Origin of the sequence: Winslowiella arboricola (assembly GCF_025527015.1) — a bacterium.
Taxonomy (GTDB): domain Bacteria; phylum Pseudomonadota; class Gammaproteobacteria; order Enterobacterales; family Enterobacteriaceae; genus Erwinia; species Erwinia arboricola.
This window is the reverse complement of sequence record NZ_JAODIM010000043.1, coordinates 978,807-1,094,149: the sequence shown is the minus strand read 5'-3', so window position 1 is coordinate 1,094,149 and position 115,343 is coordinate 978,807. Positions and strand designations below refer to the sequence as shown.

Here is a 115,343-nt window from a genome sequence, read left to right as displayed (position 1 = left end):
AGCAGGACGTAAACCGCTGCCGGTTTCAATCACCCGCGCTTCGGCGAATGCGGGATCGATGGCATAAGCCGCACTAAGCAGTTCCATCATGGCGCGAGCGCTGACCGGACTGCTGTCATCGCTCTCCACCATGGTTGCACCCAGCATAAATCGCCCTTCAGCGCGCGGAACCAGATAACAGGGGAAGCGCGGGTGCAGCAGCCTGATGGGGCGCGATAACTGAATATCGTTGCTGTGTAAAATCAGCATCTCACCACGCACGGCGCGCAGTTCCGGCAGCGCCCCGGCAGCCTGCATACCGCGGCAGTCAATCACTCTGCCGGAAGGTTTGCCGCTGTGGAAACTGACGCCCGCCTGCAACAGCTTTTGTCGCAGTTGTTGCAGGGCATGGCGTGGATCGAGGTGGGCTTCGCCAGCAAACCAGAGTCCACGGGCAAAGCGTCCGGCCAGACGCGGTTCAATATCACCGGGCGTCACCCACTGGTGAGTGCGGGTCATGCTGGCGAAGCGGGTAAGCTCCATGCTGTCGCGCGGCGGCGCCACCACCAGTGTCCCTTGCCGCCCGACACCGCTGACGCGCGCCTGCCACCAGTCCGCAGATTGCTGGCCCTGATTCACCACCTCTTCTGGCGCGCTTTCGCCTTCGCAATATGGTGCCAGCATGCCACCCGCCCAGTGTGATGCCGGGCAATATTGGTCAGATGTGATGACTTCGAGTGATTCCCCGCGTTCAGCTAACAGCGTCGCGACACAGAGTCCGCTGACACCGCTACCTATTACTGACCAGTGGCTCATGGCCGGGCCTTAGCTGGAAGACGCAGTGGGTGGAGTAGATCATGCATATCGGCCTCGCAAACAAAATTTGCGACCCGTGATAGTGTGAGGGAGAAAATCGGTGGCGTAACGCCTGCGCGATAAGAAACGCTGGCAAGGGATGGCAAACGCTCCGTCTTCCTACGCCAGTATCAACTGGGTCAGGTTCGAAGGGTCGCTACACCGCGATAAATCGCTATTAGCCTCTCAGTCTCTCTGGCGAGACTCCCCTGACAGTGGTCAGTTTTAGGGTATTTGACGCCTTATCGTCAAGCTCTTGCGACATTTTATTGTGCAGACTTCCGCTTACTTCACAGTGACGCCGGGCAGGGGGCTAACGCCTGGCACATATCATCGGCACGGGCGGAAACACTGATTTTTTGTCGGGGAGCCGTTTTCGGCTCCCGTAAAATCAGGGGGAACACAAGGATAACATCGACTTTTAGTGGCAAATCGCAGGAATTCGTCCGCCAGCGAATTTATTTAATGCTAAAGCTGTAGCTGCCTTTGGTTTTATGCCCGTCGGTGGAGAGCACATGCCAGTTTACTTTGTACGCTCCTGACGGCAGCTGATCGTTAAGCGGAATATGCAACAGCGTGCCGTCACTGCTGTCGACAGCGGCTTTACCACTGGCAACCGCTTTGCCACTGGCGTTAAGCACTTTTACGCCGCTAAAAGCCGGTTCGATACCTTCGGTAAATTTCAGCGTTAATTCTGCTGGCGATGCGCTAAGTTGCGCCTTGTCGGCAGGCGTGGCGGTGGTCAGATGCGCATGCGCCAGCACTGCTGGGGATATCAGCATGGCGCTCACCATTGACGTGGCAGCGATAAGTTGTTTGATTCGATTTAACATGGTGGTTTTTCCTTGTTTATAATAACGAACGTTTCGCGATGGTTTATTTCGCGTACGGTTAATCCTGTGCAGGGCACATATTTAAAAACGCTATTTCTTATGCCCGAAAATTAAACCGGGAAATAAGATTATTTAAACGAAGGGGAAAAGGCAGGCGGGGCGCGCGGTTGCGCAATGCCGGGAAACAATGTGACCGGATAAAAGCTTATTTTATGCCAGGGCGATGAAGGGGAAACCAGCAATATCAGCCAGATCAGGGCAACAAATACCCACAGCAATAGAGGGAAATGAACCAGTAACTGACAGTAGCCACAGGCAAAATAATCGATCAGGCCACTATCGCTGCTGACAATCGGAGCAGGTTCAGCGGCACTGCTGTGATGTGCGGACAGCGGTGCGGTCTGCATCGGGGTATGATTCGTCAACATATTATCCATTGCCATCCCGCCGGTTGCCATTTCAGGCATATGCCGATATTCCAGAGCCTTAGAAATCTCCGGGGCGATAAACAGCATCAGAATTGTCAGAATCGCAATCAGTGCTGGTATCCGACGTTGCGACAGACGAAACAGGGTGACCAAGTTCGGTAGTCCAGGATAACAATAAACAGATGGCAGCCAGTCTAACGGCTTTTAATAGTGATGTTAAAAGCTTATTTATATTTGTGGGCGCTTTTTCACGTTATTTAGCACATTAAGGCGCAATAAATAACGCGTCATCATGATATTCCACGGCTTATTAACATTACATTTACATAAATCATCGAAGCATAAAATACAGGGGAATAACCGCTTATTCCCCTGTCATTAAGATTTTCGGTAAGAAATTAATTAGCCAGCTGCGTAGTGTAATTGGTTGCAACCCAGCGGTAGCCACTGGCGTCTTTTTTCACCTGTCCCAGCCCGGGGAACGCAATATGAGCCGCCGCCACCCGGTAACCTTGTTGTGCCGCCTGCGCCAGCACCTTTTCGCGGGTCTGCACGGCCTGATTCTGATTTACATCAAAATGGATCGCCACATGGGGATCGGGCAACTGTACCGCTTTCGCATGAATGATATCGCCCCACAGCACCAGCACCTGGCCTTCACTCTCTACCCGATACATCACGCTGCCTGGCGTATGACCAGCCGCCGGAATGGCCTGGATGCCGTCCAGCACGGTGGCGGGCGCGTTAAAGGTGGTCAGGCGTCCGGCATTGATTACCGGCCTCAGGGTCTGTTCCGACTCGGCGAAAGTATGGGCCTGGCTGGCCTCAACTTTGCTGATATTGGCCTGGTTTAACCAGAAGTCCCGATCCTTTTGATCCACATACACCTGTGCATTCGGAAATGCCGGTTTTCCACCGCGTGAAACGCCACCGGAGTGGTCGGCATGGATATGCGTCAGCAGCACGGCATTAATGCTTTCCGCCGGGTAGCCCGCGGCCGCCAGGTTCTCAAGCAAATGGCCGCCGTTATGACCAAACAGATCGCCCGCGCCGGCATCGACCAGAATACGCTGCTTTCCGTTATCAATCACAAAGGCATTGATTGAGGTTTCCGCCTGCGGCGTCATCGCATCGTCGGCCATACGCTGGCGTAGTTTTTCTGCGGAAATATGCGTCAGCAGTTTATCCAGCGGCACGGTCACCGTGCCGTCGGAGACGGCGGTGATGCGCAGTTTACCCAGCATCATGCGGTAATATCCGGGGGCCTGTTGATCAAGCGGCGTCTGCGCCTCAGCGGCCATTGCCGCACTGGACAATGTCAGCGTGGCGACTAAAGCCATCAGTAATTTCATCATATCCTCATTAAAGGTTGTTATCGCAGGTAAGTCGCCAGTATCCTGCTGTTATTATCATCATTCAAATTGATTAAAATAATGAACAGCATCAGAGAAAATGATTTTATTCGTGTTGATCTTAATCTGCTGACGGTGCTGCTGGTGCTGCACCGCGAAGGCAGCGTATCGCGGGCAGCAGAAAAACTGCACCTTGGACAGCCTGCGGTCAGCGGCGCGCTGGCACGTTTGCGGCAAATGTTTAATGACCCGCTGTTTGTGCGTACCGCCAGAGGGATGTTGCCAACGCCGCGCGCGGAAGCGCTGATCGCCTCGCTGTCGCCGATGATGGAGCAGATGCAACAGGTGCTTTTCCAGGCACCATCATTTTCTCCGGCGCAGGATCGCCACTTATTTCGTCTGGGTATGAGTGACTGGGTGGAGAACTGGCTGATGCCCGATTTGCTGGCGCGCGTTGCCAGTATCGCGCCGGGAGTAAATCTGCAGATTAACGCCACCGATCCTTTTCAGGATAGCGAACGGGTGCAGGCGGATGATGTCGATGTGGCGATTTCAGTGGGAGAGAGCAGTGCTGCCGGACTGATCAGAGAAAGTGTCAGGCAGATGCGTTTTTGCACGCTCTGGCATCCCGGCCAGTTAGCGCTCAGCACGCCGATAAGTATTGATCAATTTGTTGCCCATGATCATCTGCTGGTTTCCTACCGCGGTGCCAGCCAGAGTATGCTGGATGCGCAGCTGGCAGTGCAGGGGCGCGAACGCCGGGTTCGCTATGTCACCCCTCACTTCTCTTCGTTGCCATTAATGTTGATGCAGATGCCCGCGCTGGCAACGGTGCCGCAAGGTGTGGCGGATGGCTGGATTAGCCATTACGGCCTGAGCAGCAGTGAGGTGCCGGTCACGCTTCCCGCTTTTAACCTTTCGCTGCTATGGCATAAGCGCCGTGATAACGATCCGGCGCTGCAATGGCTGCTGGCGCAGTTGCGTGTGGTGATGGGGGGATAAAATCGGCAATTCATTATTACCGATAGCACCCTCTCACTGTTTACGAAGTAAAGCTTTGCGCTGCGAGAAGTGTCGTTTTACTTCACTTTTTGCGAGTTTCGGACGCTGATCGTCGAGTGCTTCCTGCACTTTAGCGCGAAAGGTGAAATCAGACGCTTCATCGTTGTCTTACTGCCTGGCCAGATTACGTAATGCGTCACCGTAAAGACGAAAATGGAACATCCCGTCAAGGATCTCACCTCCCAGTGAGGTATAGAACTGCTTTGAACCCTGATTGTTTTTCTCTGACATCCAGTCGAGCGTCAGGCAGTCGCGTTCTGTCGCCATATTGGCGATAAACTGCATCAGTTTGCGCCCGGCGCCTTTTCCGCGGTGGGTTTCAGCAATAAACAGCTCTTTAATAAACATTTGCCCCGAGTATCTCGGCGAGGGATAGAGAATGCTTACACAGGCAAAGCCAATCACCGCCGGGCCGTGCTCTGCGCGGATAACGGTAACGGCAGATTCAGCCGCGAAAACCCGTGAAGAGAGATATGCCGCCATCTTCTCTCTGGTGATAATTCCGTTGCCGTAGTAATGCTCTTCCATGGCGGTGAAAATTCCGACCATTTTTTCCCAGTCATCTTTTTCGCAAAGGGTAACAGATACATTCATGCCAGTCATACTCCCTGTTTTATCAGGCTGAATCACGTTCAACCATCGTAAAGCCGATATCAATAATGGGTTCTGCTATCGTCAGACCGGCAATGCTGTCCGCCAGTAGTGTTGCCGCCCTGTGCCCGATTGCGGCACGATCAATATGCACAGTGGTGATGGCCGGTTGATTCCACGCGGCAAATGCCAGATCGCCGAAACCGCTGACCGCCAGTTGTTGCGGAACGCTAAGCTGACGCGCCTGAGCTTCCATAATCGCCCCCTGTGCGAGGGTGTCGGAACTACAGACAATCACATCGCAGCTGGTTCCGCTATCGAGTAGTGCTGCCAGCGCCTCACGGCCCAGCTGCAGCGAGGCGGGCAGGGGCACGCTGCTCTCCGCGCTGATGGTAATTCCGTGCTGATGAAATGACGCAATCACCCCTTGTTTGCGCTGCCGGCCACGGCGATCGTCGGTCCAGATCAGCGCCGGGCGGGAGTAGCCTTTTTGCGCCAGAAAGTGACCGAGACAGTTACCGGCCTTCTCATGAGAAAAACCTACCAGCATATCAAGCGGCGTCGGGGTCATATCCCAGATCTCCACCACCGGAACCGCCGCCTGCATAATCACGCGCTTCAGCGTTTGCGTATGGTGAATTCCGGTTAACACGATGCCATCCGGGCGGCGCGAAAGGATAGTCGCGACAGTATCGGCTTCGGCGGTTTCGCTGTAACCGGTGACACACAGCAGCAGGGTATAACCGCGCTGCGCTAATGCGTCATTCAGTGCCTGGATGGTATCGACAAACATCGGGTTATTAATTTGCGGCACCACCAGCGCAATCAGCCGGCTTCTGCTGCTGGCCAGCCCGCCCGCCAGCGCATTGGGGATATAACCAGTGGCGGTCACCGCCGCCATGACTTTGGCGACCGTGGCGGGACGAACCAGCTGTGGCGTATTAAGCGCCCGACTAACGGTCATCGAAGAGAGGCCCGCAGTACGTGCAACGTCATCGAGAGTTGGCGCGCGAGCGCTGATTTGACGCGGATGTTTACCCGTTTTCATACCGTTGATTTAGAGTTCATTTAGGGCGGATGGCTAATGTTATCGCAAACATTATGGGCAAAGGTCTGAACAAGCCGAAACTGTGATTGCTTACCGCTTTATGCCTTTTTAATCGCTTTAAATGTGATCAGTGATGCATTTTTCAGCGACGACATTAGTCGCAGTAATGGCATTGACGCAATAATGTTAGCGCAAACATTAATCATAAGGGAACCGCAATGCTTAGCGCTAACTCAGATGCCGTAACTTATGCCAAAACCACCGGCGCCCGTACCGCTGCTGATAGTGGCGATCGTATCGCGTGGGTGCAGGTGTCACTGGCTTTTCTGCCGCTGGCGCAGCCGGTCAGCGATGCCAAAGTGCTGACCGGGCGTCAGAAGCCGTTAACCGAAGTCGCCATTATCTTTGCTGAAATTCGTACCCGCGATGGTTTTGAAGGCGTGGGATTCAGCTACTCAAAACGCGCTGGCGGGCAGGGCATTTATGCCCATGCGCGTGAGCTGGCGGATAATCTGCTGGGCGAGGATCCCAATGATATTGATAAAATTTACACTAAGCTGCTGTGGGCTGGTGCGTCGGTAGGGCGTAGCGGCATGGCGGTACAGGCAATTTCGCCTTTTGATATTGCGCTGTGGGATATGAAAGCGCGCCGCGCTGGCCTGCCGCTGGCCAAACTGTTTGGCGCTCACCGCGACTCGGTGCAGTGCTACAACACCTCCGGCGGTTTTCTGCATACGCCGCTGGATCAGGTGCTGAAAAATGTGGTGATTTCGCGCGAAAGTGGTATCGGCGGCATTAAACTTAAAGTCGGTCAGCCGAATACCGCAGAAGATCTGCGTCGGCTGACGGCAGTGCGCCAGGCGCTGGGTGATGATTTCCCGCTGATGGTCGATGCCAATCAGCAGTGGGATCGTGAAACCGCCATTCGTATGGGACGCAAAATGGAGCAGTTCAATCTGGTGTGGATTGAAGAGCCGCTGGATGCGTATGACGTCGAAGGCCATGCCGCCCTGACGGCGGCATTAGATACCCCGATCGCCACCGGAGAGATGCTGACCAGCTTCCGCGAACATGAACAGTTGATCCTCGGCAACGCCAGTGACTTTGTGCAGCCCGATGCGCCACGCGTCGGCGGCATTACGCCGTTCCTGAAAATTATGGATCTGGCGGCGCGCCACGGCCGTAAGCTGGCGCCGCACTTTGCCATGGAAGTGCATATCCATCTCGCCGCCGCCTATCCAATTGAACCCTGGCTGGAGCATTTCGAATGGCTGAACCCGCTGTTTAACGAGCAACTGGAACTTCGCGATGGCCGCATGTGGATTTCAGACCGCCATGGTCTCGGTTTTACCCTCAGTGAGCAGGCGCGCAAATGGACCACGCTGACCACTGAAGTGGGTCAACGTCCTTAAGCCAGACCGCCATTGGCGCGGATCACCTGTCCATTAATCCAGCCGCTTTGCTGGCTGGCGAGAAAGGCGACTACTGCAGCGATATCGTCAGGCTCACCGAGACGTTGCAGTGGCGCCATATTGGCCATGGTCTGGATCTGCTCTTCGCTTTTGCCGTTCAGAAACAGGTCGGTGGCGACCGGGCCAGGAGCCACTGCATTAACGGTGATCTCGCGGCCACGCAGCTCTTTGGCGAACACATGGGTAAAGGCTTCCACGGCGGCTTTGGTGCCGTTATAGATGGCATAACCCGGCATATTCAACGCCAGCGCGGTGCTGGACAGATTAATAATGCGGCCGCCTGCGCTCAGGCGCTTACCGGCTTCGCGCAGAGTATTAAAGGTTCCCTGCACGTTAATCGCAAAGGTCCGGGTAAAGAGTTCATCGGAGTGCTCAACCAGCGGCAGCGTCTTCATGATCCCGGCGTTGTTGACCAGCACATCAATCCGTCCAAATGCCTGCTGCGCCGTGTCAAACAGCGCGCTGACCTGTTCGGCCTGCGCGATATCGCCCTTGACCGCCAGCGCATCAACGCCGATGTTTTTCAGCTGTTCCACTACCGCTTCGGCCTCAGCCGCACTGCTGGCATAGTTGACCACCACATTGAAACCGTCGCTCGCCAGACGGCGGGCGATTTCTGCGCCAATACCACGTGATGCACCAGTTACGATAGCCACCCGGTTATTTGCTGTTGTCATGATATTTGCCTCTCAGATTTTCAGTTGGTGTAGAAACAGCATGATTGATATTGTGGGAAAGATAATCAGTGCCTGTTGCGTAACTTTGTTCCATTTATGATAACAATCAGCGCGGTATCAATTTCTCCGGCAGTTATTTAACGCCACAGCGCTGTTTTCAGCCGCTCAGTTAGCCACAGGCTTATCCCCGCAAAAGAGTGCGGGAAAAAGGTTTGAAACTGCTAAAACTGCATGATAGGATTCGCGCCATTGTTAAAGGCACACTGCATCTGTGGTGTTGCATAACAGTAAACGGACAGCGATTTGCAAGACCGGCTAGTAAAGCATGGCGACAATCGTAAGACCCGTTAAAAGAATAAATCAAAGCAATATGTAGTAATGTCGTAACCGCCGCAAGGCGGTTTTTTTACGTCTGAATTCCACCACCACCTGCATTTTCACCCGCATCAGACGCAGAGCTGATGCTGTTATCTATTTGGAAGGGATATGTCTTTAATTTCGCGTCATTCAACAAAACAGCAGCGTCGGGTCGAGCTGGCGTTAGCCGTGGGGGGATTTGGTCTCGGCACCGGTGAGTTTGCCAGTATGGGCGTACTGCCCGATGTGGCGCATACCCTGTCGATCACCATTCCGGTCGCTGGCTATACCATCAGTAGTTATGCCTTAGGCGTGGTCGTCGGCGCGCCGGTAATTGCGGTGCTGTCAGCCAGTCTGAAGCGTAAAATATTACTGTTACTGCTGATGGCGCTGTTTACCGCTGGCAGTCTGGCCAGTGCATTGAGTCAGGGATTCAGTTCACTGATGGTGGCGCGCTTTATTAGCGGCCTGCCGCATGGCGCCTTCTTTGGCGTTGCGTCGGTGGTGGCTGCTTCGATGGCGGGTGTCGGCCAGCGCGCCAAAGCGGTAGGGCGGGTCATGATGGGGCTGACCATTTCGACGCTACTTGGCTCGCCGCTGGCAACCTGGCTGGGCCAGCTGGCGGGCTGGCGCAGCACTTATCTGCTGATTGGCCTCTGTGGACTGGTGACCATCGTGTTGCTGCTGCTGTGGATGCCGGGACAGAAACAGGCGCAGGTGTCGAATCCGCTGGCGGAACTGGGCGCGCTGAAAAAGAAACAGGTATGGCTGGCGCTGGGGATTGCGGCCGTCGGCACCGGTGGGCTGTTCTCGGTGCTTAGTTATATCGCGCCAACCATGACGCAGCTGACCGGTATTCCGCAGGCGGGCGTGCCTTTTGTGATGGGGGTGTTTGGCGTTGGCATGATCCTCGGCAATATCGTTGGTTCACGGATGACCGATAAATCGGTGATGAATACCATCGCCTGGTCACTGGGATGGGTGATGGTGATGCAGCTGGCCTTCTTCTTTTTCGCCGATATTGCATGGATCGCTGTGCCGCTGGTACTGGCGATTGGCGGCAGTTTTGCACTGGTGCCGGCATTGCAAACCCGACTGATGGATGTCGCGGATGATGCCCAGACGCTGGCGGCTTCGCTGAATCACTCGGCGCTGAATCTGGCGAATGCGCTGGGCGCATGGCTGGGTGGGATGAGTGTGGCGCTGGGTTTCGGCTGGTCTTCTACCGGGATGGTTGGTTTTATTCTGGCGGTGGCCGGTTTTGGCCTGTTCTTCTGGTCAAAATCGCTGGACAGCGCGCGCAACGATGTCCCGCTGGCGGATCGCTAAGCCAAAAAATGCTGGCGCCGGGCGCCAGCATTTGCGGTTATAAATTACTTAATGGTTTTGCTAAATGCATCAACACCAATCAGGGCGCTGGCAACCTGTTCCGCACTCAGTGAGGCATTAAGGTTCTTCAGCGTATCGCCATCACTGTTCGCCAGTGCGCCGATTTTGACCAGATTTTCCCATGGTTCTTTATCGAGATGGATTTCTGCCAGCGTCGTCGGCATGCCGATGCTGCGGTAGAAGCGGATATACTGCTCGATTTCCTCATCCGGACGCTGCTCCAGCACCATTTGCGTCAGGGTGCCGTAGGTTACTTTCTCACCGTGGGTCAGATGATGGATATCGCCACTGATGGCGGTAAAACCGTTATGAATCGCATGCGCGCCCGCCAGACCCCCATTCTCAAAGCCGAGACCCGATAACAGGGTATTGGCTTCCACCACCGCTTCCACTGCCGGAGTAACGCGTTTTTGCTGCACCGCCTGATAGGCACTAAAGCCCCAGGTCAGCAGCGTCTCCTCACAGGCGCGGGCAATCGCCATCCCGGCGATGGTCGGTGTGCCGCTCACCATCGATAAACTGTGGGTGCGTAATACCGCCTGCGCTTCAACATAAGTCGCGAGGCCGTCAGCAATACCGGAAGCAAACAGACGCGCCGGCGCCTGCGCGCACACCCAGGTGTCAACCAGCACTAAATCAGGGTTTTTATCGTAGAAGCGATAGCTTTCAAATACGCCTTCATCGGTATAGATCACCGACAGCGCACTACATGGGGCATCGGTTGAGGCCGTGGTTGGCACGATAATCACCGGGACTTTTAGCTCATCAGCCACCGCTTTTACCGTATCCAGCGTTTTACCGCCACCGAGTCCGACCACCATATCGGCGCCCTGGCTGCGTGCCGCTTCGGTCAGGCGCACAATTTCATTGCGTGACGCCTCGCCATTAAACGCCTGGTAGTGATATTCCACCGCGGCGTCTTTCAGTGAGCGGATGGCCGTCTCGCCGACGATTTTCCAGACGATATCATCGGCGATCAGAAACGCCTGTTTGCCGCTACTTTGAATATATTTACCCAGTTCACTGAGAACGCCAGCACCCTGAACATATTTTCCCGGTGACGAAAAAATGAATCTGCTCATAAGCTTAGTCCTTATTTGTTGGATGGATTTGATAAACATATTAATTAGTTGTTAGCTAATTATTTACATCAAATCCTTAAGGGCTAAAAGGACGCATCATGCGGTTAATCCCTCCAATGCTTTTTTTGTGATCTGCATCACTTTTTGACCGAAGTGGCGTGTAATTGCGCGATTTTTTATGATTTGAAAACAACAGGATATGTTAATGCTTTGTTATGAGTGGTGGTCGGGCCAGTCGTGCGGGGCATTAACACGCCATCACTTTTTATCGTGATGACGTGTATAAGGTCAGGCGGGTCTTACGGCGCCAGCGACCAGCCGGCCCCGATGGAAGGTAGCTTTTACCGGCGACACACGCGCCACCGCTTCCGCCGAGCAGCTGGCTTCAACCAGTATCATCTCTGCCGGGTCATTTACCTTTGGCCACTGACGCTGGCCCTGATTATCCAGCGGCAGAATATCGCCGGTGGCAATCGCCAGCGAGCGGGTCAGGCCAAATTCGTCGGAATTGCCATACAGCTGGGCATACAGCGAGGCTTTATCCAGCATGCTGCCGCTGCCAAACGGCGACCAGTGATCGATAACATTGTCGGTGCCGGTCACCACCCGCACGCCCTGCGCGCCAAGCTGTGGCAGCGGCATGGTCAGTTTTCCCAGCGGCACCGTGGAGGCCACCGTAAACTGCTGTTCAGCCAGACCGGCAATCACCCTGTCCAGTTCATTGCCGCTTAAGGTCGCCAGCGCAAACCCGTGGCTGAGGGTGACGTTGCCTTTTAGCGCCGGGTTCTCTTTCACTGTCTGGATCATATAGTTAATCGCCGCCACCCCGGCGGGCGTGGTTTCATGCAGATGAATATCGACACCTTTCTTGCTGTCGAGCGCGATGCGGAACATGGCATCAAGGGACTTTTCCATTGCACCATCGACATTGGTCGGATCCAGCCCACCGACATACTGCACGCCCATCTGCATCGCTTCGCGCATCAGGCCATCCACTTGCGAGTGCAATAAACCGTGCTGCGGAAAGGCGACAATTTCACAGCTGAAATCCTGCTGATGCTTTTCCAGCGCCAGTTGCAAATGTTCAAGGCTTTTCAGACCGCTGACCGGATCGATATTGCAGTGGCTGCGTGCCACCGTGGTGCCCCGGGAGTGTAACAGGCCGATAATCGCTTCAGCGCGTGCGACTGACGTGGGCAGCAGTTGCGGGATCAGCTGCTGTTCGCGCGCAATCATATCCATAATGGTTTTGCCTTTACGCGGGCGCGGCGCCTGCCACGGACCGCCATAAAAGGTCTTATCAAGGTGAATATGCATATCGCGCGTGGCGGGCAACAGCAGCAACCCCTCTGCGTCAAAGGCTGGCAGGGCAGAGTGGCTGGCGGTGGACGCCGGTTGCAGCGCGACGATATTGCCGTGGTTGATTTCGAGGTGATACAGCCCGGTACGGGTAGCGATAATCGTGTCACCTTCGCGTTCGAAACCCTCCTCCAGACGCACATTTATTAACCGGTAATGGCTGGCGTTAAATGATTTCACCGCGCTGTCATCACACTTACCTGTAACCGGTGTCGTGGTGGCTGCGGCGGCGATGCCGCTGGCCAGCATGGCGCCGCCAGCGGTAACCCGCGCGCTTTGAGTAAGAAAGTTGCGGCGACTCTGTTGTTGGGGATTTTGCACATCGATTTCCTTTAAGCTGACCAACGGAAAGAAGGTTTCACCATAAAAGAAGTGACAAAGAATGGCTGTGATATTTGCCACTGGTTAGCAGTGGCAAACACACTACTCACTAAGCTGGCAGAATTGCCGCAGTTTTTCCGCCAGCGCCAGCTGCGCCGGCGAGGCGTTATCGCGATAAAACAGTGCCAGCTCAAAATTATCAACCGGCGGCAGGCCGTGCTCCACGCCCAGTAGCCGGTGTTGCGGCAGGCGGCAACTGGCGGGCAGCAGCGTAACGCCTAATCCGGCGGCACTGGCCGCGACCAGCGCCGCGAGGCTGGCGCTGCTGTAACTGATGCGCCAGCGGCGGTCAATCGCATCCAGTGCCTGACATAACTTATCGCGATATAAGCCATTAAGCGGAAACAGCACCAGCGGCACCGGGTTCTGTTCAAAGGTCGGCCACGCAGCGCTGTCCAGCCACAGCAGTGGCTCGCTGCGCGCGGCCTTGGGTTTATCGCCCCGGGCTTGTTTAATCAGAATAATATCCAGCTCTTCGCGCTGCCAGGCGTGGCGCAGTTCATTGCTCAGGCCGCTGGAGACATCCAGTCGCAGATGTGGATGGCTGCGGCTGAATTCTGCCAGCAGCGCGGTGGTGGGAGCGGCAAAATCCTCCGGCATTCCCAGCCTGACGACGCCGTCGCGCCAGATATCGGTTAACGCATCATGGGCTTCGCCATTCAGCGCAATAATGCGCCTGGCATAGCCCAGCAGTTTTTCACCTTCTTCGGTCAGCTGTACCTGATGGGAGGATCGTTCCAGTAGCGCTTTGCCCAGCATCTCCTCCAGACGGCGTACCTGCTGGCTGACCGTCGACTGCGAAAGAAACACCCGATCGGCGGCGCGGGTAAAACTGCCGCTTTCGCAGACGGCGACAAAACTCAGTAACTGCTGCGGACTGAACATCGGATAGCGATTCATTTTTTCACTGCTGAAGGTCGGGATATTCAATTATGCAATAGTAGCCATCGCCGCCTCGCTGGCAAGCAGTTATCGTAAGGTAATGAATTGTCAGGCGGCTTGAGCACTGCGGGCGAGCAGGGTCTAATGACGGTTTTGCCACACAGGTAACAAATGATGTCGCGTCGCGCATTGCTGTTAATTAATCGAAATGCCCGCAACGGTGCAGACTCCGCCGCGCTGGCGATTGATGCCTTACGCCGCCATGATTTTGCGATTATCGAACCTGAGGCGGGTTTATCGCTGAATGATGCGGTGTATGCCTGCGCTGAACGGGTGGATATGGTAATAGTCGGCGGTGGCGATGGCTCACTGAATACGGTGGCCGGGGCGCTGATCGCCACCGGTTTGCCGTTGGGGATTTTGCCGCTGGGAACCGCCAACGATCTGGCGCGCACCCTGAATATCCCAAAAGATCTGACGCGGGCGGTGGCGGTGATTGCCGCCGGTGATCGGCGTCCCGTCGATGTTGGTATGGTTAATGAACGGCCGTTCTTTAACGTCGCCAGTATCGGGTTTTCCGCTGCGCTGGCGAAAAGTCTGACCGCTGAATCAAAGAAACGCTGGGGCGTGCTGGGCTACGCTTTTGCCGCCAGTAAGCTGTTCCGGCAAAGCCGCCCGTTTAGCGTGCAGATTGAGCATGACGGTGTCTGTGAAACGGTGAAAACCATCCAGATTTCGGTTGGCAATGGCCGCTATTACGGCGGCGGTATGACGGTGGAGCAGAGTGCGGCGCCGGATGATGGTCAGCTGGATGTTTACAGTCTTGAACTCGATCACTGGTGGGAGATGCTGGCGCTGGCGCCTTATCTGCGGCGCGGCACCCATGGTAAATGGCGTAAAGTACGGGCGTTTCCCGCCACCGCCTTAACCATCACCACCCGTCGCCCGCACGATATTAATGCTGACGGCGAGATTGTCGGCAAAACCCCGGCGCACTTCTCGGTTCGTCAGCATGCGGTACAGGTCTTTGCCCCGTTAATCCGCCAGCGTTAATAACCTCTGCCAGCAGGTGTTTTGCAGTGGCGTTGATAATGCGCGGGGGTTAACTGATAAGCGCGTTTAAACCAGCGTCCGAGGTGGCTTTGATCGGCAAAGCCGAGTCGCGCCGCCACCTCGATCGGTGCAATACCGCTGGCAAGCAGGCGACGCGCCTGGGTCAGGCGCAGCTGAATCAGCCAGGCGTGCGGCGGCAGGCCATATCTGGCCTGAAATTCGCGCGACAAACGAAAACGATCGACGCCTAATGCGGCGGCCATATCGCTCAGACCAATATTTTCCGTATAGCAACTGTGCAGATAGTCCCGCGCCTGTTGCGCCAGCAGAGTGTCGGCAGGGGAAGCGCTGCGGGCTTTTTGCCAGTGATGATGACGGGTCAGCGCGGCAAACAGATCCTGTAACGCCGCTTCTTTGACCATTTTCGGCTCATTATCCTGCAATGTCTGATAAGCATCAAAGGTGGCGTGCGCCAGCCGCGTATCCTGCGTCAGCGTGGCGGCAAAATTCAGTTCGAAATGCTGTGGCAGATGGCTATACAGGTCGCCCAGCTGTTGCTGCATCAGCGCCGGATCGATATACAGCATGCGATAGGTAAAGCCGCTGTCATCAACAGCATCGCCATCATGCAGCTCGCCCGGTTCCAGCAAAATCACATTGCCGGGGCGGCTCTGATGTTTCTTGCGCCGCGAGTGAAACTGCTGTACGCCCTGTTCGGTCACCCCCACCAGATAGCTGTCATGCCAGTGGGGATCGTAGGCGTGACCGGTAAAGTGGGCGCGAATCGCTTCAATCTGCGTGTCACTGTCACGGGAGATTTCCACCCAGCTTTGCGCCGCTTGTTTCATCTGTTACTGCTCTCCCGGTTAAACGATGCTTCAGGGTATAGCGGCTATACTGTGCCAGGCAAGCAGAGAAATATGCAACGTTTTGCACAAAAATAGTGGGGATATGCTCTTCCCAGTGGCTTTTACCGTTGCGTATAATCAGCACCACTAATTAGTTAGAACTCTAATCATCAGGCCTCACTATTTTGGATTCCCTGCATCGCAACTTCTCCCGTCTGCTTCATCTTACTGCCCATCAGTGGCGGCTGGCGATCGACCGGCGTTTAAAAGATAACGGTCTCGGCATGAGCAGCTGGCTGGCGGTGGCGACGATTGCCAGTGAAGCAGAACCGATGACGCAGAAGGCGCTGGCGCAGGTGCTGGGTCTCGAAGATGCCAGCGTGGTGCCGTTAATTAATCGGCTGGTCAGACAACAGCTGGTAGAGCGCATCCAGCCTGCGGAAGATCGGCGTAAGCGTCTGCTGCTGGTCACCGAACAGGGCAGGGAGCTGTTTCGTAAAGTTAAAATAGAGGCCGATGCCCTGCGTAGTGAGCTGCTGGCGGATATCGACCCGCAGGAGCTGGTGATCACCGAAAGAGTGTTGCAGCAGTTATTAACCGCGACCGGAGCAAACTGAAGTGGCGAAGAACAGTCCTTACGTGGTGCGTGAATGGCAACCGCATGAAAAACCGATGCTGCCAGGCTCACCGTCAACGCCGCTCCATCCCGGCCATAAGCGCATCGCTTTTGGTCTGATTGGCCTGCTGATTTCGATTACCGGCGCGCTGAGTAATGCGCTGGTCACCGCCAACCTGACCAATCTGCAGGGCACCTTTGGTGCTTACTCCAATGAGATTGCCTGGTTGCCGGCGGTATATGTGATGGGCAATATCTCCATTAACTTGCTGCTGGTGAAGTTTCGTCAGCAGTTTGGCCTGCGTATCTTTACCGAGGCCTTTCTGGTGCTGTATGTGCTGGTGGCGTTTTTCCATCTGTTTGCCAACGATCTCAGTTCGGCGATTATCGTGCGCGCCGCTCACGGCATGGTGGGGGCGGCGCTCAGTTCACTGGGGATCTACTATCAAATCCAGGCGTGGCCGGCGAAGCACCGGCTGAAAGCGCTGACCATCGGCATCTGCGCCTCACAGCTGGCGATCCCGCTGGCGCGCCTGTTCTCGACGGAACTGCTGCAACTGGATGAGTGGCGCGGACTCTATCTGTTTGAACTGGGTCTGGCGCTGATTGCACTGGGCTGCGTATTTCTGCTGAAGCTGCCGCCCGGCGACCGGGTTAAAGCGTTTGAAAAAACCGACTTTCTGACTTTTCTGCTGCTGGCGCCCGGTATGGCGCTGATATGCGGCGTGCTGTCGCTGGGCCGTCTCGAATGGTGGTTTGAAACGCCGTGGCTGGGGATCAGCCTGGCGCTGGCGCTGGTGCTGATTGTGGCTGCGGTGCTGACGGAGCATAACCGCACCAATCCGCTAATCAATACCCGCTGGCTGGGCAGCGGCAAGATTGTGCGTCTCGGCATTGTAATGATTATGATGCGCATCGTGCTGGCGGAGCAGAATACCGGCGCTATCGGTTTTCTGCAGCAAATTGGTTTGCAGAACGACCAGATGCGCGGGCTGGCGCTGGCGATTATCGCCGGAGTGATTGTCGGCATTGTGGTCAGTGCGCTGACGATTAAGCCGACGCATCTGAGCTGGCCGATTGTCACCTCGCTGCTGATTATGATGGTCGCGTCGTTGATGGATGCACAATCCAATCCGCTGACGCGCCCGGATAATATGTATCTCAGCCAGTTTCTGCTCGGCTTTAGCAGCGCCTTTTTCCTCGCGCCAGCAATGTTGCTGGGGATTGGCAGCGTGGTCACGCAGCCGAAAAACCTGGTGAGCTTTGTGGTGCTGTTTGGTATGAGCCAGAACCTTGGCGGTTTGATTGGCTCGGCGATCCTTGGCACGTTCCAGACCTGGCGCGAAAAATATCACTCCAGCCTGCTGGGCGATCAGTTGTCGCTGCTGAATCCCAATGTTACCGAACGCCTTAGTCAGTACAGCGCGCTGTATAACAGCTTGCTCGGTGATGGCGTCCTGCGCAACGCCGAGGGCGTGGTGCAGTTGCAGACCGTCGCCACCCTGCAGGCCAATGTACTGGCGTACAACGATACCTATTTACTGACTGCCGCGATGGCGCTCTGCACCCTGATGTGGGTGCTGTGGCGCTTAACCCGTCTGCGTTATCTCGACTGGCGCCAGGCGCAGCGTGACGCGCAGGCTGCACAACTTACCCCCGCCACAACTGTATCAGGCACGGAGAAATAATGAGTCAACAGGAACAAGCGCAAGCCTCTGAACGCGAGAGAAATAATAAGCTGCGCATTTTGTCGATTGCTGTGGGTAGCGGTATCGCTATCGTCGGCGTACTGGTGATTTTATACGCCTGGCAGCTATGGCCGTTTACCAGCAGCGCGCAAAGCACCGAAAATGCCTATGTGCGCGGGCAGATCACCTTTATCAGCCCGCAGGTCAGCGGCTATATCACCGCAGTGGAAGTCCTCGACTTTCAGCCGGTGCATAAAGGCGATCTGCTGATGACCATTGATGACCGCATCTATCAGCAACGCGTGCATCAGGCACAGGCGCAGCTGGAGATGAAAAAGGCCACGCTGGCGAATAATCTGCAACAGCGGCGTAGCGCCGAGGCGGTGATTGCGCGCAACCAGGCAGCGCTGACCAATGCCAAAGCGCAGGCGGTGAAAAGCGGCCTTGATCTGAAGCGGGTGGAGAATCTGGTGGCGGACGGTTCGCTGTCGGTGCGTGAACGCGATGCTTCACGCGCCAGCCATAGCCAGACCGATGCCGATGTCCAGCAGGCGAAAGCTACCCTTGATGTGTCGCGTCAGGATCTGCAGACGGTGATTGTCAATCGCGCCTCGCTGGAAGCTGACGTCGCCAGTGCGCAGGCGGCGCTGGAACTGGCGCAGATCGATCTGGATAACACGCGGATTACTGCGCCGCGCGACGGCCAGCTGGGACAGATTTCGGTGCGGCAGGGCGCGTATGTCACTGCCGGTACGCGTCTTACCTCGCTGGTGCCAGAGCAGATGTGGGTGATTGCCAATATGAAAGAGACGCAGATGGCGCGCGTCAGGCCGGGTCTGCCGGTGAGCTTTAGCGTCGATGCGCTGGATGGCGAGCGCTTTAGCGGTGAAGTGGAGTATATCTCTCCGGCGGCTGGCTCCGAGTTCAGCGCTATTGCCGCCGATAATGCCACCGGTAACTTTGTTAAAATCGCCCAGCGCATTCCGGTGCGGATTAAAATCACCAGTGAAAACCTGGCGCATCTGCGGCCGGGGATGTCAGTGGAACTGACGATTGATACCGCTGCAGCCGACAAGGAGAAGCCGTAATGCGCTGGCAACCGAAGGGGCTGGCGTTACTGATCCCGTTAATGCTGGCGGCCTGTTCGACTGAAGTGAGCAAAGCGCCGGCTTCACTGTTAATTCCGCCACAGTGGCGCAATCAGGTGGGGCCTGCTTCGGCGCTGGAAGCGCACTGGTGGCGCGCCTTTGGCGATCCGCAGATGAACAGCCTGGTGGAGCAGGCGCTGCGCAATAACCCGGATATTCTGACCGCGCGTTCCCGTGTCGTTCAGTATCGGGCGCAGCTGCGCGCCACGCAGGGCGACAACTTCCCGACGCTGGATGCCGGGGTTAACGCCAGCCGTGCGCGCACCATCTCGGCGGCCACCGGTCAGCCGATCCAGAGCACCACCTTCCAGGGCGTGTTGCAGTCCAGCTATGAGGTCGATATCTGGGGCGCGCGCAGCAGCAGCATCGGTGCGGCGAACTACTCGCTGGCGGCCCAGCAGGCAGCGGCCTCCGCGGCGGAACTGACGGTAGCCAGCTCGGTCGCTTCCGGTTATCTGACGCTCTGCGCGCTGGATGAGCAGCTGCGCGTGACCGAATCAACGCTGGCCACGCGTGAAAACTCGCTGAATCTGGCACAGCGCCAGTATGAGAGCGGTTATACCTCGCGGCTGGAGTGGGTGCAGGCGGCGTCGGAATATCAGACAGCAAAAGCGCAGATCCCGCAGTTACAGCATCAGATCAGCGAACAGGAGAATGCGCTCAGTATTCTGGTGGGGATGAATCCGCGAGAGATTGCGCGGGCGTCGGACTTTAACCAGATTAAACCGCAGCCTTTGCCAGCGGTAATGCCGTCGCAACTGTTACAGCGACGACCGGATATTGTGCAGGCGCAGCGCCAGCTGCTGGCCGCCGATAAGACGCTGCAATCGTCGCAGGCTAAGCTACTACCATCACTGAATCTGACCGCCTCCGGCACGCTGCAAAGCTCGGTGCTGCATCAGCTGGTGGATAACCCGTTCCGCTTATGGAGCGTCGGCGGCAGTGTGCTGGCACCGCTGCTGAACCGCGAAGCGCTGACGGCGCAGGTGGATGTGTCGATGGCCGAGCGCAATCAGGCGCTGTACAACTACGAAAAGGTGGTGCGCAGCGCATTCAGTGAAGTGAACAATGATGTCGATGCCATCCAGCGCAGCCAGCAGCAGCTGGCGGAACTGGAGAAGCAGCAGGAGATCGTCAGCGAAGCGCTGCGCATCGCGCGTAATCGTTATCAGAATGGCTATGCTTCCTACCTTGATGAACTGGACGCACAGCGCACGCTGTTCAGTACCCAGCTAAGTGTGGTGCAGCTGAAAAACAGCCTGTTACTGGCGCAGATTGATCTCTATCGCGCGCTGGGTGGTGGCTGGAATCAGCAGTAAATAATCAACAACCTTCGGTCTTATGCAGGGGCGGCGTTCTCGCCGCCCGTGTCGATGGTTTGCAATGTGCCCGCCATTTTAACGGGAGCCGAAAACGGCTCCCCTACAGTATTTCAGATATTCTGGCGTAGGGGCGGCGTTCTCGCCGCCCCTGCCGATGGCTTGCAATGTGCCCGCCATTTGAACGGGAGCCGAAAACGGCTCCCCTGCAGTGTTTCAGATATTCTGGCGTAGGGGCGGCGTTCTCGCCGCCCCTGCCGATGGTTTGCAATGTGCCCGCCATTTTAACGGGAGCCGAAAACGGCTCCCCTACAGTGTTTCAGATATTCTGGCGTAGGGGCGGCGTTCTCGCCGCCCGTGCCGATGGTTTGCAATGTGCCCGCCATTTGAACGGGAGCCAAAAACGGCTCCCCCTTCAACAGAGGTTCCTTTATCGTTAACCCACCTGCATCACACTTCTCACTTCTTCTGTTGTTCAAAATGTGATCGCTGCTGATAAAAACGCCAGCATAACTTGTATGGTAGTAACCCGATAGCTAGTTTTTTCCTGTACCCATAAAAACGTCGCCATTGAGCGGCGCAACAACGAGGTTGCCATGATTAATCGTGCGCAGGAAAAGCCCATCGGGCTGAAAAATATGTTGGCGTATGGCGGCGGGGACGTATTCGGTGGCGGCAGTTTTGCCGTTCTCGGTCTCTGGTTAATGTTCTTCTATACCACTTACGGCGGATTGAGTCCTGCCGAAGCCGGGGCAGTTATTGCCATTGCCCGTCTGCTGGATGCGTTTTTCGATCCACTAATGGGCTACGTTACCGATAATTTCTACCGTACCCGGCTCGGTCAGCGTTTTGGCCGTCGCGGCTTCTTCTTTCTGCTCGGCGCGCCGCTGGTGTTTGTCAGCTATGTGGTGATGTGGATCAGCGATATGGGCTTCGGCTACTACCTTGCCACCTATATTCTGTTTTATGCCGCCTATACGCTGGTGATCGTCCCCTACGAAACGCTGGCGGCGGAGATGACTCATGATTTCCGCGTGCGTTCGAGACTGACCGGCGTGCGAATGTTCTTCTCAATGGGCGCCGGGATCCTGGCCGCCTGGCTGCCGGGGGCGATTATCGCGCTGCTGGGCGAGGACTCTTCGGCCTCCTTCCTGTATATGGGCATTATCTTTGCCACGCTGTTCGCCATTGTGATTATCTGCCTCTATCTCTGGACCTGGGAACGCCCAATCGTACTGGAGCACAAGCCGCAGCCGGTGGCGTTTAAACGTGATATGACGGCGCTGTTCCGCTCACTGCTGTCGACTTTTAAAGTGCGCACCTTCCGTCAGCATGTGGGTATGTATCTCGGCGCCTATGTGGCGCTCGATGTGCTGGGCGCGGTGCTGGCGTATTACATTATTTTCGTGCTGGGCCACAGCACGGTCGATGCCGCCAATGGCATGACCTTTATGTCGGTAGTGCAGTTCTGCTGTATCGCTGCCTGGATCCCGCTCTGTATCCGCATTGGCAATGGTGCGGCCTACAAACTGGCGCAGTTCTTTATGCTGGCGAGCGTGGCGCTGTTTATCAGTATCTATGCCTTTGAACTGCCTTCCGCGCTGTGGCTGGTGTGGCTGGCGGCACTGATTATGGGGATGGGGCGCTCCGGCACACAGTATGTCTGCTGGAATATCTACAGCTTTATTCCTGACGTCGATGAAATGCTGACCGGCGAGCGGCGCGAAGGGATCTTTGCCGGCGTGATGACCTTTGTGCGCAAAGCGGTGCAGGCGGTGGCGCTATTTATCGTCGGTATGGTGTTGCAGGCTTCGGGCTTTGCCGGTAAAGGGGCGGCGGTACAGCCTCCTGAAGCGGTACATGGCATCGCACTGGTGTTTGCTGTCGGCGCGGTGGTGTTCCTCAGCATCGGCGTGTTCAGCTCACTGAAATTCAGCCTTAATCGCCATAATCATGCGCTGTTAATTGATGAGATCCAGCGCCGCAAACAGGGCGGTAGTGCGGCGGCCGTCACGCCGGAAGCGCAGGCGGTGGCAGAGAAACTGACCGGCTGGCCTTATCAGCAGCTGTGGGGAAATAACGACATTATGCGCACCATCGACCCGATGCGACGCACACCAGACATTCAACGGGAGATCAACCATGACGCGAATAGCCTTTGAGCAGATGAAGTCCACCATTGAGCAAGCCTTGCTCAAGGCCGGAATGACGGCAGAGCAGGCGGCAATCTGCGCGCAGGTGCATACCGAATCCAGCTGCGACGGTATTTACTCACACGGGCTGAACCGCGTGGCGCGTTTTGTCGATTATCTGCAGAGAGGCTGGGTTAACGCCGGTGCCCGCGCGCAGCAGGTGAAAGCGCTGACGGTAATGGAGATCTGGGACGGTCAGCAAGGCCCCGGCATTATCAACGGACTGCTGGCGGTGGATCGCGCGATGGCACTGGCGAAACAGCACGGTATCGGTCTGGTGGCGATGCGCAACAGCAGCCACTGGATGCGTGGCGGAACCTACGGCTGGCGCGCTGCGCAGCAGGGTATGGCGGCAATCTGCTGGACCAATACTGAAGCCTGTATGCCCGCGTGGGGCGGTAAAGATGCGCGTATCGGCAACAACCCGTTTGTGATGGCGGTACCGGGTAAACCGGGGCCGATGGTGCTGGATATGGCGATGTCACAATACTCGTACGGCAAGCTGGAGGTGACACGGCTGAAAGGCGAGCAGCTGCCGTATGCCGGTGGTTTTGATCAGCAGGGTAACCTGACCTGCGATCCGGGGCCGATTGAAGCGTCGAAACGTATTTTACCCACCGGTTACTGGAAAGGGTCTGGCTTTGCCATTCTGCTTGATGCGATGGCTGCGCTGTTGTCCGCCGGTAACGCCACGCCGCAGATCGATAAAGTAGGCCGCGGCAGCTGTACCGGCGCCAGCCAGATCTTTATGGTGTTCGATCCTGAGCAGCTGGGCGGCGGTGATTTTACCGAACGAATGACGCAGAGCATTGGCGATTACGTTAACAGTTCTGAAGCCGCAGAAGGCGTGTCGGCGGTGACCTGGCCGGGTCAGCGTCAGCGCAGCACGCGGGAAGAGAATCTGCGCCTCGGTATTCCGGTCGATGATAACGTCTGGCAGCAGGTACAACAACTGGCGGAAAATCCGTCAGTTAGCCATAATTAATTATTCCTGTTGGCGGTTGGTTTAACTATCATCGCCAACAGCACTCAGCACAGGCTTCACATTTCTTTACATTTGATGCTATTATCCCCGCGCTTTATTGACCATAAATGTTGAATAATTCTCAGGGATATTATGAATAAGCATCATTTTTTTGCTATCGTCGTGGCGATGGTAATTTTGACAGGCTGTGCCAGTCGTACTGAACCCGTTCACAATGTAGAGCACACAATCTCAACCAATGCTTATTATAGCCCTGAGCAAGTGCAGGCCGCGATTGTGCAGGCAGGATTAGGCCGTAAATGGGCGATGTTTCCGGACCGACCAGGCGTGATTAATGGCCGTCTGACATTGCGCGACCATTCCGCAGATATTCGTATTGATTATACCGCAACCAGTTACAGCATTAATTATGTCTCCAGTCAGAACCTGAAGGCTGGCGGGGGACAGATTCACCGCAATTATAATCACTGGATTAATAACCTTGATCGGGATATCCAGCTCCGCCTCTCCGCGAAGACGCTAAATTAACACGATGGTCAGGTTTACTGGCTTAAACCTGACCATCATCCGTTAATAAGTTATTTCCGTTAAAGATTTTCGTAATACAGTCGACAACCGCTAATAACCCTGCGCATTTGCTGCGGCGATGGCGTGTGGGAATTATCGCAAATGCGGTTAAATCTTATCGCATTCAGGTGGGCGCGGCGTCATGCTGGGTCATGCGGCAATAAGTAATGTCTGAAGAAGAACCAGGTTATGAATCTGCTTTACAATCTAATCGACTGGCAGGCCAGCGCGCCCGGTTTATCGACGCCTGCTGACTGGCACAACTGGGCGCAGCGCGAGGCGGCGATCAATGCTGACCAGCCGCTGGCTAAATGCAGCCAGCTGCCGATGATGACCGCGCGTCGTCTGAGCAGCGGCAGCCGCGCGGCGGTCGATTGTGGTCTGGCGCTGCTGCGTCGTCAGCAGATTGATGCGATTGTGTTTACCAGTCGTCACGGCGAGCTGGAGCGTAATCTGCGGATCCTAAACGCGCTTGCCGCTGAACAGAGTCTGTCACCGACCGATTTCGCCATGTCGGTGCATAATTCGGCGGTCGGCAGCCTGACCATTGCTGCCAGCGCGCCAATTGTTTCGACCTCGCTGGCCGCAGGGGTGGATACCTTTCAACAGGGGCTGGTCGAAGTGACGGCACTGCACGCCGCCGGTTATCAGCAGGTGCTGCTGGTCGATTTTGATGGCCCGGTGCCGGAACGTTATCATCGCTGGCTGAGCGGTGAAACGCTGCATATTCCTTATGCGGTGGCGCTGGTGCTGGGCAGAGGTGAACAGTTACGCTGCACGTCACAACCGGCGGCAGTCGCGACGGCAAGCCGCTGGCCGCAAAGTCTGCAATTTCTGCATGGCTGGCAGGCGCAGCAGCGCCGCTTTATGATTGGTGGTGGGCGCATTAACTGGCAGTGGGAGCACAATGATGTCTGACTCGCTGCTGCGCATGCCGCACACTTCGCGTTTTAACTATGTCTGGCGTCTGCTGATGACCGCCTGCAGCTTTACGCTGTTTAGCGTCGGTGGTCTGCTGCTGTCGCTGATCTGGTTTAATCTGCTGCTGCTGGTGCAACGTGACGGCGATCGCCGCCGCCGGCTGGCGCGCAAAAGTATCTCTTTCAGCTTCCGCTGCTTCCTGCGGTTTTGCCGCACCATGGGCGTCTACGACTACCATATTGACGGGGCGGAGATATTGCGGGCCGATCGCGGCTGCCTGGTGGTCGCCAACCACCCTTCATTAATCGATTATGTGCTGATTGCTTCGGTGATGCCGGAGGTTAACTGCCTGGTAAAAGCAGAGTTACAGCACAATATCTTTTTCCGTGGCGTAATCCGCGCGGCTGATTATCTGATTAACAGCCAGGCCGATACCCTGTTGCCGGAGAGCCGTCGCTGCTTACAGCGCGGTGATGCGCTGCTGATTTTCCCGGAAGGGACGCGCACGCGCTACGGCGAACCCTTACAACTGCAACGCGGCGCGGCCAATATTGCGGTGCGTTGCGGCTGTGACCTGCGGATTGTGCATATTACCTGCACGCAACGCATGCTGGATAAGCAGAGCCGCTGGTATCAGATTCCGGCGGTAAAACCGGTCTTTACGGTGAGCGTAAAAACACGTATCGACAGTCAACAATTTATGGCGCAGGACGAGGACGCGCAGCCGCTGGCGGCACGTCGTTTAACACGTCATTTGCAGCAAGCTTTAACACCAGAACAGTCTTAGTGACGTGGAAAGAACGTATGAAACAACTCATCCTCGAAATTAAACAGATGATCATTGATACGCTGAATCTTGAAGATATCAGCAGCGATGACATTGAAAGCGATGCCCCGTTATTTGGTGACGGACTGGGCCTCGATTCTATTGATGCACTCGAATTAGGCCTGGCGGTGAAAAATCGTTACGGTGTGGTGCTTTCCGCCGAAAGTGAAGCGATGCGTCAGCATTTCTACTCTGTTGCCTCGCTGGCGGCTTTTATTGCTGCCCAGCGCACTGCGCAGAGCGCCTGATAATCTACCCGACGAGTGTGATTTATGAATAAGCAAGAAATCTATCAGGAAGTGAGCGGACTGCTGGTCTCTCTGTTTGAAGTGGAAGCTGATGATATTCAGCCTGAGTCGCGCCTGTATGAAGACCTGGAGCTCGACAGCATTGATGCGGTCGATATGGTGGTCCATCTGCAAAAGCGTATTGGCCGCAAAATTAAGCCGGAAACCTTTAAGACGGTGCGTACCGTGCAGGATGTGGTTGATGCTGTTGACCAGCTGATCCGCGAAGGTTAAGCACCCGCGCCCGCCGTGATGCGTATTCTGTTGTGGCTGATTACCCTGGCCTGGCCGTTTCTGGTCTGGCTGGCGATCACCCATCCCCAGCTGCACTGGCTGATACCGCTGCTGGCGCTGCTGTTCCTGCTGCGTTTGCCGGGATTGCGCCGCAGCGGCGGGGCGTTTGCCCGCGCCGGTCAGCTGCTGGCGCTGGCAGGGGTTGCCCTGTGCCTTGCCAGTTATCTGCTGCGCAGCCATCAGCTGTTGCTGTGGTATCCGGTGGCGGTCAGCGTGGTGATGCTGCTGCTGTTTGGCGGCTCGCTGTGCAGTGCGATGCCGATGGTTGAACGGCTGGCGCGCATTCGTGAGCCACAGCTGCCGCCGCCCGCCATTCGCTGGACGCGCCGGGTGACGCAAATCTGGTGTCTGTTTTTTATCTTTAACGGTAGCGTAGCCACCGCCACCTGTCTGGCGGGTAACCTGCACTGGTGGACACTGTGGAATGGCATTATCAGCTATCTGCTGATGGGATTATTAATGGCGGGCGAGTGGTTGCTGCGTCAACGGATAAGAAGGCAAGCCTGAGTATGCAACGCGCTTTAGCCATCGGTGACTGGCTCAGCCCGTCACGCGCGGATTATATCGTCTCCTGCTGCGGCGGCCAGCCGATGTCGCTGTCGATGCTGCGCCAGCAGGTGCAGGCGCTGTGCAGTGCATTGCGTGGACGCCAGGAGCAGCGCTGGGCGCTCTGTTTTGAAGACAGCTATCTGTTCACCGCCGGGCTGCTGGCGGCGCTGCATGCCGGTAAAACGGTGATTATTCCCGGTCACTGCCGCCCGTCGCTGCTGCAGGAGCAGTCGGAGAGTTTTGATGGCGTGCTGACCGATGTCGATCTCGCCGTGACCTGTGCGCAATTACGTGTTGACGCGCCACAGCAGGGCGACTGGCCGCCGCTGCCCGCCATCGCTGCCGACGCTGAAGTGGTGCTGTTTACCTCCGGCTCCACCGGCAAGCCGCGGCAGGTACATAAACCGCTGGCCTGTCTCGATCGCGAAGCGCAGTGGCTGGAGGCGCTGTGGGGAGAACGATTACAGGGCTGCTGGCTGCTGTCGTCGGTCACTCATCAGCATATGTACGGTCTGGCATTCCGCATTATCCTGCCGATGGCCCTTGGCCTGCCGTTTGCCAGCAACCAGGTGCTGTACAGCGAACAGCTGACGGCGCAGCCCGCCGATCGCCACTATGCGTTTATCAGCAGTCCGGCATTTTTACGCCGCCTCGATTTTTCCCTGACGCCGCCCGCCTGCAAACTGATTGTTTCCGCGGGTGGGGCGCTGCCTGCGGCAGCTGCCGACGGTGCAGGCATCTGGTTTGCGCAGGCGATTGATGAGATCTATGGCAGCACCGAAACCGGCGTACTGGCCTGGCGCTCGCGACGTGAAGAGGCGCCGCAGTGGCATCCGTTTAACGGTGTCCGTTTTAGCCTTGATGCGCAGCAGCGCTGGCATGCGTATTCGGCGCTGATCCCGCAGCGCGACGGGCTGATGCTTGATGATAAGCTATCATTCGATGCTGACGGCAACTTTCAGCTGTGCGGCCGTCATGATCGGGTGGTGAAAATTGAAGATAAGCGCATCTCGCTCAGTGATATTGAGCGCCGCCTGCTGGCCATCCCGGAGATCACCGATGCGGTGGCGTTGCAGGTCGCGCGTCACGGTCGTACGGCGATCGGGGTGGTACTGGTGCTGGCCGACGAGCCGGATGCCGCGCAGCTGACGCAGTTAAAACGTCAGTGGAAACAGGAATTACAGCGCTGGCTGGAACCGGTGGCGATGCCGCGTTTCTGGCGGGTGGTCAGGGTGATTCCGCATAACAGCCAGAGCAAACGTGCCTGGCCACAAATACAGGAGCTGTTTTATGTTGCCGGTTGAACTGTCATGTCGTCAACAACAGGCACAGGCCGAATTATTGCTGCGGGTGGATGCCGATCTGTTCTGGTTTCGCGGCCATTTCCCGCAGCAGCCGTTGCTGCCGGGCGTCGCGCAACTCGACTGGGTGATGCACTACGGTACGCAGCTGCTGGCCGCGGGCAAACAGTTTTCGTCGATTGAGAACATCAAGTTTCAGCAGCCGGTGCTGCCCGACAGCACACTGAAACTGGCGCTGACGTGGAATGCGCTGAAGAATCAGCTCAGTTTCCGCTATCTGCTACAGCAGGGGGAGTGCGAATCGGTGGCCAGCAGCGGGAAAATTAACCTGTGTTAAGCAACGATATTAAGCCCTGCGTGGTGATCCCCTGTTATAACCATGGCGCCACCATGGCGGCGGTGCTGGCACGGTTAGCGCCCTTTGCTTTACCGGTGTTTATCGTCGATGACGGCAGTGACGCAGTGACACAAAATCAGCTTAAAAGGCTGATTTGTGACGGTGTCACGCTGTTGCGGCTGGATCATAACCGCGGCAAAGGTGCGGCGGTATTCCACGGTTTACAGGCTGCGGCTGAGCAGGGTTACAGCCATGCCTTGCAGCTGGATGCCGATGGCCAGCACCAGATTGAAGATGCGCCGCAGATGCTGGCGGAAGCGCGGAACTATCCTGATGCTCTGATCTCCGGCCAGCCGGTATATGACGAATCCGTGCCCAAAGCGCGTCTGTATGGCCGCTACGTCACCCATTTCTGGGTATGGATTGAGACCCTGTCACTGTCGCTGAAAGACAGTATGTGTGGCTTCCGCGTCTATCCGCTCACGCCGACGCTGGCGCTGATGCGTCAGCGCGCTATCGGGCAGCGGATGGATTTTGATACTGAGATTATGGTGCGACTGTACTGGGCGGGCACTCCGAGCCGTTTTTTGCTGACGCGCGTCACCTATCCGCAGGATGGTATCTCGCACTTTGATGCGCTGCATGACAATTTACGTATCTCGTGGATGCATACCCGGCTGTTTTTCGGCATGTTGCCGCGCATTCCGTCGCTGCTGCGACGTAAGCGCCAGACGGCGCACTGGGCGGGTGTCAGCGAACGCAAAGGGCTGACGGGCATGCGCTTTATGCTGACGGTCTATCGCCTGTGTGGCCGCGGCCTGTTTACCGTGCTGCTGTGGCCGGTGGTTGCCATCTACTGGCTGAGCGGAGGCGTGCAGCGTCAGGCTTCGCAGCAGTGGATCAGCCGCATCAGGCAGTATGGTCGTCAGCAGCAGGTGCCGTTGCCGCGACCGCTTAACAGCTATCACCATTTTTTGCGCTTCGGCGAAGCGATGCTGGATAAAATCGCCAGCTGGCGCGGCGATCTGCGCTGGGGCAAAGAGATTGATTTCGCCCCGGGGGCTGAGGCGGCGATTAACGCCGCTCAGCCCGGCGGGCGGCTGATTCTGGCTTCACATCTCGGCGATATCGAAGCCTGTCGCGCCCTGGCGCAGCAGGTTAGCGGTCTGGTGATTAATGCGCTGGTGTTTACCGATAATGCACAACGATTTCGTCAGCTTACCGAAGAGCTGGCGCCGCAGGCGGGCGTCAATCTGATCCCGGTCAGCGATATCGGCCCGGAAACCGCCATGATGCTGCAGGATAAACTGCAAGCCGGTGAGTGGGTGGCGATTGTCGGCGATCGCACCGCGGTTAACCGCCAGCGCGGCGGCGTGCGGCGGGTGATCTGGAGCGATTTTCTCGGCCGTCCGGCGCCATTTCCGCAGGGGCCGTTTGTGCTGGCTGCCGCTTTGCGCTGCCCGGTATTACTGATGTTTGCTCTTAAACAGCAGGGAAAACTGCGCATTTACTGTGAACCTTTTGCCGATCCGCTGCTGTTACCGCGCGCCGCGCGCCAGCAGGCATTGCAGCAGACCGTCGACCGCTATGCTGAACGGCTGGCGCATCATGCGCTGATTTCGCCGCTCGACTGGTTTAATTTTTTCGATTTCTGGACGCTGCCCGCAGCAGAGCCGGAAAACAAGGAGTAAGCGTGAATAACGATCGACGATTTTCTATCGAGACTGAACTGACGGTGCCGTTCCATGATGTCGATGCGATGGGCGTGGTATGGCACGGCAACTATTTCCGCTATTTCGAAGTGGCGCGTGAAGCGCTGCTGGCACAGTTTAACTACGGATATCGCGAGATGAAGGCGTCCGGCTATGTCTGGCCGGTGGTGGATACCCATGTGAAATATCGCGGCACGCTGACATTTGAACAACGTATCCGCGTGCGCGCCACGATTGAAGAGTACGAAAATCGCCTGCGCATCGCCTACCAGATTTTTGATATCGCCAGCGGCAAACGTACCACCAGTGGTTACACCATTCAGGTGGCGGTAGGGATTGAGTCGCAGGAGATGAGCTTTGTTTCGCCTGCGGTACTGTTTGAACGTCTGGGAGTGACGCTATGAAATCTCTGTTAGTGGTCGCGCTGGCGCTGTTCAGCCTGAACGCGCAGGCGGTGACGCTGGAAGAGCTGCAACAGCGCTTTGCCAGCCAGCCGGTGGTGCGCGCCGATTTCACCCAGCAGCGGGCGATTAAAGGCATGGCGCAGCCGCTGAAATCGAGCGGCGAGCTGTTAATTGCCCAACAGCAGGGGCTGTGGTGGCACCAGGCGAAGCCGTTTCCGCTGACGCTGGTGCTGGATGACAAACGCATGGTGCAGGTGATGAATAATCAGCCGCCGCAAATTGTCACCGCTGACAGTAATCCGCAGATGTTCCAGTTTAACCATCTGCTGCGCGCGCTGTTCCAGGCGGACCGCGCGGTGCTGGAGCAGAATTTTGCCATCGATTTCCGCGACCTCGGCAGCGACAGCTGGCGTCTGGTGCTGACGCCAAAAACCAGTCCGCTGGATAAGCTGTTTAACACCATTACCCTGCAGGGTAAGACGTATCTTGATGTGATTGAGTTAAATGACAAACAGGGCGATGCCACCCATATCAGCCTGAGTAACCAGCGACTGGAGCCGCGGACCTTAAGTGATGATGAGAAACAGCGCTTTGTTTTCTAAGCGTCTGCGCATTGCCGCCGCGGGCTGGCTGGCGGTCTGCCTGCTGTTGCTGCTGACGCTGGCGCTGCTGTTGCCGCGCGCTACGGTCAACAGTAGCGTGTTAGCGCTGTTGCCGAAGCAGGCGATGGGGGCGATTCCTGACGATTTGCAGCAGGGCTTTATGCAGCGGCTCGATCGGCAGATGGTATGGCTAATCAGCCCCGGTCAGCAGGCGGATCCGGCGCTGGCTGCCCGTTTCCTGCGCCAGCTGCAGGCGCTGCCGGAACTGAAAAATGTTAAAGGGCCGGTGGATGCCGCTCAGCAGCAGCAGTGGGGCCAGTTTGCCTGGCAGCAGCGTAATGGTCTGGTCGATCCCGCTACCCGCGCGCGACTGGCTAATGGTGGCGACGCGCAGGCTGACTGGATTCTGGCCCAGCTTTACTCCGCGTTTGCCGGTGTCAGTGGTCAGGAGTTGAGTCATGATCCGCTGATGCTGGTTCGCGGTTCGCAGCTGGCGATGCAGCAGAGCGCCAGCCAGCTGGCGCTGCGTGATGGCTGGCTGACCGCCCGCGATAAACAGGGGCGGCAGTGGTATTTTATCCACGGCGAACTGGCCAGTAATTCGTTTGATATGCAGCAGAGCCACCAGGTGGTGCTGCGCTTACAGCAGCTGGAACAGCAGATTAAACAGCACGATCCGCAGGCGCAAATACTGACGCGCGGCACGGTGCTGTACAGCGACTTTGCCAGCCAGCAGGCGCGGCACGATGTCTCAACGCTTGGCGTGGCCACCATTATCGGCGTGCTGCTGCTGGTGTTCTCGGTGTTTCGCTCACCGCGCCCGTTGCTGTTATGCGCGCTGTCGGTGTCGATTGGCGCGCTGGCTGGCACCACCCTGACGCTGCTCTGTTTCGGTGAACTGCATCTGATGACGCTGGTGATGAGTATCAGCATTGTCGGCATTTCCGCTGACTATACGCTCTACTACCTTACCGAGCGGATGGTGCATGGTTCCGAAGCCACCGCCCGGCAGAGTCTGCAAAAAGTGATGCCGGCGTTGCTGCTGGCGCTGGCGACCGCCGCAGTGGCGTATCTGATTATGCTGCTGGCGCCGTTTCCGGGCCTGCGTCAGCTGGCGGTATTTGCCGCCAGTGGCCTGACCGCCTCCTGTCTGACGGTGATCTGCTGGTATCCGTGGCTGGTTAAAGGATTGCCGGTGCGTCCGGTGCCCGCGATGTTTTTACTGGCGCGCTGGCTGGCGGCGTGGCGTCGGCAGCGCTGGCTGAAAGTGGGATTACCGCTGCTGGTGGCGCTGATTTCGGTCTGCGGCCTGGCGCTGCTAAAGGTGGATGACGATATTTCGCAATTGCAGGCACTGCCGCCGCAACTGTTGCAGCAGGATGCCCGGCTCACCGCGCTGACCGGGCAGGGCGCGGATCAGACCTGGTTTATCGTCTGGGGCGACAGCGCCGAGCAGACGCTGCAACGACTGGAAGCGCTGACGCCGCAGTTACAACATGCACAGCAGCAAAAGTGGCTGGATAGCTGGCGTCAGCTGCCGCTTGCGTCGCAGGCGCAACAACAACGCGATCTCACGCTATTGCAGAGTGCGGCGCCCACCATAACTGAGAAGCTTAAACAGGCGGGTATCGAGCTGGCCGCGCCGGACTTACGTGCGATGCCGGTGACACCAGAACGCTGGCAAGACAGCCCAATCAGTGAAGGCTGGCGGCTGTTATGGCTCAGCCTGCCGAATGGTCGCAGTGGGGCGCTGGTGCCGGTCAGCGGTGTGCATAACAGCGCAGCACTGACGCAGCTGGCGCAGGCGCAGCCCGGTGTGGCGTGGATTGATCGCAAGAACACTTTCGATACGCTGTTCAGCTTCTATCGCGTAATGCTTGGCTGGCTGTTGCTGGCGGCAGTGGTGGTGATCGCCATCAGCTATATGCTGCGTCTCGGCGTAAAACGTGGCCTGGTCAGCGTCCTGCCATCGGTGCTGTCGCTGGGGGGCGGACTGGCGGCGCTGGCGTTTAGCGGTCACTCGCTCAATCTGTTTTCGCTGCTGGCGCTGATTCTGGTGCTGGGGATTGGGATTAATTACACCCTGTTCTTCAGTAATCCGCGTGGCACGCCGATAACCTCGTTACTGGCGGTGTCGCTGGCGATGGCCACCACGCTGCTGACCTTAGGCATGCTGGTGTTCAGCACCACCCAGGCGATCAGCAGTTTTGGCATTGTGTTATGCAGCGGTATTTTCACCGCCTTTTTGCTGGCACCGCTGGCGTTACCGCAACCGAAAAGGAACAGACGATGAAATCATGGTGGATGGCAGCGCTGATGGCGTTGCTGCTGAGCGGTTGCGCCAGTCATACGGATCCGACGCGGCCTGAGGCGTGGCTGAAGCCGGGGGTAATAGTGACGTTGCCGCCGCCGGGCATTACGCCAGCGTTTAATCAGCAGCAGCTGTTAACCGGCAGCTTTAAGGGCAAACAGCAGTCGCTGCTGGTGATGCTGAGCGCCGATCAACAGCAGCTGACGCTGGCCGGACTGTCGTCGCTGGGCATTCGGCTGTTCCGCGTCAGCTATGACAGCAGCGGTATTCATAGCGAGCAGTCGATTGCCCTGCCGGAAATGCCGCCAGCCAGCCAGGTGCTGGCCGATATTATGCTCAGTCACTGGCCGCTTGCCGTCTGGCAGAAGCAACTGCCCGCGGGCTGGACGTTGCAGGATCACGGCGATGCGCGCCAGCTGCGTGATAATCATGGCCAGCTGATTACCGAAATCCGTTATCTGCAACGCGGCACGCAACGTCAGCCGGTCAGCGTGCAGCAGTTTGCGTTTGGTTATCAGATTCTTATTCAACAACTGGATGCCTTATGATCTATATCTCAGCGGTGGGGATGCTTAATGCTCTCGGTAACTCGCCTGACGAGATTAGCGCTAACCTGGTGAGCGGTAAGGCGCCGGGCATGCGCCCATCTGACAGCTGGCTGCCGGGCGGACGCCGCTGCTGGATTGGTCATGTGGATGGCGAACTGCCGCCGGTACCCTCGTCACTGGCGCAGCATAACAGCCGTAACAACCGCCTGCTGCTGGCCGCGCTGGCGCAGATCCGGCCTGAGGTAGACGCCGCGATTGCGCGCTTTGGCGCCGATCGCGTGGCGGTGATCCTCGGCACCAGTACCGCAGGCGTCGATGAAGCCGACCGTTTTGTCAGCGGTGAGCAGCCGGATTACCACTATGCGCAGCAGGAGCTGGGCGAACCGTCGCGCTTTCTGGCGGCTTATCTCGAACTGTACGGCCCGGCTTATACGCTGTCGACCGCCTGTTCATCCAGCGCGCGCGCGCTGATTAGCGGTCAGCGTCTGATTGACGCTGGTGTGGTGGATGTGGCAATTGTCGGCGGCGCGGATACGCTGAGCCGTATGCCGGTTAGCGGTTTCGATAGCCTTGAATCACTCTCCGGGGAGCGCTGCGCGCCGTTTAGCGCGCAACGCGATGGTATTTCGATTGGTGAAGGGGCGGCACTGATGCTGCTGACGCGCGAAGCGCAACCGGTAGCGCTGCTCGGTGTCGGCGAGTCGTCGGATGCCTGGCATATGTCAGCGCCGCATCCGCAAGGGGAAGGGGCGTTACGCGCCATCACCATGGCGCTTAACAGTGCCGGGCTCCAGCCGCAGGATATTGGCTATATCAATCTGCATGGCACCGCCACGCGACTTAACGATCAGATTGAAGCGGCGGTGACCCATCAGCTGTTTGGCAATCGGGTGCCCTGCAGTTCAACCAAACATCTGACCGGACATACTCTTGGCGCTGCCGGTATCTGTGAGGCCGCTATCAGCTGGCTGCTGTTAACGCGCCGTTTGCCACTGCCCGCGCAGGATTTCACCCACTGCGACCAGGACAGCACTCTGCCGGACTGCGGACTGCTGACGCGCCCCGGCCAGCTGGCAAAACCGCGCATCCTGTCTAATTCTTTTGCTTTTGGCGGCAATAACGCCTGCCTGATTTTAGGAGTGCCACATGGCTGAGTCACTTAGCGCTGAGCACTATTTACCCCACGCCACCCCGATGGTATTGCTGGAACGCGTGATGCAGGTTGATGATGAAAGCGCCCACTGTCAGGTGCGGGTTGCCGCCGACAGTGTGCTGGCGCCGTTTCTTACTGCCGGTGGCGCACTGCCTGCATGGTTTGGCGTGGAGATTATCGCCCAGACGATTGGCGTCTGGTCGGGCTGGCATGCGCGTCAGCGTAATGACTGCAAGCCGCGTCCCGGCATGCTGCTGGGTGGTCGCGGCTATCGCTGCACAGCGCCACAATTTCCGGCGGGAGCGCAGCTCGATGTACGCGTAACCCTGCTGATGCATGACGACAAAATTGCCAGCTTCGACGGTGAAATCGCCATTAACGGCGAGCTTTACGCCAGCGGCAGGCTGAATACTTATCAGCCGGATGAAGAGGAATTTAATAAAATGATGCAACAGGACAGCAACTGATGACGCGTTCAGTATTAGTCACCGGCGCCAGTAAAGGCATCGGGCGTGCGATTGCCCGGCAACTGGCCCGCGACGGTTTTGCGATTATCGCGCATTACCACAGTGACCGCGCCGGCGCGGAACAGACTGTCGCGGAGATTATGCAGGCGGGCGGCAGCGCACGCGTGCTGGGATTCGATATCGCCGATCGCGAGCAGTGTCGCGCGCAGCTGGAGCAGGATATTGCGCAGCATGGCGCCTATTACGGCGTGGTCAGCAATGCCGGTATCACCCGCGACGGTGCTTTCCCGGCGCTGAGCGAAGATGACTGGGACAGCGTGATCCATACCAATCTCGACAGTTTTTATAATGTGATTCATCCCTGCGTGATGCCGATGATTGGCCTGCGTCAGGGCGGACGGATTATTACCCTCTCGTCGGTGTCCGGCATCATGGGCAATCGTGGTCAGGTTAACTACAGCGCAGCGAAAGCCGGGATTATCGGCGCCAGCAAAGCGCTGGCTATCGAGCTGGCGAAACGCAAAATCACCGTTAACTGCATCGCACCTGGCCTGATCGATACCGGCATGATTCAGATGGAGCCGACGGCGATTAACGAAGCGCTGAAAATGATCCCGATGAAACGTATGGGAGCCGCCGCAGAGGTGGCCGGACTGGCCAGCTATCTGATGTCGGATATCGCCGGTTATGTTACGCGGCAGGTGATTTCAGTTAACGGAGGCATGTTGTGATGCGTCGGGTAGTGGTAACCGGAATGGGTGGCGTCACCGCCTTTGGTGAGAGCTGGGAAAGCGTTTCAGCTGGCTTGCGCGCCGGTCAGAATGCGGTGCGCAAGATGCCGGAATGGCAGGTCTATGACGGTCTGCATACGCTGCTGGGCGCGCCGGTCGATGACTTTAGCGTGCCTGAGCACTATACGCGTAAACGTATTCGTTCGATGGGGCGGGTTTCGCTGATGGCGACGCGTGCCACCGAACTGGCGCTGGAGCAGGCGGGACTGATTGGCGAAGCGGTGCTGACCAACGGTGAAACCGGCATTGCCTATGGTTCTTCTACCGGCAGTACCGGGCCGGTCAGTGAATTCGCCACCATGCTGACCGAGAAGCATACCAGCAATATTACCGGCACCACCTATGTCCAGATGATGCCGCATACCACCGCGGTCAACGCCGGGCTGTTTTTTGGTCTGCGTGGCCGGGTGATCCCGACCTCCAGCGCCTGCACCTCCGGCAGTCAGGCAATTGGCTATGCCTGGGAAGCGATTCGCCACGGCTATCAGACGGTAATGGTGGCCGGTGGCGCGGAAGAGCTGTGTCCGTCGGAAGCCGCGGTATTTGATACTCTGTTTGCCACCAGTCAGCGCAATGACGCGCCGAAAACCACGCCGTCACCTTTTGATCGTCAGCGCGATGGGCTGGTAATTGGTGAAGGGGCGGGCAGCTTAGTGCTGGAAGATCTGGAGCATGCGCAGGCGCGCGGCGCGACTATCTATGCCGAGATCGTCGGATTCCATACCAACTGCGATGCGGCGCATATTACGCAGCCACAGCGTGAAACCATGCAAATCTGTATTGAAGGGGCGCTTCGCAGCGCCGGGCTCAGCCCGCAGGATATCGGTTATCTCAGTGCGCACGGCACCGCCACCGATCGCGGTGATGTCGCCGAAAGCCTGGCGACAGCTGCCATCTTTGGCCGCAATACGCCAATTTCGTCGCTGAAGAGTTATTTTGGTCATACGCTTGGCGCCTGCGGTGCGCTGGAAGCCTGGATGAGTATTGAGATGATGCGCGAAGGCTGGTTTGCGCCGACGCTGAATCTGACTCAGCCCGCCGAAGATTGCGGCGATCTGGACTATATTATCGGCGAAGCGCGGCAGATCGAGACAGACTATATCCAGTCCAATAACTTCGCTTTTGGCGGCATTAATACCTCACTGATTTTCCGCCGCTGGCGTTAAGCAGCGAAAACACCCGGGCGGCGAGAACGCCGCCCCTGGGGTATCAGCATTGGTTTCCGCTGCCCGTTACGGCATAATGCGCCATTCAAATCAAAATAATAATCATTTCTATTCCATGACTATTGCTGAAAATATGGCGGGCCGACGCCAGTTTCTTAAGTGGATGGCGCTCTCTCCGCTGATTTTTTCTTCCGTTACCCGGGCTAACGATCTCGATCTGTCGCGCATTATTGTCCTTGAATGGCGACCGGTGGAACTGCTGATGGCGCTGGGCGTCACGCCGCTGGCGATTGCCGATATTCCCAATTATAAGCGCTGGCTGGTAGAGCCTGCGCTGCCGGATACGGTGCTGGATGTCGGCTTACGTACCGAACCCAATCTCGAAATGATACTGCGGCTGAAACCGTCGCTGATCCTGCGTTCCAATGGCTATGGTCCCACTGCCGATGCGCTGGCACCCATCGCGCCGCTGTGGGGCGGCGATTTTACCGATGGCAAAACGCGTGCGCTCGAACTGATGCGCCGCGATATCACGCGCCTTGGCGTTCGGCTTAATCGTCAGCAGCAGGCCGCCGAACATCTGCAGCTGATTGATGATCGCTTCAGTCACTACCGGCAAACGCTGGCGGCCTTTGCCGATCAACCACTGTTAATCTTCTCGTTCCTCGACAGTCGCCGGGTGATAGTTTTCGGTCATAACAGTCTGTTTGCCGATGCGTTGTCACAGCTCGGGCTGCAAAATGGCTGGCATGGCGCCAGCAGCTTCTGGGGCAGCACCATTGTCGGCATTGAAACCCTGGCGCAGGTAAAAAACGTGCGCGCAATTGGCCTGACTCATGGTGAAGACGATCCGCTACGGCAGATTGCGCAATCGCCCCTGTGGCGCAGTATTCCGTTTGTACGTCAACAGAAGTTACATCTTATCCAGGCCGTGTGGTTCTACGGCGCCAGCTTCTCGGTATTGCGTTTCTGTCAATTGCTTGAGCAGACGCTGCTGGAGAAAGCATGAAAATCCTGATTCTGCCATTGCTGTTACTGCTGGCGCTGCTGCTGACCGTCACTAATTTCCAGCAGCAACTGGCGCTGCCGCTGTGGCGCGGCGCACTCTTCACCCCGGATGAACACGATATTAATCAGATGCTGTTTCATTACAGCATGCTGCCGCGCACCGTGCTGTCGCTGCTGGTGGGCGCCGGGCTGGGCGTGGTCGGGGTGCTGTTTCAGCAGATCCTGCGTAATCCGCTGGCTGAACCCTCAACGCTTGGCGTGTCCGCCGGTGCGCAGCTGGGTCTGACGCTGGCGACGTTGTATGCCGCCAGCTGGGGCGAAACCGGCCAGCAGCTTTCTGCACTGGCAGGGGCGATTGTTGTCGGCGTGCTGGTGCTGTTAGTGGCCAGCGGCAAACGACTGTCGCCGGTGACGCTGATCCTCGCCGGTCTGATGGTCGGATTGTATTGCGGTGCAATCAAAAACTTACTGGCGCTGTTTAATCACGAACGGCTGACCAGCCTGTTTATCTGGAGCAGCGGCATGCTGAACCAGAATGACTGGAGCAGCGTCAGCTTCCTCTGGCCGCGTATGTTGCTGGGGCTGCTGGTGGTACTGGTGATGGTCCGGCCGCTGAATCTGCTTGGTCTTGACGACGGGGTGGTGCGCAATCTTGGCATGCGACTGGCGCTGGTGCGGTTTACCGGCCTGATGGTGGCAGTGGCGCTCAGTGCGGTGCTGGTCAGTGTGGCCGGAGTGATCGGCTTTATCGGCCTGTTTGCGCCGTTAATGGCCAAACTGTTTGGTGTCCGCCGACTGGGCCCACGGCTGGCGTTATCGGCATTTATTGGCGCGCTATTGCTGTTGCTGAGCGATCAGGCGGTGATACTGCTGGCGCGCGTCTGGCTGGAAATCCCCACCGGCGCGGCTACGGCGATGGCGGGTGCGCCGCTGATGTTATGGCTGCTGACGCGTCTGCGTCATCAGCAGATCAGCGGTAACGAGCGCGGCCATCAGCAGCGGACAGAAAGGGCGCTGACGCCACAGATGGTCGGCGCGATTGTGCTGCTGCTGGTGCTGATGGTGATACTGGCGCTGTTTAGCGGTGATGGCCTGAGCAGTTGGGTAGACAGCCCGGCCGTGTGGCAATTCCGCTGGCCACGCGTGCTGGCTGCGCTGGCCGCTGGCGCGATGCTGGCGGCGGCAGGCACCCTGATTCAGCGGATGACCGGCAATGCGATGGCCAGCCCGGAAGTGCTGGGCGTCAGTGCTGGCGCTGCCTGCGCCATGGTGCTGCTGATGTTTATTGTGCCGGGCGATAACGTCGCCTGGCAGTTTCCCGCCGGTTGCCTCGGCGCGGCGCTGACCATGCTGGTGATTATGCTGCTGGCGCAGCGCGGTGGTCTGTCGCCGACGCGGATGCTGCTGACCGGCGTGGTGCTGAGTACGGTATATGGCACTTTCCTGACGCTGTTTCTGGTCAGTGGCGATCCGCGTATCAGTTCGGTACTCAGCTGGCTGGCCGGTTCTACCTACCGGGTGACCGCCAGCCAGGCGCTCTGGACCGCCGCGCTGGCGCTGATGTTATTGCTGCTGACGCCATTGATGGCGCGCTGGCTGACCATTTTGCCGCTCGGCAGTTTTACCGCCCAGGGCCTCGGTATGCCGCTAAAGCGTTCACGAATGCTGATCCTGCTGCTGGCGTCAGCGATGATTGCGGCGGCGACATTGTGCGTCGGTCCGCTCAGTTTCGTCGGCCTGATGGCGCCGCATCTGGCGCGGATGGCCGGTTTCCGCCGCGCACTGCCACAACTGCTGGTGGCGATCCTCGCCGGGGCCGGATTAATGCTGCTGGCGGATGCGCTGGGCAGGATGATTATCTTCCCGTATCAGATCCCCGCCGGGCTGCTGGCAACATTTTTGGGTGCGCCATGGTTTATCTGGTTATTGCGTCGGGCTTAAGAAACAGTTGCACAGGATATGCGCTAACAGAAGGGAAATTCGAACATGATCGTAATGCCTCAGTCATACAGCCCTGGTGCTTTAAAACGTCGATTCAGGATCATCGAGGAATTGATGATCCGCGATAAAGCTTTTTTCATCATTTATGACGAAAAGGCTCCGCTTGCGGCAATCATCAAAGCTGAGCTGTCTGATGTTAACGGAGAAGCTCGTCACGAAGTTGTTGCACGTCTTGATCTGGTTCGTCGTGATCAGTGCGATGAAGTGTACAGTGTACGTGATTTTTGGCAGAACACCGATGCGCTTCAGGTTGAAGGTGTCGTCGTCGTCACGGCAGAGCGGGATGAAGGACTAGCGACAAAATTGTATGAGAGTCTGGTGCTGAAAGAAGGCATCACCCTGATATCAGTCGGTACGGTGTGATTCTGGTGGCAGAAGATGCCAGCAAGCACGCGCAAGTCGCTGCATAGTAAAAGGCTGCTGCATTGCGGCCTTTTTAACCGCTACTCCTCCGCTTCTGCCAGCCTGTAGATCGTCATTTCTAAAAGGCAAGTTGTTGCCTCTCGCTCTTCTTCCCCATCTGTCATGCCGCCTGAAAGCGCGCGCATTTCTGCTGTGAATGTAAAGGTGAAAATTATAGCGTCACATTCAGTAATTTTTTCTTGCAATTGTGAGGGCGCTAAGGATAATCGCAAATCTCAATAATAATGATTCTCACTACTACTTTTTCTCCAGGAATACACAGATGCATAGCACACTGTCTGCCACCAGAGGTTTTAAGCCGACATTACTGGCGGTTTTAATCGGCTCCGTGACTTTCCCGACACTGGCTGCGACCAGCACTGACACCGATAACAGCAAAAAAAATGAATCGACCATGACGGTGGTTGCCGCGCCGGAAGATAACTTTAAAGCCGGTGGCGATGAGCTGGTGCCAGCTTATCTTGATGGTCAGGTGATAAATGGTGGCCGTATGGGTATGCTTGGCCAGCAAAATGCGATGGATGTGCCGTTTAATGTGATTGGTTTTAGCTCGAAGCTGATTGAAGACCAGCAGGCGAAAACCATTGCGGATGTGGTGCGTAACGACGCCGCAGTGCAGAACGTGCAGGGCTATGGCAACTACGGCGAAAGCTACCGCATTCGTGGTTTCCAGCTGGATGGCGATGATATGACCCTTGGCGGTCTGGCAGGGATTATGCCACGCCAGGTGATCTCCACCGCGATGGTGGATCGCGTAGAAGTGTTTAAAGGCGCCAATGCGCTGATGAACGGTGCGGCGACCAGCGCGGTTGGCGGCATGATTAATCTGGAGCCAAAACATGCGGGTGATCTTCCACTTGCGCGTGTTGGTATTGATTACACCTCTTCTTCACAGATCGGCACCTCCGTGGACGCTGGCCGTCGCTTTGGTGATGACGATCAGTTTGGCGTGCGCGTTAACCTGTTGCAGCGCGAAGGCGAGACGGCGGTAGATGACGAAAAACGTCGTACTACGGTCGCTTCCATTGGACTGGATTACCGCCAGGATAATCTGCGTACTTCACTGGATATGGGCTATCAGAAACAGACTTTCCATGGTGGTCGTATTGGCGTTAAGGTCAGCGATGCCGATTTTATCCCGAATGCACCTTCAGCCACCCACAATACCAGTCAGAAATGGGTATACAGCGATCTGGAAAGCCAGTTCGCCATGTTGCGTGGCGAATATGATGTTGCCCAGGACTGGACTTTGTATGGCGGCGTGGGTTTACAGCACTCACATGAAAGCGGCGCCTATGGCTCACCTTCGGTCACCAGTACTGATGGTTCAGCAACCATGAGCCGCATGGATGTGACCAATATTAAAGACTCTTACAGCGGCATGTTCGGTCTGCGCGGCGCGTTCGATACCGCCTTTGTCAGCCATAAAGTGAATGTCGGCTACTCGGCAACCACTTCGCGCTCGAAAGCCGCCTATGATATGGCATTGACCGGCGTGCCGACCAATATCTATGACACCCCGGATATCACTTCGCCAACCCTGAACTTCGCGGGCGGTGATATGGATGAGCCGGGTGTACGCGGACGTACCCGTACTCAGGGCATTTTGCTGACTGATACCCTTGGCGTGCTGGATGACAAAGTTGAACTGACGCTGGGCACGCGTTATCAGAAAGTGGTGACGCGTGAGTACGACTACAATACTGGCGCAGAAGTCAGTGATTCGAGTTTCGAAGACAGTCGCTGGACGCCAGCAGTTGGCCTGATGGTGAAACCCTGGGAGCATATCTCGCTTTATGCTAACCATATTGAATCATTACAGCCGGGATCCTCTGCGCCAGTTGGCACGGCGAACTACGGTGAAAGCACCGGTGTGCTGCATTCGAAACAGAATGAAGTTGGCGTAAAAGTTGATTATCAACGCGTCGGTGGTTCACTGGCGCTGTTTGAAATTAAACAGCCTTCAGCGGTAACTAACGCCAGCAATATCTATGCGCTGGATGGTGAGCAACGCAACCGTGGTATCGAGCTGAATCTGTTTGGCGAGCCGGTACTGGGCCTGCGCCTGAACGGCAGCGCCACCTGGATTGACGCTCAGCTGACGAAGACAGCCAATGGCGCTAATGATGGCAACACGGCGGTGGGCGTACCAAGTTACAATATGGTGCTCGGCGCAGAATATGATATTCAGCCGGTTGACGGTCTGACCGCTACCGCACTGGTTAATCATAACGGTGCGCAATATGCTAATGCCGCTAACACGAAAAAGCTGGATGGCTATACTACGCTGGATCTGGGTGTGCGTTATACCACTAAGGTACAGGACAACGATATGGTGTGGCGTGTTGGCGTGGATAACGTCACCAATAAGTCTTACTGGTCGAATGTTGATTCCAGTGGCACCTATATCTACCAGGGCGCGCCACGTACGCTGAAAGTGTCGATGTCTTACGACTTCTAAGCCTTATCTCAGGCAGCAAAGCAACAGCGGACGGGTGGCTAACCCTCCGCTGTTTTTTTATCGCTGTCGGTGCTGCAATACCGCGTGCAGCAGTTCCGGCGCCAGCGAGCGTGAAAACAGCCAGCCCTGAAAGCGGTGGCAACCCATCGCCGACAGCGTGCTGAACTGCTGTGAATTCTCCACCCCTTCCGCGACGATATTAATATTTAATGCCTGGCACATCGCCACGATGCCGCGAATGGTCAGCATAAAATCACTGTTCTGCGCCATCTGCAGCACAAACGAGCGATCAATTTTCACCTCAGTGATGGCCAGCTGGCGCAGACCGGTCAGCGACGCCATGCCGGTGCCAAAATTATCCACGGCAATATTGATATTCATCTCGCGCAGCGCACTGAGCTTACGCTGGGTATCCGGCATATTTTCGGTAAGTGCGTTTTCAGAAAGTTCAAAGCTCAGCTGACGGGCATCAATGCCGCTTTGCAGCACGATGCGTTCAACGGTTTTCAGAAAGTCCGCGCGCTTCAGCTGGCGAGGACTGATATTTACCGCAACGCCCAGCTTATCGAGTTGCGGTTGATTCTGCCAGTTACGCAGCTGCGCACAGGCCTGTTCCAGCACCCATTCGCTGATATTCAGGATCAGCCCGGAATTTTCGGCGATCGGAATAAATGTCGAGGGCGAGATAATCCTGCCGTCCGGCGTCTGCCAGCGCAATAACGCTTCCAGGCTGGTGGCCTCGCCGCCACGTGAATATTGCGGCTGGTACTCCAGGTAGAATTCACCATTATCCAGCGCACGGCGTAATCCGGTTTCGATGGCATCGCGCTGACTCTGCTCTTCATGCAGCTGCGGTGACCAGAACATCCATTTGCGCTGGTTTTTCTTGGAGAAATACTGCGCCAAATCCGCTTTATGCAGCAGCTCGGCCACCGAACTGCGATCCTGATTAAACAGGTAGATACCCATGCTGGTGGTGACATTGACCACCGTATTATCCAGCGCCATATCCCGGCTGATATTTTCCAGCAGACGGCCCACCAGAATGGTCATCCGCGCTTTCGCTTCCTTGTGATTGCTGCCGAGATTGCCGATCAGCAGGGCAAACTCATCACCACCCAGACGGGCAAGCGCATCGTCGCCGCGCACGGTATGGCGCAGACGCTGCGCCACCTCTTTTAGCAGGGTATCGCCGGCGCCGTGGCCAAGGGTATCGTTCACCTCTTTAAAACGATTAAGATCGAGATAGAGCAGGGCGAGATATTCGCCGCTGTTGAGGCTTTTCTGGCGCGCCTGTTCCAGCTTGTCGTAAAAACGTGGCCGGTTATCCAGTTGGGTCAGCGGATCGTGCCAGGCGAGATTATGCATCTCCTGCTCACGCTGCTTCTTCTCGGTGATCTCTTTGACCTTACCCAGCATCTCAACCGGCTTACCGTCGTCGCTATGGCGTACCACTTTGCCGTGATTCTGCACCCACAACGTCTTCTGCTGAGCATTAAGCAGACGATATTCACAGTTAAACATCGGCGTTTCGCCGCGCAGGTGTTGCTGCAGCGTTTCAGAATAGCGTTCGAAATCATCGGGATGAATCAGGCAGAAGATATCACGCTCATGATGTTGCAGTTCGCCATCCTGTAAGCCAAAGATGCGACTGAAAAAATGGTTATGTGATACTGCGCCGTCACTAATGTTCCACAGCCAGAAGCCTTCCTCGGTAATCTCCAGCGTCTGCTCCAGACGGCGGCGCAAATGAAACTCTTCCCGCTGGGCGATCAGTTCGGCACTGATATCGGTGCCAATAAACAGATGGTGAGGCGGTTTGCCGGGACCATCGCTGATCACGCAGTGGGCGCGAATAAAGCGCGGCCGGTTTTCATCATTGATATCCAGCACTTTCTGGTCGCCGGTTAGCGCGGCTTCCAGTTGTCCGTTGCGGATCAGACGATGAAACAGGATTTCGCCATGGCGATTGGCAAAAGAGAGATGATGATTACCGTCAACAAGAAAAATAGCATTAGTGCTGTGTTCAATAATCTGTTCGAAAATAAGCAAGCTATCTTCAGGTATACGGTATCGATGCATGTTAAACCATGGTTACCGGCGGGAGCGAAGGAAGAAAAAGTGAGTGTTTTTTTCGCGCTATTATCAGCACTTTTTCAGATTTAGTCTATGCGTGCTGCAGATAACAGCATGAGCTGGCCCACAAATAGTTAAACGCACTATTTTGTGCCTGCTAATCCTGCGTTTATCACATCATTTCAGGAAAAATATCACCCTGACGCATCAATCTGCTGCGTAGCGTGATAGTTAAGCGCACTTGATAGTCCCTTTTTCAGTCAATACATTTCCGGAACGTATCAATAATCCAGCAAAATCAATTTGCAGGTTATTTTATGGTGGCGATATGGTAAAGTAGCCCGCGAAAGTCAGGCGATAATTTGCCGCAAATTGTGGCCTGAAGTGATAAAAATATTAATGTTTCTTACTTTCAACCGCGCAAAAAAGACGCGGTTTACTGTTCGTTTGTTCGCATCAGAGATCTACCCGACTTAAGTTTATGGCAGCTGAAGTCGCTTGTTAAATTATGCGCTTGTTACTTGCTACGAAAAAATGAAAAATATCACACCACCTGAGCCAGAAAAAGAGCCGCGGATACCGCTTGATGATGCGCAGTTTGCTATCGTGGTACTTGCAGTGACCTCTTTTACACTTATAATCTTCGTCCTGATGATCACGCTGTGGATGACATAATCCTGTCAGCAACGTGATTACAGTCATGAAAGGAGATCAGAATAATGGAAAACAGAGATGACAAGCTAATTGCCCTGATTGGTTTACTCTCTGCCTGCCTGATTAGCGTGATCTTCCTGTTCGCCATGACCTGGCTTTCCGACGTTCGCCGTCCACCTGAACAGCCTGTCGATACCCAGTCTTGCTATGCAAAGCAGAGTCAGACGGTGCGGCCCTGAGTATTGCCGGACCTTTTAATTTGCTGACTGCGCAGCTCCAGCGCCAGTGGCTCATAAACGGTGCGATTGCCGTTCGGGTCCGGTAAACCCAGTAGTGCCCCGGGTGAACGACGATCGTCAGCCCATGCCGGATACTCCACCACCGGATAGATCGATACACCTTCCAGCCCGACGCCATTATCCAGCGCAATATTAACCTGCTCCATCACTGTACGCAGCCAGCCAGTCCGCGCATCACCCTCAGCGCCGGTTTCCGCCAGTAGCAGAGGGCGCTGATAGCGTTGCCATACTTCGGCCAGCAGCTGATGCAGCGGACGATAAGCCGTATGTTCCGGCGGCAGCCGATCGCCATTAATAAACCACTGGTTATCGGGATAGTAATTAACGCCGATAATATCCAGATAACGCATATTACCGCCCAGTTCCGGGTGCAGACGGCCACTAAGCATATCCCAGGCTTCAAATTGCGCCAGATGCTGGTATTCAGCTTCCTGTCGGGTTGCTGCGGAATTATCGGCGGCGGCAACATGCACCAGCGGATCGGTCAGCACAAAGCGCGCCTGCGGTAACACCTCGCGAATCGCATCCATCGCCGCAATGCTGGCGCGCACCAGCTGCTGTTTGAGTTGTTTGCCGCGTCCGCTGGCATTGGGATTAAGCCAGGCGACATCAGCGCCAGCCCATGACCAGAACGAAATCTGATTTACCGGGGTAAAAAATGGCCTGCTGAAACCCTCATCGCGCATCACCTCCGCCATTGCGCGGGCAAAGCGGGCAAAGCTGTCGATAAATGCGGGCTGCCAGATATCGATATGCGCGGGGTAGCCAAAATGCGCCAGCTCCCAGATCATTTCAATATTATGCTGTTCGGCGGCATGCAGCATCGGGGTAAAGGTTGACCAGTCGTAGATGCCCGGCTGCTGTTCAATCAGATACCAGCGTGCGCCGTCGCGGGCGGTCAGCAAATGGTGATCGGCCAGCGCCGCATAGTCTTTATCCAGCAGCATATCGTGACCGCTGTTGCTGACCAGATCGACCCGCTTGCCTTCACTGCGGCAGGCGGTGGAGCAGGCGAAGCTGCCCTGGAAAAAACTGCGGAATAGTTGTGGATCATGGCGCTGTGGTGGCGAACTTTGTGGTGGCAAGGACATAGGACGCTCCTCCGGTAGCGGGTTGCTTCGCTAAGTCTAGACTAAATGTAGCGGCGAACGTTTTTTGCCTGTGACTCATCAAGTCGCCATAAGGAACCAGCATGAAGCATCGTATCCGGGTGATACATGGTGATATTACGCGTCTGCAGGTCGGGGCGATTGTTAACGCTGCCAACAATTCATTGTTGGGCGGTGGCGGAGTGGATGGCGCCATTCATCGCGCCGCAGGACCTGAATTGCTGGCCGCCTGCCGCGAGATAGTCGCGCGCCACGGCGAGTGCCAGACCGGACAGGCGGTAATCACCTCAGCGGGAAAATGGTCGGCGCAGGCGGTGATCCACACTGTCGGACCGGTATGGCAGGGCGGCGGGCAGGGAGAAGCGGCGTTACTCGCCAGTGCCTGGCGCCATAGCCTGCTGTTAGCGGAAGAGCATCTTATCAGCACTATCGCTTTCCCCTCGATTAGCACCGGTGTCTATGGCTATCCTAAAGCGCAGGCGGCTGAAACGACGTTCGCCACGGTGAGTGAATTTCTTAGCCTGCATGACCAGCCGCACCAGGTCTATTTTGTTTGCTTTGATGAGCAAACTTTTACGTTGTATCAGAAATTGCTGGCGCAATGGCAGCAATAAGAGTCGTATTGCCAGCTGCGCACCACACCGCTGGCGCTGATCGCAAGATGCGGGCGTCCGTTGATATTATTCAGCGCCATACTGGCACCCTTATCCACGCGGGTGGTTTTCAGCACTTCGCCGCTGAGGGCGGTCAGATAACTGAAGTCCGGTTTAACTCTGCTGTAACGCAAACAGGCGGGGATCAATGCTCTGCGTGAGAAAATCATGCGTGTTAAATGGCATATGTATTCTTGTTTATGGGTCTGCTTCCCCCGGCATGGTTGCTGGTAAGCGTTAATTCCGTACTTAAGCTGTCCGTCGTATTAATAAATAGATTGTTACCTGAATAACCAAGGCTGCGGGAAAAATATTTCTGATGTTCTAGAATTTTAATCTCACGGTTTTATCTGAACTACGCTGGTCATCAGCAACACCCTGAATTCTGCGGGTTTGATATTGATACTGACTAAAAACGACCCCTGCGCCAGAATAGCCGGTGACCGTTACTTGCGAAAAACCTCTGCGTTTGAGTGCCCTGCTTAATGAAAGCGCAAATGGTGCAGTTTCTGTGGTTAACAGACCAAACAGACTACGCCACCCTACAGTTCTCTCTTTAAAAACACTGCTTGTTCTGAGCAATTCTTCCTCTGTAAAGGATACCGGGGCAGTAGCGTTAGCACTGTAACAGGCGGTAACGCGTATATCTTTAAAATTTGCTGGGAGATGACCGGCGGTTAACTGCATGGCAAGAGACTCCGATGTGATAAGACCCTGTGTCAGGTTTTCATCAGCACCAAGCAAATCATAGCCACTCAATCCATGTCCCAGAATATAGAGCTTGTCCTTTTCTGATGAAAGGTTTCTTAATGCTTTTCCTTCATTGTTGTTTATAACTTTCATTTTGTTCAGGACGTTTCGTTGATTAGATAATGTGGCAATTTTTTGCATGCTTTCGTTATACATTTTAGGGGTGATAAATTCTATTAATCGTTCTTGTGTAAACAGACCGCCCTGCCTTAATCGTGACTCAATATTTTGGATGGGTTCCCGTAATCCCCTGATGCGTTCATTTATACTTAATGTTTCGAGGACGATGTTTTTTTCAAATTCCAGCAATGCATTCGTATCAGCAACAATAACTGGATATAATGATTTCCCTTTATTATAGCGGGTGATATTTTTTCCTAATGCTTGTATCACCATATCGGATGATCTAAGTGGGCTATAAATATAGCCTTGTTTTTCAGACTGATGTGTTATCGCAACAGGAATCAATCCCCCGTTGTCAAAGAACGTCACAGGGTTATTCCTGCCCATGCAAAACAGATTAAGTTCGTCAGTTGTTGAAGGATCTGCACTTAACCACCGCCCAACCCATGGCTGATAATAGCGATAACCATAGTAATACAGCCCGCTGGCATCCCGTTCCTTACCCGAGTAACGGATGATTTTATACTCCGCTTCCACCTTACTGCGTGCGCTCCAGACCGCGGTGCCGCCATACGGATAGTACTCCTCCTGACTGATAATCTGTCCGTCGCCATCCAGCTCCAGTTCACTGCTGCCGAGCAGATTATCGTAGCTGTAGCGCAACTGATTGTCGCTGATGCCGGTCGGCAGCCCGCTTTCCCAGTTCAGCACCCGCACCTGAGCCCGGCCGGCTTCACCGATGTTAATCACCTGCAGACTCTCTTTTAGCGTATCGCCGTTTTTCAGGGTGCGCAGCTCCAGCCCCGGCAGACAGACCACCCGTCGGGTGTTGCTGCTGTTGCCGGTCAGCCGGGTGGTGGTTTTGATTATCCGCTGGCTGCCGCCATCGTAACGATACACTTCACTGTCGGACGGCTGACCGTCACGGGTCACCGGCGTCACTTTGCGCAGTTCATCGCGCGGCGTCCAGTTCAGGTTCTGGCCCGGCTGCAGCTGCTTCTGCTGCCCGCCTGCGCTGAACAGCGCATCCACCTTCTCCGCGTCTTCGGTCAGGCTGCTCAGTACCGCGCGGTTGCTGCGGCTGGCGACGGTGATGTCAGTGGTGTAGCCGTTGCCGGTGGCCGGAACATGGTGGCGTATCTGCGTCAGATTGCCGCCGCGGTCATAGGTATAGCCGCGGGTGTAAGCGACATAAGCGTTATCATTCACCGGTAAGGGAACCTTCGCTGCTGGCAGGGTGGTGGACTGCTGGCCGCGGTCGGCCATCTCCCTTCCGCTGGCGGATACCAGCTGATAGAGCGTGTCATAACGGTAAGTATTTTCGGGCACCACTTTCTGGTTGCGCCAGAAGCGGCTGGCTTCCGCCGCATTGGTCACCTGTAATACATTGCCCACCGGGTCGTAGATGTAGTGCAAATCCTGCAATACCTTCGCCCCGGCGCGATGCCCGGCGGGCCGTTCAGTTTTGATGGCGGTCAGCCACTGGTTCTGCGGATCGTAGCTCCAGGTTGTTACCACGCCGTTGCCGTGCTCTTCACGCAGCTTCTGTCCGGCGGCGGAGCGGGTCAGGGACTTCACGATAATCTGCTCACTGCCGCCTTTCAGCTTCAGCCAGCTGCCGGTCAGCTGACCGGCTATATCATATGCCAGCCGCTGGATATTGCCCCGTGCATCGGTGCTGGTCAGTGGTGCGCCGGTGGCGTCAGCGCTGTTCCGGCTGGTATAGGATTCCGCCGCCAGCAGATCTTTCCACGCGCTTTCATCTGCGCCCTGCCAGTCGGCTTCTTTGTTATCCGGCAGCAGCTGGCGGGTGACTGACAGCGGCGTGCCGCTCAGGGCGATGCTGGTGACCTGTTCAAGACCGGCGGTGTCGTAATGGTGCGCGCACTCACCGGCCAGGTTGTATTTTTTCTCTTCGTCCGTTTTGCCTGCCCAGACAAAGCGCTCGGCAATCTGCGCACTGCCACTGGCAGGTTGTTCGGTGATACTCAGCAGACGGCCGGGCAGGGTATTGCCTTCGTACTGCCAGCTGCGCACCACACCGCTGGCGCTGATCGCAAGATGGGGGCGTCCATTGATATCATTCAGCGCCATACTGGCACCCGCATCCACGCTGGTGGTTTTCAGCACTTCGCCGCTGAGGGCGGTCAGATAACTGAAGTTCGGTTTAACGCTGCTGTTGCTCTGCTGTAACGCAAACAGGCGGGGATCAATGCTCTGCGTGAGAAAACCATGCGCATTAAACTGATGGCGGGCGATGCGGATATCCGTCTCGCCGGGTTTATCCGGATGGCGCTGATATGCAATTTCGCGCACGGTCAGTCCACGGTTATCCAGCACGGCAACCGCGGGCGTATCGCGGTAAAGGCTGTAATCCGGGCTGCTCATTCCGACGTCTCCTGTTCGATTTCCGCTGCGGTGTCGTTTTCATCCTCGTTGACCACACACCAGGGTGTATACAGCCGCCGCCGCAACCAGCCTTTTGCCGTTTTTACGTCGGTTTCGCGTCCAGTCGCATCGTAATAATGGGTGTCGGCGTACAGATCCCGGCGCGCGCTGTCGTCGCGCAGATATTTCCAGCCATCAAGGAAAAATGGCTGATACTGACGCACTCGCTGGCCTTTATTGTCATATTCTGTGCGTCCGCTGATCGACCAGCGATGGGGAGTATTCACTACCAGCGGCAGGCCTTCACTGTCTGTGCTGAGCGAGTTATCGTCATTTTGTTGCCATGCCGCGCCGTTTTCCTGACGGGTGGAAACCTGTAATACGCGGCCAAAACCGTCGTTAAATATCACCTGCTGGCGGATTTGCTGCGCCGGATCGCTGTCATAGCGGTCAGTGGTCAGGATCACCACATGTGGCGGCATTTTAGCCCCGGCCTGGCGCGTGGTTGACCACCAGCTGTCAGCGATATAAGCAACGCATTGCGCTACCGCCAGCGGGCCTTTTTTACCCAGTTCAAAGGCATCGCTGGCGCTGACCGGGATCGTCACGCTGGCGCTGCTGTAACCGCTCTGCTGGCCGTTCTCGGTGCCGCTAAAACGCATCGTTGTCACCCGTCCCAGTGCATCAAAGGTCACCGAATACTGATTATCATTGGCGTCCGTGATCCGGCAGGGTTGCAGAAAGTACCAGTTGTACTCGGCGGAGACCGTGAGTCCGCTGGCGTCGGTAAGCTGCTTAATCGCGCAATCAAAAGCGGTGCGGGTGACGGTGATCTTGCCGGTCAGCAGGGTTTCCTGATACGACACGGGAAGCCAGAAATGATCCTGCGCGGCATAGTTGAGATAACCCTGGCGGGCTACCCAGAGTTTCTTATTCTTCTCGCTGTCGCGCGGGAATAAATAGTCAGCCTGTTGCCAGCCCGCCTGCGTCAAATTGTTTTCCGTCACCTTACCTGCCAGCTCGCTGACCATCTCACTATCCAGTCCGGCGGTTTCCATAAAGGCAACGCGCGGCGGGAAGCCGGGCGCGCGGGGAGAGGGCTGGGACAACGCATTGAAATACCAGATCTGTTGCTGGCCCGTCAGCACCGAGGGCAGTTGCGGCGCCACCAGGCTGTCGTTCTTCAGCAGTAGCTCGAGGGTGAGACCGCCAGCGGGAACCGCGCTGGCAGGATGGAGATAAACATCACCGCGGCTGCGGTCGGCCAGCCCAAGCCACCAGATGCCATTGGTCAGATTGCTAAGGTGATATTGACTGCTCTGTAGCAGCTGTAGCCGTAACCACTGCTGCTGTTCATCGAAACTGTCGGCAAACAGCGATGCCGGTAAATTCTCCGGCCAGGGATTGGTCGCCGGACGCGCCCTGCGTGGGTAGTGGATAGTCAGCTGGCGCAGCGGCTGGCCATACTCATCGCAGGTTAAGCCCAGCTGCTCACTGCACTGCGGATCGCTGTCGATACGCTCATACAGATAAGTGCGGCTCACAACAACCGCAGGCCACACCACCGGATATTTGCCTTTGCTTTGCACCAGCCGCACTTGCGGACGATTCTCCGTAACGCTATATGGCACAGTGGCCTGGTGGCTGCCATCGCGGCCATAGAGTTCACTGCGCAGCAGCAGCCCTCGTAGTCCGCGCTGGAGCCAGAATGCGTTGTGTTCATCGGCCTCGATCGTCTGTTCGCTATCGCCGCTACCCTCGGTAAAACGCGGGGTGAAACTGCTGAACGCCGCCTTATCGCCTTGCCAGTACTCGCTTGCCAGCTGTTTATCCAGCGCAGGCAAACCGGTGGCGTACCAGTTGCGCTGTACCGCAGGCATACTGATCTCTTTTGCTGAGCCTTCGGCGGCAATGGTGTCGGAATCACTCACTTCTACCCAGCCAAAACCACGCAGTTCGCGCTCCTGACGATCCCAGGCGCCATGGCGGTAGCGAATGCTGCTTACCAGCAGGTTGCCGGTGATTTCATCCTGCATCTCCACTCGTTGCAGACAATGCACGGCAAACGGCAGGTAACAGGGGGGAATCGGGGCGCCGGTCGCTACCGCCGCCGCTTTTTCATCAAGCCAGAACTGTGCGGAGCTGCGGTAAAAGAAACGATGGCGCGCGCCCATATTGTTTGTCATGCCAATCAACAGCCCGGATTTGGCCGTCGACAGGTTGCATAGCCAGTGACGCGGAGTGGGGTGGGGAATAGTCAGCAGCAGACTGGCGACGCCCAGCCCCTGAATATCCGCCAGATACAGATAACAGGTACGGTCATAGCGTACGCCTGCTGGCAGACGGACCGCGAAAGGAGGGGCAAAACGGTTACCGCACTGGTTACGCCAGATCTGTAGCTGGTCGCTACGGGCATAAATCAGATCGGTAGTGCCGCTGCCATCTATATCCGCGAGGTAAAGCTGGTCAGGGTTAAAATCACTGACGCTAAAGCCGGGCATCTCAATGGCGTGGCCAAAGCGGCCATGGCCGAGATTGGGCCAGTACTGTACTCCCGTCGCCCGGATTTCCACCAGCTGCTGCTGCCCGCTGCCCGCCATATCACTAAAGGCAACCAGCACCCGGGCATCCGCGCCGGGAACCGGCAGCATAATATCCGCAGACTGAACCACGGTTTTGCCGCCCGCCCAGCCGTCGCCCTGAGCAGCATACAGCCGCACGCTGCGCGGTCCGATTAACAGCAGGTCGCTCAGACCGGCGCCGAGGATATCCGCCAGTTGCGCGCGGGGATGGTGATATTCCGTCGGCAGTGCCGATAAGGGAGTAAAGTGCAGCCAGCCATCTTCAGGCGTGCGCTCATAGCGACCGGCAATACCAGGGGCGGTAATGACCCATTCCAGATAACCGTCGCCATTCAGGTCAGCCAGCGTACCGCGCGCGCGCGCCGCGGGGATAACGGGCAGCGGTGTGGCGTCTCCCCAGCTGACGGCATCAGGATCATTGCCCGCGCGCCGCTCGGGGGCGCGATACCACCAGCCGCCGTTGTCCTGATAGAGAATACCCGCCATCCCTTCACCATTCAGATCCACCAGCTGCCAGGGTTGCAACGGACTCAGCCCGCCCGGCGTCAGCGTTTGCCAGCGCGGATTGGTCGGATTCTCAAACGACTGCCAGAAACATTCATGAGGTGGCAGCACGCGCAGGGTGCGCGTGCCCTGTTCATAGGCCATCAGCTGTAGCCAGCTGATGGTGGTTAACGAGGCATTTTCGTTATGATCGAACAACAGGCGCGAAACCAGTTCCAGCGGCTCCCCTTCATTTCTGGAACCTTTAAGCGTGTTGATGCGATGAAACAGCAACACCTGACGCGCCAGGCGGCGTGTGCGCAGGTCAAAACCGTACTGATAACGGGAAAAGAGATCTTTGCGCAACGCCCAGTCGCCATAGGTCGGCCGTTGCCAGGAGGGCGGGCTTTCTTTACTGGTGACGCGCACGCCATAGTCAATTTTCACCACAAATATCCAGTCATACTCGCGTAAAGGTTCAGTCAGTGCGGGTAAGCTGCGTGCGGCTTTTTTATTACCATAGTAAGCGGCAACCAGATAACGCTGCGCGCCATCATAAGCTCTGCTGTCAGTGTCGGTCTCTGCGACGCTCCCGGCATCAGGGTGAGCCTTAAGTTCGGCAGCGTCACAGTTTTTATTGTCTTCACCGCGATACTGATAATAAATTTGCTCACCGCCGGGTGAGACAGAGGACTCCAGCAACCAGACGGCAGTATGTGCATGGTTCTGTGGATCCCAGATACGTGCCTGGGGGTTTCGTCCCAGCAAGTGCACCTGGCCATCCGGGCGGTACAGCACCCAGAAGTCAACTCCTGTGCCGCCGTCTGGCGTCCAGTATTCCAGACGGCTGAAATCGCTTTCACTCCGCGCGCGAAAGCTGCGCACGATAAATTTCCCCAGCGTTTCTGAGCCTTCCAGTAAGCTACTGGCAGAGCGTTTTTCTTCACCGCTGCTGGTCTGTACCGCAACCAGCACCTCGCCATCCGGCCCGATAAACTCATCGCTCAGATCATACAGCGGGACGCCCTTGTCACTCCGCCGCCGCACTGACGGCAAATCCAGATCCCAGCCCATCCCAAAAGGGCCATTGCCGCGCTGGCTATGGTAGTTAAGCACCAGCGTCGGGGCGTAACCGCGCCCGCCACTGACGGGAAATTGAATGCTCAGGCTGGCGCCGCCATCAGGGGCGGCTACTGGAGTATCACTTTTTAATCCGGTAATCGCGCCGCCGCCGGAGGGCAGTGATGGGGGGTTGAGGCGCAACGGTTCGGTGGTTTGCATTATCACCTCCCATCTGGCTCCGCCGGGAGCCAGATGCAGAAAAACGCGTTTAGCTGACGATGGTGTAGCGAATATGCAGAATGATGTCGCTCAGACTCAGTAACAGATCTTTCTGCTTGCTGCTGGCGTCAGGGAAGCTGAGGGTAAAGGTTCCGGTGTCATTTACCGGGATCCCTTCAAACGGCAGCCAGCGGCTGTCGTTAAAGCTGAGCAGAAACTGACCACTGTCATCCAGGCCCTGTGAGACCGCCAGCGCATTACAGCCACGCGGCAGCAAACTGGCGCGACCACCGCTGTAGCTCAGCACGGCGCGAATATCCTGGTAAGGCCCCACCAGCGCGGGCAGGGTGACGCCGATCTGTTTGATTCGCCGGGTTTTACCCACCAGCGCGTCCGGATAATCGTTCTGGATCTGTAAATCAGCCAGTTTCAGTGCGAGCTGCAACTGTTTATCTTTGGTCAGCGCCGGATTGCCGCTGGTGTCTTCTTTATCTGCCGCGATCAGCGCTTTGATTTTGTCCGCCAGTTTGTCATCAAGCGCAGTCAGACAGGCAGTACGCACCACCTCTTTTTCCCGCTCCTCTCTCTGCAGATAGCTCTGTTCCATTTGCAGCAGATTAAGCATCAGCGTTTCGCCCGCCAGCAGCCCCGCCCAGGCGCCATGCCATGCGCCGGGTTTGATATAGCTGGCTTCGGCATCACCGACGTTTAACGACCACTTATAACTCTCCTGCGCCATCAGGCAGCAGGATACGGACAAGTCATAATACTGGTAGTAAATCGCCGCCAGCTTGCCGCGCAGCCAGTTATACAACGCCCGGTTGCTGAATTTATTCTGCAGAAACTGCAGCTGGGCCTGGGTCTGCGCCTGCTGGGTTTCCAGCCAGGTTTTCTGCAACAGCGCCGCTTCGCGTCGCACCACCAGCGTTTCCAGTTGCGCATCAATCTGCTTCACTTCCGCTTCGGCATTGTTGCGCTGGATCTCCCATTCTTCGCGGCGGCGGCGATAGATCTCAGACTGGCTGACTTTCTCGGCGCTGATGCGTTTCACCGTGGCGGTAATTTCCAGCCCGATGCCGACACCGCGCGGAATAGCGCCCCAGCTGGCGCCGCCGTTCGCCAGACCGAAAATATTGGGCAGCGCATCGGCGATGGCGGCGGCGGTATAGGTGGTGCTGGAACCCATCGAGAACCAGGATGAATCGGCGTACAGATCCATTACCTCTTTCTCCATGCGGTTAACGTTCTCTTCATACAAGGTGGCGTAACTCTCAAAGCGTGACTGCGCACCCGCACGGCTCTGTTGCAGCATCTGGCGCTCTGCGGCGATTTCGTCAATCACCGCATCCTGCATGGCGATATTCTGTCTGGCCAGTTCGCTGCCCTGATTTTGCAACAGCTCGGCCAGCGCCTCCGCATCCTGGCGTTCGATAATCGACAGCAGCGCGCCGCCGAACTGGCTAAGCTGGTTGACCAGCATTCTGGCGCGTTCGAGGATGACGGGGAAACGATAAACCGGCATTTGCGCTGGTGGCAGCGCCGCGCCACCCTGGGCGGCAGTGACCGCCGCACTGAGCAGCGCAGCGGGCTCCGCCGCCGCGGCATAATGAGATAACGAGAGCGGCTGACCATCAATGGAGAGGTGGTGACGCAGATTAAACAGGCGCTGGTCCAGTGTGCGCCAGTAATCCTGCAGTTTCTCATTGAGCTGCGGTAAAAACAGTGTGCTAAGACTACTGGTGGAAGCTGAGGACGCAGGCAATGTCTCCTGGCGTACTGTCAGCATCGCCTGTATGGCAAGGGTTTGCAGGGTCTGCGCCGCTGCGGCTTGCAGGGTCGGATTTGACCAGCGGATACTCTCTGTCAGGAAGGGCTCGTCGCCCAGAATAGCCAGCGCCTGCAGATACCACATTTTTGCTTCTTGCAGCGTGTCTGGCTCCAGCTGGCGATACGCTGTGTCGCCGCGGGCAATCAGCAGATCCAGCGTGCGCATAAAGGTGGCGACTTTGTAGTGCATAGGATCCGCCTGCGCAACTGCATCCGGGTCGATCACGTCCAGTGGGTCGGTATTCCAGGTGGTATCTTCTTCCAGCGGGCGTACATTCCACTGATAAGCGGCAGGTTCACCATTCACCAGGTAACCTTCAGGACTCCAGATAAATTTTATCCAGCGCGTCGCTTCGTCGTAACGTTGCTCCTGCAACAGGCGCTGAAACACCATCATCGGCGCGTAATAAAACATTTCCCAGAAATAGAGCGCATTGGCGCCGCTAAAATCCATCGGTTCGCTATCCATCGTCTCAAACAGCCGGGTGGTCAGCCCTCGGGTTCGGCCAGCATTACCGGCGTCGGCGACAAACTTAGCGGCATTAGCATCGTATTTAAACTGCTGCATGGTCGTATAACTGCTGGTGAGGTTGGCATCTGAATAGATTACGCCGAGATAAATAATATCCTTCTCATCACCGGTTTTCGCGGTGTTATACGGCAGGAACAAGGTCAGGCTGTTGGTACGGTCGGCAGACAACTTGCCTGCAGCGCAAAGATGTAAAGACCGCCCGGAGCCGATGTTATCTGCGCCGCCGACGTAGTAAAGCTGATAGCTGCCATTGCCGTGCAGCGAACTGCTGTAACGGCCAAAATCAACCTGGACATAACTTCCTGGCCCCAGTTGCGGCTCGGCTAAGTACTGGGTCTCCATGGAGAGCACTGCATTCAGCCCGCGATTGGCTCTCGCCACCAGCTGCCGGGCAAACAGGGTATTTATCCGCGTGCGCCAGGGGCCATTTTGCAGATACTGTTCACCTCTCTCCCCCTTAATAATCAGGAAAGGGGGGAGGTCTAATTGCTGACTAATCGTCAGTGAACCCGTTTGCATCGCAATGACTACATTATGGTACTCGCTCATTTCAATGGTGAGCCTGAAACTGACCTCGGCTTTGCCATCCACAAACCCCGAGAGGGGAATGTCCAGTTTCAGCCCCCGGAAGGGATAAATGGTGCCGGAAAATTGCTGTGCTGGCAGTGCCTGTCCTTTATCCTCAATATCTTGTTTTGCATCAAAGTCTTTTCTTGTATTGCCTGCCGTTGCCCTGATTTTAATTTCAGACGCTGCAAAGCCGGTTTTGAGTTTCCAGCCGCCGTATGCCACGGTGGCAGACTTATTATTGTCATTAAGAAATATATTCGCATTCATCAGGGCATCACCATCAGGATATTTATCCTGATTCAGCGCGACGTAAAGTGCAGTGCTGCTTGAGGTGAAAGTATTAGCCGGGGTTAATGCTGGCCATTTTACTTCCAGACCTGATGCGGAGGCCTCGCGATACACCAGGGTCCTGCCGCTGCTCATGCTGTTCTGTTTCAGGTGGTACACGGGATAAATGCGTCGGCCGGAACTGTTGCCACTATCCAGCGCAAAAAATTCGTAAATATAGAAGCTATCGCCCATGTTGTTGTTGGCGAGATTTTTCAATATGTTGCAGGTAATGTCATACTTGCTAACCACACTTTGGAAGACCACCCTGAGATCACAGTCAAATGTCAGTGTTAAGCTATTATCCTGGCTGCCGGCGGCGATTTTACAATTATATACCCGGCCTTGCGAAAGAGTGGCCAGTAAATTGGTTTCCATAGTGACGCTTTTTAGGGTCACAGTGGCGGGTGCCGAGTAATTTAAGATATAAGGCTGATTTATCTTTTTTTGTACGGTGGTATCAAACTGTTGCCACACTGCGGTCCGGTAAGCGCCAGGATTGCTGAGGAGGGTAGTGAAATGGTCGGTATTAATCAGCAAGCCAATGGCAGGCGTGGATTTATTTTCATCGTCTTTGGCTTTTAGCTCATAGAAAAGGACAATTAACGAACCACTGGTTTCATCCCGGGAGCAATACATCCCCATTACGTCAATTTTTGCCAGATCGTTAGCTTTAAAATAATCAGAGAGTTTTACCGTGCTGATAATATTCCAGGTACCATCATGGCGGATAAAGGTATATTTCAGCTCATGGCTGGTGATGCGACTGGTGCTATTACTGTCATCGGCATCAGCTATCTCTTTTTCTTCCAGCCAGACAATATACAGCCGCGAATTAAAGACCACCGGCCGCGCCAGATTATTTTTTGCCTGCATGCCAGTGGTGATTTCCTGCCATTCGCGCCAGGCGTTGGCGGGATACTTCCCCGCATCGAACAGGTTTTGATTGAGTGTGCGCCAGTAATAGCTCTCATCGGTAACGGATTTCCCCACCAGATAAGTGGTGCCGCTGTTAATACTGTTATTGTCGTGATAACCACTCACCACCTCCAGATTCGCCACCTGTTCAAAACGCGTCATATAGGTTTTAAAGGCGTCTTCCACCGTATCACTGGTCAGCTGGCTCTGACTGATGGACTGCAACATTTCATCCATCATCGCGGTTTGACCATGGCGGAGGGTCGGGTCAAGGTAGTTTTCGGGATAGCAGACCAGCCGGGAAACCCCCGCCCAGCTGCTGTAACGTTTATTATAACTGTCCCAGAGCTGGAAGAAGTTGCGTGAACGTACTGCATTAACCACGCCGTCTTCCTGGCCGGTTAATGCGCGGTTGATATACAGCTGCACACTGGCAATCGCTGCCGCCAGCGGGGTGGTTTTCACCTGCGCGGAGATCTGATTATCGATTAACAGATAGTTATATAGCTGATTGCGGTCAACCACCCAGGCGGGCGTGACCGTTTTATTCTGGATAGCACAGGCGCTGAATGCCGCACTGCTGGTTGTATCCAGCGTGTGCTGTAACTGAATAGCTTGCTGGCTGTTCAGCCCGGTCTGCAATGCAGTGGCGATCTTTTTCCAGTCGTCATAGGCTGGCACCGGAGCCGAACTGGCCAGCAGTCTGGCGACTTCTGCCGGCGAGATAGCCAGCGTGGCGGCAATATCCAGCCACTGCAGCGTTTCGTCCACTTCAGTCCAGCTGCTGAAGGTCACGGCGTCTTTTTTGACCTGATTCAGTGCCTGTATCGCCCATTGTTCATCAAGGCCCAGCGCCTGAGCCAGCAGTGCTGGCGTCAGCGTTTTGCCGCTTAATGCGGTCAGCACCTCGCTGGCTAAAGTCTGGCACTGTTGTAACCAGTAATGAAAACGCGCGAGGCTGCGCATCGTGACAATAGTGTGTGGCAGTACCTCAGCGCTCTGAAACATTTTTGGCTGTGTCACTGCCAGCAATAATTCGCTGCTGCTTAGCTTCAGCGCCCGTGCAATCAATACCAGCTGAGCCAGCACGTGGCAGTATGGCGCCAGCTGCGTTGTCTGCGGGTTGGTAAGCACCAGATTGAGAAACGCCAGCACGTCGAGGTTTTGCGGTTTCAGGCCGTTCAGCCAGGCCAGAATGGCGCGGGCACTATCGGCGGAATCCAGTTGCATCGCGGCGGCAATATAGGGGGCGGCCAGCGTCAGCGCGTTATCGCGGTCAAGCTTCTGACCGGCAAGGCCGTTCAGCGTGGCGATAAGGTTACTGATCTCCGGTGTCAGCGTACTGGTGCTGCTGCTGGCGGTCATCAGGAACAGATCGCTGACGGTTAGCTGGTTTGCCTGCAGCCAGCGGGTGTATTGCTCAACGAAGCTGACCAGGCTGGACAGATCCTCAGTGTTCAGGCTGCCCAACGCACGGCCTGACCAGCTCGGGGAGATCGACAGTAACGCGCTGAGTTCGATAATGCTCAGATGGTGAATGCTGGCCAGCAAACGCGCGCGGTACAGCGCAGACAGATTTGCCAGCGTGTTTTTGAAGGTTGCCGGGCTGGGTTTGCCCTCCACCAGCGCCCATAACAGATAAAGCGCGCTGTCACTTATCTGCAAGGCGCGTTTCAGCACGCCGGAACGAAAGGTGTCGGTGACGTTGCCGGGGGTTAGCTCCACGTCAGCGTTGTCATCTGAAAATGTCTGATTGTCCAGCAATGGCCGGTTAAACAGCTGGTCAAACTGACCGGGCTGATCAGCCTCACTGATTTTGCTGATGGCGGCGCCGGAGAGGATCCACGCCTCAGATACGTTAATCGCGTAATGCCGGCGATAGTATTGTATCCGCAGCAACTGGCTGATTATCGCATCGGTGATATTGAATTGATTATTGTTACTGGCAACCACACGCCAGATATCTGTCACTGCCATGCCGGTAGCTTTACTGAAGCGGATAAGCTTGTTGAGTTGCAGCATAGCGAATGTGGTGATCTGCAACGGGTCGAAATTATTATTATACTGGCGCATCACCGTATAGCATGCCGTCAGTTGCTCTTCAGTGAGTTCATAATAACGCGCCAGCAGGACGGGGTTGCGGAAGGTCTCGATTGGGATAGTGCCAAAGTTGTCGGTAAAGTTCTGCGGGGTGGGGGTCGCACTCACTGTTTCAGTCAGGATACTGTATAACTCAGGTGAGATGCCCGCGGCAATACGCAGCATCGCCTCGGCGCCTGCTGGCTTAATGACGCCGGCATTACGCTGTAGCAGTGCAAGTGTTTCATCACGCAGTAGCATGCTGTGATGGGCGGTGGTAAACGGTAAATGAAAAGGCGTGGCGCTGGAAAAACGCCAGCTGGCGAGCAGCTTGCGCACCTCTTCCGGCGTTTTGCTGATTTTTTTACTGATGATATCCAGCGTCAGCTGGTTGCTGAGCGTCAGCGTCGAAACCTCATCATCCATATTGCGCTGCGACAGCACCAGCGTCGCCAGATCCGGGCGCCGGGTATTGAGGCGATATGCCGCATTTTCTGCGTGCAGATTAATCCCTTCGCGATAGAGCTCGGTGAGATAGCAGGCGGGCGAAAACATCGAGGCCACTGAGCCGGGTTTGACATAGTTACTGGCGCGGCCGCCAAACAGTTGATCATAGCCCAACTGCCCGGCGTCCTGCTGGATCGCAAGATGAACCGCGTGCGCCAGCTGCGGGTTGGCGTGGCTTAAAATCCGCGCTTCGCTGAAGGTGTTATCTTTGAGGGCTTGTTGCGCCTGCTGGTAGAGGAAATTTTCTTCGCCCCATGTCAGGCTATCTCCGACCAGTGCTGTCACCTCCGGCGAGGAGCGGATCATAATATCGGGTAGCGTGACTGCTGACTGGCGTTTAAGTTTGCTGTTAAGTTTCTCCAGTACTTCATCAGTACGATACATTTGGCTTACCCTCTTTAATGGTTTAATCAGGTTGCCAGCACACCAACAGGCCAGCGTAGGGATCCGCGCGGGGGCAGGGGGCGTTCAGAGAGCATTATTCTCCCGAAAAGGGAGGTGATCCATTAGCAAACAAAGTGTTGCCGTTGCGCAGTGCAGTAATTTCAGCTTGTTAGTAAAAGGCTTTGCGAAGGTCTTACAGGGCATTTCGCCACTTAGCTGGTTTTTTTAACGAGATTTCAGTCTGTTTGTGGTGTTATTTTATACGACCTGCCTTATTTGTGGTGATTAATGCCATATTGCTTTTCTCGCAAAGATTTTAATAGTGTGGATGTTTTCCATCAGGGCATCACCAACGCGCAGGCGGATTCGCCGCGACTCACCACAAGGAATCATCATGTCCGAAGCTTTTGCCGCTGATGCAGACCGGGAGTTTCAGCGCAGCGCTACCCGGCTGGCGCGCGCGATTGCGCCGCGAGTGGCACGCCATCCGCTACAGAGTGGTATTTATCCGCTGGGTGAGGGGCTGGATGCCTTTGCCGCACGTTATCTGCTGATTTCTATGGCGGAACGTACTATCGATGTTCAGTACTATATCTGGCAAAACGATATGTCCGGCCGTTTGCTGTTCAGTGCCCTGCTGGATGCGGCGGAGCGCGGCGTGAAGGTGCGTCTGCTGCTGGATGATAACAACACCATGGGACTGGACCAGACCCTGAGCGCATTAAACCGTCATCCTGATATCGCCGTGCGGCTGTTTAATCCCTTCTCGTTTCGCACCCTGCGCGCACTGGGTTATCTCACTGATTTCGCACGCCTTAATCGCCGCATGCATAATAAAAGTTTTACCGTTGATGGTATTGCCACCATCGTTGGTGGGCGCAATATCGGTGATGAATATTTCGCTGTCGGTGATGAACCACTGTTTTCCGATCTTGATGTATTAGCGGTCGGCCCGGTGGTGGCGGAGGTCAGCGAGGATTTTGACCGTTACTGGCGCAGTCGCGCGGTCTCGTCATTGCAGTCGGTGGTGGAACCGGACAACGACGATCGTCATTCGGCGGTGCGTCTGCCGGAAGCCTGGCGCGACAGCCCGCAGGTGCAGCAGTATCTGCAACGGCTGGATAACTCGCCTTTCGCTGCGCAGCTGGAAAGCGGCGATCTGAAGTTAACCTGGGCTGATACCCGCCTGCTGAGTGACGATCCGCGCAAAGGGCTTGGCCGCGCACGCGCCTCGACTTTGTTGCCGCAGCGTATGCTGGAAGTGATCGGCACTCCCCAGCAGCAGTTCGATATTATCTCGGCCTATTTTGTCCCGACGCGCGCCGGGGTGGCGCAGCTGCTGGCATTAAAGCGACGTGGGGTCAAAATCGCCATTCTGACCAATTCTCTGGCGGCTAACGACGTCTCGGTGGTACATGCTGGCTATGCCAAATGGCGCAAGAAGCTGTTGCGCCACGGCATTGCGTTATACGAGTTAAAACCGCACAGCGACAACCGCGATGCGCCGCACGATCGCGGCCTGACCGGTAATTCCGGCTCCAGTCTGCATGCCAAAACCTTCAGTGTTGACAATAAGAAGGTGTTTATTGGCTCGTTTAATTTTGATCCGCGTTCGGCGGTGCTGAATACCGAAATGGGGTTTGTGATCGAAAGCGAGCAGCTGGCGACATCGGTACATCAGCGTTTTGTCAGCCGCCTGCACGACAAAGCCTGGAAACTGCGGCTGGATAAATGGGGCCGGGTGAACTGGATCGAGTATGAAGGCGAAGAGCGGGAGCAGGTGCATAAACATGAACCGCGCACCCGCTTTATGCAGCGTCTGCTGGTACGTCTGGTGTGGCGACTGCCGGTGGAGTGGTTGCTGTAGTTTTTTATCATCAGGAACGGCGAGGATTACCCTCGCCGCGATGGATCAGGATTTTGCCGCTTGTGGCGTTTTGGCTGAACGTTGCGGCTTACCGGAGAACAGAAAGCGCAGCAGCGGAATGCGCAGATGAATCTCATACAGCATAAAGGCGATGCCGAAGACAAACACCAGCCCGGCGAAAAAGCCCAGTGTGTTATTGCTGATCGCCGGCGTAATAAAGATGCCATACAGCAGCGTGAGCGGATGGTGCACCAGATAGATAAACAGCGACGCATTAACCAGATAGGTAATGCGCGGTGAATGGGAGTTCAGCAGTTTATAGCCGAAGGAAAACACCACATTTACCATCCAGATACCCATCAGCATGCTGACCAGGGTTTCAATCTCATACAGCCAGCCCTCGCCGACGTTATAGCGTTTATTCAGCATATAGGCGACCAGCGCCAGGCAGGAACCCACCAGCGTCCAGGGATTAAACTTCACAAACAGCGCCTTAATCGCCGGATGTTTCCACGCCAGCGCACCCAGCATAAAGAACGGCAGATAGAACAGCGTCTGCATTACAGCAAAATTAAACAGGCCATCCATCAGCAGATTCGGCTGGAAAATAAACACCAGGCGACGGATACAGCCCCAAATCAGGCCAAAACCAATAAAACTCAGCGTAAGTTTGCGCCATGTCGGCTCGGAATAGTCTGCTTTTGTCGCTTTATTACTATCGCGTTCGCGCAGCAATTTAAAGGTCAGTACGCCGAGGGTGGTGAGAATCACCAGCACCAGCAGGAACCATAAATGGGACACCAGATTCCACACCAGCGAGTTGTATTTTTCATACAGCGAAAAGCTGTTCCAGTCGCCGATGGCCGGGGTCCAGTGTTTCAGTAAAAAGAACTGCGGCAGGGTCAGCAGCGGCACGGCGGTAAGCATCGGAATCGCCACGCGCTCGACGCGCATCTTCAGCCAGTGCCCCGGCTGGTAGCGCAGATAGAGCATATAAGAGAAGTAACCGGAAATAACAAAGAACACCTGCATGCGGAAAGCATGGATAAAGTCATTCAGCGTCGTCAGCCAGAAGGTCGGTTCGACGCTGTTGACGGCCCACTGCTGACTGGAATAGATCAGCGACAGGTGAAAGGGCACACCGAGTAGCATCAGATAAGCCCGAATTGAATCGAGGAAATATTCACGCTGTGGTTTTTTTATACTCATAGATGTCCATTTATTTATCAGTTTCACCCCTGATTCGCCCTGAATCAGGCTAAAGCATGGGCTTACTTTACTGTAGCAACAAAGAGTATACTATCAGCCGAATCCGTATCGTCTAAACGCTTGAGAAATCGGCGCTTAGAGGAAACTAACAAGGGAACAAAATCCCGCTCAGGCTGTCGGAAACCTGAATTATCCATTAAGATTGATGGGATTGAATTAAGCACCCGAAAGGGGGGGATGTGCTAATTAACATGAAAAATAAACCGAAACTGATGAAGATGCGCGTAATTGGCGCGGCAGTTTTGCTTTCGCTGTATGCAAGCTCCAGCTGGGCTTTCAGCATCGATGATGTGGCAAAACAGGCGCAGGATCTGGCCGGAAAGGGCTTTGAAGCGCCAAAAAGCAATTTGCCTTCACAGTTGCGCGATATGAAATTTGCTGATTATCAGCAGATTCAGTTTAACCATGATAAAGCGTACTGGAGCAAGCTGAAAACCCCGTTCAAGCTTGAGTTCTATCATCAGGGTATGTATTTCGATACGCCGGTGAAACTGAACGAAGTCACCGCATCCACCGTTCGTGAGATTAAATATAATCCCGACTATTTTAATTTTGGTAATGTTAAGCACGACCCGGAAACCGTGAAAAATCTCGGTTACGCCGGTTTTAAAGTGCTTTACCCGCTTAACAGCAAAGATAAAAACGACGAAATCAGCAGCTTCTTAGGCGCGAGCTATTTCCGGGTGATCGGCGGCGATCAGGTTTACGGTCTCTCTGCCCGTGGTCTGGCGATCGATACCGCTTTACCGTCTGGCGAAGAGTTCCCGCGCTTTAAAGAGTACTGGATCGAGCGGCCGAAACCGCAGGACAAGCGTTTAGTGATCTATGCGCTGCTGGATTCTCCACGCGCGGCCGGTGCTTACCGCTTTGTTATCACCCCGGGCAAAGAGTCTGTGGTTGACGTGCAGTCGAAGATCTATCTGCGCGATAAAGTCGGCAAACTGGGCGTGGCGCCGCTGACCAGTATGTTCCTGTTTGGACCGAATCAGCCTTCTCCGATGGTGAACTACCGTCCGGCGCTGCATGATTCCAACGGTCTGTCGATTCACGCCGGTAACGGTGAGTGGATCTGGCGTCCGTTGAATAATCCGAAGCACCTCGCGGTCAGTACCTTTACCGTCGAGAATCCGAAAGGCTTTGGCCTGCTGCAACGTGGTCGTGACTTCGCGCAGTATCAGGATCTTGACGACCGCTACGATCAGCGCCCAAGTGGCTGGATCGAAACCCAGGGTAACTGGGGCAAAGGCCGTGTGGAGCTGGTAGAAATCCCTACTGCGGATGAAACCAACGATAATATCGTCGCTTTCTGGACCCCGGAATCGCTGCCGGAGCCGGGTAAAGAGATGAATTTCAAATACCGTCTGCACTTTACCCGTGACGAAAGCAAGCTGCACTCGCCGGAAACGGCTTATGTGAAGAGCACGCTGCGTTCTACCGGAGATGTAAAACAGTCGAATCTGGTTCGTCAGCCGGACGGCACCGTCGCCTTTGTGGTGGATTTTGTCGGCCCGGATATGAGCAAGATGGCGACTGATTCCCCGGTTACCCCGCAGGTTAGCGTGGGTGAAAACGGTGAAGTGGTCGAACAGAGCGTGCGTTATAACGCCGTCACTAAAGGCTGGCGTTTAGTGTTGCGTCTGCGTGTGAAAGATAACAAACAGCCAACCGAAATGCGTGCCGCACTGGTGAATGGTGATAAGCCGCTGACGGAAACCTGGAGCTATCAGTTGCCTGCCAATGAATAAGTCTACCGTAACCCCTGCTGATTACATCGACTTGCTGCCTCTTTCCGCTGAGCGGAAGGAGGCTCTTCAGCATGCTCTGCCCGCTGCGGGCGAGAATGAGGAAGTCTACAGCAAGCTTCATCACCAACTGGGCGCGGATGGCCTGGTTGAAACGCGCCCGGACGATGCGCCGCTGGAGTCAGTAAAAGCCCGTATCGAGATGACGTGGCCTGACTCTGTTGCGGGTGGTGAACAATTCGATAAAGATTATTTAGATCGCACCACGCTGAAAGCGACGCCGCCAGTTAAGCGCTCGCTGATGTTTCCTGAAGCCTGGCGCACCAACCCGGTCGCCCGTGCATGGGATTCGCTGCGTGGCCGTAAAACCACTCATCGCTATGCCAGTGCTGAAGAGCAGAAAACCGAAGATAAATGGCGCCATGTCGGCTCGATGCGTCGTTATATCCTGCTGCTGTTAACGCTGGCGCAGACGGTGGTGGCCACCTGGTATATGAAAACCATCCTGCCGTATCAGGGCTGGGCGCTGATCGATCCGATGGAGATGATCAACCAGAACTGGCAGCAGTCGGTACTGCAGATTCTGCCGTATGTATTGCAGACCGGGATTCTGTTCCTGTTCGCCATTCTGTTCTGTTGGGTCTCCGCCGGTTTCTGGACCGCACTGATGGGCTTCCTGCAGCTGCTGATTGGCCGCGACAAGTACAGTATCTCTTATCTGAGCAACCGTGACGAACCGATCGAGATTAATCCCGACCATCGTACCGCGTTGATTATGCCGATCTGTAACGAAGACGTTGAACGTGTGTTTGCCGGTCTGCGTGCGACCTGGGAATCTGTGGTGCGTACCGGTGAACAGGCTAACTTTGACGTTTACGTGCTGAGCGACAGCTATGATGCTGATATCGCCATGGCGGAGCAGAAAGCCTGGATGGAGCTGGTGCGTGATGTCGGGGGTGAGGGCAAGATTTTCTATCGCCGCCGTCGCCGTCGTGTGAAGCGTAAAAGCGGTAACATCGATGACTTCTGTCGCCGTTGGGGCAGCCAGTACAGCTATATGGTGGTGCTGGATGCGGACAGCGTGATGAGCGGTGAGTGTCTGACCGGTCTGGTGCGCATGATGGAAGCTAACCCCAATGCCGGTATTATCCAGTCTTCGCCGAAAGCATCCGGTATGGATACGCTGTATGCCCGTTGTCAGCAGTTTGCTACCCGTGTATACGGGCCGCTGTTTACCGCCGGTCTGCACTTCTGGCAGCTGGGTGAGTCACACTACTGGGGGCATAATGCCATCATCCGTGTGCAGCCGTTTATTGAGCACTGTGCGCTGGCGCCGCTGCCGGGTGAGGGGTCGTTTGCCGGTTCTATCCTGTCGCATGACTTTGTGGAAGCCGCGCTGATGCGTCGTGCGGGCTGGGGCGTGTGGATTGCTTATGATCTGCCGGGTTCTTATGAAGAGCTGCCGCCAAACCTGCTCGATGAGCTGAAACGTGACCGTCGCTGGTGTCACGGCAACCTGATGAACTTCCGCCTGTTCCTGGTGAAAGGGATGCATCCGGTTCACCGTGCGGTGTTCCTGACGGGCGTGATGTCCTATCTCTCTGCGCCGCTGTGGTTTATGTTCCTTGCGCTTTCCACTGCGCTGCAGGTGGTGCATACGCTGATGGAACCGCAATACTTCCTGCAGCCGCGGCAGCTGTTCCCGGTATGGCCGCAGTGGCGTCCTGAACTGGCGATTGCGCTGTTCTCGACCACGCTGACCCTGCTGTTCCTGCCGAAGCTGCTGAGTGTGATCCTGATCATCTGCAAAGGGGCGAAAGCCTACGGCGGTTCGATTCGTCTGTTCTGCTCGCTGCTGCTGGAGATGCTGTTCTCGGTGCTGCTGGCGCCGGTGCGGATGCTGTTCCATACCGTGTTTGTGGTCAGCGCATTCCTTGGCTGGGAAGTGGTCTGGAACTCACCACAGCGTGATGACGATGCGACGCCATGGAGCGAAGCCTTTGCCCGTCACGGCTCGCAGCTGCTGCTGGGTGTGGTATGGGCCGTCGGCATGGGCTGGCTGGATCTCAACTTCCTCTGGTGGTTAGCGCCGATTGTGTTCTCGCTGATTCTGTCGCCATTTGTCTCGGTCTTCTCCAGTCGCGCGACACTGGGGCTGGGCTCGAAACGCGCCAAACTGTTCCTGATCCCGGAAGAGTATGATCCGCCGAAAGAGCTGCTGGACACTGAGGCTTATCTGCAGCTGAATCGCGAGCGCGCGCTGAAGCACGGCTTTATGCATGCACTGTTCCATCCATCGTTTAATGCGCTGGCCAGCGCGCTGGCGACATCACGTCACCTGAAGAGCGATATTCTGGAATATGCCCGCGATCGTCGTGTGGAACAGGCACTCGGTGATTCGCCAGCCAAACTCAGCCGCGATCAGCGTCTGAACCTGCTGAGCGATCCGGTGACGCTGGCGCGTCTGCACTATCGACTGTGGCAAAACGCCGATAAGTATCATGACTGGTTTGAGCAGTATCAGACATTGCCGCTTAACCCGCTGGCGATACAGTCAGTGAAATAATGCGAAAGGCGGCAGAAATGCCGCCTTTTTTGTTTTACGCTTAATTTACAGATAATTTGCATATCACAGCGGACGTTGATGCCCAATGCGCATTAGAATAAGCGCCCACTTATAATACGAGAATAAGATGATCGCTAACGCTGGCCGACTGATGCTGCTTGCTACCTGTATATTTTGCTTAACCGGCTGTGGCAGCATTATCAGCAGAACGGTGTCCGGGCAGGGGCACGGTAATCAGTACTATCCGGGCGTGCAATGGGATGTACGTGACACCCCATGGCGCTTTCTGACGATTATCGACCTGCCGCTTTCGCTGGTGGTTGATACGCTGCTGTTGCCGGTGGATATCAATCATGGACCGTACGAGTAATTAACGCTCGTCAGCACCATACTGGTTATCTGAGTCAGTGTTATCATCTTCCCACTCATCGGCAGCGGCCTGACCTTCTTCGCTGTCCAGCGGCGGCTCCAGCTGGAATTCACCTTCATCCCACTCATGCAGCGTATTTTCAGCCTGCCACTCCTGACGTAATTCAATCTCATCAAAATCGCCGTCAAAGATCGCCTGTGCCGCTTCACCGCTACTGACCGGCAGGCATTCGCCGCTATCGCCCTCATCGGTGAAAAATTCAGCCTGCCACATGATATCGCCATCGCGCATCACATACTTTTGCAGATTGAACTGGCTTACCGCTGCTTCATCTTCACTGATGTCCGGGTTGTCCGCCAGATACACTTCACGCGCGTTTTCGATAGCCTCTTCCAGTGTTGAGAACAATGACATACTTCACTCCTTACCTGAGAAACGTTGTTTTTAGGAAAGGATAGTCGAAGATCGGCAGGGTGAAAGGTGGCGAGGTGAAAAAAATATTGTTGAACGATCAGTGCGTTATCCGTCGTTTTTTCTTGTCACCGTCTTATAAACAGTCGCCACAGATGGCGCGGTAAATCAGGCGGAAAATCGTATCCTGCCGCTGGCTGGTGCAAGACAGTTATGGCTTAATCGACTGATACTATTGCACTTTCGGATTTTCACTTAACAGATTTTACCCTACACTAAGTGATGATATTATCATTGCATAAAAACTGTTGAGGGTACTGACGATGGACTATATGAAGGAATCTGCTTATCACCATGTTGAAGAGACGCAGTCGACGGTGACCATTACCCGTAAGCAGGGCACGGGTTGTGAGTACTTTAAGAAAATTGTTGAGCAGGTACTGGCTGAGCACCTTGATGCTATCACCCATATCGACAGCGAAAGCGGCAGCTATGACAAAGTGATTATCCTGAAATAGTTCGGGGGGCAGTTTGCCCCCGGCGGCATGCTCTATTGCGCTCCTGGTCTGCGGCGCTGACGCCAGATTACCCATGAGTAAATCGCGTTAAACAGCACCACCGCGGCGGTAACCATAAATACTGCGCGAAATCCCCAGCTGGCTGAGACGGCAGCGCCCATCAGCGGACCGCTGACATTGCCGATATCACGGAAAGACTGGTTATAACTGAAGATCCTGCCAGCAACCTGGTTGCTGGAGTTGTAGATCAGCAGAGTTTGCACCGCCGGCAGCAGCGCGCCGTCCGCTGCACCCAGCATAAAACGCAAAATACCCAGCTGTAACGGTGACTGCACAAATGACATCGGAATCAGAATCAGTACCGAAACGATCAGCATAAAAATCAGAATTCTTTCCGGGCCGATACGGTCGCCCAGCTGGCCCAGACGCGGGGCGCTCATCAGTGCCGCCACGCCGGGAACCGATGCGATCAGTCCGCTGATAAACGCCAGATTCTGCGTATGTCCGGCCAGCTCGCGCACATATAAGGTCAGAATTGGGGCGATTGAACCGGTGGCGATCTGGATAATCATGGTGGTGATAAACAGCGCCAGCACCAGACGGGGACTTTTGAGTGAAGAAAACACCTGGCGCAGGTGCAGCAAATCCTTTTTCTGCACGGGAATAAAGGATTCGCGGATACAGTACTGGGTGATAATAAAGCAGAGGAACAGCAGGGCGGCCGTAATATAAAACACCGGGCGTAAGCCGAAATTATCGGCCAGCAGGCCACCAATCAGTGGCCCGATCAGCGCGCCGCTGACTGCGCCGGTCGACAGGGTGCCCAGCGCCCAGCCACTCTTATTGCGCGGCACCTGGGTGGCAATCAGTGCATTGGCATTTGGCACAAAACCACCGAGTAGCCCGAGCACCGCGCGCAGCGCCAGAAATTGCCAGATATTACTGGCAAGTCCCATCAGTACCATCACCACCGACATGCCAAGCGCCGAGCGCAGCAGCATGATTTTGCGTCCCTTACGATCGGCCAGTCCACCCCAGAAAGGTGAGGCAATCGCTGAGAACAGAAACGTGATACTGAAGACCAGGCCCGACCACATATTAAGTTGTTGCGGGTCGGTGACGCCGAGCAGTTCGACATACAGGGGAAGAAAGGGCATAACCAGGCTGAACGCCATGCCGGTAAGAAAACATCCCAGCCAGGCAACATACAGATTGCGCTTCCAGTTAATCGGTACTTCGTCCGCAGACATAGACCTGGTTTTCCTCAGGATGGCTTAAATAGTTAGCAAGATAATCATATTAGCGTTCAGGCGGTTGGATACAACTGTTATTTTTATGTTAACAAATTTGCCGGGCGGCATTGATGCAGAGGGGAGCCGATAACGGCTCCTTCGGGACGGATTTACCGGGCGGCGTTCTCGCCGCCCAGGCTAGTAAAGTGGCGCTTCTCCGTCCGGGCGCGTTTTAAAGCGGCGATGCAGCCACATATACTGTTCCGGCGCCATCAGCACCCCTTCTTCTACTACCCGATTCATTCGTGCGGCGGTGGCGGCTTCATCTTCCAGCGGTATATCCGCCACGTCCGGCAAAATAATCATCTCATAGCCTTTGCCATGCGGCAGACGACGCGGAACAAACGGGACGACTGCCGGTTTACCGCTGCGGATCAGCAGATAGCTGCCTTTGGTCGTAGCCGCTTTATCAACGCCGAAAAACGGTACAAACACGCTACTGCGCGGGCCATAGTCGTGATCGGGCGCATACCAGATAATTTCGCCATTTTTCAGCGCGCGGATCATGCCTTTCAGATCCCGGCGATCCAGCATGCCTTTATTGGAACGCATGCGTCCCCAGGTTTGCAGCCAGTCGATCAGTTTATTGTTATTAGGCCGGTAAACCCCAATCCCCGGGTTATAAATACCAAAAATACGCGCGCCCAGTTCCAGCGTCAGAAAGTGCATACCAATTAACAGTACGCCTTTATTTTGCTGCTGTGCATGCGCGATATGTTCCAGACCGCTGACGGCAAACCAGCGTTTAATGCGCCAGTCAGGCCAGAACCAGGCCATACCGGTCTCCAGCAGTCCCATACCGACGGATTCAAAGTTGCGCACCACCATGGCTTCGCGTTCGGCGTTCGGCATCGCAGGGAAACTCAGTTCCAGATTACGGCGCGCGATATAAACGCGCTGTTTAAGGAAACGCATCGACAGGCGGCCCAGGCCGCAGCCAAGGTGGTAAATCACCGGGTAGGGCAGTAAGACAACCAGATAGAGCAATCCCACCCCAAACCACATTAACCAGTAGCGGGGATGTAATAATTCGCGAGAAAAGTGTGGCAACTGAGTCATATTCTTCCAGCTTAAATTTTATGAACCACTATTATGACGTTCATCGAATCTGTTGATTATGGCCTATTGTGCCATTTATTGACGACCAACTGAAATAAGTGGCTATTAATGTGAGCTTTGTGGTCAAAAACAGTGCGGATCAGCGGGGAATATTGCCTGCGAAAAGATTTCGCAGGCAGGGGGGTTATGACTTGAACAATCCTTTGACTTCATGTGGCTCGGAACGCCAGTATTGCGGCGGCGCGCTGACTTTGGCGCCAAGCTGCGCGGCGGCATGCCATGGCCAGCGGGGATCATAGAGCATGGCGCGCGCCAGTGCGATAGCGTCGGCCTGGCCCTCCTGCAGTATCGCCTCGGCCTGTTCTGGTTGGGTAATCAGACCGACGGCGATCACCGGAATCGCCACCTGCTGTTTGATAGCCTGCGCAAAAGGCACCTGATAGCCCGGACCGATGCTGATTTTTTGTTGTGGTGACAGCCCGCCGCTGGAAACATGGATGTAATCACAACCCATGGCTTCCAGGGCCTTACTCAGTGCAATCGACTGCTGTAAATCCCAGCCGCCTTCCACCCAGTCGGTGGCGGAAATACGCACACCCACCGCTTTATTGGCCGGAAATACACGGCGCACTTCACTGAATATTTCCAGCACGATGCGCATGCGGTTTTCCAGTGAACCACCATAATTGTCGCCGCGCTGGTTAGCGAGCGGTGACAAAAACTGATGCAACAGATAACCATGTGCTGCATGGATCTCAATCAGATCCAGCCCGAGGCGGTCAGCGCGGATGGCGCTGTCAATAAAGGCCTGTTTCACCGCCTCGATACCCGCCAGAGAGAGCGCCTGCGGCTCAGCATCGCTGCGGTTAAACGGAATGGCTGAGGGAGCGTGGGTTTGCCAGCCGCCCTGATCGGCAGGAATAAAGTGACCGCCACGCCATGGAACATCGGTCGACGCCTTACGGCCCGCGTGGCCCAGCTGGATACCAATCGGCATCGCGCTATACTTTTTCACGTCTTCAATTACGGCAGCCAGTGCCTGCTCGGTGGCATCGTCCCACAATCCCAGATCCTGGGCGGTAATGCGTCCCGCGGCTTCGACAGCGGCAGCTTCCAGAATCAACAGCCCGGCGCCTGACAGTGCGAGGTGGCCTAAGTGGATGCGGTGCCAGGCAGTGGCGTTGCCCTGTTCTGCGGAGTACTGGCACATCGGCGCAATCACGATGCGGTTCTCGAGGGCTAATTGGCCAATTTTCATCGGGGTAAACAGCAGACTCATCAGGTTTCTCCATCTTATTCACGATAGTGAAAGTAAGCACGCTAAGTTAATGCCGGTCAAGTCAGGAAGTGCGGTGGTGAAAGGATCGCCACCGTTATGCAAGCTAACAAAATGGCGCCGGAGGTTAGCAATTCGCAGCGAATCAGGTATTATATCGCCGCTAAAATTTCTCTCTGTTGCTTACAGGAACGTACACCATGCCAGTGTTACATAACCTCGTTTCCAATGAAGAGCTGAAGGCGCGCATGCTGGCCGAAAGCGAACCGCGCACCACAGTCTCTTTTTATAAATATTTCCATATTGCCGATGCAAAAGCATTCCGTGATGCGCTCTATCTGGCGTTTACCCGCCTGAAAGTGTTTGGCCGCGTCTACGTTGCCGCTGAGGGCATTAATGCGCAAATCAGCGTGCCGCAAAGCCTCTATCCGCAAATGAAAGAGATGCTGTATGCCTTTGATCCGGCGCTGAACAATCTGCGCATGAACATCGCCCTTGACGATGACGGTAAATCCTTCTGGGTGCTGCGCCTCAAAGTGCGCGATCGCATTGTGGCGGACGGGATCACTGATGACAGTTTTGATGCCAGCGATGTCGGCGCTTATCTGAAAGCGGCGGAAGTTAACGCCATGCTTGACGATCCCAATGCGCTGTTTGTCGATATGCGCAACCACTATGAATATGAAGTGGGCCATTTCGACCAGGCGCTGGAAATCCCGGCCGATACGTTCCGCGATCAGCTGCCGATGGCGGTAGATATGTTGCAGGACGAAAAAGATAAAAAAATTGTTATGTACTGTACCGGCGGGATCCGCTGTGAAAAAGCCAGCGCCTGGATGCGTCATAACGGTTTTGAAAATGTTTATCATATAGAAGGCGGCATCATTGAGTATGCCCGTCGTGCGCGTGAACAGGGTTTACCGGTACGTTTTAAAGGTAAAAACTTTGTCTTTGATGAGCGTATGGGGGAGCGTATTTCTGAGGATGTGATTGCACATTGCCATCAGTGCGGCGCAGTCTGTGATACACACGTCAACTGCAAAAATGACGGTTGCCATCTGCTGTTCATTCAGTGCCCGAGCTGCGCAGCGAAGTTTAAAGATTGCTGCAGCCCGATCTGTATGGAAGAGCTGGCGTTGTCGCCAGAAGAGCAGCGTGCACGTCGTGCCGGACGCGAAAACGGCAATAAGATCTTTAATAAGTCACGTGGTGCGTTAAATACTACCCTGAAAATTCCTTCACCGGAGTAGCGGGCGGCGTTATCGCCACAGCCTTCGGTCTTATGCAGGGGCGGCGTTCTCGCCGCCCGTATGCCGCAGAAGCCGATTACTGGCGAATGCCTTCGACGGAAATCATCAGCTGAACTTCCTGTGAAGCCGGACCCAGATCGGTAGTGATATTAAAGTCTTTCAACGCAATTTTCCCTTCCGCTTCAAAACCTGCGCGCACGCCACCCCATGGATCTTTACCCTGACCCAGCAGTTTCGCTTCCAGCGTTACCGGTTTGGTTACGCCATTCAGCGTCAGGTTGCCGGTAATATCCAGCTCCTCGCCATCTTTCTTCACGCCGGTAGAGACAAAAGTCGCCTGCGGGAATTTAGCCACATTGAGGAATTCTGCGCTGCGCAGATGCTTATCACGCTCGGCGTGGTTGGTATCGACGCTGTTGGTATTAATGGTGACGTTAACTTTATCGGCAGCTGGATTGGCTTCATCAAAAGTGAACGCGCCGTCAAAGTCCTTAAAGGTGCCGTACAGCCAGCTGTAACCCAGATGCTGAATGCGGAACTGGACAAAGGCGTGCTGACCCTGTTTATCGATCTTATAGTCAGCCGCGACGGCAGTACCGGTAGTCATAATCAGTGCGGCCGTTAATCCTAATACGCTCTTTTTCAACATGGTGGTTCTCCATTTACAAAGGTTAATCGATGCGATGACCCAGCATCCGTTTCAATGTGATATCACGGTCGATAAAGTGGTGTTTCAGTGCAGCGAGGCCATGAAGAACGGAGATAATCACCACGCTCCATGCCAGATAAAGATGAATATCGCCGGCCAGATCCGCCTGCTCGCCGTTACCCGCGAGGGTGGCCGGAACGGCGATCAGACCAAATACTTCAATCGGTTTGCCCTCGGCAGTGGAAATCAGATAGCCGGTAAACAGAATGGCGAACAGCAGCAGATAGAGCAGCAGGTGTGCGGCAATGGCGCTGATACGCACCAGCCGCGTATAGCTGCTGAGGGGCCTGGGCGGCGGTGAGGCAAAGCGCCAGATCAGACGCAAAATCATCACCGCAAACAGCACCATGCCGATGCTTTTATGCAGTTCAGGCGCCTGGTGATACCAGTTGTCGTAGTAGCCCAGCGTCACCATCCACAGACCCAGCGCAAACATGCCGTAGACGGCCAGCGCCACCAGCCAGTGCAGGGTGATTGAGAGCCAGCCAAAGCGGGTTGGCGTATTTCTGAATGGCATGATTCAGCTTCCCAAAATTCACAATTAGCAACGAGACTGAACAACTGGAAATTAAAAATCAACTGTTTGTTTACCCCGGGAACAAATTAGCCAATCTTGTTGATTTTATTTGAATGACATGGCGCTGGTGAGTTCAGAATTATCGTAAAACTGTGGTCTTGTTTATCGCCAGACATCAGGTTAATGCGCAGGGATGCGAGTTGATAGCATGCTAATCAGTTATAGCTTATTTCTAAATATTTGAACTAATATTCAATTAGTGTCAGCTGAATGTTATTTAATGTAAATCTGCGTGCTGTTTTCTTACCCGCAACGGGTAAGGACAAAATAGCCAGTATTGGCTAATTATCCAGCGAATGACGCCAGAAATTTGAAAAAATCCCCTATTTTGTATAAATTAAAGAAATGTAAATCAAACTCACTTTATGTATTCAGCATAAAGAATCTGCATATCACCGCTGCGTTATAGCTTTCTTCCCCTTAGCTTACTCAGGTTATCGCCACTGGCGACGAAAGCTATGATGCTGTGAAATTGATCACGTTATCTTTGAGAGAACGATATGAACGATTCATCAGCTAAAGATGGCCAGAAGAAGCATTTCTGGAACAAAAAAGGCAAAAAAGAGCTTACCTATGACGATATCACCATCGTCGACAAGGATATGCTGAAGCGCGCCGTGGGCGCCGCCGCACTGGGTAATGCCATGGAGTGGTTCGATTTCGGCGTCTACAGCTTCCTCGCGGTGACGCTGGGTAAAGTTTTCTTCCCCGGTGGCAGTCCGGCGGCGCAGCTGCTGGCGACCTTTGGCGCCTTTGCTGCCGCCTTCCTGGTGCGACCTCTCGGCGGGCTGGTATTTGGCCCGCTCGGTGACCGTATCGGCCGTCAGAAGGTGCTGGCGATCACCATGATTATGATGTCGATTGGTACCTTCTGTATCGGCATTATTCCTGGCTATGCCACGATCGGCATTATGGCGCCGGTACTGTTGCTGGCGGCGCGTCTGTTGCAGGGCTTCTCGACCGGGGGGGAGTATGGCGGGGCAGCAACCTTTATCGCCGAGTATTCCACCGATAAGCGTCGTGGTTTTATGGGCAGCTGGCTGGAATTCGGTACGCTTGGTGGCTATCTGCTCGGCGCGGGTCTGGTCACCGGACTGACGGCGGCGATGTCGACTGATGATTTACTTAACTGGGGCTGGCGCATTCCGTTCTTTATTGCCGCGCCGCTGGGTCTGTTTGGCCTCTATATCCGACTAAAACTGGAAGAGACGCCCGCATTCCAGAAGCATATGGAAAAACAGGAAGAGCTGGAGCACAGTAAGCCGCAAATGGGCATCTGGCAGATGCTGAAAAAGTATCGCGGGCAGATGCTGAAGTGTATTGGTCTGGTGCTACTGTTTAACGTCTCCAACTATATGATCACCTCCTATATGCCCAGCTATCTGACCGGTATCCTCGGCATGAGCGAGCTGAGCGGCCTGATGCTGATTATGGTAGTGATGTTTGTGATGATGCCGCTGACGCTGTTCTCCGGGCACTGGAATGACCGCCTGGGCCATCGTCCGGTGATTGCTATCGGAGCGATTGGTATTCTGGTGCTGGCGATCCCATGCCTGATGCTGATCGGTACTGGTAATCTGGCGCTGGTGTTCCTCGGACTGCTGATTCTGGGTGTGGTGCATACCTGCTTTAGCGGCACTATGCCTTCCGCGCTGCCTGCGCTGTTTGCCACTGACGTGCGTTACAGCGCGCTGGCGATTGGTTTTAACCTGTCGGTCTCGCTGTTTGGCGGCACCACGCCGCTGATTACCACCTGGCTGGTGGAGCGCTCGCACAATCTGATGATGCCGGCTTACTACCTGATGGGTGCGGCAGTGATTGGCCTGATCACCGTGTTCTTTATGCGTGAAACGGCCAGTAAACCGCTGCATGGTTCTGCTCCGGCGGTCGGCTCGGCTGCTGAAGCGCATAGCCTGATTAACAAACTTAAGCGTCGTCGTCAGAAAGAGAAAGAAGCAGCCGCTGTCGCGAAGTAATAGTCACAGTAATGCCGCCCGCTAAAAGGGCAGGCGGCATTATTAGCGAATAACATAGCGTGAAATATTAAACATTAATTAATAACTGTCTTATTATCTGCGGAAAAACCACCTGCCGTTGCATTATGGTTTAGTCAGGAAAATATTGTCTGCTGAATTATCACCTGCCTGAGGGTTTAAACCACAATCTAATTGTGCCTTAAACCCGCAGAATAGCCGGACGCGAATATTATTTAAAACGCGATAAAGCAAACGGCGTTAAGTCGAATTCAGAACGCTTGCCACAGGCAAACTGTGCGGCAATTTCACCTAATACGCTGGCAAATTTAAATCCGTGACCACTTAATCCGCTGATCACCAGGCGTGTGGGCTGGCCGGGCAGGGTATCAATAATAAAATCTTCATCCGGCGAGTTATCATAGGTGCAGGCGGCGCCATGCAGACAAACGCCCACGCCCGGCAGGAAGCTGCGCATAAAGTTAAACACTTCGCTGCCATCTTCCGCACAGGCGCCAAAAGGCTGGCGCTGTTCGGGACGGTCAATCGGTTGTCCGCCCTGATGTTTTCCTACCTTCAGCGCATTGTTGTCGGCAGGAAAGCCGTAGTACTGCAGGCCATCGCTCATTTGAACGGTAAAAGCCGGAAATTTATTGTTTTCACTGTAACGACCATCGGCCTGATGCCATGAGAACACTTTGCGTACCGGCGTTATTGGCAGATCCGGGCACAGTGCTTTGACCCAGGTTCCGGCGCTGATCAGCATTTTTCGTCCGCGGAAACGACCATCAGCGGTATTAACGATATCGAAATCGCCTTCTTTTTCAATGCTATGAACTGCACAGTTAAACAACTGCGCGCAACCGGCTTTTTCCGCCAGCGCAATCCAGCTGCGTACCGCCACCTCAGACTTCAGATAGCCTGACTGAGGTTCAAATACGCCAAGATAGCCGTCCGGCACGGTAAACAGCGGCCAGCGTTTGCGTACTTCATCCGCCTGTAATACCTGAATATCCAGCGAAAATTCTTTGGCGCTATCGATCACATTATTAATAAATTCAGAAGCGACCGGGGCAAGATTCAGCACGCCACTGCGCTGCATGATGCGTTCGCCACTCAGCTGTTCCAGCTGGTCCCACAATTGTTGCGCGCGCAGCACCAGCGGCACATAGCGCGCCCCTTCACCGTAGGCGTGACGAATTAAGCGGCTTTCACCATGATGGCTGCCCTGCGTATGTGGCGGATGTGCGCCGTCGATCATCAATACTTTAAGACCCGCCTGGGTAGCATAAAAACCTGCGGCGGCACCCACGGAACCACTGCCCACAACGATTAAATCGTAAACCATCTATCCGGCACTCCTTACAGCTGTAATCGATTTCATCAGAATAGCAAAAACCTAGCGGCAATAAAAAGGCACCCGCATTGGGTGCCTCAAAGGATACATAGCATAAATTTAATGCTTTTTGTAATCACGGTCCTGGTATTCAGTTGCTTCTATCTTCGCGATGCCAGCTTCTAAAATGGAAATAAACTGTCTGGCAACATCCGTGGTTAACCAATAGGTTTGTCCCACTTCAGCTTCATCGGCGGGTTGCTCACCCGATGAAAGCGAATGCAGACGCAGCATCATGGCGTCATAGCTGTCTACAGTGCTGATATCCCATCCAACCAGGGGATGTGTTTGGATTACGTCTTTGTTTCTGTCCATTATAACCCCCTTATTACTCGCGAAAACGAAGTGATTTATCGAGGTTCCAATGCGGCTTTTTTTTCATAGAGCGAGTTAATTATAACAGCTTATTTAGTCTTCATGAGGTGAAAAGTGTGCAAATAGTAAAATGGGTGTTAACGGGGAAATATTCAGCAGGCAGGGTTAATTATCTTTATCGGCACAAGAAATAAAAACTCCCGCATTTGCGGGAGATTTTTATCAGGCTGTCGCGTCCGGCTGGGCTTTTACCAGTCCGTTGCGCTTTTCCAGCTCCCCGGCGAGGCGGTCGAAATGATGCTGCATCCCCTCATCATGGTTCTGGTTTTGGGCTTCCAGACGCAAACTATGAATCAACAATTGATTCGATTTTTCGTCCAGACAGAAAGACAGATACGAAAAGGCATTTTCCAGTACCGATAAGCGGCGCTGTTGATCGCTGATCAACGCCAGCAACTCACCAAAGGTCATCGCCTCTTCTGGTTTCTCTGCAGTCATGGGTAACACCTCCTGTAAAGCATGACAGGCGCAAGAATATGCCATCATCAGATAACAGTCTATACCAGCTCAGCGGAGGTGAAGGATAAGTCACCGTATTCTGTGTGCAAAGCAGACGAAATTGCAGGGTTATGCTGACTGCACGGGGAGTTGTGGCATAAATTGCGGTGAGACAGGCGCTAAAGCGAGAGAAAATAAAAAAACCGGATGGCGACACCCGGTAATAAACCCTTCATCCATAAAGTTCGCAGCACGGGCGGCATAAATAACCGCCCTGCAAAAGCAGAGAAGCCATTAATGGCGCCCGTTTAATCGGTGATAAACCAGTCGTCCGCGCTTTCCCATGTCTCCTGCAGAATATCGCTGATGAGATCTTTTTGTTCTTTTCCGCTGCCCAGCACGCTGAGGTTATTGGCGCTGGCATAGCGCACCGATACACGGTTATCCGATTCCGGAAACTGCTTATCGATACGTTTAGTGAGTTCCTGCGTCAGCGCTTCAAGCGCGCCAGCCGGCAGGGTCGTGGTTTTTGCAACAGTGACTTCTACACGCATGAGAGCCTCCGATAAGTGTACTGTATATTTATACAGTTAAGCCGCGTCGGAAGCAACCAGAAAAATGGGAAGTTAATCCTTCCCGGCGTGAAATCAGCGTTCGACCGACCAGTTCAGCGTTTCACCGGCAAGGAAAGGCACCAGCGTATCGTCGCCAAGCGGAATGCTTTCGGTAACGGTATAAGGTTTGCGCACCAGTTTAATTTTGCCTTCATTCAGCGGCAGACCATAGAAACGCGGACCATTTTCCGAGCAGAAAGCTTCCAGATGTTGTAACGCATCCATCTCTTCAAATACGGTGGCGTAGGCTGGCAGCGCGGTTGGCGCATTAAATACACCGGCACAGCCACAGCTGGCTTCTTTACGCTGGCGGCTGTGCGGTGCGGTGTCGGTGCCGAGGAAGAAACGCGGATTGCCGCTGGCGATAACCTGACGCAGCGCATCCTGGTGCACATTACGTTTCAGAATCGGCAGGCAATAGAGATGCGGACGCACACCGCCCACCAGCATATGGTTACGGTTAAACATCAGATGCTGTGGCGTAATGGTCGCGCCAAGGTAGTTATTCGCTTCACTGACATAAGCGGCGGCTTCTTTGGTGGTGATATGCTCAAACACCACTTTCAGCTCGGGGAACTGCTGACGCAGCGGATCCATTACGCTTTCAATAAAGCGCGCTTCCCGGTCAAAAATATCGACATGGGCGTCAGTGACTTCACCGTGGATCAGCAACGGCATGCCGATTTTCTGCATGCGTTCCAGCACGGTAGCGATGGCGGCAATGTTGGTGACGCCATGGCTGGAGTTGGTGGTGGCGTGCGCCGGATAGAGCTTGGCGGCGGTGAATACCCCTTCCGTAAAGCCTTTTTCCACTTCATCAGGGTCCAGCGAGTCGGTCAGATAACAGGTCATCAGCGGCTGGAATTCATGGCCGGCTGGCAGCGCCGCAACAATGCGCTGGCGATAGGCGATGGCGCTGGCAACGCTGGTTACTGGTGGCACCAGGTTCGGCATAACAATTGCGCGACCGCACACCGCGCTGGTGAAGGGCAGCACGGCCTGTAACATATCATCATCACGCAGATGGATATGCCAGTCGTCAGGGCGGCGAATGAGTAATTGCTGGGGTTGTGCAGTCATCAGTTATGCTCCGGCTTGGAAGGGAATTCATCGGGTGGTTTTAGCCGGGTACTAAGGATAGGGATAAAAGCAACCGATTGCACTTGCTTTATGACGCCTGATAAAAAAAAGCCCCCGTTTTCACGAGGGCGGTAGCTTAGTCGGTAAACGGAATCACCAGTTCGCCGGGTTTAACCTCTAAGCCTTTGGCAAATCTCTTCGCCAGCGACTCTGCTTTGCTGCGATCAGCACTCAGCACATAGGCCGGTTTCTGATCAAAATAGCTTTTCAGCGACTGATCCAGATACGGGGTCAGGGTTTTTAACACCGACTGCATTTTTTCCGGCTGCACCTGCGCATCGACAATCTGCAAATCTTTCAGGAAAATCGCCCCCTGCTGCTGGTCAAAGACCGGCTGCGCTTTCATCGTCAGCACCATATCGGCTTTTTGCGGGCCAAACAGTGAGGTGATATCGACTTTTGCGGTGCCGGTGAGAGTGACTTTATTCGGTTCTTCACGGCCAATCTTGCTGCTGAGATCGGTCAGCACGATATGCGCATCCGCCAGGCCGGCGACGCCAATCTGCTTCTCATAATTATTATGTTTTTGCAGGGCTTCATTCACTTCCTGCTCACTGATGCTGTACTGCGTCAATTGATTACATCCGGCAAGCAGGCCGACGAAAATCAGGGCAATCAGCCCAGGAAATACCTTTTTCATTACAGTCCTCTGTTTTTATCTTCACGCAAACTCGCGCCATAGCTTGCCCCAGCCGGGCGGCAGAGTCACCAGGAGTTCACCGAAAGCTGCTAAAAGATGTTCAGAGAGCAGCTGAACCGGGCAGGTTCAGCTGTACAGGCAGGGGATTAGATCGCTACCGAGGAGAGCAGGTTAACCTGCGTTTGTTTCGCCATATTGTCGCGATATTCAGCAACACGCGTCGGATAATCAATGCCGGCAACCAGCGACAGCGAGCGCAACAGCGGGAACAGATGAATATCATCTTCTGACAGCTCGCCGTTGACGGCGTTTGGTTTCACAATCAGTTTATCCAGCTGGCGTAAATCATCACTGACCTTTTTAATCAGCCCGGCTGAATGCTGCTCCAGCTCGTCAAAGCTGCCGATACTGGCCTCTTTTTTATGCTTAAAATAGCTACGCGCTTCCGGGGTGGCGAATTCGGCGAATGGCGCTTTGGCCATCCGCGGTAAAAGCAGCTTGTTGACGTACTCATTAATATGCCGCAGCCATGTAGAGATGGCGGGGTTGGTCTGGCCAGTCAGCAGCGGTTCACGATCTTTTTTATCGATAAAGTACACGATGTCCATGCTTTCCGGCATGCAGCTGCCATCTTCTTTCTGCAGGATTGGCGCCATCTTCTGACCAATCAGTCGCTTCGGCGTCTCCTCATCATCATTGAGCATCACCACCAGTTCGATTGGTAAATTTTTCAGGCCAAAAATCATGCGCGCTTTAACGCAAAATGGGCAGTGTTCATAGATATACAGTTTCATCGGACCTTCTCCTTTACCATCGCTGGCGGCTAATGCCGACAGCAATGTTTTGAATGTCTTAGAGAAGTATGGGTCAGATCAGTCGGGAGGGCAAACCGTTGACTAACTGCCGCTGAGGATCACCGGCGCCACGCTGCGTGGGTTGAACTGCCACCAAAGCGCAATAAGCGTAATGAAACCAATCACCCCGAGCAGCAACCATGGCAGAGCGGGCAGGGCTAAATCCTGACCGATATCAAACATCCAGCCGCCACCGCTGTAACCCAGCGCGCCACCCAGCGCCAGACCTAAACGGCTGAAACCCATATAGCTGCCGCGGGCACGGGCGTTGGCCAGTGAAGCGCTCAGAGTTTCACGCGCCGGTTCGGCAATAATTGAGCCGATATAGAAGGTGCAGATCAGCATAAACACCTGCTGCAGGGTGCTGGCCAGTCCGACCGGAATCAGGCTCAGGGTCATAATCAGCAATCCGGCCATCAGGCGCTGTTCCAGCCGAAAACGTTTTTCACTCCAGCGGGCCAGCGGATAGAGCAGGGTAAGCGACAGTGTCGCCTCAATCGCATACATCCATTTTACCGCCTGCGGCGCGCCGGCAATCTGATTGACCACAATTGGCAGCATCAGCATCACCTGTACCGCCAGCGCATAATAACCGGTCAGCGTCAGCACATAGGTGCAGAAGCGCCGGTCTTTCAGCACCTGCAGCATGCCTTCACGCATCGGCGTACGCACCGTCGAGATACGCCATGCCGGCAGCAGCAGCGCATTAAACAGCGCCGCCAGCACAAATACCGCCGCGCCAACCCAGCAGACCAGACGGAAATCATACGCCAGCAGCCAGCTGCCAATCAGCGCGCCAGTCACTGCACCGGCGCTGTCCTGCATCATCAGCAGCGAGAAAAAGCGCCCGCGCTGTTGCGGACGAATCAGTTTAATCACCAGCGCGGTGCGTGGCGGATCAAACAGCGTGCCACCCAGCCCGGAGAGCAGGCAGGCGATCCACAGCACCCAGGGATCATGGGCCAGCGCCATGCTGGAGAAACCGGCGGCACGCAGCAGCATGCCGGTGACAATCATCGGTTTCGCGCCAAAACGATCGGCGATAGCGCCACCAAAAATGCCGAGTCCCTGCTGCACCAGCTGTCGCAGGCCAAGGGCGATCCCCACCAGCAGCGCGGCCCAGCCCAGCTGGTCGACAAAGTGGATCGAGATCAAAGGAAAGACGACAAAAAAACCCAACACCACCAGCATGTTGTCTAATAAGAGAAAATATTTTCCGAGGCATCGTGCCCGTGCGACCCGAGACATGCGTGTTCCTGCATAAAGAGAGAGAGTAAACCTTCCAGTTGGTCCATTTTCCTCCTAAGTTGCTGGTTTTCACAGCAATTGCGACATGATATTTTTTTATCAACATGGTGCAATAAGTGCGCTTTTATTATTACCGCAGGCAGAAATGTCGCCAGGCGGTAATGTGGGGTTTTACCCTGACAGGATATGACGGTTATAGTAAATGCTGGTTGGCGCGAAATGGCCGCTGGCACCGGTGTTGTAGCCCGGCAAAGCCGTCGCCTGATGTTCAATCAATTTCTTTTATCGGCGATGGAATTCAGGAGAGAAGATGTTTGGCTATCGTTCTGCCGCACCGAAAGTGCGCCTGACAACCGACAGATTAGTGGTGCGTCTTGTCCACGAACGTGACGCCTGGCGGCTGGCTGAGTATTACGCACAAAATCGCGCCTTTTTAAAACCCTGGGAGCCGGTGCGTGACGAAAGTCATTGCTATCCTTCCGGCTGGCAGGCACGTCTGGGTCTGATTGCTGATATGCATAAGCAAGGCAGTGCTTTCTATTTTATTGTGATGGACCCGGAAGAGAACGAAGTGCGTGGCGTGGCCAACTTCAGTAATGTGCTGCGTGGCTCCTTCCATGCCTGCTATCTCGGCTATTCGCTGGGGGAAAAATGGCAGGGGCAGGGCATGATGTTTGAAGCGTTGCAGGCAGCGATTCGCTATATGCAGCGTCAGCAGCGGATGCATCGCATTATGGCTAACTATATGCCGCATAATGCCCGCAGCGGCGGTTTATTACAGCGTCTCGGTTTTGAGAAAGAGGGCTATGCCAAAGATTACCTGTTAATTGATGGTCGCTGGCAGGATCATGTATTAACTGCTTTAACCACCCAGAATTGGACGTCGGATCGCCGCGGACAACAATAACAGAGGTTTGTGATGAAAACTGTGCTGACACCTGTCGAGGCGCGCGTTGTTGGCTGCCTGCTCGAAAAGCAGGTCACTACACCCGACCAGTATCCGATGTCGCTGAATGGCGTAGTCTCCGCCTGTAATCAAAAATCCAACCGTGATCCGGTGATGTCGCTGAGTGAGAGTGCCGTGCAGGAGTCGCTTGATCTGCTGGTGCGCAAACATCAGCTCAGTACCCTGAGCGGTTTTGGCAACCGGGTGGTGAAATATGAGCAGCGCTTCTGTAACTCGGAATTCGGTAACCTGAAACTCAGCAGCGCCGAAGTGGCGCTGGTGACCAGCCTGCTACTGCGCGGTCCGCAAACGCCGGGCGAATTACGCACCCGCAGTGGCCGTATGCATGAGTTTCGCGATATGGCTGAGCTGGAGCAGGCGCTGGAAAATTTGCAACAGCGTGAAGATGGTCCGTTTGTGGTACGGCTGGCACGCGAGCCGGGCAAACGTGAAAGCCGCTATATGCATCTGTTTAGCGGTGAAGTGAATGAGCTGGATTTTGCCGACCTCGCGCCATCAGTCAGCGACAGCAGTGAGCTGGAGGAGCGGGTAACACTGCTGGAGGCGGAAGTTGCCAGCCTGAAACAGCAGCTTGCAGAGCTGTTAGCCGAAAAAGGAGCCTGAGATGACAACGCAATTAAGGGTGGGCGTGGTAGGGTTGGGCGGCATTGCGCAGAAAGCCTGGCTGCCGGTAGTCAGTAAAACCGATGGCTGGAGTCTCGCCGGGGCGTTCTCGCCGAATCAGCAAAAAGCCCGCTTAATTTGCGACAGTTATCGCATGCCCTGTTTTTCCAGCCTGTCACAACTGGCGGCACAGTGTGATGCGGTGTTTGTACACAGCAGCACCGCCACGCACTTTGCGATTGTCGGTGAACTGCTGCGTGCTGGCGTCGATGTGTGTGTCGATAAGCCGCTGGCCGCCACCCTAAGTGAAGCCGAGCAACTGGTTGAGCTGGCGCATAAGCGCGGGCGCAAACTGATGGTGGCGTTTAACCGGCGTTTTGCGCCGCGCTATCTGCAATTGCGGGAAAATATGATGAATCCCGCATCGATCCGTATGGACAAGCACCGCAGCGACAGCGTCGGCCCGCACGATCTACGCTTTACGCTGCTGGACGATTATCTGCATGTGGTCGATACCGCACTGTGGCTGGGCGGTGGTGCAGGCAGTTTGCGTCACGGCAGCTTACAAACCAACGACGCGGGCGAGATGCTGTATGCTGAGCATCATTTCAGCGTCGGCGAGACGCTGGTCACCACCAGTATGCACCGGCGTGCAGGCAGCCAGCGTGAATCAGTGATGGCGGTGTGCGACGGCAGTGTTTATCAGATTAATGATATGCGCGACTGGCAGCAGGAAACCGCGGGTCAGCTGCTGGTGGATCCAATTCCGGGCTGGCAAAGTACGCTGGCGCAGCGCGGATTTGAAGGCGCTGCGCACCATTTTATCGCCTGCGCGCAAAATCAGACTGCGCCGCAAACCTCGGGCGAGCAGGCCCTGCTGGCGCAGCGTGTGGTGGAAAAAATGTGGCGCGACGCAGATAAAGAATAATCTGTTGTAACAAAGCGTTGTGGTTATTTCCCGCCATATCCGTAGACTACCCGCTGTTTATCCGGCGAGAGTGCTCTCGCCCCCAGGGTCACTCAGCGGACTCTCTTATTTTCAGGAAGCGCAGTAAACCATGAATTTGTTGAAATCCCTGGCTGCGGTCAGCTCCATGACCCTGTTCTCGCGCGTGCTGGGCTTTGCCCGCGATGCCATCGTGGCGCGCGTGTTTGGCGCCGGCATGGCGACCGATGCCTTTTTTGTCGCGTTTAAGCTGCCAAACCTGTTGCGCCGTATCTTTGCCGAAGGCGCGTTTTCGCAGGCATTCGTGCCTATCCTGGCCGAATATAAAAGCAAGCAGGGCGAAGACGCCACCCGAGTGTTTGTCGCCTATGTGTCCGGGTTACTGACGCTGGTGCTGGCGATTGTCACCTTTATCGGCATGATCGCCGCGCCCTGGGTGATTATGGTGACCGCGCCGGGCTTTGCCGATACCGCCGATAAGTTTGCGCTGACCTCCTCATTGCTGCGCATCACCTTCCCCTATATTTTGCTGATTTCGGTGGCGTCACTGGCCGGGGCGATTCTCAATACCTGGAACCGCTTTTCAGTACCGGCGTTTGCCCCGACCTTACTGAATGTCAGCATGATCGGGTTTGCGCTGTTTGCCGCACCGCACTTTAATCCACCGGTGCTGGCGCTGGCCTGGGCGGTGGTGGTGGGCGGGGTGTTGCAGCTCGGTTATCAGCTGCCGCACCTGAAGAAAATCGGCATGCTGGTGATGCCGCGCCTCAATCTGAAAGATGCGGGCGTCTGGCGCGTAATGCGTCAGATGGGACCGGCGATCCTCGGGGTTTCCGTCAGCCAGATCTCGCTGATTATCAATACCATTTTTGCCTCGTTCCTGGTTTCCGGTTCGGTCTCCTGGATGTATTATGCCGACCGTCTGATGGAGTTTCCGTCAGGTGTGTTAGGCGTGGCACTGGGGACAATCCTGTTGCCGTCACTGGCGAAGAGTTTCTCCAGCGGCAACCATGATGAGTATTCACGCCTGATGGACTGGGGGCTGCGCCTCTGTTTCTTGCTGGCGCTGCCGAGCGCTGTGGCGCTGGGAATTCTGGCCAAACCGCTAACAGTGGCGCTGTTCCAGTACGGTAAATTCACCGCGTTTGACGCCGCAATGACTCAGCGTGCGCTGGTGGCTTACTCGGTCGGACTGATGGGATTGATTGTGGTGAAGGTACTGGCGCCGGGCTTTTACTCGCGTCAGGATATTAAGACGCCGGTTAAAATCGCCATTGTTTGTCTGATTATGACCCAGCTGATGAACCTGGCGTTTATTGGTCCGCTGAAGCATGCCGGACTGGCGTTGTCGATTGGTCTGGCGGCCTGTCTGAATGCGGCGCTGCTTTACTGGCAGTTACGGAAACAGAAAATCTTCCAGCCACTGCCGGGTTGGTCCAGTTTTCTGCTGCGTCTGTTGATTGCGGTGGTGGTGATGGCGGCGGCGCTGGTGGCAATGAACAGCGTGATGCCGGAGTGGGATGTCGGCAATATGGTCTGGCGCCTGCTGCGTCTGGCTGGCGTGTGTGCGGTTGGCGGCGGCGTCTATTTCCTGATGCTGGCGGTTATGGGCTTTCGTCCGCGTGATTTTGCCCGCCGTACGGTGGGGTAATTTATTGATATTCCTGATAAGGAAGGGCGGCGAGAACGCCGCCCCTACATCAGGTCAGCACAGGCGCGGGGTTTTCGTCGCCCGCACCAATATCAGACTTTGCGGCTGGCGAAACCGCCTGACTTCGTCTGCCCATCCGGGCCATAAAATGGCTGACTGATTTGCGGTTTCAGCACCGACAGTGCCTGCTCGTTATATTCGATTTGCAGGTTGAGCAGCATGCCACTGTGGCGATTGGTGTTGTGCAGCCTGGCGGTCTGTTTCTGAATCATTTCCCAGCGACGCGCCAGATCCGGCTGCGTCGCGTAGGGCGCCTGCAGGCCCAGGCGTTTTTCCGCCTGGTTACGCATACCATCCAGGTAATTGACCGTATTCAGCAACGAGCTTTTATCTTCAGTAATACGCTGGAGTAAATTACTGTTGATCCGACCGGCAGAGAGTTGCTGCTGCTCGGCATCCATGACTTCCGTCAGTGACGAAAGCACTTCCTGCATTTTATCCAGCGCGGTCAGTAAGCTATTCATTGCGATTAATTACCCTGTAAGTAGTCTTTAGTTTCCTGAATCAGCGCATCGGCAATTTTGCCGCTGTCCATTTTCAGTTCGCCATTACGGATGGCGGTTTTCAGTTGCTCAACACGAGCGGTATTAATGTCCTGGCTGCCCGGCTGCATCAGCTGCGACTGCGCGCTGCTCAGTTTTACCTGAGTGGCAGTGGTGCTGGCGGCGGCGGTGGCGGCAGTTTCACTCTGGCGCACTTTGCTGCCGGAGGTGTCATTGTTTTCACGTTGCTGTACAGTGGCAACGGGCTTTGTAGCCTGGGTTCTGTCGATACTCATAATCTGGCTCCTGCAAGTTCGAGCGATGAATGATCAAATAGTAATTTATTGCTTAATTCAACTATCGGCAGAAAAGCGGGCAGCTTTAGTGCTTTATAGCGATATAAGAATATTCCCATCCGCATCCACTTTGCCGCTGACTATCTGGCCGTTGCCCATTCTTACTCTGACCGCCTGCGCGGCGGTGGCGTTATTCATTGCACGCCCTTCGCCGCTGGCGTTAAAGCCATCGCCTTGCGCAATCACCATCACGTTCTGACCGGCTTTTACGCGCCAGGGCTGACGCACCATTGACAGGGTGATCGGCTGGCCCGGCAGAATATCACGAATAGTGATGGCGTCTGTTGCTTCCTGCGTATCGACGACCGCACGTGAAGGCAGCGTATCAAGGCGCCCACGTTTCATCGTCAGATCCGCGGCGCTGACCGCACTGCCACGTGTTATCTGGCGTGCCGCCACCACATAATCGCCAGTGACCTGCACCTGCACCTGCAAATAGCGGCGCTCCTGGCCGCAGTTGGCCGCCACGCTGATATTGCCCCACTGACGGCTATTGCCTGGCAGCGAGAACTGTGGCGTCTCACACTGCGGCCATTGCGCTGTCGGTGTGCGGAGCACTACCTGCATGCCTTTCGCATGGGCGGCATCACGCGCCTGAAAAAATTGCGTTAACTGAGCGGTAAGATCAGCGGCCTGGAGTTGCAGGCTGAATAAGCCGAACAGACCCGCCAGTAAAGGCATTAACCCACGCATTGTTATCTCCCCCTGTAGCATTATGGCGGTGATTTTACGCGCGAACGCCATAAGTCAATGCGGAAAATAGCGCCGATTTTTAGCGCTATTCATTCGATAGTTCTTCCCCCCTCCCGCTTATCCTGTCCGCTCGAAATTCTCACTTTGCGGAGGAAGCATGCTCGACAAACTGGACGCAGCACTAAGTTTTGGCACTGAAGCGCTTAACCTGAGGGCTCAGCGTCAGGAGATCCTGGCGTCCAATATCGCCAACGCCGACACGCCCGGTTACCAGGCGCGTGATATCGATTTTTCCAGCGAACTTAAACGTGCGGTGGAGCAGGGTCGTGCGCAGGGGTCAGGGCTGTCGCTGGCGATAACGTCGGCACGCCATATTCCGGTATCCAATGCGTCGGCGCCGGATCTCGATCTGCTGTATCGCGTTCCTGACCAGCCAGCGATGGATGGCAACACAGTAGATATGGATCGCGAACGTACGCAGTTTGCGGATAACAGCCTGAAATACCAAACGGATCTGACGCTTATCAGCAGTCAGATCAAAGGCATGATGAGCGTCCTCCAGGGGCAATAAGTTATGGCACTTTTAAATATTTTTGATATCGCCGGTTCGGCGATGACTGCACAGTCACAGCGAATGAACGTCAGCGCCAGTAACCTGGCCAACGCCGATAGCGTCACCGGGCCGGATGGTCAGCCTTATGTCGCTAAGCAGGTGGTGTTTCAGGTCAATGCCGCACCGGGTGCGGCGACAGGTGGCGTGAAAGTCGCGCAAGTGGTTGACGATCCGACGCCCGCCAAACTGGTTTACGAACCAGGTAATCCGATGGCCGATGAGAAGGGTTACGTCAAGATGCCTAACGTCGATGTGGTCAGCGAAACGGTCAATACCATGTCCGCATCGCGCAGCTACCAGGCCAACGTTGAGGTTCTCAACACCGTGAAATCAATGATGATGAAAACTCTGACCATGGGTCAATAACGGAGAAAAATAATGAGCGTATCGGTTAACGTCAACGAATCAACAGCACTTGCCAGCACCAGCACGAGCTCTACCAGCTCCAGCGCAAGTGATTTACAGAGTAACTTTCTGACGCTGTTGGTCACGCAGTTGAAAAACCAGGACCCGACTAACCCGATGGAAAACAGCGAGCTGACCACTCAGCTGGCGCAGATCAATACCGTGAGCGGTATTGAGAAGCTCAACACCACGCTGTCCTCGATTTCTGGCCAGATTAACAGCAATCAGGCATTACAGGCCTCCTCGCTGATTGGTCAGGGCGTGATGGTTGACGGCTCGCAGATTCTGGCCGGCAGCGGCGTGACCACGCCGTTTGGCGTTGAACTGGAAAGCGCCTCAACCGCGACCACCGTCACCATCAAAGATTCGACTGGCGCAGTGGTTCGCACCATCGATCTGGGGGCAGTGACCGCCGGTGTCCATAGCTATACATGGGATGGCACGCTGGAAGATGGCTCGACCGCGCCAGACGGCAAATACTCCTTCACCATTGCCGCCAGCAGCGGTAGCACTCAGCTGGTGGCGCAGCCACTGAATTACGGGCTGGTCAATGGTGTGACCACGAACACGGATAGCGCCGTGCTGGATCTCGGAACCCTGGGAACCGCCACGCTTTCTGACGTTCGTCAGATTCTCTAACACAGGCTTAGATTATGGATCACGCGATATATACCGCCATGGGCGCTGCCACGCAGACGCTCAATCAGCAGGCAGTGACCGCCAGTAACCTGGCTAACGCCTCAACGCCGGGTTTCCGTGCGCAGCTGAATGCATTACGCGCGGTGCCGGTTGAAGGACTGTCGTTGCCAACACGTACGCTGGTCACTGCTTCCACGCCGGGCGCTGATATGTCTCAGGGCGCAATGGACTATACCGCGCGTCCGCTGGACGTGGCGTTACAGCAGGATGGCTGGCTGGCGGTGCAGACTGCCGATGGCAGCGAAGCCTATACCCGCAACGGTAACATCCAGATCAGTGCGACCGGACAGCTCACCGTTCAGGGCAACCCGGTGATGGGCGACGGCGGGCCGATTGCGGTGCCGCAAGGTTCGGAGCTGACCATTGCTGCTGACGGTTCAATTACCGCGCTGAATCCGGGCGAGTCCGCTAATGCCACCGTGCAGCTGGGTCGTTTAAAACTGGTTAAGGCTGAAGGCACGGAAGTGACCCGCGGTGATGACGGTATGTTTCGTCTGACCGCCAGTGCTCAGCAACAACGTGGCGCGGTACTGCAAGCCGATCCCACCATCAAGCTGATGCCTGGGGTGCTGGAGGGCAGTAACGTCAAACCGGTGGCCACTATGGTCGATATGATCGCTAACGCGCGACGTTTTGAGATGCAGATGAAGGTGATCTCGGCTGTTGATGAAAATGAACAACGCGCGAACCAGATCCTTAACATGTCCAGTTAAGGACACAGGAAAATAATATGATTCGTTCTTTATATATAGCTAAAACCGGTCTTGACGCTCAGCAAACCAATATGGATGTTATCGCCAACAACCTGGCGAACGTCAGCACCAACGGCTTCAAACGCCAGCGTGCGGTGTTTGAAGATCTGATGTACCAGACGCTGCGTCAGCCTGGTGCGCAGTCATCTGAACAGACCACTTTACCGACTGGCTTACAGATCGGTACCGGTGTGCGTCCGGTGGCCACTGAGCGTTTGCACAGCCAGGGTAACCTGTCGCAGACCAACTCGTCGAAAGACGTGGCGATCAACGGCCAGGGTTTCTTCCAGGTGCAGATGCCAGACGGCACCGTGGCTTACACCCGTGACGGTTCATTCCAGACCGACCAGAACGGTCAGCTGGTGACCAACGCCGGTTTCCCGGTGCAGCCTGCGATTACCATTCCGGCTAACTCCCTGAGCATGACCGTGGCGCGTGACGGTACCGTCAGCGTCACGCAGCAGGGACAAACCACTCCGGTGCAGGTAGGACAGTTAACGCTGAGCACCTTTATTAACGATGCGGGCCTCGAAAGCATGGGTGAAAACCTGTATCAGGAAACGCAGTCATCCGGTGCGCCAACCGACAGTACGCCGGGGCTGAACGGCGCTGGCCTGCTGTATCAGGGTTATGTGGAAGCCTCTAACGTCAACGTGGCGGAAGAGCTGGTCAGCATGATTCAGACTCAGCGAGCTTATGAAATCAACAGTAAAGCGGTCAGCACCTCTGACGAGATGCTGCAGAAGCTGTCGCAGCTTTAAGCCGCTGATTTAGCAGTAAGGGCGGGGCTATTCTCGCCCTCATAACAGACTTTTTAGAAGGTAGTGAATCCGTGGCGAAGCAATTACAACTCAAGCCTGGACGTTGGTTAGTGGCAGGTTTGCTACTGACCCTTAACGGTTGTGCCTTAGTTCCGCGTACCCCTTTAGTGGAAGGCTCGACAACGGCTCAGCCGCTGCCAGCTTCGCCGCCGGTGGTTAACGGATCGATCTTTCAGGGCGTGATGCCGATGAACTACGGCTATCAGCCGCTGTTCGAGGATCGTCGTCCACGTAATATCGGCGATACGCTGACGATTACGCTGCAGGAAAACGTCAGCGCCAGTAAGAGCTCTTCAGCTAACGCCAGCCGCGATGGCAGCACCAGCGTCGGTCTGACCTCAGTGCCAAGCGCACTGAATGGCCTGCTGGGTGGCGATAAAACCTCGGTTGCCGGCGAAGGCAAAAATGATTTCACCGGTAAAGGCGGCGCATCCGCTAATAACACCTTTACCGGCACAATTACCGTTACCGTTAATCAGCTGTTGCCGAATGGCAACCTGAAAGTGGTGGGTGAGAAGCAGATCGCCATTAATCAGGGCACAGAATTTATTCGTTTCTCCGGTGTGGTTAACCCGCGCACCATCAGCGGTAGCAACGCGGTTGTCTCCAGTCAGGTGGCAGACGCGCGCATTGAGTACGTCGGCAACGGTTATATCAACGAAGCACAGAACATGGGCTGGCTGCAGCGTTTCTTCCTGAACGTTGCACCGCTGTAAGAGGTAACAATGCGTAAATTATCTATTCTTCGCGCAGCATTTTGTCTGCTGCTTGGCGTCAGTTCACTGGCATCCGCTGACCGCATTCGCGATCTGACCAGCGTGCAGGGCGTACGCGGTAACTCGCTGATCGGCTACGGTCTGGTAGTGGGCCTCGACGGCACCGGTGACCAGACCACGCAGACGCCTTTTACCACTCAGTCGCTGAGCAATATGTTATCGCAGCTGGGGATTACCGTGCCGGCCGGCACCAATATGCAGCTGAAAAACGTGGCTGCGGTGATGATCACCGCCAAACTGCCAGCGTTTGGTCGTCAGGGCCAGCAGATCGATGTGGTGGTTTCCTCAATGGGTAACGCCAAAAGTCTGCGTGGCGGTACGCTGCTGATGACGCCACTGAAAGGTGTCGACAACCAGGTGTATGCGCTGGCGCAGGGTAATATTCTGGTCGGCGGCGCCGGTGCTTCCGCAGGGGGCAGCAGCGTGCAGGTTAACCAGCTGAATGGCGGCCGTATCACCGGTGGCGCCACCATCGAACGCGAACTCTCAACTAACTTCGGCACTGCGAATGTGATCAATTTGCAGCTGAACGACGAAGACTTCTCGATGGCGCAGCGTATCAGTGATGCGATTAACAGCCGTAGTGGATATGGCTCGGCGCAGGCGCTGGATGCACGTACCGTGCAGATCCGCACCAGCGCCAACAGCAGCGCACAGGTGCGTCTGCTGGCCGATATTCAGAATATCGATGTCTCAGTGCCGTTGCAGGATGCAAAAGTGATTATCAACTCACGTACCGGTTCGGTGGTGATGAACCGCGAAGTGATGCTGGATAGTTGTGCAGTGGCGCAGGGTAATCTGTCGGTTACCGTCAACCAGTCGCAGAACGTCAGTCAGCCGACGACGCCGCTGGGCGGCGGTCAGACGGTGGTGACGCCACAAACGCAGATCGACTTACGTCAGGAAGGCGGCGCGCTGCAACGGGTGAACGCCAGCGCCAACCTGAACAATGTGGTGCGTGCGCTGAATGCGCTGGGCGCGACGCCGATGGATCTTATGTCCATTCTGCAGTCGATGCAGAGTGCCGGTTGTTTACGCGCCAAACTGGAAATTATCTGATGAGCAGCACCTCCTCGCAATCGCTGACCAGCGCGGCTTTTGACAGCCAGTCGCTTAACGATCTGAAACGTGAAGCCGGTAGCGACCCGAAAGGCAAAGCGCTGCAGGTAGCAAAACAGGTTGAAGGCATGTTTGTGCAGATGATGCTGAAAAGCATGCGTCAGGCGCTGCCGCAGAACGGCCTGCTCAGCACAGAGCAGACCCGTATGTTTACCTCAATGTACGATCAGCAGGTTGCGCAGGAGATTGGCAACAAAGGGCTGGGTCTGGCCGATACCATTGTGAAACAGATGGCGCCATCAGTGGCGCCGGACGAGACCGCCGGTACGCTGCCGATGCTGCTGGATAAGAAGTTTATTAATACCTTGCCGCCGATTGAGCTGGAGCAGATGGTGCGTCGTGCCATGCCGAAGTTGCCTGCTGCGGGCAGCATGACGCTAAGCGGCGACAGCAGCAACTTCCTTGCCACCCTGGCGCAACCGGCGCAGGAAGCCAGCGCCGCAAGCGGTATTCCGCATCACCTGATTCTGGCGCAGGCGGCGCTGGAGTCCGGCTGGGGCCAGCGTCAGATTATGACCCGCGACGGCAAGCCGAGCTACAACCTGTTCGGCATAAAAGCCAACAGCGCCTGGCAGGGTGATAAGACGGAGATTACCACCACCGAATATGAAAATGGCGTGGCAAAAAAAGTGCAGGCCAGTTTCCGCGTGTACAGCTCTTATACCGAAGCCTTAACCGACTACGTCAAACTGATCAGCAATAACCCACGCTATGCCGCGGTCGCCAATGCCAGCACCCCCGAGCAGGGCGCGATGGCTCTGCAGGCTGCGGGTTATGCTACCGATCCTAAGTACGCGCAAAAATTGATGGGAATGATCCAGCAATTCAAGAGTATGGGTGACAAAGTGGTGAAAGCTTACAGCAGTGATCTCAGCAAATTGTTCTGATTTTTTTTCTCAAGTTTCACTTAAAAACGCCGATAACGAATACAGGCCGGGAGGGATATCACTCTTCACCGGCAACTGTTAGCACTAATGCCGGCCCGAACATTGTGCGGGAAAACGAGGAACCGACATGTCCAGCTTAATTAACTCCGCAATGAGCGGTTTAACAGCCGCCCAGGCTGCGCTTAATACCACCAGTAACAATATCAGTAACTACACGGTTAGCGGCTACACGCGTCAGACACTGGCGCTGAGCCAGGCGGCAAGCACTCAGGTTGGCGGCAGTTACTATGGTAACGGTGTCAATGTCGTCGGCGTCAATCGTGAGTATGATACCTTTATTACTACGCAGCTGCGTGGCGCCAGCGCCTCAAGCAGTGCGCTTAGCGCGCAGTACAGCCAGATTTCCAATATTGATGATCTGTTCGCCAGTTCAACGACCAGCCTGTCAACATCGATGCAAAGTTTCTTTACTGCTGTGCAGAACGTGGTGAGCAGTGCGGATGACGCATCCGCGCGTCAGAGTATGCTGAGTCAGGGGCAGGGACTGGTCAGCCAGTTCAAAACCACCGATGAATATCTGCGTAACCTGGAAAGTGGAGTCAATACCACCATCACTTCCAGCGTTGATCAAATCAATACTTACTCCACGCAGATCGCTAACCTTAATAAGCAGATCACCAAGCTGACTGCGGCAGGCACCGGCGCCAGTCCGAATAACCTGCTGGATCAGCGCGATCAGTTAGTCAGTGAACTGAACAATATTATCGGTGTAACCGTTTCAGAACAGGACGGTAACTACAATATTTCGATTGGCAATGGCACTCAGCTGGTCAGCGGCAACACATCTAAACAGTTAGTGGCGATGGCCTCCAGCAGCGATCCGTCGAAACTGACGGTGGGCTATGTCGACAGCACGGCAGGCAATGTTGAGATCCCGGAAAAGCAGCTGACCACCGGTTCACTGGCCGGCACGCTGGCATTCCGTCGTGAAGATTTATCCACCGCACGTAATCAGCTTAATCAGCTGGCGCTGGTGTTCGCGGACTCCTTTAACACCCAGCACAGTGCGGGTTATGACACCGACGGCAACACCGGTGTTGATTTCTTTACTGTGGGTTCGCCGTCAACGGTCGCCAACAGTAAAAACAGCGGTACAGCGGGCCTGTCAGCCACGATAACCGACTCAAGTGCGGTGCAGGCGACGGACTATAACGTCTCTTATGATGGCACCAGCTGGAAGGTGACCCGTTCATCTGACAATACCTCTGTCAGCTACACCACCGGCACCAACAGCACTACCGGTGATCCGACGCTGGTGTTTGATGGTCTGGAAGTCAGTATCTCCAACAGCACAGGCGCCGCGGCGAAAGACAGTTTTGTGGTTAAGCCGGTCACCGATGCGATTGTTAATATGGCGGTCGCCATTACCGATGAAGGGCAGATTGCTGCCGGATCGGCAGCCGGTAGCGGCGTAAGTGATAACACCAATGCGCAGAAGTTGCTGAGTCTGCAGAGCAGCAGCCTGGTCAATGGCAAAAGCACTTACAGCCAGGCTTACGCCACGATGGTCAGCGTTGTTGGTAACAAAACCAGTTCGCTGGAAACCGCCAGTGCTACTCAGGATAGCGTGGTGACGCAGCTGACTACCCGCCAGCAAGCCATTTCCGGTGTCAGCCTCGATGAAGAGTATGTCAACCTGACGCAATTCCAGCAGTATTACCTGGCGAATGCCCAGGTGCTGCAGGCAGCGTCGACTATCTTTGACGCGTTGATCAACATCCGTTAATGAATCAGAAATAAGGATTTAACGCTATGCGTATTAGTACCACCATGATGTATAGCCAGCAGACCAAAGCGATCATTGACGCGCAGTCATCCTGGCTGAAAGCAGGGGAGCAACTCTCTTCGGGTAAACGTGTGGTTAACCCGTCTGATGACCCTATCGCGTCGGCGAATGCGGTCCTGCTGGCGCAAACTCAGGCGCAAAGTAAGCAGTTCGGTCTGGCGCGTGACTTCGCTACCCAGAACCTGTCGCTGGAAGAGAGTACGTTGCAGAACGTCACCAGCAGCATTATCTCGGCGCAGAGTCTGGTGGTTAACGCTGGTAACGGCACGCTGAGTGACGATGACCGTGCGTCGCTGGCTACGCAGCTCGAAGGTGTGCGTGGGCAGCTGAAGAACCTGGCGAACACCACTGATGGCAACGGACGTTATCTGTTTGCCGGTTATAAGACCGATGCTGCGCCATTTGATGACAGCACCGGCACCATGGTTTACCAGGGCGGTAATGAGTCTATCACCCAGCAAGTCGACTCTTCCCGTACCATGACCATCAGTCATACCGGGAAAGAAATTTTTCAAACGCTGACCAGTACTGCTGAAGCAGAGCCGGATGGCGGCACCAGCGAAACCGATCTGTTCAAAATGCTGGACGACGTGATTGCGGCGCTAAAAGTGCCGCAAGATGGCGCCGATGAGACGACAACGGACGCGTATACCGCTGCACTTGGCAAAGCCACGCGCAGTTTAGGCAACTCGCTGAATAACGTGCTTAAAGTGCGCTCTGAGACCGGTACGCAGCTGGATGAACTGGAAAAACTGGATGACCTGAGTGCTGACCGCGATCTGAGCTATACCACCCAGATGAGTAATCTGGTGGATGCCGATTACACCAGCACCATTTCTTCTTACACCATGCTTCAGTCCGCGTTGCAGGCGTCTTATTCGACCTTCAGCAGCATGTCCAAAATGTCACTGTTCCAGATTAACTCGTAAATTATCATCCGAATTTGAACGTGCTTAAACCGGGTACGTTTATTTTGTCCCGTTATTCGCTCACCAGCGGCTAACGGGATTTTTTTTATGCTTATTTCACGTCTGTTAACGGATTCGATCTTTACCGGTGGTTAATAAGATGGCGTGCTGAGCGTTGCGGAGATAAAAAAAACCCCTGACAGCATGCGCTGGCAGGGGGTTTTTAAGGGTAACGCCCATCGGTGAGATGGGCTGTTACGACTAACGATTAAGGCTTGGTAGCCGGTGCAGTTGCCTGATGCGTTGCCGCATGGCCACCTGCAGAACCTTTACCCTCAAAGGCGTAGTCCGGACGTACCCAGTCGCTGTGACGTGCAGGCTCTTGCTGCCACTCAGGCGCAGGCGCTTTGGTCATCGGCGCCGTCGCATGATGTTTAAAGTTAACCGATGCAGCAACCACTGGCACGATAGCAGTATCACGCGCAGCAACCGGTGCATGCGGTTCACTGACCGCCGTGGCTGGCGCCTGCTGCGGTGCGCTTACTGCGGCAGCCGGTGCTTCAGCTTTTACTGCCGGTTCTTCGGCAACCACTTCTGCTGCGGCAGTCACTTCTTCCACTTCAGCGGCAACCTGTTCGCTGACATCCGCTACATTGTCGCTGGCGATATCGCTGGCAACTTCAGTCACCGGCAGTGGCGCTTCGTCAGTCACTTTAGGTGCGGCTTCCGCGGCTTCCAGTGCTTCAGCGACCGCTTTGCTGGCATCGTCTGCCGGTTCGGCTGCGGCTGCAGTCTGTTCGGCAACCACTTCATCGGCGGCGGTAATCACCACCGGTTCTTCGTTTACCGGCGTCTCGATCGCTGCGGTCTCTTCAGTCTCCACCAGGGTGACTTCAGGTTCTGGCAACTGCTGTGGCTCAACTTCCGTGACCGGCTGCTCAGCATCAATGCTTTCTGCGCTGGTGGTCACGTCATCGCTCTCTGGCAGGGCGATAGCTGCGGCGCTCAGTTGCTGCTGCTGTTCTTCAGCGGCGGCTTCTGGTGCGTTATCAGCTACGCTCTGCTCGTCTGCAGCCTGGGCCACCGGATAGGTGATCCACACTTTGCCGGAGGCCATTTCTGGTGACGCAGCGGCAAAGCCAAGCGGCATCGGAGATTGCGACGGGTAACGCTCGTCACGGTAACGACGACGACGCTGACCGCTGACGCGCAGATGGCGAGGCGAGCGACGAGAACGACGTGGCATGCTGTCACGGTTTTCTGCATCATCCTGATCGTCAGTAGCGGTTTCCACGGATGCTGGCAGCACCACAGGGAATTCACGTTCATCTGACAGTTCAGGTGCTGGCGTCGGAGCAGGTTCTTCCGTTACGGCAGCCGGTGCAGATTCGAAACGAACTTTCTGGCTCAGCTGGCGCGGCTTACGACGCGGCATCACCTGCACGTTCTCTTCGACATCAGCTTCAGGCGCAATCGCGGCGACAGCAGCGGGTTCTTCAACCACCGGTTGCTCGCTCTTCGCTTCCTGTTGTTGCTGACGTTTCTCGTCCTGACGACGACGCTGGCGTTCCGCGCGCTGTTCGCGACGCTGTTGCTGCTGCTCGTCACGCTGCTGCGCTCGGGCTTCATCACTCTGCGCCGGTTGCAGATCGTCACGTGGCTCAACAGCAGCGGCGGCTGCGGCCGGGCGTTTGTTGCGACGATTGTCTTCGCGGCTTTCACGAGTTTCACGACCTTCGCGATTGTCACGATTATCGCGGTTATCACGATTATCACGATTGTCGCGGCCTTCGCTATTACGCTCACGGTTATTGCGTTCACCACCACGCTCGCCACTGCGATCGCGACGGTTATTGTTATTACGGCGATTGTTGCGACGATCGTTACGTTGTGGTGTCGCTTCAGTCGCTACCACTGGCTCGCTGACTTCCTGCTGCGGCTGAGCACTGCTGCTCTCTTCAGCGGCAAACAGTTTCTTCAGACCACCGAGCAGACGGCTGAACAGGCCCGGCTGTGGTGCGGCGGCTGGGGTGGCTGGCTGTACGGCCGGCGCTGGCTGACGTTCTTTGACCGGCGCACTGCTTTCCTGCGGTGCCGGTGGCGCATCAGGCATCACAAAGGCGGCCAGTGCAGGTTGCTCAGGACGTTTACGCTCGGCATGCTCCTCTTCAGAAGGCAGCGCCATTTCCGCTTCATGCAGTTTCGGCAGGTGGTAGCTGAGAGTTTGCGTCTCTTCACCAATGCGCACACGCAGAACGGAGTAGTGTGGCGTTTCCATCTGATCGTTAGGCACGATGATGGCGCGTACACCGCCCTGGCGTTTTTCAATCGCACTGACCGCATCACGTTTTTCGTTCAGCAGGTAAGAGGCGATTTGCACCGGAACAATGGCATGCACTTCTTTGGTGTTCTCTTTCAGCGACTCTTCTTCAATCAGACGCAAAATAGAGAGTGACAGCGATTCGTTATCACGGATGGTGCCGGTGCCGCTACAGCGTGGGCAGACGTGATGACTTGATTCACCCAGCGACGGGCTGAGACGCTGACGTGACATCTCCAGCAGGCCGAAGCGTGAAATATGGCTAATCTGGATACGCGCACGATCCTGACGCACCGCTTCACGCAGACGGTTTTCTACCGCGCGCTGATGGCGAACCGGGGTCATATCGATAAAGTCGATAACGATCAGGCCACCCAGGTCGCGCAGACGCAGCTGGCGGGCAATCTCATCGGCTGCTTCGAGGTTGGTATTGAAGGCGGTTTCTTCGATATCGCCGCCGCGGGTTGCGCGGGCGGAGTTGATGTCGATAGCGGTCAGTGCTTCAGTGCTATCGATAACGATGGAACCACCTGACGGCAGACGCACTTCACGCTGGAAGGCAGACTCAATCTGCGATTCGATCTGGTAGTGGCTGAACAGCGGGATTTCACCGGTGTACAGTTTAATTTTGCTGCTGAAATCCGGGCGACCGAGGGCGGCGATATGCTGGCGTGCCAGCTCCAGCACTTTCGGGTTATCGATCAGAATCTCGCCGATGTCCTGGCGCAGATAGTCACGGAAGGCACGGACGATCACGTTGCTTTCCTGATGGATCAGGAACGGAGCAGGGCGGCTGTCGGCGGCTTTCTTGATCGCTTCCCAGTGCTTCATACGGAAGCTGAGATCCCACTGCAGGGCTTCAGCAGATTTGCCTACGCCTGCGGTGCGTACAATCAGGCCCATGCCATCCGGCAGTTCCAGTGAAGAGAGCGCTTCTTTCAGCTCGGTACGGTCGTCGCCTTCGATACGGCGCGAGATGCCACCCGCACGCGGGTTGTTAGGCATCAGAACCAGATAGCTGCCCGCCAGGCTGATAAAGGTGGTTAAGGCCGCGCCTTTATTACCACGTTCTTCTTTATCAATCTGAACAATCACTTCCTGGCCTTCGCGCAGCACGTCTTTAATATTTGGACGGCCGTGAGAATTGTAATTCGCAGGGAAGTATTCGCGGGAAATTTCTTTCAGAGGTAGGAAACCATGTCTTTCGGCACCGTAATCGACAAATGCAGCTTCAAGACTCGGTTCAATGCGGGTGATCTTTCCTTTATAGATGTTGGCTTTTTTCTGTTCGTGTCCTGGGCTTTCGATATCCAGATCGTACAGTCGCTGTCCATCAACCAGGGCAACACGCAACTCCTCCTGTTGAGTTGCGTTTATCAACATTCTTTTCATCGTAACTTACTCATTATTCTTACATTAGTGACAAAGCTACGGGCATGGTAACGCTGGACAATGAACAACCGATGGCCCCGTGTCTGTTCGCAAAGTCGTCAACCTCACGGTTGTCGCCTGCTAAGGGGCGCAAAATCTCGGCAGCCTGTTTTTCATACGGAAAAAACAGCGCTTTTACGAGGGGAACCACTACTGAATTACCAGAAAGAGTCAATCCCGTCTTATCGTCCAGGCTGCAACCCGCAGCCCGCTAAATGCCTGATTTCACAATACGTCTTACGCCATTGCTGCGTGTGTGTGCTATCCGGCAAAATTCCTTTATACCCTTCGTTCTTGAAGCCGCAGCGGCGTTAGCTACGCTCACTCACCCGAATCACTGACCTGAGTCAGCTCACCGGGATTCGTTCCCTTGCTGCCTTGCTGCAACTTCAATTACTTTGGGTAAATATTTGCTTGTTTTAACAAGGTACAACGTGAAAAAACGCTAACATTATTCCATTGCTAACCTTGTTATAGCAAGGTTACTTTTACCGCCTTGAGAAGTTTATTCCAGCTTTATTGCGTGTTTTTTCGGAGTTACAAGAAAACCGTATAAAAAGCGCTCATATAGCGTACTTAACCCGACAGACTTTCAGTTAAGCACAGAAAAAGAGGTGGCGCTATTATCCCTCACTAATTAGAATCGCCGACCATGAAAACCAATACGCCATCTGTCAAAATAATTACCATCTCCGCTGATGAAGCGGGGCAACGTATCGACAATTTTTTACGCACCCATTTGAAAGGCGTGCCCAAGAGCATGATTTACCGCATTGTGCGTAAAGGCGAGGTGCGGGTGAATAAAAAACGCATCAAACCTGAGTACAAGCTGGCAGAGAGCGATGAAGTGCGCATCCCGCCGGTCCGCGTGGCGGAGCGCGATGAAGATGCCGTTTCGCCGAAGCTGGCGAAAGTAGCCTCTCTCGCCGACGCCATCCTCTATGAGGATGAGCATATTCTGGTGATGAATAAGCCTTCCGGCACGGCGGTGCATGGCGGTAGTGGCCTGAGCTTCGGCGTGATTGAAGGGCTGCGCGCCCTGCGGCCGGAAGCTCGCTTCCTTGAGCTGGTGCACCGTCTCGATCGCGATACCTCCGGTATTTTACTGGTGGCAAAAAAACGCTCGGCACTGCGTTCGCTGCATGAGCAGCTGCGTGAAAAAGGGATGCAGAAGGATTATCTGGCGCTGGTGCGTGGCCAGTGGCCATCGCATCTGAAAGTGGTGCAGGCGCCGCTGCTGAAAAATATTCTGCAAAGCGGCGAGCGTGTGGTGCGAGTCAGTAGTGAAGGTAAAGCGTCAGAAACGCGCTTTAAAGTGGAAGAGCGTTATGAGATGGCGACGCTGGTGAAAGCCAGCCCGGTAACCGGACGTACCCATCAGATACGCGTACACACCTTGCATGGTGGTCATCCGATCGCCTTCGACGACCGCTACGGCGATCGCGATTTCGATCGCCAGCTGGCGGGCAGCGGACTGAATCGCCTGTTTCTGCATGCGGCAGCGCTACGTTTCACCCATCCCAACACGGGTGAAGTGATGCGGGTTGAAGCGCCACTTGATGATGGCTTAAAGCGCTGTCTGGCCTTTTTGCGCAATAAATAACCTGACCACGGGCGGCGAGAACGCCGCCCCTGCAGGTCAACCCGCTGCCGGTTCACGACAGCAACGGATCCATCCCCGCCTTACGCAGCATTTCGCATAACGCAATCAGCGGTAATCCGACTAACGTATTGGGATCGCGTCCCTGTAAACGGTCAAATAACGTTATCCCCAGACCTTCACTTTTAAAGCTGCCCGCACAGTTTAGCGGCTGCTCTCTGGCGACATAAGCAGCAATTTCTGCATCACTTAAGTCACGGAAATGAACGGTAAAGGTTTCACACAGGGTATTTATCTGCGCCTGCCTGCTGGCATAAAGCGCCAGTCCGGTATAAAAAATAACAGACTGGCCACTTGCCTGACGTAATTGTGTACAGGCATTCTCAACGGTATGCGGTTTACCGGTTATTTGTCCGTTTAATACGCAAACCTGATCGCTGCCTATTATCAGATGATCGGGATAGCGCCCGGCCAGCGCCTGCGCTTTCGCCGCTGCAAGGCGTGACACCAGCTGTGGCGCGCTTTCTTGTGCGAGTGGCGTCTCATCGACCTGCGGCGCGGCGGTGATAAATGGCAGGCCAAGTTTATTTAACAGCGCCTGGCGAAAGGGTGAAGTTGAGGCTAAAACCAAATTAGTCATAATTTTTTGCGGAATATATAGCGAATCGGATAAAGGCATTTTAAACTATGCGCCGCACTGGATGCGAATAATGGGTGAAAGATGCTGTTTAACGGCCTTTTTCTTTGACTCTACGTCGTTACAAAGATAATATGCGCGCCCTATGCAAAAGGTAAAATTACCCCTGACTCTTGACCCGGTTCGTACGGCTCAAAAACGCCTGGATTATCAGGGCGTCTATACACCTGAACAGGTGGAGCGCGTCGCCGAGTCGGTCGTCAGTGTGGACAGTGATGTTGAATGTACTATGTCGTTCGCGATCGACAACCAACGTCTCGCGGTGCTGAATGGCACTGCTGAGCTGGCGGTAACTCTGTCGTGTCAGCGTTGCGGTAAGTCATTCCCTCACGCCGTCCACGTAACGTATTGTTTTAGTCCGGTGGTCAATGACGATCAGGCTGAAGCACTGCCGGAAGCGTACGAGCCGATCAACGTCAACGAGTTTGGCGAAATTGATCTGCTGGCATTAGTTGAAGATGAAATCATCCTCGCTTTGCCTGTCGTTCCGGTTCATGATTCTGAACACTGTGAAGTGTCCGAGGCGGACATGGTGTTTGGCAAACTGCCTGAAGAGGCGGAGAAACCAAATCCATTTGCCGTATTAGCCAGTTTAAAGCGTAAGTAATAGGAGTAAGGTCCATGGCCGTACAACAGAATAAACCAACCCGTTCCAAGCGTGGCATGCGTCGTTCACATGACGCTCTGACCACCGCCGCTCTTTCCGTAGATAAAGTTTCTGGCGAAACTCATCTGCGTCACCACATCACTGCGGATGGTTACTACCGCGGTCGCAAGGTCATCGCTAAGTAATATCTTGCGGTCACGCAAGGCGATACTTTGACACGTTTGACCCTGGCGATAGATGCCATGGGCGGGGACTTCGGTCCCTGCGTGACAGTGCCTGCCGCAATGCAGGCACTGGCCTCTAATTCGCAACTGCATCTTCTTCTGGTCGGTGACCCCGACAAAATCTCGACATCACTTGCCAAAGCTGATTCCGCTTTACAGGGGCGTGTGCAGGTCATTCCTGCAGAATCGGTTATTGCCAGTGATGCCAGGCCTTCGCAGGCCATCCGCAACAGTCGCGGCAGCTCGATGCGCGTGGCGCTGGAGCTGGTGAAAGAGGGCCAGGCGCAAGCCTGTATCAGTGCCGGTAATACCGGTGCATTGATGGGACTGGCTAAATTATTACTAAAACCGCTGGACGGGATTGAACGTCCGGCGCTGATGACCGTGCTGCCAAATCAGCAGCAGGGCAGGACGGTAGTGCTGGATCTCGGCGCCAACGTTGAGTGTGACAGCGCGCTGCTGGTGCAGTTTGCCATTATGGGCGCGGTGATGGCGGAGCAGGTGCTCGACATTGCTAACCCGCGCGTCGCACTGCTTAATATCGGTCAGGAAGAGACGAAAGGTCTCGACAGTATTCGCGATGCCGCAGCAATTCTGCGAGCGTCGCCAGATATCAACTATATTGGTTACGTTGAAGGCAATGACCTTCTGACCGGTAAAACAGATGTTTTAGTCTGCGATGGTTTCGTGGGCAACGTCACGCTGAAAACGATGGAAGGCGTGGTGAGGATGTTCCTTTCGCTGTTGAAATCACCGGGCGAAGGTAACAAAAGGGCGTGGTGGATGACATTGCTCGGACGTTGGATTAAAAAACGTCTGGCGAAACGCTTTGGTCACCTCAACCCCGACCAGTACAATGGCGCTTGTCTGTTAGGATTACGGGGCACCGTAATTAAGAGCCACGGCGCAGCGAATCAACGCGCATTTGCTGTGGCGATACAACAGGCAGAGCAGGCGGTGCGGCGGCAAGTTCCTGAGCGAATTGCTGCCCGCCTTGAGGCTGTATTACCTAAGAGTGACTGAGCGTACATGTATACGAAGATTATCGGTACGGGTAGCTATTTACCCGAACAGGTGCGGACTAACGCCGATCTGGAAAAAATGGTGGATACGTCGGACGAGTGGATTGTCACTCGCACCGGGATTCGTGAACGCCGCATTGCCGGTCCGGATGAGACCGTAGCCACGATGGGCTTCCACGCCGCTGAGCGCGCGCTGGAGATGGCTGGCATTGATAAAAATGAGATCGGGCTGATTATTGTCGCGACCACATCGTCAAGCCATGCTTTCCCAAGTTCGGCCTGTATGATTCAGCAAATGCTGGGCATTAATGATGCGCCAGCATTCGACCTCGCCGCAGCCTGCGCAGGGTTTACCTATGCGCTGAGCGTGGCCGATCAATATATTAAAAATGGTGCGGTTAAGCATGCGCTGGTGATTGGCGCAGATACGCTGGCGCGTACGCTGGATCCTGAAGATCGCGGCACCATTATCCTGTTTGGCGATGGCGCCGGTGCAGTCGTTCTCGGCGCCAGCGAAGAGCAGGGGATTATCTCCACGCATCTGCATGCCGATGGCCGCTATGGCGAACTGTTAAAGCTGCCGTATCAGGATCGTGCTAATCAGCAGGACGTACCGTATCTGTCGATGGCAGGCAACGAAGTGTTTAAAGTGGCCGTCACTGAACTGGCTCATATCGTTGATGAAACCCTGCAGTCGAACAATCTTGACCGTGAAGCCCTTGACTGGCTGGTGCCGCATCAGGCCAACCTGCGCATTATCAGTGCTACTGCCCGTAAGCTGGGAATGGACATGGATAAAGTGGTGGTGACCCTTGATCGTCACGGCAACACTTCTGCGGCTTCGGTTCCGGCTGCGCTGGACGAAGCGGTGCGCGATGGTCGTATTCAACGCGGTCAGCTGATTCTGCTGGAAGCCTTCGGTGGCGGCTTCACCTGGGGTTCGGCGCTGGTTCGTTTTTGATAAACAGGAATTGATGATGACGCAATTTGCAATGGTATTCCCGGGACAGGGTTCTCAGACCGTCGGCATGCTGGCCGACCTCGCTGTGGAAAATCCAGCGGTTGAGAACACCTTCCGTGAAGCTTCCGCTGCGCTGGGTTATGACCTGTGGCAGCTGACCCAGCAGGGTCCTGCCGAAGAGCTGAATAAAACCTGGCAAACCCAGCCAGCGCTGCTGGCCGCTTCAGTCGCTATCTACCGCGTATGGCTGGAAAAAGGCGGTAAAGCGCCAGTGATGATGGCCGGTCACAGTCTTGGCGAATACTCTGCTTTAGTCTGTGCAGGCGTGCTGGATTTTGCTGAAGCGATCAAACTGGTGGAGCTGCGTGGTAAGCTGATGCAGGAAGCGGTCCCGGAAGGGACTGGCGCGATGCAGGCGATTATCGGTCTTGATGATGCCGCCATTCAGCAGGCGTGTGAAGCCTCTGCGCAGGGTCAGGTGGTTTCGCCGGTGAACTTTAACTCACCGGGCCAGGTGGTTATCGCCGGCAACAAAGAAGCCGTTGAACGTGCGGGTGCTGCCTGCAAAGCGGCAGGCGCTAAACGTGCGCTGCCGTTGCCGGTAAGCGTGCCTTCACACTGTGCACTGATGAAACCTGCGGCGGATAAACTGGCGCTGGCGCTGGAAAGTGTGACGTTTAATGCACCTGCCTTCCCGGTGGTGAATAACGTTGACGTAAAATGCGAAACCTCGCCAGAAGCGATTCGCAGTGCTTTAGTGCGTCAGCTGTATAACCCGGTGCGCTGGACCGGTTGCGTAGAATTTATGGCAGCGCAGGGCGTGACTTCGCTGCTGGAAGTGGGGCCGGGTAAAGTGTTAACCGGGCTGACCAAACGTATTGTTGACACCCTGACAGCGGCGGCGGTTAATGACCAGGCCTCCTTGTCAGCGGCTATTGAACAATAACACGAGGATAAACATGAGCTTCGAAGGCAAAGTTGCACTGGTAACCGGTGCAAGTCGCGGCATTGGCCGTGCTATCGCGGAAACGCTGGTAGCACGCGGTGCTAAAGTAGTAGGTACGGCGACCAGCCAGAGTGGTGCAGACGCGATCAGCACTTATCTGGGTGATAACGGTAAGGGCATGCTCCTTAACGTCACCGACGCGGCCTCAATTGAGAGCGTGTTGGAAAATATTCGTGCTGAATTTGGCGAAGTGGATATTTTAGTCAATAATGCTGGCATTACGCGTGATAATCTTCTGATGCGTATGAAGGATGATGAGTGGCAGGATATCCTGGACACAAACCTGACTTCGGTGTTCCGTCTTTCTAAGGCGGTAATGCGCGCGATGATGAAAAAACGCGTGGGCCGTATCATTACCATCGGTTCTGTAGTTGGAACCATGGGTAATGCGGGCCAGGCAAACTACGCTGCAGCAAAAGCGGGTTTGATCGGCTTCAGCAAGTCACTGGCGCGTGAAATCGCGTCACGTGGCATTACTGTTAACGTTGTGGCTCCGGGCTTTATAGAGACGGACATGACGCGTGCGCTGAGTGAAGACCAGCGCACGGGTATTTTGGCGGAAGTGCCTGCGGGTCGCCTCGGTGACGCTCAGGAAATCGCCAATGCCGTTGCATTTTTAGCCTCTGACGAGGCAGCGTACATCACTGGTGAGACGCTGCACGTCAATGGCGGAATGTACATGGTCTGATAATCACGAAAATTATTTGCGTTATTTGCGGTAAAAGCCGCAAAATAGCGTAAAATCGTGGTTTGACCAGCCGGGATTTAGTTGCATCTTTTTCAACATTTTATACACTACGAAAACCATCGCGAAAGCGAGTTTTGATAGGAAATTTAATAGTATGAGCACTATCGAAGAACGCGTTAAGAAAATCATTGGCGAGCAGCTTGGCGTTAAGCAGGAAGAAGTTGTTAACACTGCCTCTTTTGTAGAAGATCTGGGCGCTGATTCTCTTGATACCGTTGAGCTGGTAATGGCTCTGGAAGAAGAGTTCGACACTGAGATTCCGGATGAAGAAGCCGAGAAAATCACGACTGTTCAGGCCGCAATTGATTATATCAATAATCATCAGGCTTAATTGAACATCATCAGGCGGTCATTTGACCGCCTGAGTTTTATTGTACGTCCCACACAGTGTCAATATTATCCCTCCCTGGAGGACGAACGTGTCTAAGCGTCGTGTAGTTGTGACCGGTCTTGGCATGTTGTCTCCTGTCGGCAATACCGTAGAGTCCACCTGGAGTGCTCTCCTTGCCGGTCAGAGTGGCATCAGCCTGATCGACCATTTTGATACTAGTGCCTACGCAACGCGTTTTGCTGGCTTAGTAAAGGATTTTAACTGTGAAGAATTTATCTCGCGCAAAGATCAGCGCAAGATGGATGCCTTCATTCAATATGGAATTGTCGCTGGCATTCAGGCCATGCAGGATTCCGGCCTGGAAGTAACCGAAGAGAACGCTGGCCGCATTGGCGCAGCAATCGGTTCTGGTATTGGCGGTTTAGGTTTGATCGAAGAGAATCACACCTCACTGGTTAACGGTGGCCCGCGCAAAATCAGCCCGTTCTTTGTTCCTTCTACCATCGTTAACATGATTGCCGGTCATCTGACAATTATGTTCGGCCTGAAAGGTCCAAGTATTTCAATTGCCACTGCCTGTACTTCCGGCGTGCATAACATCGGTCACGCTGCGCGTATTATCGCGTACAACGATGCTGATGTGATGGTCGCAGGCGGCGCAGAGAAAGCCAGTACCCCGCTGGGTATGGGTGGTTTTGGCGCAGCACGTGCGTTATCAACGCGTAACGATAATCCGCAGGCGGCGAGCCGTCCGTGGGATAAAGATCGTGATGGCTTCGTGCTCGGCGATGGCGCAGGCATGGTAGTGCTCGAAGAGTACGAACATGCGAAAAAGCGCGGCGCAAAAATCTATGCAGAAGTGGTGGGCTTCGGGATGAGCAGCGATGCTTATCATATGACCTCACCGCCTGAAGATGGTGCAGGCGCAGCACTGGCGATGGAAAACGCACTAAAAGATGCGCAACTGTCTCCGGAGCAGATCGGCTATGTTAATGCCCACGGCACGTCGACGCCGGCAGGTGATAAAGCGGAAGCCCAGGCCGTGAAAACGGTATTTGGCGCCGCGTCACGTAGCGTGATGGTAAGCTCCACCAAATCTATGACCGGTCACCTGTTAGGTGCAGCGGGCGCAGTTGAGTCTATTTACTCAATTCTTGCCTTACGCGACCAGGTCGTGCCACCAACCATCAACCTGGATAATCCGGATGAAGGTTGCGATCTCGACTTTGTACCACACACAGCGCGTCAGGTGAGTAACCTTGAATACACCCTGTGTAACTCTTTCGGCTTCGGCGGCACCAACGGTTCCCTGATTTTCCGCAAAGTGTAATTCTGTGGTTATTGACCAAAAAGGCCCGCAATTGCGGGCCTTTTTATTTTTTCTCAGTCAGATAATCACGCAATCACCACCACACCTCTGCCTGCACGCCGACGGTAAACTGGTCGTTTTTCTCGTCCGCAAAGCTGTAGCTGGATAATTCGTTATCCAGTAAATGGATATAAGTGCCGTAGAAACGAATTTCCGGGCGCGATTTCAGGATACTGGTATCCACCTTAAACGCATGATAGAGCGTGGTTTTCCAGGCAGACTCTTTCAGATTAGTGCCATTCTGCGTTTTATTGGTCTGGGTAAACCAGCCAAGCTCGACACCGGTCTGATTAAACTGATCCCAAATCCATGCCGGACGCACTACGGTACGCAGGCTTTCAAAGTCACTGTGGGCGCCGCTCTGATAGCTGTAAACGTCACTACCTCGTGAATAGACCAGTGCGTTGGCCATAATAATGCGGTCGCTCAGATACATTTCACCCTGCGAATAAGCGCGTAACGCGGTGCCATTAGTATGATCACCGTAGTAATAGCCATTAACACCCAGTGACGGGTTGGCTTCTGAATAGTTGGAGAAGTTACTGGCAATCGAGTTATTCGCCCCTTGCAGGGTTAACTCATTAAATCCTTGACGGCTGAGCGCCTGACGTAGTGTCGCCGAAGCCAGCCAGGAATCTTTTAACGCGTAATAGCTGTTATTATCTTCATTCTCTTTCTGCGCATCAGTTTTGTTCGCCATTGCGTATTTGCCCATCAGCGTTAATGAGCCACCCTCCCATAACGGAATACCGCGGTAACGAATATCGATCGAGTTGGTATTCATCTGAGTGGTCGCTGTCAGATCGCGATTATAGACATCGAGATCTTCACGCGTTAGCGACATATCCAGCAGGCCGACTCCCAGCTGCATATTTTCAATACCGACGCCAGCGCCTGAATCCTGGCGGTAACCTTTCCAGTCAAGCATCTGAATTTCATCGTGCGGCAGATGATGTTTACCTACCCAGAAATCTGCTTCAGGGGCAAATGGCAGGAAGCCTTTGGTGGTCAGATAGATATCTGAGAACTGCAGAATATTTTCATTGCCGCTATTTTCCCCGAACCAGCCGGAGGAGTACTGCTGGCCAACATTACCGTCCAGTAAAATCACCGCCTGCGCGCTTTTACCGTTTTCATTGTAAACCCGCTGTTTCAGATAAAGATCAAACCAGCTGCTGTATTCATTACCGAAACGTCCCAGTGAGCCGATGGCATAGGATTTGGGTGAACCGTTACTGCTGGTGCCCCAGCCACTGCGGAAATAACCGGAGTAAGTAAAACCGATATCATCCTTAACGTACTGACTGATCTCTTTCAGTGTTGGCTGGTTTCTGCTGTTGCTGACGTCTGGCGCCACCGCGCTGTTAGTGGGTTGTGGCGATGGCGGAGCGCTTTTAGCGGCGATCTGCTGTTGCTCTGCACGCTGTTTATAGGCGACAAACTCCGCTTTAGTTTGTTGTAACGCCTGTTTATTGCTGGCCAGTTCTTTTTCCAGCAATTCCAGCCGTTGTTCAACAGTGAGTTTTGCCGCAGTGGCATATTGCGGCGCCAATAGCGTCACGATCAGTACAGTAATTAATTTCAGAGGATAT

The 115,343-nt window shown here is 55.1% G+C and carries 101 protein-coding genes and 1 riboswitch (2 of these 102 cut by a window edge); of the genes, 63 read left to right on the top strand and 38 right to left on the bottom strand.

What is annotated here, in order from left to right; translation table 11 throughout:
* The 4 genes from N5923_RS22530 to N5923_RS22515 form a co-directional block, all read right to left on the bottom strand.
* Positions 1-795, bottom strand: partial view of an FAD-dependent oxidoreductase gene (locus N5923_RS22530; RefSeq protein WP_267144563.1) — the 5' portion only. It extends 135 nt beyond the left edge of the window; the window shows 795 of its 930 coding nt (coding positions 1-795); it begins with the start codon at positions 793-795; its stop codon lies beyond the left edge, outside the window.
* 139 nt (positions 796-934) lie between these two features.
* Positions 935-1,055: riboswitch (TPP riboswitch) on the bottom strand.
* A 237-nt stretch (positions 1,056-1,292) separates the two neighbouring features.
* Positions 1,293-1,667 (bottom strand): copper homeostasis periplasmic binding protein CopC, encoded by a 375-nt coding sequence (gene copC, locus N5923_RS22525; protein WP_267144564.1) that lies wholly within the window; start codon positions 1,665-1,667, stop codon positions 1,293-1,295.
* A 128-nt stretch (positions 1,668-1,795) separates the two neighbouring features.
* Positions 1,796-2,248 (bottom strand): DUF2946 domain-containing protein, encoded by a 453-nt coding sequence (locus N5923_RS22520; protein WP_267144565.1) that lies wholly within the window; start codon positions 2,246-2,248, stop codon positions 1,796-1,798.
* Between the two features lie 245 nt (positions 2,249-2,493).
* On the bottom strand, positions 2,494-3,447 hold the full coding sequence (locus tag N5923_RS22515) for an MBL fold metallo-hydrolase (RefSeq protein ID WP_267144672.1): 954 nt from the start codon (positions 3,445-3,447) through the stop codon (positions 2,494-2,496).
* An 81-nt stretch (positions 3,448-3,528) separates the two neighbouring features.
* Here N5923_RS22515 and N5923_RS22510 point away from each other — a divergent pair, with 81 nt between their 5' ends.
* On the top strand, positions 3,529-4,449 hold the full coding sequence (locus N5923_RS22510) for a LysR family transcriptional regulator (RefSeq protein ID WP_267144566.1): 921 nt from the start codon (positions 3,529-3,531) through the stop codon (positions 4,447-4,449).
* 168 nt (positions 4,450-4,617) lie between these two features.
* On the opposite strand, the gene N5923_RS22505 is transcribed toward N5923_RS22510, so the two are convergent.
* Both N5923_RS22505 and N5923_RS22500 read right to left on the bottom strand, forming a co-directional pair.
* A complete protein-coding gene (locus tag N5923_RS22505; RefSeq protein ID WP_267144567.1) occupies positions 4,618-5,103 on the bottom strand; it encodes a GNAT family N-acetyltransferase in 486 nt (161 codons plus the stop codon).
* Between the two features lie 22 nt (positions 5,104-5,125).
* Entirely contained in the window at positions 5,126-6,148 is a 1,023-nt protein-coding gene (locus N5923_RS22500) for a LacI family DNA-binding transcriptional regulator (RefSeq protein ID WP_267144568.1), read from the bottom strand.
* 218 nt (positions 6,149-6,366) lie between these two features.
* Here N5923_RS22500 and N5923_RS22495 point away from each other — a divergent pair, with 218 nt between their 5' ends.
* Positions 6,367-7,560 carry an L-talarate/galactarate dehydratase gene (locus N5923_RS22495; protein WP_267144569.1) on the top strand — a complete coding sequence of 398 codons (1,194 nt, stop codon included), beginning with the start codon at positions 6,367-6,369 and terminating at the stop codon, positions 7,558-7,560.
* Here the strand turns inward: N5923_RS22495 and N5923_RS22490 are convergent.
* Positions 7,557-8,297 (bottom strand): SDR family oxidoreductase, encoded by a 741-nt coding sequence (locus tag N5923_RS22490; RefSeq protein ID WP_267144570.1) that lies wholly within the window; start codon positions 8,295-8,297, stop codon positions 7,557-7,559. The genes N5923_RS22495 and N5923_RS22490 overlap by 4 nt on opposite strands.
* 486 nt (positions 8,298-8,783) lie before the next feature.
* Between N5923_RS22490 and N5923_RS22485 the strand changes: the two genes are divergently transcribed.
* Complete coding sequence (locus tag N5923_RS22485; protein ID WP_267145269.1) at positions 8,784-9,983, top strand: MFS transporter; 1,200 nt, start codon at positions 8,784-8,786, stop codon at positions 9,981-9,983.
* Between the two features lie 44 nt (positions 9,984-10,027).
* Here N5923_RS22485 and N5923_RS22480 read toward each other — a convergent pair whose 3' ends face one another.
* The 3 genes from N5923_RS22480 to N5923_RS22470 all read right to left on the bottom strand — a co-directional run bounded on the left by N5923_RS22480 (position 10,028) and on the right by N5923_RS22470 (position 13,765).
* A complete protein-coding gene (locus N5923_RS22480; protein WP_267144572.1) occupies positions 10,028-11,125 on the bottom strand; it encodes a glycerol dehydrogenase in 1,098 nt (365 codons plus the stop codon).
* A 288-nt stretch (positions 11,126-11,413) separates the two neighbouring features.
* Positions 11,414-12,805, bottom strand: a complete 1,392-nt coding sequence (locus tag N5923_RS22475; RefSeq protein WP_267144573.1) for an amidohydrolase family protein — start codon at positions 12,803-12,805, stop codon at positions 11,414-11,416.
* A 102-nt stretch (positions 12,806-12,907) separates the two neighbouring features.
* Positions 12,908-13,765, bottom strand: coding sequence for a LysR family transcriptional regulator (locus tag N5923_RS22470; RefSeq protein WP_267144574.1), 858 nt, complete (start codon positions 13,763-13,765; stop codon positions 12,908-12,910).
* 156 nt (positions 13,766-13,921) lie between these two features.
* Between N5923_RS22470 and N5923_RS22465 the strand changes: the two genes are divergently transcribed.
* Positions 13,922-14,800 (top strand): lipid kinase, encoded by an 879-nt coding sequence (locus N5923_RS22465; protein ID WP_267144673.1) that lies wholly within the window; start codon positions 13,922-13,924, stop codon positions 14,798-14,800.
* Here N5923_RS22465 and N5923_RS22460 read toward each other — a convergent pair.
* Positions 14,797-15,648, bottom strand: coding sequence for an AraC family transcriptional regulator (locus tag N5923_RS22460; RefSeq protein ID WP_267144575.1), 852 nt, complete (start codon positions 15,646-15,648; stop codon positions 14,797-14,799). The two genes, N5923_RS22465 and N5923_RS22460, sit on opposite strands and share 4 nt — an antisense overlap.
* A 185-nt stretch (positions 15,649-15,833) precedes the next feature.
* Here N5923_RS22460 and N5923_RS22455 point away from each other — a divergent pair, with 185 nt between their 5' ends.
* The 27 genes from N5923_RS22455 (at position 15,834) to N5923_RS22325 (ending at position 43,725) form a co-directional block, all read left to right on the top strand.
* A complete protein-coding gene (locus N5923_RS22455) occupies positions 15,834-16,265 on the top strand; it encodes a MarR family winged helix-turn-helix transcriptional regulator (RefSeq protein ID WP_267144576.1) in 432 nt (143 codons plus the stop codon).
* A gap of 55 nt (positions 16,266-16,320) precedes the next feature.
* Positions 16,321-17,952, top strand: coding sequence for an MFS transporter (locus tag N5923_RS22450; RefSeq protein ID WP_407704543.1), 1,632 nt, complete (start codon positions 16,321-16,323; stop codon positions 17,950-17,952).
* A complete protein-coding gene (locus tag N5923_RS22445; RefSeq protein WP_267144578.1) occupies positions 17,952-19,040 on the top strand; it encodes an HlyD family secretion protein in 1,089 nt (362 codons plus the stop codon). The genes N5923_RS22450 and N5923_RS22445 overlap by 1 nt, the downstream gene beginning before the upstream one ends.
* The gene (locus tag N5923_RS22440; RefSeq protein ID WP_267144579.1) at positions 19,040-20,419 is read left to right on the top strand and encodes an efflux transporter outer membrane subunit; all 1,380 of its coding nucleotides are present in this window, start codon (positions 19,040-19,042) and stop codon (positions 20,417-20,419) included. Before N5923_RS22445 ends, N5923_RS22440 begins: the two co-directional genes overlap by 1 nt.
* Before the next feature lie 596 nt (positions 20,420-21,015).
* Positions 21,016-22,581 carry an MFS transporter gene (locus N5923_RS22435; RefSeq protein ID WP_267144580.1) on the top strand — a complete coding sequence of 522 codons (1,566 nt, stop codon included), beginning with the start codon at positions 21,016-21,018 and terminating at the stop codon, positions 22,579-22,581.
* Complete coding sequence (gene yiaK / locus N5923_RS22430) at positions 22,562-23,596, top strand: 3-dehydro-L-gulonate 2-dehydrogenase (RefSeq protein ID WP_267144581.1); 1,035 nt, start codon at positions 22,562-22,564, stop codon at positions 23,594-23,596. The genes N5923_RS22435 and yiaK overlap by 20 nt, the downstream gene beginning before the upstream one ends.
* 132 nt (positions 23,597-23,728) lie before the next feature.
* Entirely contained in the window at positions 23,729-24,124 is a 396-nt protein-coding gene (locus tag N5923_RS22425) for a hypothetical protein (protein ID WP_267144582.1), read from the top strand.
* Between the two features lie 228 nt (positions 24,125-24,352).
* Complete coding sequence (locus tag N5923_RS22420) at positions 24,353-25,081, top strand: beta-ketoacyl synthase chain length factor (protein WP_267144583.1); 729 nt, start codon at positions 24,353-24,355, stop codon at positions 25,079-25,081.
* Positions 25,074-25,871, top strand: coding sequence for a lysophospholipid acyltransferase family protein (locus N5923_RS22415; protein WP_267144584.1), 798 nt, complete (start codon positions 25,074-25,076; stop codon positions 25,869-25,871). Before N5923_RS22420 ends, N5923_RS22415 begins: the two co-directional genes overlap by 8 nt.
* Positions 25,871-26,158 (top strand): phosphopantetheine-binding protein, encoded by a 288-nt coding sequence (locus tag N5923_RS22410; RefSeq protein WP_267144585.1) that lies wholly within the window; start codon positions 25,871-25,873, stop codon positions 26,156-26,158. The genes N5923_RS22415 and N5923_RS22410 overlap by 1 nt, the downstream gene beginning before the upstream one ends.
* Positions 26,159-26,182: 24 nt before the next feature.
* Entirely contained in the window at positions 26,183-26,431 is a 249-nt protein-coding gene (locus N5923_RS22405; RefSeq protein ID WP_017801805.1) for an acyl carrier protein, read from the top strand.
* Positions 26,432-26,449: 18 nt separating this feature from the next.
* Entirely contained in the window at positions 26,450-26,998 is a 549-nt protein-coding gene (locus N5923_RS22400; protein ID WP_267144674.1) for a COG4648 family protein, read from the top strand.
* 2 nt (positions 26,999-27,000) lie between these two features.
* Positions 27,001-28,344 carry an AMP-binding protein gene (locus N5923_RS22395; RefSeq protein ID WP_267144586.1) on the top strand — a complete coding sequence of 448 codons (1,344 nt, stop codon included), beginning with the start codon at positions 27,001-27,003 and terminating at the stop codon, positions 28,342-28,344.
* The gene (locus tag N5923_RS22390) at positions 28,331-28,678 is read left to right on the top strand and encodes a 3-hydroxyacyl-ACP dehydratase FabZ family protein (RefSeq protein ID WP_267144587.1); all 348 of its coding nucleotides are present in this window, start codon (positions 28,331-28,333) and stop codon (positions 28,676-28,678) included. Before N5923_RS22395 ends, N5923_RS22390 begins: the two co-directional genes overlap by 14 nt.
* The gene (locus N5923_RS22385) at positions 28,672-30,369 is read left to right on the top strand and encodes a glycosyltransferase family 2 protein (RefSeq protein ID WP_267144588.1); all 1,698 of its coding nucleotides are present in this window, start codon (positions 28,672-28,674) and stop codon (positions 30,367-30,369) included. Before N5923_RS22390 ends, N5923_RS22385 begins: the two co-directional genes overlap by 7 nt.
* A 2-nt stretch (positions 30,370-30,371) precedes the next feature.
* Positions 30,372-30,794 (top strand): acyl-CoA thioesterase, encoded by a 423-nt coding sequence (locus N5923_RS22380; RefSeq protein WP_267144589.1) that lies wholly within the window; start codon positions 30,372-30,374, stop codon positions 30,792-30,794.
* Positions 30,791-31,396 carry a LolA family protein gene (locus tag N5923_RS22375; RefSeq protein ID WP_267144590.1) on the top strand — a complete coding sequence of 202 codons (606 nt, stop codon included), beginning with the start codon at positions 30,791-30,793 and terminating at the stop codon, positions 31,394-31,396. Before N5923_RS22380 ends, N5923_RS22375 begins: the two co-directional genes overlap by 4 nt.
* The gene (locus N5923_RS22370; RefSeq protein WP_267144591.1) at positions 31,368-33,689 is read left to right on the top strand and encodes an MMPL family transporter; all 2,322 of its coding nucleotides are present in this window, start codon (positions 31,368-31,370) and stop codon (positions 33,687-33,689) included. The genes N5923_RS22375 and N5923_RS22370 overlap by 29 nt, the downstream gene beginning before the upstream one ends.
* On the top strand, positions 33,686-34,255 hold the full coding sequence (locus tag N5923_RS22365; protein WP_267144592.1) for a DUF3261 domain-containing protein: 570 nt from the start codon (positions 33,686-33,688) through the stop codon (positions 34,253-34,255). Before N5923_RS22370 ends, N5923_RS22365 begins: the two co-directional genes overlap by 4 nt.
* A complete protein-coding gene (locus tag N5923_RS22360; protein WP_267144593.1) occupies positions 34,252-35,409 on the top strand; it encodes a beta-ketoacyl-[acyl-carrier-protein] synthase family protein in 1,158 nt (385 codons plus the stop codon). The genes N5923_RS22365 and N5923_RS22360 overlap by 4 nt, the downstream gene beginning before the upstream one ends.
* A complete protein-coding gene (locus tag N5923_RS22355; protein WP_267144594.1) occupies positions 35,402-35,875 on the top strand; it encodes a hotdog family protein in 474 nt (157 codons plus the stop codon). The genes N5923_RS22360 and N5923_RS22355 overlap by 8 nt, the downstream gene beginning before the upstream one ends.
* Complete coding sequence (locus N5923_RS22350; protein WP_267144595.1) at positions 35,875-36,606, top strand: 3-ketoacyl-ACP reductase FabG2; 732 nt, start codon at positions 35,875-35,877, stop codon at positions 36,604-36,606. Before N5923_RS22355 ends, N5923_RS22350 begins: the two co-directional genes overlap by 1 nt.
* Positions 36,606-37,832 (top strand): beta-ketoacyl-ACP synthase, encoded by a 1,227-nt coding sequence (locus N5923_RS22345; RefSeq protein WP_267144675.1) that lies wholly within the window; start codon positions 36,606-36,608, stop codon positions 37,830-37,832. Before N5923_RS22350 ends, N5923_RS22345 begins: the two co-directional genes overlap by 1 nt.
* 115 nt (positions 37,833-37,947) lie before the next feature.
* Positions 37,948-38,841, top strand: a complete 894-nt coding sequence (fhuD, locus tag N5923_RS22340; protein WP_267144596.1) for a Fe(3+)-hydroxamate ABC transporter substrate-binding protein FhuD — start codon at positions 37,948-37,950, stop codon at positions 38,839-38,841.
* The gene (gene fhuB, locus N5923_RS22335; protein ID WP_267144597.1) at positions 38,838-40,781 is read left to right on the top strand and encodes a Fe(3+)-hydroxamate ABC transporter permease FhuB; all 1,944 of its coding nucleotides are present in this window, start codon (positions 38,838-38,840) and stop codon (positions 40,779-40,781) included. The genes fhuD and fhuB overlap by 4 nt, the downstream gene beginning before the upstream one ends.
* Positions 40,782-40,826: 45 nt before the next feature.
* On the top strand, positions 40,827-41,204 hold the full coding sequence (locus N5923_RS22330; protein WP_267144598.1) for a hypothetical protein: 378 nt from the start codon (positions 40,827-40,829) through the stop codon (positions 41,202-41,204).
* A 322-nt stretch (positions 41,205-41,526) separates the two neighbouring features.
* Positions 41,527-43,725, top strand: coding sequence for a TonB-dependent receptor (locus tag N5923_RS22325; protein WP_267144599.1), 2,199 nt, complete (start codon positions 41,527-41,529; stop codon positions 43,723-43,725).
* Between the two features lie 57 nt (positions 43,726-43,782).
* Here N5923_RS22325 and N5923_RS22320 read toward each other — a convergent pair whose 3' ends face one another.
* Positions 43,783-45,777, bottom strand: a complete 1,995-nt coding sequence (locus tag N5923_RS22320) for a putative bifunctional diguanylate cyclase/phosphodiesterase (RefSeq protein WP_267144600.1) — start codon at positions 45,775-45,777, stop codon at positions 43,783-43,785.
* A gap of 743 nt (positions 45,778-46,520) precedes the next feature.
* Between N5923_RS22320 and N5923_RS22315 the strand changes: the two genes are divergently transcribed.
* Positions 46,521-46,694, top strand: coding sequence for a hypothetical protein (locus tag N5923_RS22315; protein WP_267144601.1), 174 nt, complete (start codon positions 46,521-46,523; stop codon positions 46,692-46,694).
* Here the strand turns inward: N5923_RS22315 and N5923_RS22310 are convergent.
* On the bottom strand, positions 46,676-47,845 hold the full coding sequence (locus N5923_RS22310; protein WP_267144602.1) for a glycoside hydrolase family 1 protein: 1,170 nt from the start codon (positions 47,843-47,845) through the stop codon (positions 46,676-46,678). The two genes, N5923_RS22315 and N5923_RS22310, sit on opposite strands and share 19 nt — an antisense overlap.
* Positions 47,846-47,946: 101 nt before the next feature.
* Here N5923_RS22310 and N5923_RS22305 point away from each other — a divergent pair, with 101 nt between their 5' ends.
* Positions 47,947-48,477: an O-acetyl-ADP-ribose deacetylase gene (locus N5923_RS22305; RefSeq protein WP_267144603.1), complete on the top strand. Its 531-nt coding sequence runs from the start codon at positions 47,947-47,949 to the stop codon at positions 48,475-48,477.
* Here the strand turns inward: N5923_RS22305 and N5923_RS22300 are convergent.
* From N5923_RS22300 to N5923_RS22285, 4 genes are all read right to left on the bottom strand, one after another.
* Positions 48,447-48,650 carry a hypothetical protein gene (locus N5923_RS22300; protein WP_267144604.1) on the bottom strand — a complete coding sequence of 68 codons (204 nt, stop codon included), beginning with the start codon at positions 48,648-48,650 and terminating at the stop codon, positions 48,447-48,449. The two genes, N5923_RS22305 and N5923_RS22300, sit on opposite strands and share 31 nt — an antisense overlap.
* Positions 48,651-48,840: 190 nt before the next feature.
* Positions 48,841-51,777, bottom strand: a complete 2,937-nt coding sequence (locus tag N5923_RS22295; protein WP_323372754.1) for an RHS repeat protein — start codon at positions 51,775-51,777, stop codon at positions 48,841-48,843.
* A complete protein-coding gene (locus N5923_RS22290; protein WP_267144605.1) occupies positions 51,774-56,123 on the bottom strand; it encodes a SpvB/TcaC N-terminal domain-containing protein in 4,350 nt (1,449 codons plus the stop codon). Before N5923_RS22290 ends, N5923_RS22295 begins: the two co-directional genes overlap by 4 nt.
* 49 nt (positions 56,124-56,172) lie before the next feature.
* Positions 56,173-63,267 (bottom strand): Tc toxin subunit A-related protein, encoded by a 7,095-nt coding sequence (locus N5923_RS22285; protein ID WP_267144606.1) that lies wholly within the window; start codon positions 63,265-63,267, stop codon positions 56,173-56,175.
* Positions 63,268-63,661: 394 nt separating this feature from the next.
* Between N5923_RS22285 and N5923_RS22280 the strand changes: the two genes are divergently transcribed.
* A complete protein-coding gene (locus N5923_RS22280; protein WP_267144607.1) occupies positions 63,662-65,134 on the top strand; it encodes a phospholipase D family protein in 1,473 nt (490 codons plus the stop codon).
* Between the two features lie 45 nt (positions 65,135-65,179).
* Here N5923_RS22280 and mdoC read toward each other — a convergent pair whose 3' ends face one another.
* Positions 65,180-66,343 carry a glucans biosynthesis protein MdoC gene (mdoC, locus tag N5923_RS22275; RefSeq protein WP_267144608.1) on the bottom strand — a complete coding sequence of 388 codons (1,164 nt, stop codon included), beginning with the start codon at positions 66,341-66,343 and terminating at the stop codon, positions 65,180-65,182.
* A 269-nt stretch (positions 66,344-66,612) separates the two neighbouring features.
* Between mdoC and mdoG the strand changes: the two genes are divergently transcribed.
* From mdoG to N5923_RS22260, 3 genes are all read left to right on the top strand, one after another.
* Entirely contained in the window at positions 66,613-68,148 is a 1,536-nt protein-coding gene (gene mdoG / locus N5923_RS22270; RefSeq protein WP_267144676.1) for a glucans biosynthesis protein MdoG, read from the top strand.
* Positions 68,141-70,711, top strand: coding sequence for a glucans biosynthesis glucosyltransferase MdoH (gene mdoH / locus N5923_RS22265; RefSeq protein WP_267144609.1), 2,571 nt, complete (start codon positions 68,141-68,143; stop codon positions 70,709-70,711). The genes mdoG and mdoH overlap by 8 nt, the downstream gene beginning before the upstream one ends.
* Positions 70,712-70,838: 127 nt before the next feature.
* Positions 70,839-71,081 carry a YceK/YidQ family lipoprotein gene (locus N5923_RS22260; RefSeq protein WP_267144610.1) on the top strand — a complete coding sequence of 81 codons (243 nt, stop codon included), beginning with the start codon at positions 70,839-70,841 and terminating at the stop codon, positions 71,079-71,081.
* Here N5923_RS22260 and N5923_RS22255 read toward each other — a convergent pair whose 3' ends face one another.
* On the bottom strand, positions 71,082-71,495 hold the full coding sequence (locus N5923_RS22255; RefSeq protein ID WP_267144611.1) for a MysB family protein: 414 nt from the start codon (positions 71,493-71,495) through the stop codon (positions 71,082-71,084).
* 320 nt (positions 71,496-71,815) lie between these two features.
* Here N5923_RS22255 and N5923_RS22250 point away from each other — a divergent pair, with 320 nt between their 5' ends.
* Entirely contained in the window at positions 71,816-72,010 is a 195-nt protein-coding gene (locus tag N5923_RS22250; RefSeq protein ID WP_267144612.1) for a hypothetical protein, read from the top strand.
* A 32-nt stretch (positions 72,011-72,042) separates the two neighbouring features.
* On the opposite strand, the gene mdtG is transcribed toward N5923_RS22250, so the two are convergent.
* From mdtG to N5923_RS22235, 3 genes are all read right to left on the bottom strand, one after another.
* On the bottom strand, positions 72,043-73,260 hold the full coding sequence (mdtG, locus tag N5923_RS22245; protein WP_267144613.1) for a multidrug efflux MFS transporter MdtG: 1,218 nt from the start codon (positions 73,258-73,260) through the stop codon (positions 72,043-72,045).
* A 180-nt stretch (positions 73,261-73,440) separates the two neighbouring features.
* Positions 73,441-74,361, bottom strand: coding sequence for a Kdo(2)-lipid IV(A) acyltransferase (locus N5923_RS22240; RefSeq protein WP_267144614.1), 921 nt, complete (start codon positions 74,359-74,361; stop codon positions 73,441-73,443).
* Between the two features lie 184 nt (positions 74,362-74,545).
* Positions 74,546-75,640 carry an NADH:flavin oxidoreductase/NADH oxidase gene (locus N5923_RS22235; protein ID WP_267144615.1) on the bottom strand — a complete coding sequence of 365 codons (1,095 nt, stop codon included), beginning with the start codon at positions 75,638-75,640 and terminating at the stop codon, positions 74,546-74,548.
* Between the two features lie 197 nt (positions 75,641-75,837).
* Here N5923_RS22235 and trhO point away from each other — a divergent pair, with 197 nt between their 5' ends.
* Positions 75,838-76,887, top strand: a complete 1,050-nt coding sequence (gene trhO, locus N5923_RS22230; RefSeq protein ID WP_267144616.1) for an oxygen-dependent tRNA uridine(34) hydroxylase TrhO — start codon at positions 75,838-75,840, stop codon at positions 76,885-76,887.
* A 76-nt stretch (positions 76,888-76,963) separates the two neighbouring features.
* Here trhO and N5923_RS22225 read toward each other — a convergent pair whose 3' ends face one another.
* Together N5923_RS22225 and N5923_RS22220 are read right to left on the bottom strand one after the other, a co-directional pair.
* Positions 76,964-77,533, bottom strand: a complete 570-nt coding sequence (locus N5923_RS22225; protein WP_267144677.1) for a YceI family protein — start codon at positions 77,531-77,533, stop codon at positions 76,964-76,966.
* 25 nt (positions 77,534-77,558) lie between these two features.
* A complete protein-coding gene (locus N5923_RS22220) occupies positions 77,559-78,113 on the bottom strand; it encodes a cytochrome b (RefSeq protein WP_267144617.1) in 555 nt (184 codons plus the stop codon).
* Positions 78,114-78,673: 560 nt separating this feature from the next.
* Here N5923_RS22220 and proP point away from each other — a divergent pair.
* Positions 78,674-80,149, top strand: a complete 1,476-nt coding sequence (gene proP / locus N5923_RS22215; protein WP_267144618.1) for a glycine betaine/L-proline transporter ProP — start codon at positions 78,674-78,676, stop codon at positions 80,147-80,149.
* 229 nt (positions 80,150-80,378) lie between these two features.
* Here the strand turns inward: proP and solA are convergent, their stop codons facing one another.
* The 8 genes from solA to mdtH form a co-directional block, all read right to left on the bottom strand.
* Positions 80,379-81,494 carry an N-methyl-L-tryptophan oxidase gene (solA, locus tag N5923_RS22210; RefSeq protein WP_267144619.1) on the bottom strand — a complete coding sequence of 372 codons (1,116 nt, stop codon included), beginning with the start codon at positions 81,492-81,494 and terminating at the stop codon, positions 80,379-80,381.
* Positions 81,495-81,602: 108 nt separating this feature from the next.
* On the bottom strand, positions 81,603-81,857 hold the full coding sequence (gene bssS, locus N5923_RS22205) for a biofilm formation regulator BssS (RefSeq protein WP_017801844.1): 255 nt from the start codon (positions 81,855-81,857) through the stop codon (positions 81,603-81,605).
* 222 nt (positions 81,858-82,079) lie between these two features.
* Positions 82,080-82,355, bottom strand: coding sequence for a hypothetical protein (locus N5923_RS22200; RefSeq protein WP_267144620.1), 276 nt, complete (start codon positions 82,353-82,355; stop codon positions 82,080-82,082).
* Between the two features lie 308 nt (positions 82,356-82,663).
* A complete protein-coding gene (dinI, locus tag N5923_RS22195; protein WP_017801846.1) occupies positions 82,664-82,909 on the bottom strand; it encodes a DNA damage-inducible protein I in 246 nt (81 codons plus the stop codon).
* A 93-nt stretch (positions 82,910-83,002) separates the two neighbouring features.
* Positions 83,003-84,049, bottom strand: a complete 1,047-nt coding sequence (gene pyrC / locus N5923_RS22190; protein ID WP_267144621.1) for a dihydroorotase — start codon at positions 84,047-84,049, stop codon at positions 83,003-83,005.
* A gap of 136 nt (positions 84,050-84,185) precedes the next feature.
* Entirely contained in the window at positions 84,186-84,749 is a 564-nt protein-coding gene (locus tag N5923_RS22185) for a lipoprotein (RefSeq protein WP_267144622.1), read from the bottom strand.
* 146 nt (positions 84,750-84,895) lie between these two features.
* The gene (gene grxB / locus N5923_RS22180; RefSeq protein WP_267144623.1) at positions 84,896-85,543 is read right to left on the bottom strand and encodes a glutaredoxin 2; all 648 of its coding nucleotides are present in this window, start codon (positions 85,541-85,543) and stop codon (positions 84,896-84,898) included.
* Positions 85,544-85,645: 102 nt separating this feature from the next.
* The gene (gene mdtH / locus N5923_RS22175) at positions 85,646-86,851 is read right to left on the bottom strand and encodes a multidrug efflux MFS transporter MdtH (RefSeq protein WP_267144624.1); all 1,206 of its coding nucleotides are present in this window, start codon (positions 86,849-86,851) and stop codon (positions 85,646-85,648) included.
* A gap of 310 nt (positions 86,852-87,161) precedes the next feature.
* On the opposite strand from mdtH, the gene rimJ reads away from it, so the two are divergent.
* From rimJ to murJ, 4 genes are all read left to right on the top strand, one after another.
* Complete coding sequence (rimJ, locus tag N5923_RS22170) at positions 87,162-87,758, top strand: ribosomal protein S5-alanine N-acetyltransferase (protein ID WP_267144625.1); 597 nt, start codon at positions 87,162-87,164, stop codon at positions 87,756-87,758.
* A 12-nt stretch (positions 87,759-87,770) separates the two neighbouring features.
* On the top strand, positions 87,771-88,421 hold the full coding sequence (locus N5923_RS22165) for a DUF480 domain-containing protein (protein ID WP_267144626.1): 651 nt from the start codon (positions 87,771-87,773) through the stop codon (positions 88,419-88,421).
* A gap of 1 nt (position 88,422) precedes the next feature.
* On the top strand, positions 88,423-89,349 hold the full coding sequence (locus N5923_RS22160; protein WP_267144627.1) for a Gfo/Idh/MocA family protein: 927 nt from the start codon (positions 88,423-88,425) through the stop codon (positions 89,347-89,349).
* A gap of 130 nt (positions 89,350-89,479) precedes the next feature.
* A complete protein-coding gene (gene murJ / locus N5923_RS22155; RefSeq protein ID WP_267144628.1) occupies positions 89,480-91,018 on the top strand; it encodes a murein biosynthesis integral membrane protein MurJ in 1,539 nt (512 codons plus the stop codon).
* 92 nt (positions 91,019-91,110) lie between these two features.
* Here murJ and N5923_RS22150 read toward each other — a convergent pair whose 3' ends face one another.
* The 3 genes from N5923_RS22150 to flgA all read right to left on the bottom strand — a co-directional run bounded on the left by N5923_RS22150 (position 91,111) and on the right by flgA (position 92,609).
* A complete protein-coding gene (locus N5923_RS22150) occupies positions 91,111-91,542 on the bottom strand; it encodes a flagella synthesis protein FlgN (protein ID WP_267144629.1) in 432 nt (143 codons plus the stop codon).
* Positions 91,543-91,547: 5 nt separating this feature from the next.
* Positions 91,548-91,856 carry a flagellar biosynthesis anti-sigma factor FlgM gene (flgM, locus tag N5923_RS22145; protein ID WP_267144630.1) on the bottom strand — a complete coding sequence of 103 codons (309 nt, stop codon included), beginning with the start codon at positions 91,854-91,856 and terminating at the stop codon, positions 91,548-91,550.
* 93 nt (positions 91,857-91,949) lie between these two features.
* Entirely contained in the window at positions 91,950-92,609 is a 660-nt protein-coding gene (gene flgA, locus N5923_RS22140) for a flagellar basal body P-ring formation chaperone FlgA (protein ID WP_267144631.1), read from the bottom strand.
* A gap of 157 nt (positions 92,610-92,766) precedes the next feature.
* On the opposite strand from flgA, the gene flgB reads away from it, so the two are divergent.
* The 10 genes from flgB (at position 92,767) to flgL (ending at position 101,456) form a co-directional block, all read left to right on the top strand.
* On the top strand, positions 92,767-93,180 hold the full coding sequence (gene flgB / locus N5923_RS22135) for a flagellar basal body rod protein FlgB (RefSeq protein ID WP_267144632.1): 414 nt from the start codon (positions 92,767-92,769) through the stop codon (positions 93,178-93,180).
* A gap of 3 nt (positions 93,181-93,183) precedes the next feature.
* Positions 93,184-93,588 carry a flagellar basal body rod protein FlgC gene (gene flgC, locus N5923_RS22130; protein WP_267144633.1) on the top strand — a complete coding sequence of 135 codons (405 nt, stop codon included), beginning with the start codon at positions 93,184-93,186 and terminating at the stop codon, positions 93,586-93,588.
* Positions 93,589-93,600: 12 nt separating this feature from the next.
* A complete protein-coding gene (gene flgD / locus N5923_RS22125; protein ID WP_267144634.1) occupies positions 93,601-94,266 on the top strand; it encodes a flagellar hook assembly protein FlgD in 666 nt (221 codons plus the stop codon).
* Positions 94,267-94,280: 14 nt separating this feature from the next.
* The gene (locus N5923_RS22120) at positions 94,281-95,039 is read left to right on the top strand and encodes a flagellar basal body rod protein FlgF (protein WP_267145268.1); all 759 of its coding nucleotides are present in this window, start codon (positions 94,281-94,283) and stop codon (positions 95,037-95,039) included.
* A 17-nt stretch (positions 95,040-95,056) separates the two neighbouring features.
* Positions 95,057-95,839, top strand: a complete 783-nt coding sequence (gene flgG, locus N5923_RS22115; protein WP_267144636.1) for a flagellar basal-body rod protein FlgG — start codon at positions 95,057-95,059, stop codon at positions 95,837-95,839.
* A gap of 71 nt (positions 95,840-95,910) precedes the next feature.
* Positions 95,911-96,615, top strand: coding sequence for a flagellar basal body L-ring protein FlgH (locus N5923_RS22110; RefSeq protein ID WP_267144637.1), 705 nt, complete (start codon positions 95,911-95,913; stop codon positions 96,613-96,615).
* Between the two features lie 9 nt (positions 96,616-96,624).
* Positions 96,625-97,734, top strand: coding sequence for a flagellar basal body P-ring protein FlgI (locus N5923_RS22105; RefSeq protein ID WP_267144638.1), 1,110 nt, complete (start codon positions 96,625-96,627; stop codon positions 97,732-97,734).
* Positions 97,734-98,681: a flagellar assembly peptidoglycan hydrolase FlgJ gene (gene flgJ / locus N5923_RS22100; RefSeq protein ID WP_267144639.1), complete on the top strand. Its 948-nt coding sequence runs from the start codon at positions 97,734-97,736 to the stop codon at positions 98,679-98,681. Before N5923_RS22105 ends, flgJ begins: the two co-directional genes overlap by 1 nt.
* 127 nt (positions 98,682-98,808) lie before the next feature.
* The gene (gene flgK, locus N5923_RS22095) at positions 98,809-100,467 is read left to right on the top strand and encodes a flagellar hook-associated protein FlgK (protein WP_267144640.1); all 1,659 of its coding nucleotides are present in this window, start codon (positions 98,809-98,811) and stop codon (positions 100,465-100,467) included.
* A 26-nt stretch (positions 100,468-100,493) separates the two neighbouring features.
* Complete coding sequence (gene flgL, locus N5923_RS22090) at positions 100,494-101,456, top strand: flagellar hook-associated protein FlgL (protein WP_267144641.1); 963 nt, start codon at positions 100,494-100,496, stop codon at positions 101,454-101,456.
* 247 nt (positions 101,457-101,703) lie between these two features.
* Here flgL and rne read toward each other — a convergent pair whose 3' ends face one another.
* Positions 101,704-105,147, bottom strand: coding sequence for a ribonuclease E (gene rne, locus N5923_RS22085; protein ID WP_267144642.1), 3,444 nt, complete (start codon positions 105,145-105,147; stop codon positions 101,704-101,706).
* Positions 105,148-105,838: 691 nt separating this feature from the next.
* On the opposite strand from rne, the gene rluC reads away from it, so the two are divergent.
* Positions 105,839-106,789 carry a 23S rRNA pseudouridine(955/2504/2580) synthase RluC gene (rluC, locus tag N5923_RS22080; protein WP_267144643.1) on the top strand — a complete coding sequence of 317 codons (951 nt, stop codon included), beginning with the start codon at positions 105,839-105,841 and terminating at the stop codon, positions 106,787-106,789.
* A 52-nt stretch (positions 106,790-106,841) separates the two neighbouring features.
* On the opposite strand, the gene N5923_RS22075 is transcribed toward rluC, so the two are convergent.
* The gene (locus N5923_RS22075; protein WP_267144644.1) at positions 106,842-107,426 is read right to left on the bottom strand and encodes a Maf family protein; all 585 of its coding nucleotides are present in this window, start codon (positions 107,424-107,426) and stop codon (positions 106,842-106,844) included.
* Between the two features lie 142 nt (positions 107,427-107,568).
* Between N5923_RS22075 and yceD the strand changes: the two genes are divergently transcribed.
* From yceD to fabF, 8 genes are all read left to right on the top strand, one after another.
* Positions 107,569-108,090 (top strand): 23S rRNA accumulation protein YceD, encoded by a 522-nt coding sequence (yceD, locus tag N5923_RS22070; protein WP_267144645.1) that lies wholly within the window; start codon positions 107,569-107,571, stop codon positions 108,088-108,090.
* 14 nt (positions 108,091-108,104) lie between these two features.
* Positions 108,105-108,275: a 50S ribosomal protein L32 gene (gene rpmF, locus N5923_RS22065; RefSeq protein WP_067429617.1), complete on the top strand. Its 171-nt coding sequence runs from the start codon at positions 108,105-108,107 to the stop codon at positions 108,273-108,275.
* Between the two features lie 27 nt (positions 108,276-108,302).
* Entirely contained in the window at positions 108,303-109,337 is a 1,035-nt protein-coding gene (plsX, locus tag N5923_RS22060; protein ID WP_267144646.1) for a phosphate acyltransferase PlsX, read from the top strand.
* 6 nt (positions 109,338-109,343) lie between these two features.
* Positions 109,344-110,297 carry a beta-ketoacyl-ACP synthase III gene (locus N5923_RS22055; protein ID WP_267144647.1) on the top strand — a complete coding sequence of 318 codons (954 nt, stop codon included), beginning with the start codon at positions 109,344-109,346 and terminating at the stop codon, positions 110,295-110,297.
* Between the two features lie 16 nt (positions 110,298-110,313).
* Positions 110,314-111,243 (top strand): ACP S-malonyltransferase, encoded by a 930-nt coding sequence (fabD, locus tag N5923_RS22050; RefSeq protein ID WP_267144648.1) that lies wholly within the window; start codon positions 110,314-110,316, stop codon positions 111,241-111,243.
* A gap of 13 nt (positions 111,244-111,256) precedes the next feature.
* Positions 111,257-111,991, top strand: a complete 735-nt coding sequence (fabG, locus tag N5923_RS22045) for a 3-oxoacyl-ACP reductase FabG (protein ID WP_267144649.1) — start codon at positions 111,257-111,259, stop codon at positions 111,989-111,991.
* A 154-nt stretch (positions 111,992-112,145) separates the two neighbouring features.
* The gene (gene acpP / locus N5923_RS22040; RefSeq protein ID WP_013201680.1) at positions 112,146-112,382 is read left to right on the top strand and encodes an acyl carrier protein; all 237 of its coding nucleotides are present in this window, start codon (positions 112,146-112,148) and stop codon (positions 112,380-112,382) included.
* 88 nt (positions 112,383-112,470) lie between these two features.
* Complete coding sequence (gene fabF / locus N5923_RS22035; protein ID WP_026111805.1) at positions 112,471-113,712, top strand: beta-ketoacyl-ACP synthase II; 1,242 nt, start codon at positions 112,471-112,473, stop codon at positions 113,710-113,712.
* Between the two features lie 73 nt (positions 113,713-113,785).
* Here fabF and N5923_RS22030 read toward each other — a convergent pair whose 3' ends face one another.
* Positions 113,786-115,343 carry the 3' portion of a carbohydrate porin gene (locus N5923_RS22030; protein ID WP_267144650.1) on the bottom strand. Its footprint extends 8 nt past the window's final position, so 1,558 of the gene's 1,566 nt are visible here — the last part of the coding sequence; its start codon lies off the right edge, out of view; the stop codon is at positions 113,786-113,788.

What these genes read in the sequence shown, in the direction of transcription:
- N5923_RS22290 (WP_267144605.1), bottom strand. Translation starts at nt 56,123, where the DNA reads ATGCAAACCACCGAACCGTTGCGCCTCAACCCCCCATCACTGCCCTCC.
- flgC (WP_267144633.1), top strand. Translation starts at nt 93,184, where the DNA reads ATGGCACTTTTAAATATTTTTGATATCGCCGGTTCGGCGATGACTGCA.
- N5923_RS22355 (WP_267144594.1), top strand. Translation starts at nt 35,402, where the DNA reads ATGGCTGAGTCACTTAGCGCTGAGCACTATTTACCCCACGCCACCCCG.
- mdtG (WP_267144613.1), bottom strand. Translation starts at nt 73,260, where the DNA reads ATGTCTGCGGACGAAGTACCGATTAACTGGAAGCGCAATCTGTATGTT.
- N5923_RS22295 (WP_323372754.1), bottom strand. Translation starts at nt 51,777, where the DNA reads ATGAGCAGCCCGGATTACAGCCTTTACCGCGATACGCCCGCGGTTGCC.
- grxB (WP_267144623.1), bottom strand. Translation starts at nt 85,543, where the DNA reads ATGAAACTGTATATCTATGAACACTGCCCATTTTGCGTTAAAGCGCGC.
- fhuD (WP_267144596.1), top strand. Translation starts at nt 37,948, where the DNA reads ATGACTATTGCTGAAAATATGGCGGGCCGACGCCAGTTTCTTAAGTGG.
- N5923_RS22055 (WP_267144647.1), top strand. Translation starts at nt 109,344, where the DNA reads ATGTATACGAAGATTATCGGTACGGGTAGCTATTTACCCGAACAGGTG.
- N5923_RS22150 (WP_267144629.1), bottom strand. Translation starts at nt 91,542, where the DNA reads ATGAATAGCTTACTGACCGCGCTGGATAAAATGCAGGAAGTGCTTTCG.
- N5923_RS22200 (WP_267144620.1), bottom strand. Translation starts at nt 82,355, where the DNA reads ATGACTGCAGAGAAACCAGAAGAGGCGATGACCTTTGGTGAGTTGCTG.
- N5923_RS22160 (WP_267144627.1), top strand. Translation starts at nt 88,423, where the DNA reads ATGACAACGCAATTAAGGGTGGGCGTGGTAGGGTTGGGCGGCATTGCG.
- pyrC (WP_267144621.1), bottom strand. Translation starts at nt 84,049, where the DNA reads ATGACTGCACAACCCCAGCAATTACTCATTCGCCGCCCTGACGACTGG.
- fabG (WP_267144649.1), top strand. Translation starts at nt 111,257, where the DNA reads ATGAGCTTCGAAGGCAAAGTTGCACTGGTAACCGGTGCAAGTCGCGGC.
- N5923_RS22400 (WP_267144674.1), top strand. Translation starts at nt 26,450, where the DNA reads ATGCGTATTCTGTTGTGGCTGATTACCCTGGCCTGGCCGTTTCTGGTC.
- acpP (WP_013201680.1), top strand. Translation starts at nt 112,146, where the DNA reads ATGAGCACTATCGAAGAACGCGTTAAGAAAATCATTGGCGAGCAGCTT.
- fabD (WP_267144648.1), top strand. Translation starts at nt 110,314, where the DNA reads ATGACGCAATTTGCAATGGTATTCCCGGGACAGGGTTCTCAGACCGTC.
- N5923_RS22415 (WP_267144584.1), top strand. Translation starts at nt 25,074, where the DNA reads ATGTCTGACTCGCTGCTGCGCATGCCGCACACTTCGCGTTTTAACTAT.
- N5923_RS22465 (WP_267144673.1), top strand. Translation starts at nt 13,922, where the DNA reads ATGTCGCGTCGCGCATTGCTGTTAATTAATCGAAATGCCCGCAACGGT.
- N5923_RS22420 (WP_267144583.1), top strand. Translation starts at nt 24,353, where the DNA reads ATGAATCTGCTTTACAATCTAATCGACTGGCAGGCCAGCGCGCCCGGT.
- N5923_RS22460 (WP_267144575.1), bottom strand. Translation starts at nt 15,648, where the DNA reads ATGAAACAAGCGGCGCAAAGCTGGGTGGAAATCTCCCGTGACAGTGAC.
- N5923_RS22220 (WP_267144617.1), bottom strand. Translation starts at nt 78,113, where the DNA reads ATGCCATTCAGAAATACGCCAACCCGCTTTGGCTGGCTCTCAATCACC.
- rluC (WP_267144643.1), top strand. Translation starts at nt 105,839, where the DNA reads ATGAAAACCAATACGCCATCTGTCAAAATAATTACCATCTCCGCTGAT.
- proP (WP_267144618.1), top strand. Translation starts at nt 78,674, where the DNA reads ATGAACGATTCATCAGCTAAAGATGGCCAGAAGAAGCATTTCTGGAAC.
- flgB (WP_267144632.1), top strand. Translation starts at nt 92,767, where the DNA reads ATGCTCGACAAACTGGACGCAGCACTAAGTTTTGGCACTGAAGCGCTT.
- N5923_RS22165 (WP_267144626.1), top strand. Translation starts at nt 87,771, where the DNA reads ATGAAAACTGTGCTGACACCTGTCGAGGCGCGCGTTGTTGGCTGCCTG.
- N5923_RS22510 (WP_267144566.1), top strand. Translation starts at nt 3,529, where the DNA reads ATGAACAGCATCAGAGAAAATGATTTTATTCGTGTTGATCTTAATCTG.
- yiaK (WP_267144581.1), top strand. Translation starts at nt 22,562, where the DNA reads ATGACGCGAATAGCCTTTGAGCAGATGAAGTCCACCATTGAGCAAGCC.
- N5923_RS22495 (WP_267144569.1), top strand. Translation starts at nt 6,367, where the DNA reads ATGCTTAGCGCTAACTCAGATGCCGTAACTTATGCCAAAACCACCGGC.
- N5923_RS22305 (WP_267144603.1), top strand. Translation starts at nt 47,947, where the DNA reads ATGAAGCATCGTATCCGGGTGATACATGGTGATATTACGCGTCTGCAG.
- rne (WP_267144642.1), bottom strand. Translation starts at nt 105,147, where the DNA reads ATGAAAAGAATGTTGATAAACGCAACTCAACAGGAGGAGTTGCGTGTT.
- N5923_RS22350 (WP_267144595.1), top strand. Translation starts at nt 35,875, where the DNA reads ATGACGCGTTCAGTATTAGTCACCGGCGCCAGTAAAGGCATCGGGCGT.
- N5923_RS22310 (WP_267144602.1), bottom strand. Translation starts at nt 47,845, where the DNA reads ATGTCCTTGCCACCACAAAGTTCGCCACCACAGCGCCATGATCCACAA.
- solA (WP_267144619.1), bottom strand. Translation starts at nt 81,494, where the DNA reads ATGGTTTACGATTTAATCGTTGTGGGCAGTGGTTCCGTGGGTGCCGCC.
- flgD (WP_267144634.1), top strand. Translation starts at nt 93,601, where the DNA reads ATGAGCGTATCGGTTAACGTCAACGAATCAACAGCACTTGCCAGCACC.
- N5923_RS22370 (WP_267144591.1), top strand. Translation starts at nt 31,368, where the DNA reads ATGATGAGAAACAGCGCTTTGTTTTCTAAGCGTCTGCGCATTGCCGCC.
- N5923_RS22240 (WP_267144614.1), bottom strand. Translation starts at nt 74,361, where the DNA reads ATGACTCAGTTGCCACACTTTTCTCGCGAATTATTACATCCCCGCTAC.
- N5923_RS22500 (WP_267144568.1), bottom strand. Translation starts at nt 6,148, where the DNA reads ATGAAAACGGGTAAACATCCGCGTCAAATCAGCGCTCGCGCGCCAACT.
- flgL (WP_267144641.1), top strand. Translation starts at nt 100,494, where the DNA reads ATGCGTATTAGTACCACCATGATGTATAGCCAGCAGACCAAAGCGATC.
- N5923_RS22075 (WP_267144644.1), bottom strand. Translation starts at nt 107,426, where the DNA reads ATGACTAATTTGGTTTTAGCCTCAACTTCACCCTTTCGCCAGGCGCTG.
- flgG (WP_267144636.1), top strand. Translation starts at nt 95,057, where the DNA reads ATGATTCGTTCTTTATATATAGCTAAAACCGGTCTTGACGCTCAGCAA.
- flgM (WP_267144630.1), bottom strand. Translation starts at nt 91,856, where the DNA reads ATGAGTATCGACAGAACCCAGGCTACAAAGCCCGTTGCCACTGTACAG.
- N5923_RS22105 (WP_267144638.1), top strand. Translation starts at nt 96,625, where the DNA reads ATGCGTAAATTATCTATTCTTCGCGCAGCATTTTGTCTGCTGCTTGGC.
- N5923_RS22120 (WP_267145268.1), top strand. Translation starts at nt 94,281, where the DNA reads ATGGATCACGCGATATATACCGCCATGGGCGCTGCCACGCAGACGCTC.
- N5923_RS22445 (WP_267144578.1), top strand. Translation starts at nt 17,952, where the DNA reads ATGAGTCAACAGGAACAAGCGCAAGCCTCTGAACGCGAGAGAAATAAT.
- bssS (WP_017801844.1), bottom strand. Translation starts at nt 81,857, where the DNA reads ATGGACAGAAACAAAGACGTAATCCAAACACATCCCCTGGTTGGATGG.
- N5923_RS22365 (WP_267144592.1), top strand. Translation starts at nt 33,686, where the DNA reads ATGAAATCATGGTGGATGGCAGCGCTGATGGCGTTGCTGCTGAGCGGT.
- N5923_RS22435 (WP_267144580.1), top strand. Translation starts at nt 21,016, where the DNA reads ATGATTAATCGTGCGCAGGAAAAGCCCATCGGGCTGAAAAATATGTTG.
- N5923_RS22425 (WP_267144582.1), top strand. Translation starts at nt 23,729, where the DNA reads ATGAATAAGCATCATTTTTTTGCTATCGTCGTGGCGATGGTAATTTTG.
- N5923_RS22470 (WP_267144574.1), bottom strand. Translation starts at nt 13,765, where the DNA reads ATGAATCGCTATCCGATGTTCAGTCCGCAGCAGTTACTGAGTTTTGTC.
- N5923_RS22325 (WP_267144599.1), top strand. Translation starts at nt 41,527, where the DNA reads ATGCATAGCACACTGTCTGCCACCAGAGGTTTTAAGCCGACATTACTG.
- trhO (WP_267144616.1), top strand. Translation starts at nt 75,838, where the DNA reads ATGCCAGTGTTACATAACCTCGTTTCCAATGAAGAGCTGAAGGCGCGC.
- N5923_RS22390 (WP_267144587.1), top strand. Translation starts at nt 28,331, where the DNA reads ATGTTGCCGGTTGAACTGTCATGTCGTCAACAACAGGCACAGGCCGAA.
- N5923_RS22395 (WP_267144586.1), top strand. Translation starts at nt 27,001, where the DNA reads ATGCAACGCGCTTTAGCCATCGGTGACTGGCTCAGCCCGTCACGCGCG.
- N5923_RS22505 (WP_267144567.1), bottom strand. Translation starts at nt 5,103, where the DNA reads ATGAATGTATCTGTTACCCTTTGCGAAAAAGATGACTGGGAAAAAATG.
- N5923_RS22450 (WP_407704543.1), top strand. Translation starts at nt 16,321, where the DNA reads ATGCTGCCAGGCTCACCGTCAACGCCGCTCCATCCCGGCCATAAGCGC.
- N5923_RS22255 (WP_267144611.1), bottom strand. Translation starts at nt 71,495, where the DNA reads ATGTCATTGTTCTCAACACTGGAAGAGGCTATCGAAAACGCGCGTGAA.
- fhuB (WP_267144597.1), top strand. Translation starts at nt 38,838, where the DNA reads ATGAAAATCCTGATTCTGCCATTGCTGTTACTGCTGGCGCTGCTGCTG.
- copC (WP_267144564.1), bottom strand. Translation starts at nt 1,667, where the DNA reads ATGTTAAATCGAATCAAACAACTTATCGCTGCCACGTCAATGGTGAGC.
- N5923_RS22280 (WP_267144607.1), top strand. Translation starts at nt 63,662, where the DNA reads ATGTCCGAAGCTTTTGCCGCTGATGCAGACCGGGAGTTTCAGCGCAGC.
- N5923_RS22330 (WP_267144598.1), top strand. Translation starts at nt 40,827, where the DNA reads ATGATCGTAATGCCTCAGTCATACAGCCCTGGTGCTTTAAAACGTCGA.
- N5923_RS22260 (WP_267144610.1), top strand. Translation starts at nt 70,839, where the DNA reads ATGATCGCTAACGCTGGCCGACTGATGCTGCTTGCTACCTGTATATTT.
- dinI (WP_017801846.1), bottom strand. Translation starts at nt 82,909, where the DNA reads ATGCGTGTAGAAGTCACTGTTGCAAAAACCACGACCCTGCCGGCTGGC.
- N5923_RS22405 (WP_017801805.1), top strand. Translation starts at nt 26,183, where the DNA reads ATGAATAAGCAAGAAATCTATCAGGAAGTGAGCGGACTGCTGGTCTCT.
- N5923_RS22485 (WP_267145269.1), top strand. Translation starts at nt 8,784, where the DNA reads ATGTCTTTAATTTCGCGTCATTCAACAAAACAGCAGCGTCGGGTCGAG.
- mdoC (WP_267144608.1), bottom strand. Translation starts at nt 66,343, where the DNA reads ATGAGTATAAAAAAACCACAGCGTGAATATTTCCTCGATTCAATTCGG.
- N5923_RS22285 (WP_267144606.1), bottom strand. Translation starts at nt 63,267, where the DNA reads ATGTATCGTACTGATGAAGTACTGGAGAAACTTAACAGCAAACTTAAA.
- N5923_RS22440 (WP_267144579.1), top strand. Translation starts at nt 19,040, where the DNA reads ATGCGCTGGCAACCGAAGGGGCTGGCGTTACTGATCCCGTTAATGCTG.
- mdtH (WP_267144624.1), bottom strand. Translation starts at nt 86,851, where the DNA reads ATGTCTCGGGTCGCACGGGCACGATGCCTCGGAAAATATTTTCTCTTA.
- yceD (WP_267144645.1), top strand. Translation starts at nt 107,569, where the DNA reads ATGCAAAAGGTAAAATTACCCCTGACTCTTGACCCGGTTCGTACGGCT.
- murJ (WP_267144628.1), top strand. Translation starts at nt 89,480, where the DNA reads ATGAATTTGTTGAAATCCCTGGCTGCGGTCAGCTCCATGACCCTGTTC.
- rimJ (WP_267144625.1), top strand. Translation starts at nt 87,162, where the DNA reads ATGTTTGGCTATCGTTCTGCCGCACCGAAAGTGCGCCTGACAACCGAC.
- rpmF (WP_067429617.1), top strand. Translation starts at nt 108,105, where the DNA reads ATGGCCGTACAACAGAATAAACCAACCCGTTCCAAGCGTGGCATGCGT.
- flgA (WP_267144631.1), bottom strand. Translation starts at nt 92,609, where the DNA reads ATGCGTGGGTTAATGCCTTTACTGGCGGGTCTGTTCGGCTTATTCAGC.
- N5923_RS22375 (WP_267144590.1), top strand. Translation starts at nt 30,791, where the DNA reads ATGAAATCTCTGTTAGTGGTCGCGCTGGCGCTGTTCAGCCTGAACGCG.
- N5923_RS22345 (WP_267144675.1), top strand. Translation starts at nt 36,606, where the DNA reads ATGCGTCGGGTAGTGGTAACCGGAATGGGTGGCGTCACCGCCTTTGGT.
- N5923_RS22480 (WP_267144572.1), bottom strand. Translation starts at nt 11,125, where the DNA reads ATGAGCAGATTCATTTTTTCGTCACCGGGAAAATATGTTCAGGGTGCT.
- mdoH (WP_267144609.1), top strand. Translation starts at nt 68,141, where the DNA reads ATGAATAAGTCTACCGTAACCCCTGCTGATTACATCGACTTGCTGCCT.
- N5923_RS22185 (WP_267144622.1), bottom strand. Translation starts at nt 84,749, where the DNA reads ATGAAAAAGGTATTTCCTGGGCTGATTGCCCTGATTTTCGTCGGCCTG.
- N5923_RS22315 (WP_267144601.1), top strand. Translation starts at nt 46,521, where the DNA reads ATGGAAAACAGAGATGACAAGCTAATTGCCCTGATTGGTTTACTCTCT.
- N5923_RS22515 (WP_267144672.1), bottom strand. Translation starts at nt 3,447, where the DNA reads ATGAAATTACTGATGGCTTTAGTCGCCACGCTGACATTGTCCAGTGCG.
- N5923_RS22490 (WP_267144570.1), bottom strand. Translation starts at nt 8,297, where the DNA reads ATGACAACAGCAAATAACCGGGTGGCTATCGTAACTGGTGCATCACGT.
- flgJ (WP_267144639.1), top strand. Translation starts at nt 97,734, where the DNA reads ATGAGCAGCACCTCCTCGCAATCGCTGACCAGCGCGGCTTTTGACAGC.
- flgK (WP_267144640.1), top strand. Translation starts at nt 98,809, where the DNA reads ATGTCCAGCTTAATTAACTCCGCAATGAGCGGTTTAACAGCCGCCCAG.
- N5923_RS22250 (WP_267144612.1), top strand. Translation starts at nt 71,816, where the DNA reads ATGGACTATATGAAGGAATCTGCTTATCACCATGTTGAAGAGACGCAG.
- N5923_RS22235 (WP_267144615.1), bottom strand. Translation starts at nt 75,640, where the DNA reads ATGAGTCTGCTGTTTACCCCGATGAAAATTGGCCAATTAGCCCTCGAG.
- N5923_RS22360 (WP_267144593.1), top strand. Translation starts at nt 34,252, where the DNA reads ATGATCTATATCTCAGCGGTGGGGATGCTTAATGCTCTCGGTAACTCG.